Source organism: Ruegeria profundi, from assembly GCF_020171505.1.
GTDB lineage: Bacteria > Pseudomonadota > Alphaproteobacteria > Rhodobacterales > Rhodobacteraceae > Ruegeria > Ruegeria profundi.
Window position 1 is genome coordinate 687,672 of the sequence record NZ_JAIUZS010000003.1, and the last position, 114,213, is coordinate 801,884.

108 protein-coding genes, 1 tRNA gene and 1 riboswitch (1 of these 110 cut by a window edge) are annotated in these 114,213 nt (G+C 57.0%); of the genes, 61 read left to right on the forward strand and 48 right to left on the reverse strand.

All coding sequences use genetic code 11. The annotated features are described in order from the left end of the window. Nucleotides 1-118: 118 nt before the first annotated feature. Together LCM21_RS09330 and LCM21_RS09335 are read right to left on the reverse strand one after the other, a co-directional pair. A complete protein-coding gene (locus LCM21_RS09330; RefSeq protein WP_068334454.1) occupies nt 119-679 on the reverse strand; it encodes a GNAT family N-acetyltransferase in 561 nt (186 codons plus the stop codon). Between the two features lie 186 nt (nt 680-865). Beyond that, complete coding sequence (locus tag LCM21_RS09335) at nt 866-2,509, reverse strand: hypothetical protein (RefSeq protein WP_224890350.1); 1,644 nt, start codon at nt 2,507-2,509, stop codon at nt 866-868. Nucleotides 2,510-2,631: 122 nt separating this feature from the next. On the opposite strand from LCM21_RS09335, the gene LCM21_RS09340 reads away from it, so the two are divergent. Continuing rightward, a complete protein-coding gene (locus LCM21_RS09340) occupies nt 2,632-3,339 on the forward strand; it encodes a thiamine diphosphokinase (RefSeq protein WP_224890351.1) in 708 nt (235 codons plus the stop codon). Here the strand turns inward: LCM21_RS09340 and LCM21_RS09345 are convergent. From LCM21_RS09345 to LCM21_RS09355, 3 genes are all read right to left on the reverse strand, one after another. Continuing rightward, the gene (locus LCM21_RS09345; protein WP_224890352.1) at nt 3,284-4,198 is read right to left on the reverse strand and encodes a DMT family transporter; all 915 of its coding nucleotides are present in this window, start codon (nt 4,196-4,198) and stop codon (nt 3,284-3,286) included. The two genes, LCM21_RS09340 and LCM21_RS09345, sit on opposite strands and share 56 nt — an antisense overlap. Before the next feature lie 212 nt (nt 4,199-4,410). Then, nucleotides 4,411-5,784: an L-serine ammonia-lyase gene (locus LCM21_RS09350; RefSeq protein WP_224890353.1), complete on the reverse strand. Its 1,374-nt coding sequence runs from the start codon at nt 5,782-5,784 to the stop codon at nt 4,411-4,413. Nucleotide 5,785: 1 nt separating this feature from the next. Then, entirely contained in the window at nt 5,786-6,487 is a 702-nt protein-coding gene (locus LCM21_RS09355) for a glutathione S-transferase family protein (RefSeq protein WP_224890354.1), read from the reverse strand. 166 nt (nt 6,488-6,653) lie between these two features. Here LCM21_RS09355 and rpiA point away from each other — a divergent pair, with 166 nt between their 5' ends. The 6 genes from rpiA to LCM21_RS09385 all read left to right on the forward strand — a co-directional run bounded on the left by rpiA (nt 6,654) and on the right by LCM21_RS09385 (nt 12,873). Continuing rightward, a complete protein-coding gene (gene rpiA, locus LCM21_RS09360) occupies nt 6,654-7,439 on the forward strand; it encodes a ribose-5-phosphate isomerase RpiA (protein WP_068334474.1) in 786 nt (261 codons plus the stop codon). Nucleotides 7,440-7,605: 166 nt separating this feature from the next. Further along, on the forward strand, nt 7,606-8,964 hold the full coding sequence (gene gor, locus LCM21_RS09365; RefSeq protein WP_224890355.1) for a glutathione-disulfide reductase: 1,359 nt from the start codon (nt 7,606-7,608) through the stop codon (nt 8,962-8,964). Between the two features lie 72 nt (nt 8,965-9,036). Then, entirely contained in the window at nt 9,037-10,179 is a 1,143-nt protein-coding gene (hflK, locus tag LCM21_RS09370; RefSeq protein ID WP_224890356.1) for an FtsH protease activity modulator HflK, read from the forward strand. After that, on the forward strand, nt 10,179-11,057 hold the full coding sequence (hflC, locus tag LCM21_RS09375; protein ID WP_224890357.1) for a protease modulator HflC: 879 nt from the start codon (nt 10,179-10,181) through the stop codon (nt 11,055-11,057). Before hflK ends, hflC begins: the two co-directional genes overlap by 1 nt. Next, nucleotides 11,057-11,251 carry a DUF2065 domain-containing protein gene (locus tag LCM21_RS09380; protein WP_224890358.1) on the forward strand — a complete coding sequence of 65 codons (195 nt, stop codon included), beginning with the start codon at nt 11,057-11,059 and terminating at the stop codon, nt 11,249-11,251. Before hflC ends, LCM21_RS09380 begins: the two co-directional genes overlap by 1 nt. A 131-nt stretch (nt 11,252-11,382) precedes the next feature. Beyond that, nucleotides 11,383-12,873 carry a Do family serine endopeptidase gene (locus LCM21_RS09385; RefSeq protein ID WP_404818122.1) on the forward strand — a complete coding sequence of 497 codons (1,491 nt, stop codon included), beginning with the start codon at nt 11,383-11,385 and terminating at the stop codon, nt 12,871-12,873. A gap of 233 nt (nt 12,874-13,106) precedes the next feature. Here the strand turns inward: LCM21_RS09385 and LCM21_RS09390 are convergent, their stop codons facing one another. From LCM21_RS09390 to LCM21_RS09410, 5 genes are all read right to left on the reverse strand, one after another. After that, a complete protein-coding gene (locus LCM21_RS09390) occupies nt 13,107-13,775 on the reverse strand; it encodes a Crp/Fnr family transcriptional regulator (RefSeq protein WP_224890359.1) in 669 nt (222 codons plus the stop codon). A 149-nt stretch (nt 13,776-13,924) separates the two neighbouring features. Next, nucleotides 13,925-14,530, reverse strand: coding sequence for an inner membrane-spanning protein YciB (locus LCM21_RS09395; RefSeq protein ID WP_068334494.1), 606 nt, complete (start codon nt 14,528-14,530; stop codon nt 13,925-13,927). A gap of 16 nt (nt 14,531-14,546) precedes the next feature. After that, the gene (locus LCM21_RS09400) at nt 14,547-15,449 is read right to left on the reverse strand and encodes an EamA family transporter (protein WP_224890360.1); all 903 of its coding nucleotides are present in this window, start codon (nt 15,447-15,449) and stop codon (nt 14,547-14,549) included. Between the two features lie 86 nt (nt 15,450-15,535). After that, a complete protein-coding gene (ftsY, locus tag LCM21_RS09405) occupies nt 15,536-16,699 on the reverse strand; it encodes a signal recognition particle-docking protein FtsY (RefSeq protein ID WP_224890361.1) in 1,164 nt (387 codons plus the stop codon). Nucleotides 16,700-16,757: 58 nt separating this feature from the next. Further along, entirely contained in the window at nt 16,758-17,396 is a 639-nt protein-coding gene (locus tag LCM21_RS09410; RefSeq protein WP_224890362.1) for a lysoplasmalogenase, read from the reverse strand. Between the two features lie 126 nt (nt 17,397-17,522). Between LCM21_RS09410 and LCM21_RS09415 the strand changes: the two genes are divergently transcribed. Further along, the gene (locus LCM21_RS09415; RefSeq protein WP_224890363.1) at nt 17,523-17,918 is read left to right on the forward strand and encodes a hypothetical protein; all 396 of its coding nucleotides are present in this window, start codon (nt 17,523-17,525) and stop codon (nt 17,916-17,918) included. Nucleotides 17,919-17,925: 7 nt separating this feature from the next. Here LCM21_RS09415 and xseA read toward each other — a convergent pair whose 3' ends face one another. Further along, on the reverse strand, nt 17,926-19,419 hold the full coding sequence (gene xseA / locus LCM21_RS09420; RefSeq protein WP_224890364.1) for an exodeoxyribonuclease VII large subunit: 1,494 nt from the start codon (nt 19,417-19,419) through the stop codon (nt 17,926-17,928). A 75-nt stretch (nt 19,420-19,494) separates the two neighbouring features. On the opposite strand from xseA, the gene purD reads away from it, so the two are divergent. Then, nucleotides 19,495-20,757 (forward strand): phosphoribosylamine--glycine ligase, encoded by a 1,263-nt coding sequence (gene purD, locus LCM21_RS09425; RefSeq protein WP_224890365.1) that lies wholly within the window; start codon nt 19,495-19,497, stop codon nt 20,755-20,757. A gap of 92 nt (nt 20,758-20,849) precedes the next feature. Here the strand turns inward: purD and LCM21_RS09430 are convergent, their stop codons facing one another. Next, the gene (locus LCM21_RS09430; protein WP_224890366.1) at nt 20,850-21,596 is read right to left on the reverse strand and encodes an FG-GAP repeat domain-containing protein; all 747 of its coding nucleotides are present in this window, start codon (nt 21,594-21,596) and stop codon (nt 20,850-20,852) included. Beyond that, a complete protein-coding gene (locus LCM21_RS09435; RefSeq protein ID WP_068334513.1) occupies nt 21,596-21,919 on the reverse strand; it encodes a 2Fe-2S iron-sulfur cluster-binding protein in 324 nt (107 codons plus the stop codon). Before LCM21_RS09435 ends, LCM21_RS09430 begins: the two co-directional genes overlap by 1 nt. 127 nt (nt 21,920-22,046) lie before the next feature. Between LCM21_RS09435 and LCM21_RS09440 the strand changes: the two genes are divergently transcribed. After that, nucleotides 22,047-22,448, forward strand: a complete 402-nt coding sequence (locus tag LCM21_RS09440; protein ID WP_224890367.1) for an OB-fold nucleic acid binding domain-containing protein — start codon at nt 22,047-22,049, stop codon at nt 22,446-22,448. 118 nt (nt 22,449-22,566) lie between these two features. Next, nucleotides 22,567-23,652 (forward strand): Hint domain-containing protein, encoded by a 1,086-nt coding sequence (locus LCM21_RS09445; protein WP_224890368.1) that lies wholly within the window; start codon nt 22,567-22,569, stop codon nt 23,650-23,652. Between the two features lie 12 nt (nt 23,653-23,664). Here LCM21_RS09445 and LCM21_RS09450 read toward each other — a convergent pair whose 3' ends face one another. Both LCM21_RS09450 and LCM21_RS09455 read right to left on the reverse strand, forming a co-directional pair. Next, a complete protein-coding gene (locus tag LCM21_RS09450; RefSeq protein WP_224890369.1) occupies nt 23,665-24,354 on the reverse strand; it encodes a glutathione S-transferase N-terminal domain-containing protein in 690 nt (229 codons plus the stop codon). A gap of 26 nt (nt 24,355-24,380) precedes the next feature. Continuing rightward, nucleotides 24,381-25,202: an alpha/beta hydrolase gene (locus tag LCM21_RS09455; RefSeq protein WP_224890370.1), complete on the reverse strand. Its 822-nt coding sequence runs from the start codon at nt 25,200-25,202 to the stop codon at nt 24,381-24,383. Nucleotides 25,203-25,449: 247 nt separating this feature from the next. Next, nucleotides 25,450-25,527, forward strand: a riboswitch (SAM riboswitch). A gap of 65 nt (nt 25,528-25,592) precedes the next feature. On the opposite strand from LCM21_RS09455, the gene metZ reads away from it, so the two are divergent. From metZ to LCM21_RS09480, 5 genes are all read left to right on the forward strand, one after another. Then, complete coding sequence (gene metZ / locus LCM21_RS09460; RefSeq protein ID WP_224890371.1) at nt 25,593-26,783, forward strand: O-succinylhomoserine sulfhydrylase; 1,191 nt, start codon at nt 25,593-25,595, stop codon at nt 26,781-26,783. A gap of 476 nt (nt 26,784-27,259) precedes the next feature. Beyond that, complete coding sequence (folE2, locus tag LCM21_RS09465) at nt 27,260-28,363, forward strand: GTP cyclohydrolase FolE2 (protein WP_224890372.1); 1,104 nt, start codon at nt 27,260-27,262, stop codon at nt 28,361-28,363. A 265-nt stretch (nt 28,364-28,628) separates the two neighbouring features. Further along, nucleotides 28,629-29,552 (forward strand): hypothetical protein, encoded by a 924-nt coding sequence (locus tag LCM21_RS09470; protein ID WP_224890373.1) that lies wholly within the window; start codon nt 28,629-28,631, stop codon nt 29,550-29,552. Nucleotides 29,553-29,602: 50 nt separating this feature from the next. Then, nucleotides 29,603-31,051, forward strand: a complete 1,449-nt coding sequence (locus LCM21_RS09475; RefSeq protein WP_224890374.1) for a TrkH family potassium uptake protein — start codon at nt 29,603-29,605, stop codon at nt 31,049-31,051. Continuing rightward, the gene (locus LCM21_RS09480; RefSeq protein WP_224890375.1) at nt 31,051-32,625 is read left to right on the forward strand and encodes a thiamine pyrophosphate-binding protein; all 1,575 of its coding nucleotides are present in this window, start codon (nt 31,051-31,053) and stop codon (nt 32,623-32,625) included. The genes LCM21_RS09475 and LCM21_RS09480 overlap by 1 nt, the downstream gene beginning before the upstream one ends. Before the next feature lie 44 nt (nt 32,626-32,669). Here LCM21_RS09480 and LCM21_RS09485 read toward each other — a convergent pair whose 3' ends face one another. After that, nucleotides 32,670-34,409, reverse strand: a complete 1,740-nt coding sequence (locus tag LCM21_RS09485) for a serine protease (protein WP_224890376.1) — start codon at nt 34,407-34,409, stop codon at nt 32,670-32,672. 204 nt (nt 34,410-34,613) lie between these two features. Between LCM21_RS09485 and LCM21_RS09490 the strand changes: the two genes are divergently transcribed. Next, nucleotides 34,614-35,543 carry a glycine--tRNA ligase subunit alpha gene (locus LCM21_RS09490; RefSeq protein WP_224890377.1) on the forward strand — a complete coding sequence of 310 codons (930 nt, stop codon included), beginning with the start codon at nt 34,614-34,616 and terminating at the stop codon, nt 35,541-35,543. An 8-nt stretch (nt 35,544-35,551) separates the two neighbouring features. Here the strand turns inward: LCM21_RS09490 and LCM21_RS09495 are convergent, their stop codons facing one another. Next, nucleotides 35,552-36,184, reverse strand: a complete 633-nt coding sequence (locus LCM21_RS09495; RefSeq protein WP_224890378.1) for a MarC family protein — start codon at nt 36,182-36,184, stop codon at nt 35,552-35,554. 91 nt (nt 36,185-36,275) lie between these two features. Here LCM21_RS09495 and LCM21_RS09500 point away from each other — a divergent pair, with 91 nt between their 5' ends. From LCM21_RS09500 to glmM, 8 genes are all read left to right on the forward strand, one after another. Further along, the gene (locus LCM21_RS09500) at nt 36,276-36,797 is read left to right on the forward strand and encodes a DUF6446 family protein (protein WP_224890379.1); all 522 of its coding nucleotides are present in this window, start codon (nt 36,276-36,278) and stop codon (nt 36,795-36,797) included. Between the two features lie 6 nt (nt 36,798-36,803). Continuing rightward, entirely contained in the window at nt 36,804-38,018 is a 1,215-nt protein-coding gene (gltS, locus tag LCM21_RS09505) for a sodium/glutamate symporter (RefSeq protein WP_224890380.1), read from the forward strand. Between the two features lie 9 nt (nt 38,019-38,027). Then, on the forward strand, nt 38,028-40,247 hold the full coding sequence (gene glyS / locus LCM21_RS09510; RefSeq protein WP_224890381.1) for a glycine--tRNA ligase subunit beta: 2,220 nt from the start codon (nt 38,028-38,030) through the stop codon (nt 40,245-40,247). A gap of 64 nt (nt 40,248-40,311) precedes the next feature. Next, on the forward strand, nt 40,312-42,852 hold the full coding sequence (locus LCM21_RS09515) for a putative PEP-binding protein (RefSeq protein WP_224890382.1): 2,541 nt from the start codon (nt 40,312-40,314) through the stop codon (nt 42,850-42,852). 186 nt (nt 42,853-43,038) lie between these two features. Further along, nucleotides 43,039-43,680, forward strand: a complete 642-nt coding sequence (locus tag LCM21_RS09520) for a cell wall hydrolase (protein WP_224890383.1) — start codon at nt 43,039-43,041, stop codon at nt 43,678-43,680. Between the two features lie 200 nt (nt 43,681-43,880). Beyond that, the gene (locus tag LCM21_RS09525; RefSeq protein ID WP_224890384.1) at nt 43,881-44,801 is read left to right on the forward strand and encodes a dihydroneopterin aldolase; all 921 of its coding nucleotides are present in this window, start codon (nt 43,881-43,883) and stop codon (nt 44,799-44,801) included. Then, complete coding sequence (gene folP, locus LCM21_RS09530; protein ID WP_224890385.1) at nt 44,798-45,796, forward strand: dihydropteroate synthase; 999 nt, start codon at nt 44,798-44,800, stop codon at nt 45,794-45,796. The genes LCM21_RS09525 and folP overlap by 4 nt, the downstream gene beginning before the upstream one ends. Nucleotides 45,797-45,831: 35 nt before the next feature. After that, the gene (gene glmM / locus LCM21_RS09535; protein WP_224890386.1) at nt 45,832-47,175 is read left to right on the forward strand and encodes a phosphoglucosamine mutase; all 1,344 of its coding nucleotides are present in this window, start codon (nt 45,832-45,834) and stop codon (nt 47,173-47,175) included. Here glmM and LCM21_RS09540 read toward each other — a convergent pair. Together LCM21_RS09540 and ilvC are read right to left on the reverse strand one after the other, a co-directional pair. Continuing rightward, nucleotides 47,172-48,074: a DMT family transporter gene (locus LCM21_RS09540; RefSeq protein WP_224890387.1), complete on the reverse strand. Its 903-nt coding sequence runs from the start codon at nt 48,072-48,074 to the stop codon at nt 47,172-47,174. The genes glmM and LCM21_RS09540 overlap by 4 nt on opposite strands. Before the next feature lie 127 nt (nt 48,075-48,201). After that, complete coding sequence (gene ilvC / locus LCM21_RS09545; RefSeq protein ID WP_224890388.1) at nt 48,202-49,224, reverse strand: ketol-acid reductoisomerase; 1,023 nt, start codon at nt 49,222-49,224, stop codon at nt 48,202-48,204. A gap of 131 nt (nt 49,225-49,355) precedes the next feature. Here ilvC and LCM21_RS09550 point away from each other — a divergent pair, with 131 nt between their 5' ends. After that, nucleotides 49,356-49,811, forward strand: a complete 456-nt coding sequence (locus tag LCM21_RS09550) for an Lrp/AsnC family transcriptional regulator (RefSeq protein WP_224890389.1) — start codon at nt 49,356-49,358, stop codon at nt 49,809-49,811. Continuing rightward, on the forward strand, nt 49,808-50,266 hold the full coding sequence (locus tag LCM21_RS09555) for an Lrp/AsnC family transcriptional regulator (RefSeq protein ID WP_224890390.1): 459 nt from the start codon (nt 49,808-49,810) through the stop codon (nt 50,264-50,266). The genes LCM21_RS09550 and LCM21_RS09555 overlap by 4 nt, the downstream gene beginning before the upstream one ends. Nucleotides 50,267-50,272: 6 nt before the next feature. On the opposite strand, the gene LCM21_RS09560 is transcribed toward LCM21_RS09555, so the two are convergent. Next, complete coding sequence (locus LCM21_RS09560; RefSeq protein WP_224890391.1) at nt 50,273-50,974, reverse strand: GntR family transcriptional regulator; 702 nt, start codon at nt 50,972-50,974, stop codon at nt 50,273-50,275. Nucleotides 50,975-51,208: 234 nt separating this feature from the next. Here LCM21_RS09560 and LCM21_RS09565 point away from each other — a divergent pair, with 234 nt between their 5' ends. After that, nucleotides 51,209-52,336, forward strand: a complete 1,128-nt coding sequence (locus tag LCM21_RS09565; RefSeq protein ID WP_224890392.1) for an aminotransferase class V-fold PLP-dependent enzyme — start codon at nt 51,209-51,211, stop codon at nt 52,334-52,336. Nucleotides 52,337-52,345: 9 nt separating this feature from the next. On the opposite strand, the gene LCM21_RS09570 is transcribed toward LCM21_RS09565, so the two are convergent. The 3 genes from LCM21_RS09570 to LCM21_RS09580 form a co-directional block, all read right to left on the reverse strand. Continuing rightward, a complete protein-coding gene (locus LCM21_RS09570; RefSeq protein ID WP_224890393.1) occupies nt 52,346-53,542 on the reverse strand; it encodes a UbiH/UbiF family hydroxylase in 1,197 nt (398 codons plus the stop codon). 77 nt (nt 53,543-53,619) lie between these two features. Continuing rightward, nucleotides 53,620-53,868 (reverse strand): hypothetical protein, encoded by a 249-nt coding sequence (locus LCM21_RS09575; RefSeq protein ID WP_224890394.1) that lies wholly within the window; start codon nt 53,866-53,868, stop codon nt 53,620-53,622. An 86-nt stretch (nt 53,869-53,954) separates the two neighbouring features. Continuing rightward, nucleotides 53,955-54,599: a pyrimidine 5'-nucleotidase gene (locus LCM21_RS09580; RefSeq protein WP_224890395.1), complete on the reverse strand. Its 645-nt coding sequence runs from the start codon at nt 54,597-54,599 to the stop codon at nt 53,955-53,957. Nucleotides 54,600-54,699: 100 nt separating this feature from the next. On the opposite strand from LCM21_RS09580, the gene LCM21_RS09585 reads away from it, so the two are divergent. Next, nucleotides 54,700-55,347: a GntR family transcriptional regulator gene (locus LCM21_RS09585; protein ID WP_224890396.1), complete on the forward strand. Its 648-nt coding sequence runs from the start codon at nt 54,700-54,702 to the stop codon at nt 55,345-55,347. Here the strand turns inward: LCM21_RS09585 and LCM21_RS09590 are convergent, their stop codons facing one another. After that, nucleotides 55,348-57,072 (reverse strand): glycosyltransferase, encoded by a 1,725-nt coding sequence (locus LCM21_RS09590; protein WP_319003909.1) that lies wholly within the window; start codon nt 57,070-57,072, stop codon nt 55,348-55,350. 237 nt (nt 57,073-57,309) lie between these two features. Continuing rightward, nucleotides 57,310-58,476 (reverse strand): glutamine-hydrolyzing carbamoyl-phosphate synthase small subunit, encoded by a 1,167-nt coding sequence (carA, locus tag LCM21_RS09595; RefSeq protein ID WP_224890398.1) that lies wholly within the window; start codon nt 58,474-58,476, stop codon nt 57,310-57,312. Nucleotides 58,477-58,659: 183 nt separating this feature from the next. On the opposite strand from carA, the gene LCM21_RS09600 reads away from it, so the two are divergent. Then, nucleotides 58,660-59,139, forward strand: a complete 480-nt coding sequence (locus LCM21_RS09600) for a GatB/YqeY domain-containing protein (RefSeq protein WP_224890399.1) — start codon at nt 58,660-58,662, stop codon at nt 59,137-59,139. A gap of 26 nt (nt 59,140-59,165) precedes the next feature. Here the strand turns inward: LCM21_RS09600 and LCM21_RS09605 are convergent, their stop codons facing one another. The 3 genes from LCM21_RS09605 to ctaD all read right to left on the reverse strand — a co-directional run bounded on the left by LCM21_RS09605 (nt 59,166) and on the right by ctaD (nt 62,096). Beyond that, entirely contained in the window at nt 59,166-59,654 is a 489-nt protein-coding gene (locus tag LCM21_RS09605; protein WP_224890400.1) for a DUF2244 domain-containing protein, read from the reverse strand. A gap of 45 nt (nt 59,655-59,699) precedes the next feature. After that, on the reverse strand, nt 59,700-60,299 hold the full coding sequence (locus LCM21_RS09610) for a 2-hydroxychromene-2-carboxylate isomerase (protein WP_224890401.1): 600 nt from the start codon (nt 60,297-60,299) through the stop codon (nt 59,700-59,702). A gap of 138 nt (nt 60,300-60,437) precedes the next feature. Continuing rightward, nucleotides 60,438-62,096, reverse strand: coding sequence for a cytochrome c oxidase subunit I (gene ctaD, locus LCM21_RS09615; protein WP_068334613.1), 1,659 nt, complete (start codon nt 62,094-62,096; stop codon nt 60,438-60,440). Nucleotides 62,097-62,400: 304 nt separating this feature from the next. Here ctaD and LCM21_RS09620 point away from each other — a divergent pair, with 304 nt between their 5' ends. Continuing rightward, complete coding sequence (locus tag LCM21_RS09620) at nt 62,401-62,820, forward strand: HIT family protein (protein ID WP_224890402.1); 420 nt, start codon at nt 62,401-62,403, stop codon at nt 62,818-62,820. A gap of 426 nt (nt 62,821-63,246) precedes the next feature. Here LCM21_RS09620 and lipB read toward each other — a convergent pair whose 3' ends face one another. Together lipB and LCM21_RS09630 are read right to left on the reverse strand one after the other, a co-directional pair. Beyond that, on the reverse strand, nt 63,247-63,903 hold the full coding sequence (lipB, locus tag LCM21_RS09625; protein WP_224890403.1) for a lipoyl(octanoyl) transferase LipB: 657 nt from the start codon (nt 63,901-63,903) through the stop codon (nt 63,247-63,249). Nucleotides 63,904-63,942: 39 nt separating this feature from the next. Next, a complete protein-coding gene (locus LCM21_RS09630) occupies nt 63,943-64,602 on the reverse strand; it encodes a DsbA family oxidoreductase (RefSeq protein ID WP_224890404.1) in 660 nt (219 codons plus the stop codon). A 143-nt stretch (nt 64,603-64,745) separates the two neighbouring features. Here LCM21_RS09630 and LCM21_RS09635 point away from each other — a divergent pair. From LCM21_RS09635 to LCM21_RS09660, 6 genes are all read left to right on the forward strand, one after another. Then, nucleotides 64,746-64,832: transfer RNA gene (locus LCM21_RS09635), tRNA-Leu, on the forward strand. A gap of 301 nt (nt 64,833-65,133) precedes the next feature. Continuing rightward, nucleotides 65,134-66,117, forward strand: a complete 984-nt coding sequence (locus tag LCM21_RS09640; RefSeq protein ID WP_224890405.1) for a glycosyltransferase family 2 protein — start codon at nt 65,134-65,136, stop codon at nt 66,115-66,117. A gap of 5 nt (nt 66,118-66,122) precedes the next feature. Continuing rightward, on the forward strand, nt 66,123-67,064 hold the full coding sequence (locus tag LCM21_RS09645; protein ID WP_224890406.1) for a hypothetical protein: 942 nt from the start codon (nt 66,123-66,125) through the stop codon (nt 67,062-67,064). Next, nucleotides 67,061-69,052, forward strand: coding sequence for a hypothetical protein (locus tag LCM21_RS09650; RefSeq protein WP_224890407.1), 1,992 nt, complete (start codon nt 67,061-67,063; stop codon nt 69,050-69,052). The genes LCM21_RS09645 and LCM21_RS09650 overlap by 4 nt, the downstream gene beginning before the upstream one ends. 134 nt (nt 69,053-69,186) lie before the next feature. After that, nucleotides 69,187-70,185, forward strand: coding sequence for a glycosyltransferase family 2 protein (locus LCM21_RS09655; protein WP_224890408.1), 999 nt, complete (start codon nt 69,187-69,189; stop codon nt 70,183-70,185). A 31-nt stretch (nt 70,186-70,216) separates the two neighbouring features. Beyond that, nucleotides 70,217-71,200, forward strand: coding sequence for a hypothetical protein (locus LCM21_RS09660; protein ID WP_224890409.1), 984 nt, complete (start codon nt 70,217-70,219; stop codon nt 71,198-71,200). A 3-nt stretch (nt 71,201-71,203) separates the two neighbouring features. On the opposite strand, the gene LCM21_RS09665 is transcribed toward LCM21_RS09660, so the two are convergent. Beyond that, nucleotides 71,204-71,509 carry a DUF6476 family protein gene (locus tag LCM21_RS09665; protein WP_224890410.1) on the reverse strand — a complete coding sequence of 102 codons (306 nt, stop codon included), beginning with the start codon at nt 71,507-71,509 and terminating at the stop codon, nt 71,204-71,206. Here LCM21_RS09665 and LCM21_RS09670 point away from each other — a divergent pair. The 4 genes from LCM21_RS09670 to LCM21_RS09685 all read left to right on the forward strand — a co-directional run bounded on the left by LCM21_RS09670 (nt 71,508) and on the right by LCM21_RS09685 (nt 75,198). Then, the gene (locus LCM21_RS09670) at nt 71,508-72,542 is read left to right on the forward strand and encodes an RluA family pseudouridine synthase (protein WP_224890411.1); all 1,035 of its coding nucleotides are present in this window, start codon (nt 71,508-71,510) and stop codon (nt 72,540-72,542) included. The genes LCM21_RS09665 and LCM21_RS09670 overlap by 2 nt on opposite strands. A 146-nt stretch (nt 72,543-72,688) precedes the next feature. Then, on the forward strand, nt 72,689-73,585 hold the full coding sequence (rpoH, locus tag LCM21_RS09675; RefSeq protein WP_068334669.1) for an RNA polymerase sigma factor RpoH: 897 nt from the start codon (nt 72,689-72,691) through the stop codon (nt 73,583-73,585). A 311-nt stretch (nt 73,586-73,896) separates the two neighbouring features. Continuing rightward, nucleotides 73,897-74,871, forward strand: a complete 975-nt coding sequence (locus LCM21_RS09680; protein WP_224890412.1) for a Gfo/Idh/MocA family protein — start codon at nt 73,897-73,899, stop codon at nt 74,869-74,871. A 57-nt stretch (nt 74,872-74,928) separates the two neighbouring features. Beyond that, on the forward strand, nt 74,929-75,198 hold the full coding sequence (locus LCM21_RS09685) for a DksA/TraR family C4-type zinc finger protein (RefSeq protein ID WP_224890413.1): 270 nt from the start codon (nt 74,929-74,931) through the stop codon (nt 75,196-75,198). A 67-nt stretch (nt 75,199-75,265) separates the two neighbouring features. Here the strand turns inward: LCM21_RS09685 and LCM21_RS09690 are convergent, their stop codons facing one another. The 4 genes from LCM21_RS09690 to LCM21_RS09705 form a co-directional block, all read right to left on the reverse strand. Continuing rightward, nucleotides 75,266-75,505, reverse strand: a complete 240-nt coding sequence (locus LCM21_RS09690; RefSeq protein WP_068334678.1) for a hypothetical protein — start codon at nt 75,503-75,505, stop codon at nt 75,266-75,268. Beyond that, on the reverse strand, nt 75,502-77,322 hold the full coding sequence (locus LCM21_RS09695) for a M3 family oligoendopeptidase (protein WP_224890414.1): 1,821 nt from the start codon (nt 77,320-77,322) through the stop codon (nt 75,502-75,504). The genes LCM21_RS09690 and LCM21_RS09695 overlap by 4 nt, the downstream gene beginning before the upstream one ends. Nucleotides 77,323-77,404: 82 nt before the next feature. Then, nucleotides 77,405-78,385 (reverse strand): alpha/beta hydrolase, encoded by a 981-nt coding sequence (locus tag LCM21_RS09700; protein WP_224890415.1) that lies wholly within the window; start codon nt 78,383-78,385, stop codon nt 77,405-77,407. Next, nucleotides 78,382-78,672, reverse strand: coding sequence for an SCP2 sterol-binding domain-containing protein (locus LCM21_RS09705; protein ID WP_068334686.1), 291 nt, complete (start codon nt 78,670-78,672; stop codon nt 78,382-78,384). Before LCM21_RS09705 ends, LCM21_RS09700 begins: the two co-directional genes overlap by 4 nt. 30 nt (nt 78,673-78,702) lie before the next feature. On the opposite strand from LCM21_RS09705, the gene LCM21_RS09710 reads away from it, so the two are divergent. From LCM21_RS09710 to LCM21_RS09735, 6 genes are all read left to right on the forward strand, one after another. Then, the gene (locus LCM21_RS09710) at nt 78,703-79,311 is read left to right on the forward strand and encodes a tetratricopeptide repeat protein (RefSeq protein ID WP_224890416.1); all 609 of its coding nucleotides are present in this window, start codon (nt 78,703-78,705) and stop codon (nt 79,309-79,311) included. Between the two features lie 22 nt (nt 79,312-79,333). Next, nucleotides 79,334-82,150, forward strand: a complete 2,817-nt coding sequence (locus tag LCM21_RS09715) for a helicase-related protein (RefSeq protein ID WP_224890417.1) — start codon at nt 79,334-79,336, stop codon at nt 82,148-82,150. A 6-nt stretch (nt 82,151-82,156) separates the two neighbouring features. Continuing rightward, nucleotides 82,157-82,522: an RNA-binding S4 domain-containing protein gene (locus LCM21_RS09720; protein WP_224890418.1), complete on the forward strand. Its 366-nt coding sequence runs from the start codon at nt 82,157-82,159 to the stop codon at nt 82,520-82,522. Nucleotides 82,523-82,588: 66 nt separating this feature from the next. Then, entirely contained in the window at nt 82,589-82,927 is a 339-nt protein-coding gene (fdxA, locus tag LCM21_RS09725; protein ID WP_068334695.1) for a ferredoxin FdxA, read from the forward strand. 282 nt (nt 82,928-83,209) lie between these two features. Then, the gene (locus LCM21_RS09730; RefSeq protein ID WP_068334698.1) at nt 83,210-83,719 is read left to right on the forward strand and encodes a CarD family transcriptional regulator; all 510 of its coding nucleotides are present in this window, start codon (nt 83,210-83,212) and stop codon (nt 83,717-83,719) included. Nucleotides 83,720-83,831: 112 nt separating this feature from the next. Beyond that, complete coding sequence (locus LCM21_RS09735; RefSeq protein ID WP_224890419.1) at nt 83,832-84,602, forward strand: ion channel; 771 nt, start codon at nt 83,832-83,834, stop codon at nt 84,600-84,602. On the opposite strand, the gene cobS is transcribed toward LCM21_RS09735, so the two are convergent. After that, nucleotides 84,599-85,363, reverse strand: a complete 765-nt coding sequence (gene cobS / locus LCM21_RS09740) for an adenosylcobinamide-GDP ribazoletransferase (RefSeq protein WP_224890420.1) — start codon at nt 85,361-85,363, stop codon at nt 84,599-84,601. The two genes, LCM21_RS09735 and cobS, sit on opposite strands and share 4 nt — an antisense overlap. Nucleotides 85,364-85,442: 79 nt before the next feature. Between cobS and cobT the strand changes: the two genes are divergently transcribed. Further along, nucleotides 85,443-86,456, forward strand: a complete 1,014-nt coding sequence (gene cobT / locus LCM21_RS09745; protein ID WP_224890421.1) for a nicotinate-nucleotide--dimethylbenzimidazole phosphoribosyltransferase — start codon at nt 85,443-85,445, stop codon at nt 86,454-86,456. A 28-nt stretch (nt 86,457-86,484) separates the two neighbouring features. Here cobT and LCM21_RS09750 read toward each other — a convergent pair whose 3' ends face one another. Further along, nucleotides 86,485-88,365: a monovalent cation:proton antiporter-2 (CPA2) family protein gene (locus LCM21_RS09750; protein WP_224890422.1), complete on the reverse strand. Its 1,881-nt coding sequence runs from the start codon at nt 88,363-88,365 to the stop codon at nt 86,485-86,487. Between the two features lie 18 nt (nt 88,366-88,383). Then, nucleotides 88,384-88,839 (reverse strand): Lrp/AsnC family transcriptional regulator, encoded by a 456-nt coding sequence (locus tag LCM21_RS09755; RefSeq protein ID WP_224890423.1) that lies wholly within the window; start codon nt 88,837-88,839, stop codon nt 88,384-88,386. Between the two features lie 145 nt (nt 88,840-88,984). Between LCM21_RS09755 and hppD the strand changes: the two genes are divergently transcribed. Continuing rightward, nucleotides 88,985-90,082, forward strand: a complete 1,098-nt coding sequence (gene hppD, locus LCM21_RS09760; protein ID WP_224890424.1) for a 4-hydroxyphenylpyruvate dioxygenase — start codon at nt 88,985-88,987, stop codon at nt 90,080-90,082. Between the two features lie 38 nt (nt 90,083-90,120). On the opposite strand, the gene LCM21_RS09765 is transcribed toward hppD, so the two are convergent. Further along, nucleotides 90,121-92,145 (reverse strand): hypothetical protein, encoded by a 2,025-nt coding sequence (locus LCM21_RS09765; RefSeq protein ID WP_224890425.1) that lies wholly within the window; start codon nt 92,143-92,145, stop codon nt 90,121-90,123. A 164-nt stretch (nt 92,146-92,309) separates the two neighbouring features. On the opposite strand from LCM21_RS09765, the gene LCM21_RS09770 reads away from it, so the two are divergent. Continuing rightward, complete coding sequence (locus LCM21_RS09770; protein WP_224890426.1) at nt 92,310-93,005, forward strand: SIMPL domain-containing protein; 696 nt, start codon at nt 92,310-92,312, stop codon at nt 93,003-93,005. Between the two features lie 163 nt (nt 93,006-93,168). Here the strand turns inward: LCM21_RS09770 and LCM21_RS09775 are convergent, their stop codons facing one another. Together LCM21_RS09775 and LCM21_RS09780 are read right to left on the reverse strand one after the other, a co-directional pair. After that, entirely contained in the window at nt 93,169-94,461 is a 1,293-nt protein-coding gene (locus LCM21_RS09775; RefSeq protein WP_224890427.1) for an O-acetylhomoserine aminocarboxypropyltransferase/cysteine synthase family protein, read from the reverse strand. 72 nt (nt 94,462-94,533) lie between these two features. Next, nucleotides 94,534-95,529, reverse strand: a complete 996-nt coding sequence (locus tag LCM21_RS09780) for a hypothetical protein (RefSeq protein ID WP_224890428.1) — start codon at nt 95,527-95,529, stop codon at nt 94,534-94,536. Nucleotides 95,530-95,832: 303 nt separating this feature from the next. On the opposite strand from LCM21_RS09780, the gene LCM21_RS09785 reads away from it, so the two are divergent. Together LCM21_RS09785 and preA are read left to right on the forward strand one after the other, a co-directional pair. Continuing rightward, the gene (locus LCM21_RS09785) at nt 95,833-97,167 is read left to right on the forward strand and encodes an NAD(P)-dependent oxidoreductase (protein ID WP_224890429.1); all 1,335 of its coding nucleotides are present in this window, start codon (nt 95,833-95,835) and stop codon (nt 97,165-97,167) included. A gap of 45 nt (nt 97,168-97,212) precedes the next feature. Beyond that, the gene (preA, locus tag LCM21_RS09790) at nt 97,213-98,517 is read left to right on the forward strand and encodes an NAD-dependent dihydropyrimidine dehydrogenase subunit PreA (RefSeq protein WP_224890430.1); all 1,305 of its coding nucleotides are present in this window, start codon (nt 97,213-97,215) and stop codon (nt 98,515-98,517) included. A 45-nt stretch (nt 98,518-98,562) separates the two neighbouring features. On the opposite strand, the gene LCM21_RS09795 is transcribed toward preA, so the two are convergent. Then, nucleotides 98,563-99,171 (reverse strand): TetR family transcriptional regulator C-terminal domain-containing protein, encoded by a 609-nt coding sequence (locus LCM21_RS09795; protein WP_224890431.1) that lies wholly within the window; start codon nt 99,169-99,171, stop codon nt 98,563-98,565. 171 nt (nt 99,172-99,342) lie between these two features. Between LCM21_RS09795 and LCM21_RS09800 the strand changes: the two genes are divergently transcribed. The 9 genes from LCM21_RS09800 to LCM21_RS09840 all read left to right on the forward strand — a co-directional run bounded on the left by LCM21_RS09800 (nt 99,343) and on the right by LCM21_RS09840 (nt 108,226). Then, nucleotides 99,343-100,593, forward strand: a complete 1,251-nt coding sequence (locus LCM21_RS09800; RefSeq protein WP_224890432.1) for a Zn-dependent hydrolase — start codon at nt 99,343-99,345, stop codon at nt 100,591-100,593. Nucleotides 100,594-100,680: 87 nt separating this feature from the next. Further along, nucleotides 100,681-102,135, forward strand: a complete 1,455-nt coding sequence (gene hydA / locus LCM21_RS09805) for a dihydropyrimidinase (protein ID WP_224890433.1) — start codon at nt 100,681-100,683, stop codon at nt 102,133-102,135. A 54-nt stretch (nt 102,136-102,189) separates the two neighbouring features. Further along, nucleotides 102,190-102,984 carry an ABC transporter ATP-binding protein gene (locus LCM21_RS09810; protein ID WP_224890434.1) on the forward strand — a complete coding sequence of 265 codons (795 nt, stop codon included), beginning with the start codon at nt 102,190-102,192 and terminating at the stop codon, nt 102,982-102,984. Further along, nucleotides 102,977-103,909: an ABC transporter permease gene (locus LCM21_RS09815; RefSeq protein WP_263618943.1), complete on the forward strand. Its 933-nt coding sequence runs from the start codon at nt 102,977-102,979 to the stop codon at nt 103,907-103,909. The genes LCM21_RS09810 and LCM21_RS09815 overlap by 8 nt, the downstream gene beginning before the upstream one ends. Then, complete coding sequence (locus LCM21_RS09820; protein WP_224890435.1) at nt 103,906-104,751, forward strand: ABC transporter permease; 846 nt, start codon at nt 103,906-103,908, stop codon at nt 104,749-104,751. Before LCM21_RS09815 ends, LCM21_RS09820 begins: the two co-directional genes overlap by 4 nt. Nucleotides 104,752-104,807: 56 nt before the next feature. After that, the gene (locus LCM21_RS09825; protein ID WP_068335291.1) at nt 104,808-105,797 is read left to right on the forward strand and encodes an ABC transporter substrate-binding protein; all 990 of its coding nucleotides are present in this window, start codon (nt 104,808-104,810) and stop codon (nt 105,795-105,797) included. A gap of 153 nt (nt 105,798-105,950) precedes the next feature. Beyond that, the gene (locus LCM21_RS09830; protein ID WP_224890436.1) at nt 105,951-106,664 is read left to right on the forward strand and encodes an ABC transporter permease; all 714 of its coding nucleotides are present in this window, start codon (nt 105,951-105,953) and stop codon (nt 106,662-106,664) included. Beyond that, on the forward strand, nt 106,657-107,391 hold the full coding sequence (locus tag LCM21_RS09835) for an ATP-binding cassette domain-containing protein (RefSeq protein ID WP_224890437.1): 735 nt from the start codon (nt 106,657-106,659) through the stop codon (nt 107,389-107,391). The genes LCM21_RS09830 and LCM21_RS09835 overlap by 8 nt, the downstream gene beginning before the upstream one ends. Nucleotides 107,392-107,410: 19 nt before the next feature. After that, entirely contained in the window at nt 107,411-108,226 is an 816-nt protein-coding gene (locus LCM21_RS09840) for an ABC transporter substrate-binding protein (protein ID WP_224890438.1), read from the forward strand. A gap of 4 nt (nt 108,227-108,230) precedes the next feature. Here the strand turns inward: LCM21_RS09840 and LCM21_RS09845 are convergent, their stop codons facing one another. The 6 genes from LCM21_RS09845 to LCM21_RS09865 all read right to left on the reverse strand — a co-directional run. Beyond that, a complete protein-coding gene (locus tag LCM21_RS09845) occupies nt 108,231-109,103 on the reverse strand; it encodes a helix-turn-helix transcriptional regulator (protein WP_224890439.1) in 873 nt (290 codons plus the stop codon). Beyond that, nucleotides 109,104-109,229: a hypothetical protein gene (locus LCM21_RS20710; protein WP_263618944.1), complete on the reverse strand. Its 126-nt coding sequence runs from the start codon at nt 109,227-109,229 to the stop codon at nt 109,104-109,106. Continuing rightward, the gene (locus LCM21_RS09850; protein WP_224890440.1) at nt 109,226-110,503 is read right to left on the reverse strand and encodes a c-type cytochrome; all 1,278 of its coding nucleotides are present in this window, start codon (nt 110,501-110,503) and stop codon (nt 109,226-109,228) included. The genes LCM21_RS20710 and LCM21_RS09850 overlap by 4 nt, the downstream gene beginning before the upstream one ends. Beyond that, a complete protein-coding gene (locus LCM21_RS09855) occupies nt 110,504-111,712 on the reverse strand; it encodes a formate dehydrogenase subunit gamma (RefSeq protein WP_224890441.1) in 1,209 nt (402 codons plus the stop codon). 74 nt (nt 111,713-111,786) lie between these two features. After that, a complete protein-coding gene (fdh3B, locus tag LCM21_RS09860) occupies nt 111,787-112,383 on the reverse strand; it encodes a formate dehydrogenase FDH3 subunit beta (protein WP_039530246.1) in 597 nt (198 codons plus the stop codon). A 16-nt stretch (nt 112,384-112,399) separates the two neighbouring features. After that, nucleotides 112,400-114,213 carry the 3' portion of a formate dehydrogenase subunit alpha gene (locus LCM21_RS09865; protein WP_224890442.1) on the reverse strand. It continues 1,081 nt past the right edge of the window, so the window shows 1,814 of its 2,895 coding nt (coding positions 1,082-2,895); its start codon lies off the right edge, out of view; the stop codon is at nt 112,400-112,402.

Below are 114,213 nucleotides of genomic sequence, written 5' to 3' on the forward strand. Positions count from 1 at the left end.
CACAAGCGACGATTTATACCACAATTGTCTAAATCGACCTAGTAACCCAGTTGTTCGTCGGGCCTGATCCGTGTTTCCGATTTGATGTCCGGGTATTTGCAGACGGTCACAAAGCGTCTCAGCCCGTGCGTCGGGCCAATGAAGGCCAGCTAAAGATCGCACGCGCCATCGCGTGATACTCTCCGGAAATCTCTTCTGCCACGCTGAGAGGGGTTGGCCATGGTGCCGTCAGTGTCGCCGCGACCTGCCCGGTGACAAGGCTCAACTCGGCATCGTGCTTGGCCGCAAGGCGTCGCATTTTTTGGTTGGTTGCAAGGCACAGCAAGTGAACCTCTCGAATACCGCGATTGCGGGCCGCAGTGATGATCCGCGACAACAAGGCGTCGCCAATGCCTCGATCCTGCCATTCGGCTTCGACCGTAAAGGCGGCCTCGGCAATCTGGGTTTCTTTACCCGGTACCAGCCGCAGTTCTCCCACGCCGCGCAGACAGGAATCAGGAAATGCGCCGAAAACCAGCGCGGAATTCTCAAAAATCCCGGCAAGATAGTCCTGCACAAAGGCGGTACTGACCTGTGTGCCGAACCGTGCTGCCAGCGTATCGCTGCCCAGACTGTTGAAATGGCTTTCTATCTTTGGGCGATCATAAATTCTGAGACGTCGTATCGGAAGTTCATACATGGCCTAGCCTTTGCTTGAACAGCGCGTGACAAACCGATCACGGTACGCCCATTCATAACATCTTTCTGCGATGCAGCATAGCACAGGCAGTGTGATCGCTGCAGCAAAATGGGGCAGTGAGGCGTATGTGCAAAAAAAATGAGCCAGGGGTTTTCCCGGCTCATTAATTCGCAAATTGTTCAAAAATTAACCGGCTGCGCGCTCGTCATCTGGGCGGAACCCAATCTCGGTCGACGCGGCAAAGCGCCCCCCGCCGGCCTTTTCGATTTTGCCATCGCGCAGCAATTGCCCGAAGGAACGCAGGCTTTCTTCGCGATTGAAGTCATCCTGCTTCAACGAGCGGATTTTGTTCATCAGTTGTGGGCGCGAAAACTGCTCCTGTCCTTCGATAAAGGAAAGATAAGCTGCGGCAGCCTCTAACAGGTCGGGCAGGGACTGCGCGCCCTGTTCCTCGGCGAATTGCGCAAAGCCACCTTCTTCGGTTGCCTCGTCTTCGGATTCGGATTTTACGCGACGGGGGGTAACCGGCCCACTTTCACCGGATTGGTTGTCGATCCGCTGTTCCGCGACCAGTTTCAGTGGGGCAGAGGCATCGCTGCTTGGGCGTTTGCTTGTGACCTGAATTTCCGGACGGCGAGGGCTGACGACCGATGACAGGTCTCCGCGATACCCCTGTTCATCGCTTTCCTGATCCTTGGTCCCTGCTTCGCCTCGCTCGGCCTCGGTTGCTGCCACGGCCGCGCGCAGGTGTGTGTAAGCCTCACGCTGATTGGTGGTGTCGGGATCGTTCAGTTGTTCACCGGCTTTGTCCATAAGGCGTGACACATCCCGATCCAAGTCAGCGTCCTCGGTGGCAGACATGGATGAGCGTTTCGCCAGAACAGCTTCTACACTGGCAATCTCCTCCAATAGGTCAATCTCATCCTCTTCGGTTAGGACACCGTTGCTGACTGCGGCTGTGATTTCCTCCTCATGCTCGCTGTCGGTGAGGATATTTGGTTCTTCGTCAGCTTCCGGTTCGTCTTCTTCCGATTCCTCAAGGTCTGAGAACAAAGCGCCCGGAGCAACGGGTGATTCTTCGGCCTCATCTTCCGTAGCGGTGTCCGCGACCTCGTGTTCCGAGTCTTCGGGTTCGCTTTCCAAGACCGCGGCTTCGGGTTCTTCGGGTTCTTCGGTTTCCTGCGTGTCCAGCTCGGATTCGGTTGGTTCTTGCAGTTCGTCCTTCAATTCATCCTGCACATCGCCGTGTGCCGTAACCGGCTCACTGGTATCGGGTGTGCTGTCCAGATCTGCCGGCTCTAACGAACCAGCCGCAAACGCCGCAGCGACCGCATCCGAGGGACCCGCGCTTTTTACAAGGGTTGTCTCTTCATCCTCGGTGTAAATGACCGAGTTTTCCTCAGAATGCGAAACAACCGCCCGGATACGCTGCAACTTGGCGGCAATGCTGTCGGCGGCTGGTGCAGGGGCGTCATCGACTGCCTCGGCCTCGGGAGAGGTGGGTTGAGACGGCGGTGGTGTGTCGACAACGTTCAGACCCGGTGCGCTGGCGGCAGGTTGCGATGCGTCGGGTTTTTCGGAGGCGCGGATCAAAAGGCCGGAATCGTTCTGACTGGCTTCGACCCTGCGGGATATGTCGCGCTGAGCGATCCGTGTCAGCATTTCGGCGTCGGGTTGCGGGGGTTCAGAACCAAAGTAACGATCATCCGCCGCGAGGTCGCGAAAGTACTCGGCAATCGCTTTCATCGTCTCAAAGGAATCATCAAACCCTTCCAAAGTGCACGAGAAGGTTCCATAAGAAACGGTTAAGACCTTGTTATTCTGTACCATCAGACGCACGTCCTTTACAAACTACGAGAGCCACTATAGCCGGCAGCGGGCACATTGATGGCTCGGAACTCTCTGCATGAACCTATCATTTTGTGGTCTCAATGTGTCCAAATCCGGGAAAAATGATCAATCTTACGAAAAATAAGCCGATTGTGCGGTCTGACGAGCCAATCGCGCTGATTGGTGGCGGTCAACTTGGACCTGATGACTTAAATCTGGCGCTGATTCGCGTCAACACCGTCGTCGCGGCCGATGGTGGCGCGGTGCCGGTCATGGATTCGGGCCGCATGCCGGATGCGGTTATCGGTGATTTTGATTCGCTTGATGGGGCCCATCGTGACCGTATTCCGGCAGACCGCCTGTTTCCGATCCCCGAGCAGGACAGTACGGATTTTGACAAGGCATTGCGCAGTGTTGTGACTCCGCTGGTTCTGGGCGTCGGGTTCCTTGGCGGTCGTTTGGATCATCAGCTTGCGGTGCTGAACTCTCTGGTCCGCCTTCCAGACCGTCCTTGCATTTTGCTTGGTGAACGTGAGGTCGTGTTTCATGCGCCGCCGCGGATAGAGTTGAATCTGACACCGGGTGACGTCGTTTCACTGTTTCCGTTTCAGACTGTGACTGGCCGCAGTCGGGGTCTGGAATGGCCTATTGATGAGTTGGTGCTGGAGCCGACTGGCCGCGTTGGTACCTCAAACAGGGCGCTGGCAAAGGTAGAGCTGTCGGTCGATGCGCCCGGGCTTTTGATGATGGTACCGCGCGACGCTCTGGACGAGGTTATGCGGGCGTTTCTGTCGGGGCAGACCGGGCAATGGCCCGCTCGCGCAGAATGACATACAGCCCGGCGGTCACGGTGATTCCAATACCTATAGCGGCGAGCCCGTCGGGCAGGTCGTGAAAGATCAGCCAGCCGAACAGGGTGGCCACGGGGATTTCCAGATACTGCATCGGCGCCAACGTGGCAGAGGGCGCGTAGCGCAGCGACCATGTCATCAGCAGATGTGCAAACGTACCCAGAAGACCAATTGCACACAGTAGGAAATAGCTGTCGGGGTGTGGCGCAATCAGGGATATAGCCCATGTGTCGCTAAACGAGCCAACCAACAAGACCGGCAACATCAGCACAGTTGCAATCACACCTGATACGGCCTGTAAGGCAATCGGGTCGGTCTCTTTTGCAATCTTGCGCGTGACCAGCATGAACAAGGCAAACACAAGTGCAACAACCAACGGTAAAAGCGCTGCAAAACCCACCTCTGCAAAGCTGGGCTGGATGACCAGAAGCGTGCCGGAGAATCCTACGACGCAGGCGATCAAACGGCGCAGTCCGACCTCTTCGCCCAAAACGTATTTGCCAAGGATCAGCATTATGAAAGGCATTACGAAGGCGATGGCGATTGCATCGGCAAGCGGCAGGAAAAGCAATGCACTGAACATGGCTGAAATACCGATGATGTGCAGCACGGTACGAATGAAAGTGAGTCGCAATATTCGCCCGCGCATACGCCAATTGCGCCCGGTTAAAGCGACGAGGGGGATTAGTACCAGAGCCTGAACGGCAAAGCGGACGAAAACCAGCATTCCGATCGGAGTCGTCTCGCCCAACAGCTTTGCCATTGCATCCCCGAGCGGTGCGAGGATGCAGAAGCCAAGCATCAAGGAGATACCAAAAACGGGACGATCCTGTGTCATGGTCGCGACGCTAAGCCTTTTGTCTGTCGGTGGAAAGTGGTCAGACGCTCGCGAGCCCGGGCAGACTCCATAGGGCAGGGCGTCGCCTGACACCAATTAATTCACCTGTTGCGCAAGCGCCGGATTCAAAACCAGTCACCCCTGCACGCGGCTCGATGCAGGATGAGAATGACTAACATGCAAGGGAAATTCTTCACGAATGCCTTTAAGCGTCAGCAATTGGGTACATTCACCGCAAGACCGCCCAGAGACGTCTCTTTATACTTCTCATTCATATCTTGCCCGGTTTGCCGCATGGTTTCGATCGCTGCGTCCAGCGGCACAAAATGCTGACCATCGCCACGCAGCGCCAGTGAAGCGGCCGAAACAGCCTTGATTGCACCCAGCCCGTTACGCTCAATGCACGGCACCTGAACGAGTCCGGCAACCGGATCGCAGGTCATTCCCAGATGATGTTCAAGCGCGATCTCTGCGGCATTCTCAACCTGTTCCGGGGTGCCGCCCATCACGGCACAAAGTCCTGCCGCAGCCATTGCCGAAGCACTGCCAACCTCGGCCTGACATCCGGCTTCCGCACCCGAGATTGAAGCATTGAATTTGACCAGCCCACCAATAGCGGCAGCGGTCAGCAAAAAGTCTTCGATATGCGACTCCGACGCCCCCGGCACGTGGTCAAGATAATAGCGCAACACCGCCGGAAGCACGCCTGCCGCGCCATTGGTGGGGGCCGTAACCACTTGGCCGCCGGCTGCGTTTTCCTCGTTCACCGCCATGGCATATACGCTCATCCAGTCGTTGATCGTGTGCGGCGCGGTCAGGTTCATGCCACGTTCAGCCAGGAGCGCGTCATAGATTTTCTTGGCACGACGCCGGACTTTCAAACCTCCGGGCAGGATGCCATCGGTCGTCAGGCCACGCTCTATGCAATCATTCATGACCTGCCACAAACGGGCCGAGCCCTTGGCGAAACTCTGGGCGCAGCCACGCGAAATCTCGTTTTCGCGTTTCATTTCCGCGATGCTTTTTCCGCTGGATTTCGCCATTTCAAGCATTTCGGTCGCAGACTTGAATGGAAAAGGAACCGGCGCACCTTCGTCGGTTGCAGCTCCGTCGTTAAGCTCTTCTTCGGTCAAAACAAACCCGCCGCCGATCGAGTAATACACCTGACGCAGAATGACGTCATCTTGCGCATCAGTGGCCATCAGGATCATTCCGTTGGCGTGACCGGGCAGGGTGTGTTCGTAGTCGAATACCAGGTCATCTTTCGGGTTGAACTTCAGGATTGGCAAACCCTCGGGCGTCACAGAATGCGTTTCGGCAATCTCGGCCAACGCGGCCTCGGCCTTATCGTTGTCATAGGTTTCAGGAACAAAGCCGGCCAACCCAAGGATAGTTGCGCGGTCGGTTGCGTGGCCCACCCCGGTGAACGCCAGCGAGCCATGCAGTGACCCGCGCAGCCCCGCAAACTCAAACGGTGACGCGCGCATTAGGTCCAGAAAGCGTGCAGCCGCCACCATCGGTCCCATTGTATGGGACGAGGACGGGCCAATGCCCACTTTGAACATATCAAAAACTGAAAGAAACATGTCAGGTAGCCGAGCCTTCTAAAGGGTTAGCGTAACTTGGAGACGTGAAGGGAGTAACCCCCAACCCTTCGGCTGCAACAGCAGTACGGGTTGCGGGGCGGGTTTCCAACTGCATCAGTATTCTTTGCAGATAGGGTGTGTCGGCCAGTTGAAACCAACTGCGGTCAGATTTGGCAGGATAGAGTGCCATCCAGCGCATTTGACAGGCCAAATAATAGGTCAGGACCGAAGGTTGATCTGCATGCAACCAAAATGGCGTGGTTCTGGCCACGCCATCCAGAACGCGCAGATGTTCGCGCAGACGCGGGCGAATGCCGTTGCGCAAGCTTTCTGTGTGGTCGGTGTTGATGTACTTTTCTGCATAGAAAAGGATGCGAAGATCTGCGTGCAAAGTGTTGGAAGCAAAGAACAACCATTTGAGAAATGCGGCCCGGTCCGGGCTGTCTGGAGTGGGGGCCAGGCGCGCGTGCGTGTCTGCCAACCAAAGCAGTATGGCCGCTGTTTCAAAGATCGGCCCTTGCGGCGTTTCCAAAACGGGGATCAATCCGTTCGGGTTCAGCGAACGATAGGCCGCGCCGTTCTGTTCGTTCTGGCGGCGATCCACCAGTACGGTTTCATAAGGTAGTCCCAACTCTTCCAACGTCAGTCTGATCACGAGCGAAGCGTTGTCGGGGGCATAGTGCAGGCGATAAGGCGTGTTCATAGCGACTGTTTATAACGAGGCGATCAGGGCGAAAGTCTTGATTGCGACGTTTCCCATCGGAAACGCGTATTTCTTCGCATGTTTGCGGCCAACGGGGGTGAATTGGCTCTCGCAGTTGGCGGGCGCATTCCCTATAAGTCCGGCAGTAACAGAGGGAAAGGCTGCTATGACCCGGGATCTGTCGCCCATAGACAAAGCCAAATATAACGCCGCAAGACGCGCTGCCGACATGGTGCAGGACGGTATGCGGGTCGGCCTCGGCACGGGTTCAACCGCTGCCTGGATGGTACGCCGCATCGGCGAGCGGGTGCAGAATGAAGGGCTGCGTATCAAAGGTGTTCCGACATCGACCCGCACAGCCCAACTGGCCCGTGAGGTCGGGATCGAGGTGGTCTCACTGGATCAGGCTGGTTGGCTGGACCTGACAATCGACGGGGCGGATGAGTTTGACGGCGAACTGAACCTGATCAAAGGCGGCGGCGGTGCGCATCTGCAGGAAAAGATCGTCGCCACAGCAAGCGATCAGATGATTGTCATCGCTGATGCCGGTAAAGAGGTTGAAACGCTGGGTGCGTTCCCCTTGCCGGTCGAGGTTATCCCCTTTGGTTGGCAAACCACCCGCACCCTGATCGAAGAGGCGCTGGACACAATGGATGTTCTTGGTACCTCGGCCAAGCTGCGCATGAATGGCGAGGCGCCGTTCGTGACGGATGAGGGTAACCACATTCTGGACCTGCATTTGCAGCGCATTGGAAATGCGCGTCAGTTGGCGCTTGTGCTCAATCAAGTGCCCGGAGTGGTTGAGAACGGCTTGTTTATCGACATCTGTGACAAAGTTGTGATCGGCCACGGCGATGGTCGGGTCGAATTGCGCGACATTAACGCAGGTACCACGGAAATGGACAAGCTAGGCGACGGTGGGGAAAACCTTTTTTCGGATTTGGCGGACTAAGGAAAAGCCGCGGTGCCAAGCGCCGAAAATGTCAGAAGCATCGGCCAGCTATCCCGAACGTAGGGTGCTTGCAGTCCGTCGACACAGAATGAATTGCAACTCTTGAAGTCGACCATATCTAGGGTTGCTGAAATTTACCCCAATCAGAACAATGACGGGAAACACTATGAGTTTTGACTATGATCTGTTCGTCATCGGTGGCGGCTCAGGCGGAGTACGCGCTGCACGTGTGGCGGCTGGTGAAAACGGTGCCAAAGTGGCCTTGGCTGAAGAGGATCGTTACGGCGGCACATGCGTTATTCGGGGCTGCGTTCCGAAAAAGCTGATGGTTTTCGCCAGTGAATACGCAGGTATGGTCGAAGATGCGCAGGCTTATGGCTGGGATATCAAGCCCGGCGCGTTCGATTGGGATGTGTTCCGCGGTAAGCTCTATGCTGAGTTGGATCGGCTTGAGGGTATTTATCGGAACATTCTGAAAAATAACGGCGTCGAAAGCTTCGATCAACGCGCCCATGTGGTGGATGCGCACACGGTCGAACTGGCAGATGGGACGCGCAAAACGGCGAAGCATATTCTTCTTGCCACCGGCGGCCGACCTGTTGTTCCGCAGTTTCCGGGCGCAGACCTGGCGATTACTTCGAATGAGATTTTTCATCTGGATAAACTGCCTGAAAGCATCCTGATTGTGGGTGGCGGATACATCGCCAGTGAATTCGCCGGTATCATGAACGGCATGGGCGTAAAGACCACTCAGTTCTATCGCGGGGCGCAAATTCTGCGCGGCTTTGACGAAGAAGCGCGCGGTCTGATCTGCGAAGAGATGCGCCAGAACGGCATTGATGTACGTCTGGGTACCAATGTGCTTGAGATGACCAAAGAGGGCGACAAGATCCGGGTCAAAGCGACAGACGGCACTGAGGATCAGTTCGACGTGGTGATGTACGCCACCGGGCGCGCACCGAATGCGGACAACCTGGGCCTTGAGGGTGTCGGGGTTGAACGTGGCCGCAAAGGTGAAATCATCGTTGATGAATATAGCCAAACGGGCGTACCGTCGATTTACGCGATTGGTGACGTGACAGACCGCGTGAACCTTACCCCGGTTGCGATCCGCGAGGGTATGGCTTTTGTTGAGACCGTGTTCAAAGGAAACCCCACACCGGTGGATCATGACCTGATCCCGACAGCAATCTTCACTCAGCCGGAATTCGGTACAGTTGGGCTCAGCGAAGAAGAAGCAGCAGCGCAGGAACCGATCGAGGTTTATGCGACGTCTTTCAAACCGATGCAAACGGCCTTTGCCGGCGGAACGCAGCGCGTATTGATGAAGCTGATCGTCAGCCAGGCCAACCGCAAGGTTCTGGGATGCCATATTGTCGCTCCGGGTGCGGGCGAGATGATCCAATTGGCTGGAATTGCCGTAAAGATGGGCGCGACCAAGGAAGATTTTGATCGCACTGTCGCTGTCCACCCGGTGATGGCCGAAGAACTGGTGACATTGCGGCAACCTGTGCGCACTGCTTGATTTGCAAGCGCGCGCACACAAGTTAAAAGGTAATCCGTGATCACACGGTCCAACATAAGGGAATAGATACACATGGCGGGCAACAGCGGTGGCCCCTGGGGGGGCGGAGGCTCTTCGGGCGGCGGAGGAAATCGGGGAAACAACGGGGGCGGTCGTAAACCCCCTGAAGGCGATGGCCCGCAAATCCCCGAAATCGACGAGTTGATGAAAAAAGGCCAGGAACAACTGCGCGTCCTGATGGGCGGTCGCGGTGGATCAGGCCGTGGCGGTGGCCAAGGTGCAGGAGGGGGTGGCCCTGTTTTCACCAAAGGCACCGTGCTTATCGGTGTTGTCGTTGCTGCCGTTCTTTGGGGAGCAGCCAGTTTCTACACGGTCAAGCCCGAAGAGCAGTCGGTTGAATTGTTCCTGGGTGAGTTCTCGGCGGTTGGTAATCCGGGTCTGAACTTTGCTCCGTGGCCTTTCGTGACCGCCGAAGTCATCCCCGTCACGCGCGAACAAAACGAAGACATGGGCGGCGCGCGCGGCAGCGATGACGGTCTCATGCTGACCGGCGACGAAAACGTCGTTGATATCGACTACCAGGTGGTCTGGAACATCAATGACCCCGCGAAGTTCTTGTTTAACTTGCGCGACCCGCGCCAGACAATTCGTGCGGTGTCAGAATCGGCGATGCGTGAGATTATCGCTCAAAGCGAACTTGCACCCATCCTGAACCGGGATCGCGGAATCATCGCGGACCGTTTGCAGGACCTGATTCAGCTTACGATGGACAGCTACGATTCGGGCGTGAACATTGTCCGCGTGAACTTTGACAAGGCCGACCCGCCGCAAGACGTGATCGCCGCATTCCGCGACGTTCAGGCCGCTGCGCAGGAACGCGACCGGCTGCAAAACGTGGCTGACGCCTATGCAAACCGCGTTCTAGCGGAGGCGCGCGGTGAAGCTGCACAGGTTTTGGAAGAAGCTGAAGCTTATCGCGCGCAACAGATCAACAGCGCTCAGGGTGAGGCCAGTCGTTTCAGCGCTGTTCTTGAAGAATATTCGAAAGCACCGGATGTAACACGCAAGCGCTTGTATCTTGAGCGGATGGAGCAGGTTCTGGGTGATGTCGACAAGATCATTCTGGACGAAAATTCGACGGGTCAAGGGCAGGGCGTCGTGCCTTATCTGCCTCTGAACGAATTGCGCCGTAGTCAGGTTCAGGAGAGCAACTGATGCGTAAGTCACCTATTATTCTTATCGCCATCGTGATCCTCGGGCTGCTTGGCCTTTCGTCGATCTTTATCGTGGACGAACGCGAACGCGCACTCGTGCTGCAGTTTGGTCGTGTGGTTGCGGTAAAAGACGAACCCGGTCTGGCGTTCAAAATCCCCTTGATTCAGGAAGTTGTTCGCTATGACGACCGTATCTTGTCGATTGACGTGCAACCGCTTGAGGTTACGCCTTTGGATGATCGCCGTCTTGTGGTCGACGCCTTTGCGCGTTACCGAATCTCGGATCTGGAACAGTTCCGCCAAGCGGTTGGTGTCGGTGGTATTCCGCAGGCCGAGGATCGACTGGATCTTATCCTGCGTGCCGAAACCCGTGAGGTTCTGGGTTCCGTGTCGTCCCGTGACATTCTCAGCTCTGACCGTGCAGCCCTGATGCTGCGTATCCGCAACAGCGCGATTGCCGAGGCGCAGGCGTTGGGTGTGAGTGTCATCGACGTGCGTCTAAAAGCGACCGACCTGCCGCAAGCCAACCTTGAGGCCACATTCGAACGGATGAAGGCTGAACGCGAACGTGAGGCGACTGACGAACGGGCACGTGGTAACGAGGCTGCACAGCGTGTCCGCGCCCAAGCAGACCGTACCGTGGTCGAGTTGGTCTCGGACGCGAACCGCGAGTCAGAGATCATTCGCGGTGAGGCTGACGCGGAGCGCAACGCGATCTTTGCGGAAGCCTTTGGCAAAGACCCGGAGTTCTTCGAGTTTTACCGCTCACTGGCTGCATATGAGCGGGCCTTGGGCGGCGGCAACAGCTCGATGGTTCTAAGCCCGGATTCGGAGTTCTTCAATTATCTGAAGTCACCGAATGGGCAGGCAAGCCAGTAATGGGTATGATCCTTCTGGCCGTCGGGCTGGTACTGATTGTCGAGGGGCTGGCCTATGCGCTGGCCCCTTCGCTTATAGAACGTATGCTCGAGGCGTTGCGGTCCCTGCCTGAACAGGCGCGGCGACTGGCGGGATTGCTGTGTGTGGTCAGTGGTCTGGTGCTTTTGTGGGGCGCGTATCAAGTCGGGTTTTAGCCCGGTGATTTCAATTGCCGGTGAATTCCCCGCGATCCCGAGTTGCGGGCTTGGACAAACTGACTACATTGGTTGTTAAGAGAGGTCGCCGCTGGGCGATCTTACAAGAATTGTCGACAAGGAGTTCCCAAGTGCAGGCACAAGCACGCAGTATTTCCGTCCAGCGGGGCGAGGTTGTTGGTTTCATGCGGCTGATGTGGTTGGCCTTTGCAGGGCTGCTTTTTGTTCTGGCCCAATCCGCAGCCGTGCAGGCGCGAAGCGAAAGCCTTGCGCCCTTGGCTGAAAAGATCAGCCCGGCGGTTGTCAACATCACCACCACGACGTTGGTTGAGGGTCGGACCGGTCCGCAGGGGATCGTGCCCGAGGGCTCACCTTTCGAGGATTTCTTTCGCGAGTTTCAGGACCGAAACGGCGAAGATGACAACCGTCCGCGCCGCAGCAATGCACTTGGTTCGGGCTTTGTGATTTCGGAAGATGGCTACATTGTCACGAACAATCATGTAATCGCAGAAGCTGATGAAATTTTGATTGAGTTCTTCCCCGGCGACGGTCAGCCCAAGAAAGAACTGCCTGCAAAGGTGATCGGTACTGATGACAAAACCGATATCGCTTTGCTGAAAGTTGAAGCATCCGGCCCCCTGCAGTATGTGCAGTTCGGTGACAGCGACGTTGCGCGGGTTGGTGATTGGGTGATCGCCATGGGCAACCCGCTAGGACAGGGCTTCTCGGTCTCGGCGGGTATTGTGTCGGCACGTAATCGAGCGCTCAGCGGGTCTTACGATGACTATATTCAAACGGATGCGGCTATTAACCGGGGTAACTCGGGTGGACCGCTATTCAATATGAATGGTGAGGTTATTGGCGTAAACACCGCGATCCTTTCGCCAAATGGCGGCTCGATCGGGATCGGATTTTCGATGGCGTCCAACGTTGTCGTCAAGGTTGTCGATCAACTGCGCGAGTTCGGTGAAACCCGTCGCGGATGGCTGGGTGTACGAATTCAGGATGTGACCGAAGACATGGCCGAGGCGATGGGGCTGGACAAGCCCGGCGGCGCGCTGATCAGCGATGTACCTAATGGCCCGGCAAAAGACGCTGGTCTGCTGGCGGGTGACGTGATCCTCAGCTTTGATGGGGTAGAGGTTGAAGATACACGCGGGTTGGTGCGCCAGGTGGGTGAAACCACGGTTGGCAAATCCGTCCGCGTCGTGGTCCACCGTGATGGCGGCACTCAGACCGTTTTGGTCACCTTGGGACGTCGCGAAGACGCAGAGCGCGCGGATAGTTCCGAGGATGAAGTTCCAGACGCACCGGTCGAGGAAAATGCAGACATTCTGGGCCTAACGATCTCACCGCTGACGGATGCGCTGCGCACAGATCTTGGTTTGGATGCGGATGCCGAAGGTCTGGTTGTGACCGAAGTCGACGAAGCGTCCGAAGCTTTCTCCAAAGGGCTGCGCGCGGGTGATTTGATCACCGAGGCTGGCCAGCAGGCAGTCACATCGATTCAGGATCTTGAGGCCCGCATGGAAGAGGCGCGCGAAGCAGGGCGCAAGTCGCTGTTGCTTTTGGTGCGTCGCGGTGGAGAACCCCGCTTTGTTGCGTTGAGCCTCGGCGAATAAGCTAAGGTTCAAGCTAGTTAAAAGGCCAGAGTGGATGCTCTGGCCTTTTTAACGTCGGGTTCCATAGAACTGTATACTTTGAAAGAAGTGAGCCACACGCCGAAAAGACGTGTGGCTCTGATACAGGGAGAGGTCAGTGGACAGATATCGGGGATGATTCTCTGACCTCCTACGGTAACAGGTACGAATTTAGACTCAGTGCCGCCTGCGGTCTGTGAAGCAGATCACTGGAATCAGATAAGATCGGAATCAGCGAGTTCGCGCAGGGCTTCGAAATCCTTGATCATCAAGCCACCGCGTGAGGCTTGAACGACATTGTCGCGCTTCCAGGTGGATATTGTCTTGGACACGGCCTCTCTAGTGGCGCCAACGAATTCGGCCAATTCACTTTGCGACAAGGTAATCCGGGTAAAAGGATCATCCTGAAGCTCGGACAAGTGTAACAGCTTGCGAGCGAGTCGGATTGGCATGGGCAGAAACACCTGCTCGTTAAGTTGCGATCCCATCCAGCGCATGCGCTGACCAGCCAGGCGGATCATATCAACCGCCAGGTCTGGGTGCTGCCGTATCTGGTTCATCACGTCACCCTGCCTGACCCGCAAAACACGGGACGGTTCGGCTGCTACGACGGTCGCCGTGCGAGGGCCGCTGTCAAACAAGGCTATCTCCCCAAAAACCTCGCCGGGGCGCATCAAGGTCAGCGACAGTTTGCGGCCGCTCATGGCCAGAAAAGAGACCTCAAGCGTGCCTTCGAGGATCGCGTACAGCGCGTCGCCTTCGTCGCCTTGCTCAAACAGCACATCGCCACGGTCCAGTGCGATTTCCGTTGCCTGCGCAGAAAGCATGGCCTTGAGCCTGTCTGACGCGTCGGACAGAAAGCCGCTGTCTGGGAAAGCCGTCATACGTACAGAGTTCTCCGGCTATGAGTGGTGGGTGGTGCCACAACTTTTCACAGCTTCTGCGTTTCGCCAAGGATTTTTATCCACTTTACCGTGCAATCTGATTAGAGCAAGCGGGTAACCTTCGAGCGAGCCTTGGGAAACTGGTTCGCCTACTGGTGGTCGGGATCATCCATATAGCTTTGCAGCAGGCTGAATTGCAGCATCAGGAAAACCATCAGCGCAATGGGAAAGCCAAAAGTTTCAATCTTGACCCAAAGGTCGGTCGACATGGTGCGCCAAACGAATTCGTTGGCGACGGCCAGAAATGCGAAACACCCACACAGGCGTCTGGTCAGAATCATCCAACCCTCGTGTCGCATCGGCAGCATCTCGTCCAGAATATAGGCAAGGTAGGACTTGCGCTGAAGAAGGCCGATGCCCAACATGATCGCAAAGAAGCCGTAGACCAGCGTGGTTTTCATTTTGAAAAACCGTTCGTCATTGAACCAGGCGGTCAGGCCGCCGAAGAAAATGACCATGATTGCGGTGAAAACCTGTATCCGGCTCAGCTTGCCCGTGAGATACCAAAGAACGCCCATAGCGGCCAGCATCAGTGGCACAAATAGAAGGGTAGCGACGATGAAACCGGAATACTCGGTGCCGCCAATCAGGAAGCTGTCATCGCGTAGTCGCAGGTAGATGAAGAAGAACGCGATCGGAGGGCCAAGCTCCAGCACCTGTTTCATAAACGGGTTGATCTCTTTTTTGGCTGTCATTGGTTTTTCCTGCTGCTTACCCGCCTATCTCAACTATTACGGCGCCTGATGCAATCAATGCCATCAGCGCAATGCGCCTTGGCCCAACGGTTTCTTTCAGCACCAGCCATCCAATCAGAGCGGCAAACACGGTCGAGGTTTCCCGCAGAACCGCGGCCTCGCCAACTTTGTCGAGCCTAGTGGCCATCATGATAGCCCCGAAAGACATGGGGGCGATAATGCCGCCGACAAGTCCGCGCAGCATCAAAGGACCGATAGCCGGACGATAGATCATCGCGCGCCATCTGAGGAACGCGTAGAACGGCATCGCCGCGCCGTCGATCATGAAGAACCACGCCAGGAAGGTGAACGGGTCAGCCGTGGCGCGGATGCCGTAGGCGTCGTAGGTTGTATAAAGTGCCACGAAAAGTCCGGTAGTAACGGCCAGCACCAGCGCGATACCAAGCGTTTCCCGGTTGGTTTCCAGAAAGCGGAAGTTGTAGGCGGCGAGGCCAAAGATCCCGGCCAACAGAACGGCCACGCCGAACCATTGCGTGCCGGTGAAGGTTTCCCCGAAAAGCAGATAGGCACCGATCACAGTGAACAGAGGGCCAGTGCCGCGGACAACGGGATAGACGACGGTATAAGAGCCTTTGGTATAGGCCATCGCTTGCAGGGTTTTATAGGCGATGTGGATCAGCCAGACGACGGCGAAGATGGGCCACATGTAAGGTTCTGGCCATGGCACCACAAAAAAGGCGAAGGGCGCAGCCATCAGGCAATAGCACGCGTCGATTGCCCCGCGGGACAGCCATGGATCATGGCGGCCCTTTTGCAGAGCGCCGAAGACCGCGTGCAGGAACGCAGCCGACAGGGCGAGCCCAAGGGCGAGTTGATGGCCTGCTTCCGTGCCTTCGAGAGAGATCAGCCAGTCGCTCAAGTGTCGGGTCTTTTCGCTAGGTAGAGAGGCTGGGGGCTGTCTGCCCCCAGACCCCCGAGGATATTTTCAGCCAGATGAAGGGGGGATCAGTTTTGGTCCAAACCAGTAAGCGCGGCGGCGAATTCTTCGGGGTCGAAAGGGGCGAGGTCGTCAATCTGCTCTCCGACTCCGATGGCGTGGATGGGCAGACCGAATTTGTCAGCTAATGCGACCAGAACACCGCCTTTGGCCGTGCCGTCCAGTTTAGTCATCACGAGGCCCGAAACGTCGGCCAGCTTGCGGAAGGTTTCCACCTGGCTCAGAGCGTTTTGGCCTGTGGTGGCGTCGAGCACCAGCAGGGTGTTGTGTGGCGCGGATTCGTCTTTCTTGCGGATGACGCGGACGATCTTGGCCAGCTCTTCCATCAGGTCAGCACGGTTTTGCAGGCGGCCCGCAGTATCTATCATCAGCAGGTCGGCGCCGTCTTCTTGTGCTTTAGTAAGTGCATCAAAGGCAAGGCTGGCCGGGTCTGATCCTTCGGGCGCAGTCAATACGGGAACACCCGCGCGCTCACCCCAAACTTGTAGTTGTTCAACCGCCGCAGCGCGAAAGGTATCTCCGGCGGCGATCACAACCTTTTTGCCCGCCGCCTTGAACTGGCTGGCCAGCTTGCCGATCGTGGTGGTTTTGCCCGATCCGTTCACCCCAACGACCAGCACCACCTGTGGGCGCTTTGCATAGATGGGAAGGGGCTTTGCCACCGGCTCCATGACGCGGGCGACTTCCTGTGCCAAAAGCTGCTTGATTTCCTGCGTTGAGAGCTTGCGACCATAGCGCCCCTCAGCCATGTTGGCGGTGACGCGAAGGGCAGTATCTACGCCCATATCCGATGCGATAAGCAACTCTTCGAGCTGTTCCAGCATGTCATCGTCAAGGGTGCGACGCACAGCAGTTTTGGCTTCGCTGCGGCCAAACAATCGGCCCAGCACCCCCTTGGAGGGTGCCGCTTCGGGTGGCGGAGGCGCAGGCGTTGGATCAACCGGTGCAGGGTCGGGGACCTCAACCGGCTCTGGAATTGGCGCGGGCTCCGGACCTTCGGGTACTGGTTGCGGAACCTCCGGCACAGGGTCCGGCTGCGGCTCAGGCTCGGGGATGATCGGATCTGGCGCGGTTGTTTCCTCGCCACCATCCTCGACTATGGCTTCAAGCCCCTGTTCGAGGCGGGACGAGGATTTGAAGAGCTTATCCTTGAGCTTTGAGAAAAACGCCATTTTTGGTCTCCGCAGGTGTTCCCCTCACCTAATGCGGATTTGCGGCAGTTGCAAAGGGTCAGAGGAACGCGATCAGCAAACCGGCCTGCGCCCCCCGATACAGCAGCCAGATCATATAGGGCGTGATCCTGCGGGCGCGGTGGTCGGGTGGGAGAAGGAACTTCTCAGCCGCCAGGATAAGGTCGGACGCGATGAATGCAGATGCAGCGGGTAGGGCCCAACGCAAAGCCCCGCTTTCGGGCAAGGCCAGAACGGTTATGCCCATCCCCAGAATGATCGGGATGTAGATTAGAACGGGCGCTTTGAGGTCTCCGGCGCGCGGGGTAAGCAGGGTGGCAGTAACGATACCAAGGATGATCAGCGACCAGAAATATGCGGGCTTGCTGAAAATCAAAGACGGATCGCTAGCCGGGTGGCTCAGAAACAGGGCGATATATGCCAAGTGACCCCCGGCAAAAGCACCTATTCCTGCCATGAAACTGTTGTCTGTTTCCCGAGACAACAACGCGTCACCAGTGGCGCATAGAAGCAATGCAAGCGCCAACAGGAACGGAGCGGAATCCACCAGCGCAATCACGGCCAGCAAAGCAACTGAGGCGGTCTTTAACACGGATCTCAATACGCTGGCGGGGCGAGGCGACAATGGCAGGTAGGCCAAGGCGCAGGCGGCTGCGAGCCAGAAAAGGACAGTTGTCATGTATACCTCCAGCTTTTCAACAGCTTGCGACGCGCAGTTGATTCCCCTCAACCTGTGACGTCGAGGCAAGTGGCTTTGCGGAATTGGTTATTGGCACTGGGCAAATGCTTCTGACACAATGCGTCCATGCTCAGAGCTTTTGCGATTCTTTTCCTTTTGCCGGCGTACTCTGCGTCAGCCCAATCCGCGCTGTCGGGTGCGGAATTCGATGACTATACGCAAGGCAAGACTTTATTTTACGGCTTCGATGGGCAGGTCTACGGGGTCGAGCGCTATTTGCCCAATCGTCGCGTGATCTGGTCGTTTCTGGACGGCGATTGCAAAGAAGGTGTCTGGTACGAGCAGGGCGACCAAATCTGTTTCATCTATGAAGACCGGCTTGACCCCCAATGCTGGGTTTTCCGGCAGTCAGGAACTGGCCTGGTCGCGCAGTTTGAGGGCGACCCGGAGGACACGGAACTCTACGAGGCTGAAGATATCGACCAGGAGATGATCTGCTACGGGCCTGATGTCGGGGTTTGAGGCGTCGTCAGAACAGCGAACCCTGATCCGGTGCATCCTTTTTGGACGGTTTCTTTTGAGATGGTCGGGGCGCTGCAGATTGGTCAGTGTTCAACACGCCGTCGGCAAACTCAATCTGAAGCGCGCTGTGTTTTACGGCCTCAGCTTTCGTCGTGACGACGTGATCGTCAGCCCGTACCACCGCATATCCCCGCTGCAACGTCGCCTTGTAACTAAGCGTTTCGCGCAGACGGTCGGTTGCATCCAACTGTTGCCGCATCCGATCCAGCCGTGTCGCCTGTGCTGTGTCCAAACGCTCACCCAGACGCGAGAGGGTTTGACGCTGCAGTTTGATTTCACGCTGAATAGGACGCAAAGACAGGCGTGAGGACAGGTTGCGCACGGCCTCCTGACGGCTTGTCACAAGATTGCGCAGGGTTGACGGGCGCAGATGGGCGGAAAGTTTCACAACTTGAAGGTGATGGTTCTGGATCCCGCGCTCTAACGCAGGCGTCAAGCGATCTGCAATTAAATCAAGCCGTTGCCGGGGGGTGTTCAACAGGCTGTCTGGGCGTGGCAATGCACGGGACAGATCGCGCAGGCGCTGAGACCGCCGTTGAACCGCATCCGTTGCGGCTCGGGATAGGCGCGCGCCTTGTTCGCCTGTCCAGGCCAGCAATTCCATCCGCACAGGTACGGCCAGTTCGGCAGCGGCTGTGGGGGTAGGCGCGCGGCGGTCCGAGACATAGTCGATCAAGGTCGTGTCGGTCTCATGCCCCACGGCCGAGATCAGTGGGATGTCCGAAGCCGCTGCAGCGCGTGCAACGATTTCTTCGTTGAACCCCCACAAATCCTCGATCGATCCACCGCCGCGGGCGACGATGATAAGATCAGGGCGCGGTAGCGCTCCGCCGGGTGTCAGTTGGTTGAAACCACTGATTGCATTGGCGACCTCGGGCGCGCAGTTCGATCCCTGTACAGCCACTGGCCAGATCAGCACCTTGCGCGGAAATCGGTCGCGCAGCCGGTGCAGAATATCCCGGATCACTGCCCCTGACGGAGAGGTCACGACGCCAATAATCTGCGGCAGATAGGGTAAGGGCTTTTTGCGCTCGGGCGCGAACAGCCCCTCAGATTCAAGCTGTTTCTTGCGCTTTTCCAGCAGTGCCATCAGCGCGCCTTGCCCGGCAACGGCGACCTCATCGACGTTCAGGTTGTATTTGGACTGTGCTCCAAAGGCGGTCAGCCGTCCGGTGACCACAACTTCAAGCCCTTCTTCCGGTACGACGGACAAGCCCGAAATCTGACCTTTCCACGTTGTACAGGCCAGCACGTTCCGATCATCCTTGATGTCATAATAAAGATGACCCGACCGCGCCTTGAACACGCGACCAACTTCACCTCGGACGCGGATTCGCCCGAATGCACCTTCGAGCGTCCGTTTCACCTCGCCCGAGATATCGGAAACTGTGTATTCAGGGGTATTTTGGCCGGGAATGGGGTCGTCTAGCAGGTCGGACATTTCAGCGCCTTGTGTCAAATGTCCGGCCAGCTTAGAACGCCCGAAAGGCGAGGCCAAGCAGATCGGAGTGCGTTCATGAATATCCTTATTCTCGGCAGTGGTGGGCGAGAACACAGTCTGGCCTGGGCGGTGATGCAAAACCCCAAATGTGACCGCTTGATCGTTGCGCCGGGCAATGCCGGGATCGCGCAGATCGCGGATTGTGCGGCGTTGGATATCGAGAATGGCGGCGCGGTTGTCAGCTTTGCCGAAGAAAACGCCATTGATTTCGTGATTGTCGGCCCCGAGGCACCTTTGGCCGCGGGCGTGGCCGATCGCCTGCGTGAAGCGGGTGTGCTGGTGTTTGGCCCGTCAGCCGCGGCGGCGCAGTTGGAGGCCTCAAAAAGCTTTACCAAGGAAATCTGTGACGCGTCGGGTGCGCCAACCGCAGCTTATGCGCGCTTCACCGAAACCGAACCTGCGAAAGCTTATATCCGTAAGCAGGGTGCGCCGATCGTGGTAAAGGCCGATGGTCTGGCCGCTGGCAAGGGTGTAATCGTGGCGATGGACGAAGCAACCGCTCTGGAAGCCATCGACGATATGTTTGGCGGCGCTTTTGGCGGCGCAGGGGCTGAGGTCGTCATTGAGGAATTCATGGAGGGTGAAGAGGCGTCGCTTTTTGTGTTGTGCGACGGCGAGGACATCCTGTCCGTTGGCACCGCACAGGATCATAAACGCGTGGGCGAGGGCGATACGGGTTTGAACACCGGTGGTATGGGCGCTTACTCTCCAGCTCCCGTGCTGAGTGCTGAGATCGAAGAACGCGCGATGGAGGAGATTATTAAGCCCACCGTTGCAGAAATGAAGCGTCGCGGCACGCCGTTTCAGGGTGTTCTATATGCCGGTTTGATGATCAAGGACGGCCAGCCGCGCCTTGTCGAATACAACGTGCGCTTTGGCGATCCTGAGTGCCAGGTTTTGATGATGCGTCTTGGCGCGCAGGTGATGGACTTGATGCACGCTGCGGCTGAGGGTCGGTTGAGCGAAGCGCGCGTAAATTGGGCGGACGATCACGCGCTTACCGTGGTCATGGCGGCGAATGGGTATCCCGGATCGTATCAGAAGGGCAGTGTGATCAAGGGGTTGGACGGTCTGGTTGAAGATAGCGGAAACATGGTGTTTCACGCCGGAACCAAAACCTCTGACGGACAAATCGTGGCGTCGGGTGGTCGTGTATTGAACGTCACCGCGCGCGGGAACACTTTGCAGGAGGCGCGGGATCGGGCCTATGCAGCCGTGGACGGGATTGATTGGCCCGATGGATTCTTTCGGCGCGATATTGGTTGGCGGGCTTTGTGAGCTGAAAGGCTCCCGCGCCCTGACGCTGCATCAAAGATGCATCGCCAAAGGCCTTGGGCCGGGCAGCCCGCTGATGCGGGCTGCGAGCGCTATCAACCTGAGCATTTTAGGGCTTGTTTCATTGATTGAGGGTTAAACGAGGTCAGAACCTCGGTTGTCCAACCCTGAAGATAGCTGACGCTGACGATCTGCTGCCAATCGGCGCTGACGACAATCAGTTCGGGGCCACGACCGCAATCCCGGATGCCACCGGTGATGAAGTCCTGGCCGATACGGTGATTGGTAAGGCCGGGCAGGGTGGCAATTTCCGTTAATCTTCCGTTCTGAAAGCGCCAGATGCGCAGGGTTTTTGCCAGATGAGGACGGTCGATGTAAGCAATCTCGACATGTCCGTCGCCGTCCAGGTCGGCGGCTCCGATTGGGGCGAGCCAGCGAAACCGGGTGCCGATATGGGGCGTCGCAGCGATTTTGTCGCCAGTGCTGTCATAGATTGCGAGCTGCGCGCCTGTACTGTCCTGAGACTCGACGACGATGACCTCTGAGGATCCATCTAAGTCCATATCCACCAGTCGCGGCTGAAGGTCTTCAAAGACCCTGTCGGGTGGCAATTGAATACGCAGCGTTTTGCCCTGAACCGTCAGCTCCAGCGCGCCATACTCGATGGTGTCGCCCAACACGCCATGAGCATAACGTGTGGTGGGGTCTGTAAAACGGGCATGAGTCATGCCATCAGCAACGGCAGGTGTTATCCCCGCCAACCAAGTGCACATTGCCAGCACGGCGCCGCGGACCTGCACCCGCCGCAAGCGGGTCGGCAGACGCGGCGCTTTGGAGAGCATCAGATTTGTTTTTCAGGCATCTGCACGACCAGACCATCCAGCTCGTCCGTGACCTTGATCTGACAGGTCAGGCGCGAGCGGGCCGGGTCGGGTTCATAGGCAAAGTCCAGCATATCTTCTTCCATATCATCCTTGGCTGGGATTTTCTCGACCCAGTCGGGATGGATATAGACATGGCAGGTCGAGCAGGCGCAGGCGCCGCCGCAATCGGCCTCGATGCCTGGGATGTTATTGTCGCGGGCTCCTTCCATGACGGTCAGTCCGTTGGCGACTTCGACTGTGTGTTCGGTACCGCCATGCTCGACATAGGTGATCTTTGCCATTGCGTGCGTCTTCCTTTTTCGTTTGTCGATTTCTTCCTTAGTCAAGGCAAATAGGTCTTTCCAGCCTCATTTGCGACTCATCGCGCCGTGTCTGGACTTTCCTGCTGTTTGTTCTATTTTTGTTCTCATGCTTGTTGTCACTCATCGTCCTGCGGCATCGCACCGGGACTGGCCGCGCCCACCCGCCTGTTTGCCCTCGGATCGGCTGGACGACCCGCCCGAGGGCGCGCGCGTTGCCGTGGCCGGGCTGGTGATCCTGAGGCAGAGGCCGGGGACGGCTAAAGGGGTGATCTTCCTTACGCTTGAGGATGAGACTGGCATCGTGAATGTGGTGGTTTGGCGCAAGATCTATGAACGCTTCCGTCGTGCAGTGATCTCGGGGCGGTTGTTGCGGGTTACGGGGCAGATGCAGCGGGCGCATTCGGTGACCCATGTGATCGCGGAAGAGATCGAGGATATCTCGGGGATGCTGGATGTGCTGGTACAGGAAGAGGGCACGCGGGCCTCTACGGACAATAACAAAACATAATCAAATAGAAGCATAATAATATAAAACAAAACAGTTACTTAAGCTGAAAAAAGAGTGCTGTATAGTGTTAACAGCTCACTTGGTGAGAGCTTCTGTTGTAACTGCGTCTGAGGTCGAAATGGCTACTTATTCCTACATCGGATACGCACCTGATATTGTTCTGGGGGTGGGGTCGTTCCAAGAAATACTCATGCTGGACGCGAGCTTTGACCCAGGCGAGGACCGCCGCGTCTTCAATGTCGAAGATGAAGCGGGACCGGGGCCGCTTGCGAATGGAGATCCGGACAATGGCACGGATTTCAACGGTGACAGTATCCTTTTCAACATGGGGAATGACGAAACCCAACAAGGGACAGTAACCGACATTGATGGAAACAATATTCCGGGGCTGACCCCGGGCGGCAATATATACCTTGGCGCAACGTATGAGCTCACGACACCGGAAGGGGGCACAATCAATTTCTACAGTGTAGAAGTCGACGGTGTGATTGCCGGTTACGTGACGTCTGAACCTTTGGTTCCGGGGGTCGCTTATCCGTATGTTACCTCAGACGTTGGTCCCAATAACGCGCCGGACACCACGGACCCAACTGCGCTTGTTGATGTGCCGTGCTTTGTTCAGGGCACATTGATCCAAACACCCAAAGGTGAAACCGCTGTCGAAGATCTAAAGGTTGGCGATCTGGTCGTAACGGCAGATGGGCAGGCAAAAGAAATCCGTTGGATTGGATCCCGCATCGTTGACGTTTCACGCGCGGACGCACTTCATCTGAGACCGATACGGATTGCAAAAGGAGCATTGGCTGAAGGTGTGCCTAGCAGCGATCTTTTCGTGTCGCCAAATCACCGCATTCTGATGCCCGCAGCAGATATGCAGTTGCTGTTCGAAGAGGCTGAGGTGCTGGTGCCGGCAAAATTCCTGTTGGGCCTTCACGGCGTCGACGTAGTGGCCGACGCACAGCGGGTATCTTACTATCACTTCATCTTTGATGAGCACGAAATCGTGATGTCCAACGGAGCTCAAACCGAAAGCCTGTTTCCGGGTGATATCGCCCTAAGCGGAATGGAGCATCAAAGCCGCTTAGAGCTGTTGGAACTCTTTCCTGATCTTTCTGATGTGTCACGTCCGGAATACGGCCCAACAGCGGCCAAGGTTTTGTGCAAACACGAGGCCAAGCTGTTGGTATCACGCTACGTCCAGTAGGTATTGGGCGCGTCAGCGTTTGAACAAATTGTCCTGAGCTTGCTTGCTGCTATGGTCGCCGCGCAACTCTGCGTGCAGCGCGCGCCCGGCTTGTACCCCGGGACGGGCGCTGACCGTTTCTAACCACCGGGCAAAGTTGGGTTTATCCTCAAGAGTTTGCTGCTGGCCTTCCCACAAGCTCGCCCATCCCCAGATCGACATATCGGCGATGGAATAGAAATCGCCCGCGACATATTCATTCTCGGTCAGCCGCCGGTCGAGTACGCCATAAAGGCGCCCGACCTCGGTGCGGTAGCGGTCCTTGGCGTATGGCAGATCTTGCGGAGGATCCATGTTGGGGGCGTATTTCAGGAAATGATGCGCCTGGCCAGCCATCGGCCCGAGGCCGCCCATCTGCCACATCAACCATTCTTCGACGGCGATACGCTCTCGCTGGGTCTGGCCATAAAAGCGGCCAGTTTTGCGGGCGAGGTACATCAGGATCGCACCGCTTTCAAAGACCGAGATCGGAGCACCGTCCGGGCCATCAGGGTCTACGATGGCGGGCATCCGATTGTTGGGGGCGATCTTCAGGAATTCAGGGTCGAACTGGTCGCCTTTTCCGATATTGATCAGGTGGGTGGTATAGGGCAGCTCCATCTCTTCCAAAGCGATGGATGCTTTCCAGCCATTCGGCGTGGGCCAGAAGTACAGTTCGATCATGATATCTCCTTGGGGTTGGAGGGCGATCATGAAGCTTTCTGTGCAAACGGCAAGATGCCTTCTGGGCGGGGCAGGGCAAAAAGCCGTGACCACCGACGGGTTGGGCTTGTGGGCAAGCTGCTCTGTAACTGAGACAGGCTCAGTCGGTCACGATGGCGTAGCAAAGCGTTGTAAACACGCAGCACTCCGGGGCGCGTGTAGCTGGACCAATGGCAAACGCGGCGCTGTGCGGCTGCTATAGGGAAAATCAGGCGCGACAAGTGGTCAAGCGTTCGGCCACAGTCGATTTGCAAGGTTACTGCGTTTGGTGCGTGAAGCCCGGTGCCTATGCTTCGGTCACCGCGTTGCGGCGGTTGTATCAACCACTCAAACAAGAAATCGAACAGGTCGTTTTCCCGGCTGGTCACGTTGATAAAATCGGCCTGCTGGCCCGCGGGTGTTTGCAATGCGCGCAACGTCCGGCTCTGATAGGCCGCACCGGTCATCGAGATAATGCGATTCAGCGATCCGGGCGCGATATGGTGCAATGCCTCGACCGCGAGTTCGATACCCATCGAATGCCCGATGAAATGAATTGGACGTTTTGGATTCAGGTCGCGCAGGTCTCTGATCAGGGCGGCCAGTGCGCGGCCCGCCTGTGCCGCGCGGCGATGCGCAACCCACAACGGCCCCTGTGCATTCCAACCAAATGCGATGCCAAGGCCTTCGTCGTCAAAGCCTGACCCGAACCCCAATGGTTGCGGCCAGCTTGAGCAAGGCCTGTGCATGGTCATCGGGTGCAGCGACAGAATGCGAGCGTGCGGGCAAGCCCTGACATGATCAGGGCAATACTTGTACCCACGAGTCATGATGATAACCGGTCCAGGCGTGTCACGCGTCTGCCGAAGGACGCTGCGCGGAGATCGTGGGCTGCGGTGCAGGGTGCACGTTTCGCCGGTGGCGTTGATCCTGATCACTGGCATCTGCTCTGCCTTATACAAGATGTTGTGGTGCACGTGTGTCATAACGCTATGACGCTTTGGTGAAAGGACAGTTACAGAACCGTGACGTTGCCCCTGTCAGGCTTGACGCGTTCGCGCATGCGGCGTAATGGCAACATCACTACGTGGCGATTTGTTACCGGATTGCGGGCCACGCTAAACGAAACCGCTAAAAGGTCAGGATGAAAGGCCCCTTTCGCTTGACCGCGTCTGGGGTTTTTTTGATGCCCGTGCCAGACACGGGCCGAGAGGAAAGATATGAGCGATAGCTGGAACAAACGCACCCAAGCCGTCCATGGTGGCATCCGCCGCAGCCAGTACAACGAGGTCAGTGAGGCGATTTTCCTAACCCAAGGGTTCGTCTATGAAAATGCAGAGCAGGCTGAGGCTCGGTTTCTGGAATGTGGCCCGGATGAGTTCATTTATGCCCGCTACGGTAACCCAACAGTATCGATGTTCGAACAGCGCATTGCCACGTTGGAGGGGGCCGAGGATGCCTTTGCAACCGCGTCTGGCATGGCGGCGGTCAACGGCGCGCTGACTTCGATGCTGAAGGCCGGAGACCATATTGTTTCCGCCAAAGCACTGTTTGGGTCGTGCCTTTACATCGTTGAAAATATTCTGACCCGTTTCGGCGTGGATGTGAGTTTTGTTGATGGCACCGACCTTGCGCAGTGGAAGGCAGCGATCCGTCCGGATACCAAGGCGGTTTTCTTTGAGTCCATGTCGAACCCGACGCTTGAAGTGATTGACATCGCTGCGGTTGCGAAACTGGCCCATGAGGTCGGGGCAGTGGTGATTGTGGATAATGTTTTCTCTACTCCGGTGTTTTCCCGCGCGATTGAACAGGGGGCAGATGTGGTTGTGTACTCAGCGACCAAACATATTGACGGGCAGGGGCGGGCTCTGGGTGGTGTCATCCTCGGCACCAAGGACTTTATTCGTGGCACAGTCGAGCCATACCTTAAGCACACTGGCGGGGCGCTGAGCCCGTTCAACGCCTGGATCATGTTGAAAGGGCTTGAGACAATGGCCCTGCGGGTCAATGCACAGGTCGATACCGCCCAGGTCGTTGCTGAGGCACTTGAAGGCCACCCCGCGCTAGAGCGGACGCTGTATCCGGGGCTGAAAACCCATTCCCAGAATGCGCTGGTGCAGACTCAGCTGGGTGGTAAGGGCGGCACGGTTCTGTCCCTGGATATCAAGGGCGGGAAAAAGGCGGCGTTTGCCTTTCTGAACGCGCTGAGAATTCCGATTATTTCCAACAACCTCGGTGACTCCAAGTCGATAGCGACCCATCCCGCCACAACCACCCATCAGCGCTTAAGTGACGATCAGAAAGCTGAGTTGGGTATCACGCCCGGCCTGATCCGCCTGTCTGTCGGTTTGGAGGACGCAGGCGATCTGCTGTCTGATATCAAGCAGGCACTGGACGCGTCGCAAAAGTGATATGTGCGGCCCTGAAGCGGTTGAACCGCTTTGGGGCGCCCTGATCTGGTTCGGCCATAAAACCCCGTCCAATCTTGATCCTAAATGATTACGCCGGGGTTCTCGTAGCAAGAGAACACTGCAATCAAGCGCGCGGTATCTCTGAGCACCGTTGTCACCCGGTGTGTGTTGTTTTCGACCTTGAAAACGTTCAGTAATCCGGGATTGAGTGCTTGCAAGCCGACGGCCTGTGGCAAACCCGTTTGTGATGCGCCCGCAAACCGTGACTCCGGCGTCGATGGTCGGGATGCACGGGCGATCTATCGGGTGTCGCAGCTTGAAAAAATGCGGAACGTCAGGTCGCAGGTGTTTGGAGTGTGACGGTTTTATGCTGGGTTTTTTCAATCCGGACTGATATCCCGCACGTATCGGGCTAAACTAGTAATTGAACCCTCGACATCTATTTTAGTGATCGACCAACCAGGGAACCCCGGCTTATGAACGTCCATCCCCGCAACATTGATGACGCACCTGACACTCATGAGGCCACTGCGGCGCTGAAAACGCTCCGTAAGTGGGCTCAGACCGCGACCGAGGCCGAGATCAGCCAGCTTGATCCAGCCATCGCGCGCCTTGTGCCGGGGTTGGTTCCCGTGAACTATCCGACCCTTTCGCGCGACTATCCCGAGGGTTTTCAGGTCGACAAGGCGTATCGCGCGACTCTGCCGGACCTGCAAAATGGGCCGTCCAGCCTGATCCGCGGGGCCAAGCAGCAGATTCAGCATGTGGGGATTTCCAACTTCCGCCTGCCGATCCGGTTTCACCGCAAACATGGTGAGGATCTGACGCTTGAGACATCCGTTACCGGTACGGTCAGCCTCGATGCCGATAAGAAGGGCATCAACATGTCCCGGATCATGCGCTCGTTCTACAAGCACGCCGAGCGGACGTTCAGTTTTGAGGTCATGGAAGCTGCGCTGGATGACTATCTAACCGACCTGGACAGCTTTGATGCGCGTTTGCAGATGCGGTTCTCTTACCCTGATAGGGTGAAAAGCCTGCGGTCTGGGTTGGAAGGATACCAGTATTACGACATTGCCTTGGAACTGGTTGAACAGAATGGTGTACGCCAAAAGATCATGCATCTGGACTACGTCTATTCATCGACCTGTCCGTGTTCTCTGGAATTGAGCGAGCATGCGCGCGCGACGCGGGGACAGCTCGCGACACCGCATTCACAACGCTCGGTCGCGCGGATTTCGGTCGTTCTGGATTGCGATGCAGACTGCCTTTGGTTTGAAGACCTGATTGCGCTCTGCCGCCGTGCGGTTCCGACTGAAACTCAGGTCATGGTCAAGCGCGAAGACGAGCAAGCCTTTGCTGAGTTGAACGCCGCCAACCCGATCTTTGTCGAAGACGCAGCCCGCCTTTTCTGTGCTGAGCTTCTGGCAGATCATCATGTTGGTGACTTCCGCGTTGTAGCCAGCCATCAGGAAAGCCTTCACAGTCATGACGCGGTATCGGTTCTGACCGAAGGTCCTACCTTTGTCTCAGCCAGTCTCGATCCGCGCCTGTTCTCGACCTTGTTTCACGTCGGGTGATCATTATTGAGGCTCAAAAGCCTCAATACATCTGAATTGGCGAATTTTTGCCGCAGCGCAGCAAAATTTCTGCACGCGCAGTGCATTTCGCGATAAACTGGTACGGAATGCTGCCGTGGCGTGCGTGATCACGCCCCACTGAAAGGAAGCCGAGACGTGCGACGCCCCGGAACCTCAGGCCTCTGCACTCCGTCCGAGGGATCGGGACGGATAACGGTTCTTCTTTCCTTTGATGGCTGCATTTCTTTCACAGGAGAAATGACTAATGAACCCGATCACCCAACCGCTTGAGTTTCAGGCGGCGGCCATTCGCATGGCAGGTTATGCGATAAGCAACCAACTGAAGATCATTCAGATTTTCACGACCTCGGCGATGGAGTTGCCATTCGTGCCGATGCAAGTTCTGAACGCGTCTTCGTCGACACCTGCGCAGGTGGTACCCAAGACGAAAGCAAAGCCAAAGGTGGCCGCAGCCAAGCCTGCCGTTAAGTCCAGAAAGGCGGCAACAGCGAAGACCAAGCCAAGTGTTCGTACTGCTTCGCCAAAGGCCGAATCATCAGCGCCTGCAAAAAATGCCGAGCCGAAGCCGGCGACCCGCACGCGGCGCACTGCAACGACCAAAGCCGCAGCCGGCCCTAAAACACAGCAAAGCAAACCGGTCGCCAAAGCCACAACTCCCAAGGTAGCGACGCGGCAAGCCCAGCCCAAGGCTGCAACGAAGCCTCAAGCTGCTAAACCCGCTGTTGCGAAGCCTGCTGCCAAGCCCGCAACACCGAAGGCAGCAACGCAGTCCGCTAAGCCCAAATCTGCCCCGAAAGCGCAAGCAGCCAAGCCTGCCGCGCCTAAGCCTGCCGCCAAGGCGGTGGCGCCAAAGGCCGCACCGAAGCCTGTTGAGGCGAAACCCGCCCAGAAAGCGGAAACGAAACCAGTCGAGTCGACAATCGCAACGAAGGCTGAAACGCCCAAAGTCAGCGAAAAACCTGTGGTCACCAAGCCTGCGGAGACCAATGTCGCGGTGTCCAAGCCCGCTGCGTCACAATCCGAGAGTGTAGCTGCAGTAAATGCCACAACCTCGAAGACGGCAGCTCTCAAGATGGCAGATGCCAAACCTTCGGAACCTGTGCGCAAGACTCGTGCACCTTCGATGCCGCCCGCTATGCCCACACCTGTCAGTAAAACTGACGGCTAAACGGGACATCCGCTTGACTCGGTCGTGCAGGCGCGCCAACGCTGCGCCTCATGACGGATATGCGCCCGGTTGGATATGTGATTGGCCTGTTGGTCGCCATACTTGGGGCGACCATGACGCTGCCCATGCTTGCAGACCTGATTGAGGGACGCGGCGAATGGCATGTGTTTTTTGAAAGTGGGGTCATCACTATCCTGGCCGGGGTGGTGCTGTCGATTAGTTGTTCAAACGGGGTAGGTGAAGGTCTGACGATCCGTCAGACCTTTTTGCTGACAACGGGTGTCTGGGTTGCCCTTCCGTTTTTTGGCGCAATTCCGTTTCTGTTTGGTGAAACCGAGCTGCGCTTTGTCGACGCGTATTTCGAGGCGATGTCAGGGCTGACCACCACCGGCTCAACCGTCATTTCCAGCCTGGATGATCTGCCGCAGGGTCTGTTGTTGTGGCGCGGCATTCTGCAATGGCTGGGCGGTATCGGCATTATCGTGGTTGCCATGGTATTCTTGCCCGAGCTTCGGGTCGGAGGGATGCAAATCTTCCGTTCGGAAGGGTTTGAAACCATGGGAAAGATCCTGCCGCGCGCGCAGGAGATCGCGGGCCAGATTTCCCTGATCTACGTTTTCCTGACCGTTGTATGTGCTCTGGTTTACGCCGGTCTTGGAATGGGGTTTTTCGACTCTGTCGTGCATGCAATGACAACCATCGCGACTGGAGGATTCTCGAATTATGACTCGTCCTTCGCACAGTTCTCCGGACCGACCGAATATGCGGCATCGGTCTTTATGATACTGGCGGCGTTGCCTTTCGTGCGCTACGTGCAGTTTGCAAACGGCAATACGAATTCCTTGTGGCAGGACAGTCAAATACGGACCTTTCTTGTCACGATCCTGGTGTTGGCTCTGATAATGGCCGTGTTCCTGATATCGGTCTTTCCACGCGGTTGGGAACAAGCATTTCGGGAATCCCTGTTCAATATCACCTCGATCATCTCAGGCACCGGCTATGCCAGTGTCGATTACATGGGATGGGGCAACTTTCCGGTGATGCTGTTCTTTCTGATCGGTTTGATCGGAGGCTGCGCGGGCTCTACTGCCTGCTCAATCAAGATATTCCGGTATCAATTGCTGTTTGCTTCGATCAAAACTCAGATCCGCCGCATCCGCTCGCCACACGGCGTCTTTGCTCCGCGGTATGGCGGACGCACGATCGGGCCGGATGTTCTGACCTCGGTCATGAGTTTTTTCATGTTCTTCGTGCTGTCGTTGGGCGTACTGGCCTGGGCGCTGGCGCTGACCGGGCTGGATTTCATCACATCGGTTTCGGGCGCTGCAACTGCGCTTGCGAATGTAGGGCCGGGGCTGGGCGATCAAATCGGTCCGGCGGGCAACTTTGCCGGGCTGAACGATACCGCAAAGTGGCTGCTGTCTATCGGCATGCTGGTTGGGCGGCTTGAACTACTGGCTGTCTACGCACTGTTCACCGTCCAATTCTGGAGAGACTAATGAAAAGACCCTTGGGCGCCCAGATTTCGCACATGCTAAAAGATCGGGGCGTTGATGTGATTTTCGGCATCCCTGGCGTGCACAATCAGGAACTGTATCGGGGTATCGAAGAGGCGGGACTTACTCATGTTCTGACCAGGCATGAGCAAGGTGCCGGGTTCATGGCAGATGGTTATGCCCGCGCGACCGGCAAGCCGGGGGTGGCCTATGTCATCACGGGGCCTGGCCTGTGCAATATCATGACGCCGATGGGGCAAGCCTATTCGGACTCGGTGCCGATGCTGGTGGTGTCGTCCTGTTTGGATGAAACGCAAGCCGTACATGGGCAGCTTCATCAGATGAAGGATCAACGCGGGGCTGCCGATACGGTGGCGGACTGGTCATGTCAGGCAAACACCGCACAGGCGGCATATGGCCTGATCGAACGTGCATTTGAAGAGTTCGAACTGTCCCGCCCGCGTCCAAAGCATATCCAGGTGCCGATCTCTCAGCTTGAGGCCGACGCTGATCCGGCGCCGTTTCCCAACCAGCCCGCATTGCGAACTAAGGTATTGCCGCCCGATGTCGCCCCAGTGGTCTCTTTGCTGAATATAGCGCGCAGACCTTTGTTCATATTGGGTGGTGGCGCGCGATCCAACCTCTGGCGGCAGATTCTGACAGAATTGGGCGCGGCGTGTTTTACAACCTATGCTGGGCGGGGCTTGGCAGGGTTGGGCTATGAGCTGGATTTTGGCGCCACGCTGCCGCGTCCCGCAAGTGCCGAGGTGATCGGATCAGCCGATCTTGTCGTCGCGGTGGGGGCGGAACTGGGTGAGGTTGACCTGTGGCGCGATACGCTCGGTCACGGCACCCAACTGGTTCGGGTCGATCTTGATCCAAAGGTTCTGGGTGACCACCACCGCGCGGGCATCAAGCTGCAAGCGGATGGTGAAAGCTTTGCCAAGGCGTTATGGGCCGCGGTTGACAGCGTGAAACCCGCCACAGGCTGGACACCCGCAGAAGTGAGCCAGGCACGCGCCCGTTGGAAGGCCGAAGTGGATGCCGAGCGTCCGGGGATTGTACCGGTACTTGACACTTTGCGCGATGCCATGCCGGCGGACACGATGATTTATTCGGACATGACCCAAATCGCCTATGTCGCGAAAGAGGTCTGGGACATGGCCTATCCCTATCACTGGCATCACCCGACCGGATTTGGCACGCTGGGATATGCGTTGCCCGCCGCAATTGGCGGCGCAGTGGCGCGCAGGGGAAGGCCGACGGCCGCCATAGCAGGCGACTACGGGTTTCATTACACGATGATGGAGCTGGGTGTCGCAGTCGAGCTTGGCCTGTCGCTGCCCATTATTCTTTGGGACAACGGCAAACTGAAAGAAATTGAAGACAGCATGGTTCGCGGTCAGATTGCGCCGAACGCGGTGGTTGCGCGAAACCCCGATTTCTGCAAGTTGGCTGAGGCTTTTGGCGCCTTGTCTGCCGCGCCGTCAAACTTGGCGGAGATGCAGGCCGCTGTGGGCGCGGCCTTTGATGCGCCAGTGCCAACACTGATCCGAGTGACACCGGATATCGTCTAATCTGGAAAGCCGCCCCTTAGGGCGGCGTTTCTGAGCCAATCGCGTTAGTCCCAGCAATGAACGAGAACAGTCATTCCATTGGCCCTGCGGCTCAGTTCATTAGGTGAGATTCCCGCGCTGACCTGACCAGGTTGACCTGACACTCCAGCCTGTTCAAGGACCTTGTTCAACCGCTCAGCAGTGGCCGCCAGGCTAACCGAGGCGGGCAGTGTGCGACCGTCGGAAGGCGTTGGTAGAAGCATGCCAACAACTTGTCCCGCGTCATCAAAGACAGGTCCGCCCGCGTCGCCCGGTTGGGCAGCCAAAGCCAGACGCTTCACACCGTCCTCTCCGTTTAAACCGCGCACGTCCGTGATCTGGCCATAGGTCAGTGTCGGCGCACCCAGCGCGCCTTCGTACGAAAAGCCTGACACCGCGACCTCGGATTGAATGCGCGGTCGATCCGCGCTGAACTCTGCGATGTTTATGGGTGCCAAGGTGCGGCGCGGGCGCAGTACGGCAACACCCAGATCAGCATCGGCCCAGGCAACCTGAACCTCTTGATCGTCGTTAAGGGTGATCCGGGTGCAACTGTCCGTGGCCTCGGATACAGTGAGGACCGTGCCATTTGCATCCGTAAAGAAACCCGACCGTGACAGACGGGGAGTGCGGATTTGCAGGCCCGAAACAAGGTCTATGCGTTGATCCGCATCCGCGCCGGCACCGGAATCAAGGACCGCTCCGTTTGTCGAAAAGCTGGCTTTGATCGCAGCCAGAACTCTTGCGCGACGAGCGTCGTCACCTTCGGGCCAGACCAGTGTAAAGCCCTTGATTTGGCCGTCCTTCTGGGTTGCTTCGGTGTATGACACGATGCCGTTGCCACGACCTTCCAGGGTAAACCGGTCGCCGCGCAGCTCTCGTGGGCCATTCAAAGGAACAATCTTGAGCGATTGCATGACCTCGTACAGCGCCCTTAAGGTCGCCCTATCACCTTCCTGGCTGATCAGCAGGGCCGTAGCACCCAGATCGGACGTGCTTTCGAAATGCGCAAAAGGTGCCTCATAGCGGTCGAAGGTCAGAATGCCCAACGGCAAGTCGAGGTCTATGCCCGCCTGCGAATCCGAATATCGCTGCATTCCAACGCTGATTAATGGCGCGTTATAGTCGTCCATCAGAGCTTTGCGCTGGGCACTGGTCAATACGCCAGTCGCCTCATATCCGTTAAAGCGTTGCCATTCACCCATCGAACGACGTGTTCCCTGGCCGAACGCCCCGTCAATGGTCGCGTTGTAAAACCCAGCCGCTTGCAGGGCAGTCTGCAAGTCCCTTCGCTCTTGCGCCGTCAGCAGACGCTCAGACTGCAAGGCTTGCGAACGGGTTTCATCTGTCGGTTTTGGGCTAAGGCCCGAAACGTTTAGGTCAGGCTGCGGGATTGGGTCAACGGGCGGCGTGACCACGCCACGGTTCAGAATATTCGCCCCGATTGGCCAAAACTGCTGACCCATCGCGCTTGTAAAGGTGATGTAGCTATCTGCAGGGATCTGACCTTCGGCCCGGTAGACCCGGAGAACCTGATCGGCGTCGCTTCGCAAATACGGTCCGATAACAATGGCATACCAGCCAGAGTTCAGGCGGAATCCGTTCACGTCTGGCAGAACATTTGCGTATGCCTGCGCGCGTTCCTGTGCCTCGCGCAGCGAGGGGTGGGCTTCGACCTGAACCCAGACCCCTGCGTCCTGCTGCGCAGAAACTGCGCGGATGCCGAAGAGAAGTAAAAACAGAAGTGCCGAGATTATGCGTGTCATTGTCTGCCTGTGTCCGCAGTGTTTTATCTTTTCCCCAGACTACGCGATTTGAAGGGGTGAACGCTATGCCCGGAATACGGGGAATTTCCAGTGTGGCGGCGCAGTGACAGCGGACCGCATTGGCCCGTTGACGCTCCTTGGCCCCTTGCATAGGAAGGACAAAACCCACCGGAACCAGGCGCAGATGCGTCCAAAGGGAATGTCATGACCGAAAAGTCCAGCGCACCACGTTCATTTCAGGAGATAATCCTTCGACTGCAGACCTACTGGGCCGCAAAGGGATGCGCCATTCTGCAGCCGTATGACATGGAGGTCGGCGCAGGCACGTTTCATCCGGCGACCACGCTGCGCGCGTTGGGGTCAAAGCCTTGGGCCGCCGCTTATGTGCAGCCCTCTCGTCGACCAACTGACGGGCGGTACGGCGAAAACCCGAACCGGTTGCAGCACTATTACCAGTATCAGGTGCTGATCAAGCCCAGCCCTCCGGATTTGCAAGAGCTGTATCTGGGTAGTCTGGAAGCCATCGGCATTGATATGGATCTGCATGACATCCGATTTGTCGAAGATGACTGGGAAAGCCCAACCCTTGGCGCCTGGGGGCTAGGCTGGGAGGTCTGGTGCGATGGTATGGAAGTCAGCCAATTCACCTATTTCCAGCAGGTCGGCGGCCACGACTGTACGCCCGTTTCCGGTGAATTGACTTATGGTCTTGAGCGTTTGGCGATGTACGTGCTGGGCATTGATCACGTGATGGAGATGCCCTTCAACGATCCTCAGTCGCCAAGCCCGCTGACTTATGGTGACATTTTTAAGCAGACCGAAGAAGAATACGCGCGGTGGAACTTCGATGTCGCGAACACCGAGGTTCTGCTGCGCAATTTCGAAGAGGCCGAAGCGGAATGCGCCGCCATTCTGGGGCAAGAGCATGACGACCCCAAAACCGGCAAGCGTATCGTCATGGCGCACCCTGCTTATGACCAGTGCATCAAGGCGTCGCACATCTTCAATCTTCTGGACGCGCGGGGCGTGATCTCGGTTACCGAACGGCAGGCCTATATCGGGCGGGTCAGGGCGCTTGCCAAGCAATGTGCCGATGCCTTTGTAAAGACCGGAGCGGCCGGGTTCGAGGTGTAATGGCGCGCCTAGGCCAATCCCGGCAACAGCACCTTGAGGCCATCGGCAATCATGCCGATCGCGATCGCCGACAGGATCATGCCCATGAAGCGGCTCATGATGACGCGGGCGTTCTGGGACAGGCGCTTGGACAGGGCGGAGGCATTCCAAAAGGTTATGAAAAGCAGGAACAGCACGATCAGGAAAACACCGGCATAGATCACTGCATCCATGGGTTTCGAGATATGGTGCGCATAAAGGATCAGCGTCGTGATCGTTCCGGGGCCAACCAGAATGGGAAAAGCCAACGGATAGAAGGCGACCGTGGCCGGTTCGGGGTAGGCTTGCTTTTCGCCTTCAGTTCCGTGATGCGAGGTGCTTTGGTTCCCGCTCAGCATGTTCAGACCGATCATCAAGACAACCAATCCGCCTGCGACCCGCAGATCGTCTACGCTGATCCCGAACAGACCCAGCGTCTGGCTACCGATACCTGCGAATGCTCCGCCGAGGATCAGGCAATAGGTGGCCGTCTTTGCCGCAACCCTGCGTTGGTCGGCGGGGTTCAGGCCGTCGGTGACACTCAGGAAAACGGGCAGGTTGGTGATCGGGTTCATGATTGCAAACAGCGCGCCAAAGAACCCAACGGCAAGGGTCGTGTCCATCGCAAAGACCTCGGTTTAGCCTGTATCGATTTGGAAACTGGCCTATTTGTCCAAAAGTTGAAAGAGGCTGCGTGATCAGGATGTTCAGAAGATGACCGGAAAACTGCTTGCCATCATTCTGCTTGTATCCGCCGTCGCGGCTGGTGCGGGCATGTACTATCTGCAGGTCTATGGGTTTTATTATGACGTCGCCGCCAAACCCGGTGAGGATGTCATGTTGCTTGCAGAAGGGGCAGAGGACCCTCAGCCGATCTCGTATTCTGCGTTTCAGGCTATTGATGCTGACAGCTCTCCGATCCGATACCGGGCGTGTTTTGAGACCGACCTGAAGGCCGAGGACTTTTCCACGTTTCAGCGGGAAAAAGACCCCGAGCCGTTGACCGCGCCGGGGTGGTTTGACTGCTATGACGCGGTGGCCATCGCGGATGCATTGAAATCCGGACAGGCACAAGCCTTTATGGGCACCAAGAATATTCACTACGGCGTTGACCGGATCGTTGTCGTAACCAATGATGGCAAGGGCTATGTCTGGCACGCGCTGAACAATTGCGGTGAAAAAGCCTATGACGGAACAGTCGTGGGTGAGGAATGCCCACCCCGACCTGAAAACTGAGGCAATATGACAGACGCAGCGCTCCACGTTCCCAGTTTTCTAACCGCCACGCTTGGTATCGCGGTCTATCTGATCGGGGCTGAGATCAACGCTCGGGTCGCGGTGCTACGTCAGTTCAATATTCCTGAACCTGTGACGGGCGGATTGCTGGCGTCGTTTACCTTGCTGTTTATTTATCTTGTGGCGGGAATGGAGCTGACTTTTGACCTTGCCTCAAGGGATTTTCTGCTGATCGTGTTTTTTGCAGGGATCGGCCTGAACGCCCGGCTGTCTGATTTGATAGCGGGCGGCAAACCGCTGTTTCTGCTGCTTATCCTTACGCTGGTCACAATCGTTTCCCAGAACGCCATCGGAGCGGTTGGTGCAGTTACCTTCGGATTTCCAGCGCAGGCCGGTGTTCTGTTCGGATCGGCCGCATTGATTGGCGGCCACGGGACAGCCATTGCCTGGGCACCCGAGGTTGGGGCAGTGACCGGGCTTGAAGGCGCAACCGAATTGGGCGTGGCCGTGGCGACCTTGGGCCTTGTGCTGGCCGCGCTGGTCGGCGGGCCGATTGCACGCCTTTTGGTCGAAGGTAAAAACCTAACCCCTGATCGACCGGACGAAGAGCATACTGTCGGTTTGCCGGATGATGGGGACGGGGCCGACACCAAGATAGATCACCTGACGATCATGCGCGTCCTGCTGCATGTGAACCTTGCGATCATTTTTGGGTATCTGCTGAACGAAGTTATCGAAGCAACCGGGCTAAAGCTGCCTTTGTTCGTTCCTTGTCTGATCATGGGGATCATCATCGCGAACATCCGGACTGCACTTGCGCCAAACGCTCCGCCAGTTTCGCGAACGCCTTCGCTGGCGCTGATTTCAGAGTTCGCGCTGGGCGCGTTTCTGGCCATGTCGCTGATGAGCTTGCAGCTCTGGACCATTGCCGAGCTTGGTCTTGCCATCGTGGTTATCATGGGCGCGCAAACCCTGTTTGCCGTCGCTTTTGTGATCTGGGTCCTGTTCCCCGTGATGGGCAGTAATTACCGTGCCGCGGTGTTGTCTGCGGGGTTTGGTGGTTTTGCCTTGGGCGCGACTCCGACCGCGATTGCCAATATGACCGCAGTCACCAAGCGATATGGCCCGTCCCCTATTGCCTTTATCGTGCTGCCCCTTGTATCCGCGTTCTTTGTGGACATCGCCAATGCAATCGTTATTCAAACGATCGTTAATTTCTAAGGACTGAAAATGCCCGACCTGTTGATCGAACTGTTTTCCGAGGAAATCCCCGCCCGCATGCAGACCCGTGCCGGCGAGGATCTGAAAAAGCGGATCACCGATGGTTTGGTCGAGGCTGGATTGACCTATGCCGGGGCTGCCGCGATGACGACGCCGCGCCGCCTGACTTTGGCGGTTGAGGGGCTGCTGGCAGAAAGCCCCACCACCCGCGAAGAACGCAAAGGCCCCAAGGTTGGCGCACCCGACAAGGCCATCGAAGGGTTCTTGCGCGGCGCAGGTGTGACACGCGATCAACTGGAAGAGCGTGATACACCCAAAGGTCCCGTCTATTTCGCGACCATCGAAAAACCCGGTCGTCCGGCGGCTGAGATCGTGGCCGAAGTGCTTGACGCGACCATTCGCAACTTCCCTTGGCCCAAGTCGATGCGCTGGGGCAGTGGCCCGCTGCGCTGGGTACGACCGCTGCAGGCAATTCTCTGTATCCTGTCTGATGAGGCGGGCGCGCAGGTCGTGCCGCTTGAGGTCGAAGGGATCAAAGCGGGTGATATCACCGCAGGTCACCGTTTCATGGCGCCTGACCGTTTTGTTGTGACCTCGTTTGACGACTACGCCGCCAAGCTGAAGCGCGCCTTTGTGGTGCTGAACCCCGCCGACCGGGCCGAGCACATTTGGAACGACGCGCAGAACATGGCTTTTGCTGCCGGTCTGGAAGTGGTGGAGGATAAAGGTCTGCTGGCCGAGGTCGCGGGTCTGGTCGAATGGCCCGTTGTACTGATGGGGCAGATCGACGACGAATTTCTTGAGCTACCGCCCGAGGTGTTGCAGACCTCGATGAAAGAGCACCAGAAATTCTTTTCGGTCCGCAATCCGAAGACCGGCCGGATTGAGCAGTTCATCACCGTCGCCAACCGCGAAACCGCTGACAATGGGGCGACCATTCTTGCGGGGAACCAAAAGGTTTTGTCGGCGCGTCTGGCCGATGCAAAATTCTTCTGGGAAAACGACCTGCGCGTCGCCAAATCGGATATCACCCAATGGACCCGCGCGCTGGAGAATGTGACCTTCCACAACAAGCTGGGCACACAGGCCGAACGGATCGACCGGCTCGCTGCTCTGGCCCGCGAACTGGCCCCGGTGACAGGCGCGGACGCGGATCAGGCCGAGAAAGCCGCGCGACTGGCCAAGGCTGATCTGAGTTCCGAGATGGTCTATGAATTCCCCGAACTTCAGGGGCTTATGGGCCGTTATTACATCGAGGCTGCGGGTAAAGATGCTGTCGTGGCCGCCGTGGCGCAGGAGCATTACTCGCCGCTGGGGCCGTCCGACGACGTGCCGACCGCACCGCTGTCAGTCACCGTGGCACTTGCCGACAAGCTGGACACGCTGACCGGCTTCTGGGCGATTGATGAAAAGCCAACTGGTTCCAAAGATCCGTTTGCCCTGCGTCGTGCGGCGCTGGGTGTTATTCGCCTGATCCTTGATAATGACCTCCGTCTACGACTGGATCGTTTCTTTGATAGCCAGTTGGTCCGCGCAGAAAGCGCTATCAACGATGCACTGCCGGAAGCAAATGTTGAGCACCTGTTGGAGGAAATTGCAGATCACGGCGTTTTTGGCGCTGCCTTCCATACCGTCAAAGAAAAGCTTGATGATTCCCCAGCGGCTGCCTTTCTTGAGCTTGAGAAAAAGGTCCCGGATGCATCTGATGACTTGCTCTCTTTCTTCCACGACCGTCTCAAAACGTTCCTCCGCGACGAGGGCATTCGCCACGACATTATCGATGCCTGCATCGCGATGGAGGGGAACGACGACCTAAACCTGCTGGTCAAACGCGCCCGCGCGCTGAACGCGGTGATTGCGACCGAGGATGGGGAAAACCTCGTGCAGGGGTTCAAGCGCGCCAACAATATCCTGACGCAGGCCGAGGAAAAGGACGGGGTCGAATACTCCTATGGCGCGGATGTGAAATTTGCTGAGACTGACAGTGAAAAAGCGCTGTTTGCCGCCTTGGAACAGGCGCAAGGCGAAATCGAGTCCGCCCTGAAGGCCGAAGATTTCCCCAAGGCGATGGCGACGATGGCTGCGCTGCGCGGTCCGGTCGATGCGTTCTTTAACGAGGTTCAGGTAAACACCGACAACGATATCCTCCGCCGCAACCGCCTGAACCTGCTCAGCCAAATCCGTCAGGTATGTTCCAGCGTGGCGGACCTCAGCAAGATCGAGGGTTGATCCAGAACGCCCTTGCGCCAATGGAGCAAGGGCTTATGCTGCAGTTTAACTAAAAGGTGCTGCAGTGCAGAATAATCCGCATACCACTCTTATCACGACCGAAGCGCCCGTATCCGCTAGCACACATGGCGGACGGGCGAAATGTCTGCAACGTTTGGTTAGGCTGGATTTACCGGTGCCGCGGACTGTCGCGCTGTCCTTTGACGCCGTACGTCGAATTGCAGAAGGTCATGTACCCGACGTCACGGCAATTCTCGATCAGTTCGATGAAACGACACTGCTGTGTGTCCGACCAAGTTCCGAAGATCCCGATTGGGGCGGGCCGGGCGCGATCCTGAATATCGGCATGAATGACGCGCGCTATTCAGAGCTGTCCAAGACGATAGGGTCCGAAGCTGCCGCTGCACTATATCTGCGCTTTGTACAAAGCTATGCAGTTCATGTTGCCCGACTGGATGCTGACGTTTTTGATGACATTGACGCAGATGGCCGCGAGGGGCTGCGCATGTCCCTGCGTGCCTATGAGGATGAAACCGACGAAACCTTTCCTTTGGATCGCGGAGAGCAGCTGATCGCTGTTCTGCGGTCTATGGCACGCGCATGGGGCGGCACATCTGCCCGATTGCTGCGTCAGGCCAAAGGGGCACCAGCGGATGCAGGTTTGGGGCTTGTCATTCAAGAGATGATTCCCGGCGTCGGAAACGGAGAATGCGGTTCGGGTGTATTGCAACTTGTTGATCCAACGACCGGAATGCTGCAGGTAAACGGCCGGTACCTGAGCCAGAGTCAGGGCCGTGATGCGTTGGGGGCTGATGTCGCAGCGTTTTACTTGGCCAAGGACCCGCGCGGGAAGTCATTGGAAGAGGTTGCGCCCGAGGCGTTTGCGGAACTCAAGGCCTACGCAGCCTTAATGCGCGCCAAGCTGCGCGAGGAAATGCAGGTAGAATTTGTAATCCAGAACGGAGAGGTACATATCCTCGATGGTGTGCGCGTACAACGCAGCGCGCGGGCCGCGATGCGAATTGCCGTTCGATTGGCTGAAGATGGGATCATTCCACCGCAAGAGGCGGTTATGCGGATCGATCCGCACTCACTGAACGAAATGCTGCACCGGCAGGTCCACCCCGAGGCGCGCAGGGACGTTTTGACAACGGGTATTGCCGCCAGTCCGGGTGCTGCGACGGGCAAGCTTGTCTTCACTGCTGCCGAAGCCCAGGCCAGTGCCGCGCGGGGCGAACCTTGTGTTCTTGTGCGTCGGGAGACGTCGCCCGAGGATGTGCGTGGAATGCATGCCGCAGTGGCGGTTCTGACTGAAAAAGGTGGCATGACCAGCCATGCAGCCGTGATCGGACGCGGTTTGGGGCTGCCTTGCATCGTTGGCGCGTCCGAGATGCGGTTCCAAACCAGAAAGAACTTGCTGACTGCACCGGATGGGCGTGTCTTTACAACAGGTGATACGCTGACGATTGACGGAACTTCGGGGCAGGTCCTTGCTGGGCAACCAGCCATGTTAGAGGCTGCGCTTGATGATTGTTTTCAGACACTTATGGGGTGGGCCGACAAAGAGCGCGACATCGATATCCGGGCCAATGCCGATACTCCGGCTGATGCGCAGACAGCGCGGAACTTTATGGCGCAGGGGATCGGTCTTTGCAGAACCGAGCATATGTTTTTTGATCCCGGTCGTCTGATCGTAATGCGGGAAATGATCTTCGCGCAGACCTCGTCCGGGCGGGCTGCGGTGCTGGAGCGGCTCTTGCCGATGCAGCGAGAGGATTTCGTGCAACTGTTCCGGATTATGGAAGGCCAGCCGGTCTGTATCCGACTGTTTGACCCTCCGCTTCACGAGTTCCTGCCGACCACACGCAGCGGTCAACGTGAATTGGCCGAGGCATTGGACCTGCCCGTGTCCGACGTCGAGCGGCGCGTTGCAGAGATGAGTGAATATAACCCTATGTTGGGTCTGCGCGGTGTGCGCCTTGGCGTGACAGTGCCCGAAATCTACGACATGCAGGCCCGCGCGATCTTTGAAGCCACGCTTGAGGCCAGCAAGGACGGCGCGCCCGTCGTGCCTGAGGTGATGATTCCGCTAGTGTCGGCCAAGCGCGAAGTCGAATTGGTCAAATCCCGCATCGACTCGGTCGCGGCAGCGGTCGAGAGCGAGCAAGGTCAGGAGTTCGAGTATCGCCTTGGCGTCATGGTCGAAACGCCGCGCGCCTGTTTGCGGGCGAATGAAATTGCACCGCAGGTTGCATTTCTAAGTTTCGGCACCAACGACTTGACCCAAATGACTTATGGTCTGTCACGCGACGACGCGGGGCGGTTCATGTCGGCATATGTCCGCCAGGGCGTTTTTGTCGAAGACCCGTTCCATGTGCTTGACTCGGACGGGGTAGGGGAATTGCTGAAACTCGGCGCTGAGCGTGGACGGCAGGCCCAGCCGAATGTTACGCTGTCTGTATGTGGTGAACACGGCGGAAACCCCGAATCAATCGCTGTTTGCCGCGAACTGGGGTTTGACTATGTGTCATGTTCGCCGTTCAGGGTGCCTGTCGCTCGGCTGGCTTCCGCTCAACTGGCGATTTCGTCCAGACTTGGGGGTTGACAGGGTGGTGAAGCCCTAGAAATAGTGGTGTTCACGTAACCTCGTGATGGAATTATTTTTCCTCACGGGCGATTTTTCACTTGCTTTTTGCTCGGAACTGGACGTCTGCGCCAGACTGCGCTAAATGGCACGTCGCGCCCGCCGGGGGAGGGTACGGCGCGATATGTGCCTGTGCGAGGTTATCTGATGCTACGCTACATACTGGCTGCTGCCACGATGGCAGCAACCATGCTGCCGAGTGTGTCTTTCGCTGAACGCGAAGCCACCGATACTGCCAAGCGCGAGCTTGTTTCCCGGACCGAAGTGCCCGGACAAAACACGCGCGACTACTTTAAACTGTTCAAGCCGCGCAAGCAGCTTGAGACCACGAAAATATCCTATTCCAAGGCGTGGCTGGACCAACAGCCCAAGGCCACTGGGGACAAACATTTCAAATGCCTGGCGGAAGCGCTGTACTTTGAAGCGCGCGGCGAAAGCGTGCGCGGACAGTTCGCCGTGGCCGAGGTGATCCTAAACCGCGTGGAAAGTGGCCGTTTTCCCGATTCTGTCTGCGGAGTGATCAAGCAGGGAACAGGCAAGAAATACCAATGCCAGTTCACATATACCTGTGATGGCCGCAAGGAAGTGATCCGCGAAAAGAAAGCGTATGAGCGCGTGGCCAAGGTTGCGCGTGCGGCAATCGACGGCATCGCCAAAGAGCTCACCGAAGGGGCCACCCACTACCATACGACCGCAGTACGCCCGTCATGGGCGCGTGTATACAAGGAAACAGCGCGGATCGGTGTGCATATTTTCTACCGGCACAACTATCGAACTGCCAGCAACTGATTGATGCGCGCCGAGTGCTGACGATTTATTGCCAACTGGACCAGTCCAGCAAGCAGCTTGCGGCTGCGTAGGTGTCTTGACGTTCAACCGCCTGACGACGCCGCATTCGAAGACTGGAATGGCGCTTGCTGCGATGCTATACGCCCGCGCATCTCGTAGTGTGGGTCTGTAAGCCCACCAAGTCCGAAAAGGTCCGTCGCATGAGTTCTGAAATCCGTCTTGCCTTTGCGCACCCGTCTGAGCGGTCCGAAGCGACTGCGGCGCGTGGTCCGCTGGACCGCATTTCGCTTCGCGATCATATCGTCGAGGTTGAGATCGGCGCCTTTCAGGCGGAACGCGGCACGACACAGCGGATCTGCTTTAATATCGTGGTCGAGGTGCGCCCGCTGACGGACCCGATTGATGATGATGTGGACCGCATACTGTCTTATGACCGTGTGACCGAAGCGATTGCGCATGAATTGGCTGCTGAACGGCTCAACTTGCTGGAGACACTGGCTGAGCGTGTGGCCGAACGCATTTTACTTGAGCCGCAGGCTGTACGGTCCTTTGTTCGCATCGAAAAGTTGGACCGCGGTCCGGGGGCATTAGGTGTCGAGATCGTCCGCGGCAAAGACACTTTGCACCATGACGTGATCGAGGAAGAGCGCCCTCATCCGCGCCTTGTGTTCTTATCGAACGAAGCGATCGCGTCTGCCAACCTGACCGGATGGATTGACCAGTTGGAAAACCGCCAACGTCCGTTGATCCTGTGCGTCGGTGCATCTGACCTTGAGGTGCCGCAAACCGGACATGCGATGACGCAGCGCCGGATTGATCTGTTGGCGATCGAACAAAACGCGTGGGTTCTGGCCGCGCGGGACCACCGTTGCGTGGTGGTATCCACTCGGACTGAGCTGGATTGGGCGATGAAAAACGGCCAGATCTGCGTTTGGGCGCCGTCCAAGATTGTCCTCGACGCCGTTGATGGTCCGTCCGCCGCTCCGTCAGACGCTGTTGCGTTGGCGGCATGGTTCGCTGCTACATTCGAGGCGAGCGAGATGATGGTTATCGGCAGTGCATTGCCGAACGCACCCAAAACACCACTGCGCGCCATACCGCTGGATCAGGCGGAATTGTGACTGCTTACTACAGACCCCTTGTGCAACACGGGTCGACCCGCCCGACCGGCGCGGTTTCCCTAGCGGGGCAGCCGCTTTGGTTCACGCATGCCGAAAAACTATCCCGAACCGAAACCCCGGTGATTGTCACTGCGGAGGATGTTCCTCACGAAGCGTTGGATCTGTTGACCCGACCACGTGCCGACATTGCAGGGCTGGCAATGAATCAGCCGCAGATCATGGGTATCCTCAATTCGACGCCCGACAGTTTTTCGGACGGTGGGCTGCATAACTCTGTCGAAGCAGCTTTGTCGGCCGCGGAACAAATGGAGGCACATGGCGCGACCATTCTGGATATCGGTGGCGAATCGACACGACCCGGCGCTTCGTTCGTACCCGAGGGTGAGGAAATCGCGCGCACCCAACCTGTGATCGAAGCCATTCGTGCAAACACAACCGCACTTATCTCCATCGATACGCGCAAGGCTAATGTTGCGCGGGCAGCATGGGATACGGGCGCAGGGCTGATCAACGACGTGTCCGGATTTACCTTTGACCCACAGCTTGCGCCGTTTTGCGCCGAGGTCGACGCGCCCGTTTGTGTGATGCACATGCAGGGTGATCCATCCTCGATGCAGGACGACCCTCAGTATGATGACGTGTTGTTGGATGTTTATGATTTTCTTGCAGGACAAGTCGCCAAGCTAGAGCAGTTGGGGTTAACCCGCGACAGGATCGTGGTTGATCCGGGTATCGGGTTTGGCAAGACATTGGATCACAATTTAACTCTTCTGCGAAATCTTAGCCTGTTTCATGGGTTGGGCTGCCCAGTCCTGCTGGGTGTGTCGCGCAAGGGCTTCATTGGGCAAATCGGGCAAGAGCCCCGAAAAGACGCCCGTGGCCCGGGATCAATCGCCGTGGCATTGTCCGGTATATCGCAAGGCGCGCAAATCGTGCGGGTTCATGACGTGGTTGAGACCGCTCAGGCCTTGCGTCTATGGGCTGCCGTCCGGTAATCCCTGTGCAGGCAAGAAATGAACGGAGTAACACGATGCGCAAGCTGTTCGGAACCGATGGGGTGCGGGGCACCGCGAATACCCATCCGATTACGGCCGAGATGGCTTTGCGTATTGGGGCAGCCGTAGGACGTTATTTCCGCCGGGATCAATCCAGCGAGCACCGTGTTGTGATAGGGAAGGATACGCGTTTATCGGGCTATATGCTGGAAAATGCGTTGACGGCGGGGTTGACCTCGACCGGTATGAACGTGCTGCTGCTGGGTCCAGTGCCTACGCCGGCTGTGGGGCTGATGACCCGGTCGATGCGGGCTGATCTTGGTGTCATGATCTCGGCCAGCCACAACCCGGCTGAGGATAACGGCATCAAGTTTTTTGGCCCAGATGGGTACAAGCTTTCTGACCAGGCAGAGTTGGAGATTGAGCGCCTGATCGAAACCGGTGTGAAACCAGCCCAAGCGCAAAACATTGGCCGTGCACGACGGGTGGACGACGCGCGGTTCCGGTATGGCGAGCGGGTGAAATCCTCTTTGTCCCGCGATGTCCGTCTGGACGGGTTGAAGGTGGTGATCGATTGCGCCAATGGTGCCGCGCACCGTACCGCGCCCGAGGTTTTGTGGGAGCTGGGGGCCGAGGTCATTCCGGTCGGCGTGGTGCCGAATGGTAAGAACATCAATTTGAATTGTGGTTCTACGAACCCGCAACTCGCGGCAGAGACGGTTGTGGCACACGGCGCGGATGTGGGCATTTGCCTGGACGGCGATGCCGACCGCGTTGTGATGATCGATGAAAACGGGCAGGTGGCTGACGGGGATCAACTTATGGCGCTGCTCGCCACCAGTTGGGCAGCGGCAGATCGTTTGGAAGGCGGGGCGTTGGTTGCGACGGTCATGTCGAATCTTGGGCTGGAGCGTCACCTTGCGGCGCACGGGTTGCGGCTGGAACGAACGATTGTTGGCGACAGATATGTCGTTGAAAGGATGCGCGAAGGCGGGTTCAACCTGGGTGGTGAACAATCAGGTCACATCGTCATGAGCGATTATGCCACGACTGGTGATGGCCTTATGGCTGGCCTGCACTTCTTGGCCGAGATGGTGCATACGGGTCGCAAAGCCTCGGAACTGGCAATTCAATTCGAAACCGTTCCGCAACTGCTGAAAAACGTGCGTTATCAAGACGGACAAACCCCGCTGGAGGCAACCAGTGTCAAAGCCGCAATCGCCGATGCCGAGGCGCGCCTGAACGGGCAGGGTCGTTTGCTGATACGTAAGTCGGGGACGGAACCACTGATCCGTGTGATGGCAGAATGCGAGGACGACTCGCTGCTGACGCAGGTCGTTGATGGAATCGTCGCCGAGGTTGAAGCCGTCGCTGGTTAGCGCCCAATCAACATCTTGCGCAGACTGAACCACTGGCTGATGGCCAGCCCGGTCAGGATCATGGCCAGTGCGATGAAGAACCGCAGCGGCAAAGCCTCGGACAGGATCCACGCGCCGAAGACCATGGACCAAATGGGCACTTGGTAGTTGACCAAGGTCAGAAACACGGACCCCGCGCTTCGTATGATGGACACGCGCAAGAGGGTCGCAAAAGCTGTCGGTACAAGACCCAGCGCAATGATCGCAAGGCCAGGGCGCGTGCCTTCCCAACGCGGGAGACCTTCGGTCACCAGCATGATCGGAAGCAAGAGCGTCGCGCCCACAACCAGTGACAGCGCCGCCAGAACCACGGGATCAATCGGCGGGCAGCGCCGCGTGAATATCGACGCGAAGGAGTAACACAGCGCCGCGCCGATACAGGCCAATTGCGCCAACGGCTCTGTGCCTTGACCAATTTGCGCCAGACCCGGGCCGATCAACACCAGCGCACCGCAGAAGCCAAGCGAGACGCCGACGAACCGCCGGAGGTTCAGGGGTTCGTCGGAAAAGAAATGCGCCAATGGCAGAACCATCAAAGGGATCGCTGCCATCGACAGGCCAGCAAAAGCCGAGGCCACGTATTGCTGACCCCAGCTCAGCAGTAAAAAGGGCAGTGCGGTCGACAGCACGCCGATGATTGCAATGTACCTCCAAAGCTGTGCTTGGCCGGTTGGTATTGTACGCCCGGTCAGCACCATCATCGCAAGCAGAGTCAATGCGCCCAAGGTCGTACGCGCGGTGGCAACGGTAACCGGCCCGTACCCTTCAAGCGCCATGGTAACGACCATGAAAGTGCCGCCCCAGATAAGGCCAAGGGCGATGACACCACCCCAGTCGCGCGATGTGGGTTGATCAACCATATGTGTGCTGACTTCGTTATTCTTCGCCTTGGTGAACACGTAAACCGAACATTCACAAGACGTTGCTGAGTATTATTGACAAAAAAGGCGGCCGGTAGGGCCGCCCTGATGCAAGGCTTTATGTGCCTTAGTTCTTTTCCTGATCCACCAGTTTACCAGCGGAAATCCACGGCATCATAGCGCGCAGTTTCCGGCCAACTTCTTCGATCTGGTGCTCGTCGTTCAGACGACGGGTGCCTTTGAAGAAAGGTTGACCAACTTGGTTTTCCTGCATGAAGTCACGCACGAATTTGCCGGTTTGGATGTCGGTCAAGATGGCCTTCATCTCTTTCTTGGTCTGCTCATAGGGCAGAACGCGCGGACCCGAAACATACTCGCCGTATTCAGCGGTGTTCGAGATCGAGTAGTTCATGTTCGCGATGCCGCCTTCGTAGATCAGATCGACGATCAGCTTTACCTCGTGCAGACACTCGAAATAGGCCATCTCAGGCGCATAGCCGGCCTCGACCAGAGTTTCAAAGCCGCAGCGAATCAACTCGACCAAGCCACCGCACAGAACGGCCTGTTCGCCGAAAAGATCGGTTTCACACTCTTCGCGGAAGTTGGTCTCGATGATGCCCGAACGGCCGCCGCCGATGGCGGAGCAGTACGACAGACCGATTTCCAGTGCTTTGCCGGTCGCGTCAGTATTGACGGCTACGAGGCAGGGGACGCCGCCGCCTTTGACATATTCACCGCGTACGGTGTGGCCTGGGCCTTTGGGGGCCATCATGATGACGTCGACGCCTTCTTTCGGCTCAATCAGGCCAAAGTGGACGTTCAGGCCGTGCGCGAACGCGATGGCTGCACCGGATTTGATGTTGTCATGCACGTATTTCTTGTAGGTCTCTGCCTGCAGTTCGTCGGGCATGGTGAACATGATGACATCGCACCAGGCTGCGGCTTCGGCGATGCCCATGACCTGCAGGCCTTCTGCTTCGGCTTTCTTGGCAGAGGCAGAGCCTTCGCGCAGCGCGACGACCAGGTTCTTTGCACCCGAGTCACGCAGGTTCAGCGCGTGGGCGTGACCTTGCGAGCCATAGCCCAGGATAGCCACCTTCTTGTCTTTGATCAGGTTAATGTCGCAATCGCGATCATAGTAGACGCGCATGTTTCCGGTCCTTTCTGTTACGGTTGCTGTGCTTGTAGTAGGGCGTGGGTCCGTTGACGAGTGCTTTACAATCGACTTTTTGCGAATTAGGGGAAAAGTTATTCGCAAAAAGGTGGGTTAACGTAATTATCATGCTAGATGACATGGATCGACGTATCCTGCGCCACATTCAAGCCGAGCCGACGCTGTCTATGGCTGAGTTGGCCGAGCGGTGCGGCGTGAGCCAGGGTATCTGCTGGCGACGGGTTGAAAAGATGCAGGCCGCAGGCGTCATCCAGGGTCAACACGTAGTGATAGATTGGACCGCGTTGGGCTATGCGGTTGAGGTTTCGCTGCGCATAACGTTGGACAAAACGCAGCCTCGGGCTTTTGACGAATTTACAGCTGCCGCCCGTATGGTTTCAGAAGTGATTGAAATACAAACATTTCTGGGGCGCGTCGATGTACGCCTGTCGGTTCTTGCGCGCGATATGACCCACTATCAGCAACTCTACCGCGACCGTATCCTGACCCTGCCGCATATCGCTGATATCGAGGCGTTGATGCACATCGCGCGGGTCAAGCGCAACGAGGTTTTGCCGGTATGATCGAGCTTGATGAAACCGACCGCCAAATCCTGCGCGTGCTGGTTCAGGACGCCACGCAAAGCGCTGGGGCGCTGGGGCGCAAACTTGGCCTGTCTCAACCCGCAACTTGGCGGCGCATCCGCAGGTTAGAGACGGCAGGGGTCATCAAAGGGCGTCGCTTGCGCTTGAATGCCGAAGCCTTGGGGTTCGGCGTGACCGTATTTCTGGGGGTAAAGCTGGCCCGCAAAGGGCAAGTCAGTCTTGAGGATTTTGAGCGAGCTGTCAGTGCCATCCCCGAGGTGCAAACGGTTGAGCACGTTTTGGGTCTTTATGACTATCGCCTAAGGGTCGTCGCGCGAGACCTTTCCGATTTCGAACGGGTATTGCGGCGGCGCATCATGACTTTGCCGGGGGCGGGGGATGTTGAGGCCAACGTTTTGCTCAGCGAAGAGCGGCTGCCCGGCCCAATTGGCTAAAACGCGTTAGTATTTGGTGCGGATGCAAAAACCGGGGTGATGAGTTTCGCGCGCGAATGTCATTGGAACACCATCTTTCCAGATTGTCCGCTCCATCTGTATCATCGAAGTGCCCGTTGTGGTGCCCATGAACTCAGCCAGCCGGCCATCCGCGGATATCGCGCAAAATGAAATCTCGGCTTCGGTGAAAGGCGCAACATTCAGCAACCATTCGTGCGGACCTTGAGAGGTCAGATCGGCATGCTCAACATCGGGGACCGTTTCGATATTGATCCAGCGTTCTTCCAGTTGAAAAGGACGGTTGTCCGCATAGTGCATGCAGATCACGTGTAACACACGCGCGTCGGGCGAAACGCAAAGCTGAGAGGCCAACCAGCCGGGGCTGGGCACAACGCTGCGCTCGACAAGCGCATATCGATAAATAGAGTTCTGCTTTTCTACAGCCTGACGAGCCAATGAGAATTCGACTTTCGCATGCTTGCTGGGTTCCTTTTTGACACGCGTGCCGCTTTTGCGTTTACGCTCAACAATTCCCTGATCGGCAAGCTCTCGAAGGGCTCGGTTCACGGTCGCACGTGCGCAATTGAATTCTTCGGCCAATTGCGTTTCCGTGGGCAGCAAAGATCCCTGTGGCCAAATCCGGCTTTCAATACGCCGTTTAACTTCGTCTCTTACAAACTGAAAACTGGTCCGCTTATGAGCAGTCACGGGCAACAATACCTTTCTTCTACAAAGTGTATGTATCTGTTCAGAAACACCTCTGGGTGTAAAGGGGTGGTGACACTATTTGGCGTCAAGTCACCGTGTGATTTGTGCTTTCGAAGGTTAATTTTCTATTGCGACGGGCGGTTCCGTTACGTCAATTGCCGCCGGGGTGTCGGGGCTTTACCATCGGTAAAAAAGGCTCCAGAAATCCTGTTACGCAGTTTGAAAGGACACAGCATGCCCGCACTATTGGAAGAAATTGATCCGAACGGTCTTGAAGAATTCTCGGTTGTTTTCACAGACCGGTCGTTGAACCATATGTCGGCCCGGTTCCAGACCGTCATGCGAGACATTTCAGAGATGCTGCGTGATGTATACAAGGCGGATGGCGTGGCTGTGGTTCCGGGCGGCGGGACATTTGGGATGGAGGCTGTGGCCCGGCAGTTTGCGCGCAACGCGAATGTTCTTGTCGTTCGCAACGGGTGGTTTTCCTATCGTTGGAGTCAGATCATCGAGTCCGCGACGCTGACTGCATCTGCGACGGTTCTTAAGGCTCGGCAGACCGGGAACTCTAGCCCGTCACCTTTTGCACCTGCCCCGATTGACGAAGTGGTTTCAACAATTCGTGAAAAGCGGCCGGATGTGGTTTTCGCACCGCATGTCGAGACATCTGCGGGCCTTATTCTACCGGATGAATATGTAACGGCCATGGCCGCAGCGGCGCATGAGGTCGGTGCCCTCATGGTTCTGGATTGCATCGCCTCAGGCTGCGCGTGGGTCGATATGAAATCCACCGGAGTCGATGTGCTGATCTCGGCCCCCCAGAAGGGGTGGAGCGCATCGCCCTGTGCCGGGCTGGTCATGTTGTCTGAACGGGCCGAGGCAAGACTGGATGAAACGACCTCGGACAGCTTTGCCGTTGATCTAAAGAAATGGCGGCAGATCATGCAGGCCTATGAAAGCGGAGGGCACGCTTATCACGCCACAATGCCAACCGATGCGTTACAGGCGTTCCGTGATACGATGGTCGAAACCCGTGACTACGGCTTTGAAAAGTTGCGCGATGCGCAGTGGGCGCTTGGGAATGGCGTTCGGGCTTTGCTGAAAGAGAAGGGCGTTGTTTCGGTTGCGGCTGACGGTTTCGGGGCGCCGGGCGTCGTGGTCAGCTACACCTCGGACCCCGAGGTTCAGAACGGCAAGAAATTTGCCGCCCTTGGCATGCAGATCGCGGCAGGCGTACCGTTGCAATGTGATGAGCCTGATGATTTCAGCACATTCCGCCTTGGCTTGTTCGGCTTGGACAAACTCTACGACGTCGACGGTACGATAGCGCGGCTCAAGCGTGTTCTGGATCAGGTTCTGTGATCTAGGACCTCAGCGTATGCCAAGGCCCATCTGCATCAGTGTTTTGCGCACAGGCGGTAGCGAATAAAGCGCATTCAGCCCCATAGCCCGTGCATCACGCAGCGGACGCGCCTCCATCATTGAGGCGCGGTTCAGTAAATCGATACCCTTGACGCGCACTTCAATCTCGGTGTGGCGGGCCTTGTGATAGGCGTCCAACATTTGCACTTCTCCCAGGCCTTCAGGCCGGGCCTGGGCAAGGTCCAGAAGGCTGCGTAAGTCGCCCAATGACATGTTCAGACCCTGAGCGCCGATTGGCGGCACGACATGGGCGGCTTCGGCCATCAGGGCGATCCGTTCGCCGGACAGCCGTTCTGCCGATTGGCTGATGATCGGCCAGATCGTCCGGCGCGACGCCAGTTTTAGCGGCCCCAACACCCCACATGAGCGTTCGGTCATCAACGCCTCGAATTCTTCAGGGTCGGTGTTCAGCAGTTCCACGGCCCGTGGACCACGTTCCATCCAGACAATCGCAGACGACGGCTGACCCTGCCAATCGGGCAAGGGAACCAAAGTAAACGGCCCGCCCGAGCGATGAATCTCGGTCGAGATATTCTGGTGGGGGTTGGGATGTGTCACCGCGAAGGCCAATGCCTTTTGACCGTAGCGCGTAGTATGGACGTTGATCCCTGCCGCCTCACGCATGGGTGAGGCACGCCCGTCTGCAGCTACGACCAGCTTGCAGCGAATGCGACTGCCATCGCTGAGGCTTACCCGCGCCTCAGCAGTGCGGGTAAATAGGCCGTTGGTGCCGGTGCCGGGCCGAAAATCGACGTTGGGCAAGTCGGCCAATCGCGCCACCATCTCGCGCCGCAGCAGCCAGTTGGGCAGGTTCCAGCCAAACGGCTGGTCCGAGATATCAGAGGCGTTGAAGTCCCTTATGATGCGGGGTTCTGGCACGTCACCGCCTGCATCGACTATCCGCATGATTTGCAAGGGCGCTGCGTGGTCAGCCAGACGTGGCCACAGCCCGCATTGTTCCAGCAATCCCCGTGCCGGTTGCAGAAAAGCCGTGGTGCGCAGGTCTGACCCGTCCACATCTCGCTCGGTCACTGGCGGGGCAGGGTCGACGCACACAACGTCGAAACCAGCAGTCCCAAACGCCGCCGCAGCGGTCAGTCCGGCGATTCCTCCGCCGGAAATCAGGATGTCACAGCTGTCTTTCATGGCCTTGGTCTCCGAGTGGTTGAGAAGAACCTAGTTCGGTTCCAAGGCCGGTGCCAAGTGACATCCTGTCCCGTCTGTCAGCCGCGTGACACCAGGATGAGAAGAAGGAAAATCAGCGGCACCATCATCACAGCCGGGATGTAAAGGCCAGGCAGACCAAAGATCAGGGTCGAACACCCCCACATGCTGACAAGCGCAGCGGCGGTATAGCCCCAATCCTCGGGCTTGCCATACGCAGCATCACGGGCAATCCAACCAAACAGTGGGATTGAAAATAGAATTAGCTGCCAAATGGGCAGGCGCCGAGGCATCTCGATCGCGCTCATGGTTTCTCCGATTCTGTTCGTCGCTGATGGGCATATATGGATGATATTGCACCTGCAGAACGTGCAGATCGTCGCAGTGTGACAGCCTATCGCAGACGGGCCAAAAACGCAGTTAAATCATCGGTGTGATGGTGGATGTGGTCGGCCTCATGAGGCTCGGGCGCGACGTGTACAGTGCGCATTCCCATCGCGTACGGAGCAGCCAGATTCCGGGGGTCATCCTCGAACATGGCCGCTTGTTCTGTATCGATTCCATCCTGGGTAAATATCGCCTCGAACGCGGCTTTTTCGGGCTTCGGGCGATAGCCTGCATGCTCGACGCCGTAGATTGCATCGAACAGCCCGGCAAGACCACGCGCCTCAAGCACCCGTTCGGCGTAGGGCGCGCTGCCATTGGTGTAAACAATGCGGCGGCCGGGCAGGGACCGGATATGGTCGGCCAGTTCGGCGTCGGGGTCAAGGTGGCTCATATCCACCTGATGAACCGCGTGCAGATAGGGGTCAGGGTCCAGATCATGCTCGGCCATCAGACCAGCCAGCGTTGTGCCGTATTGCCGCCAATAGTACGAGCGCAGACGGTCCGCCTCGGCCCTCTCAACGCCGATGGCTTGCGCGACGTAATCCGTCATCAGTACCTCGATCTGGTCGAACAGGCGCATATGCGGCGGATACAGTGTATTGTCGAGGTCGAACACCCATTGGGTGACGTGAGAAAAAGCAGGCTTGACCATGGTTTGGGTTTAGGGCGCTGCGACACGGTTTTCAATGCCACACTTGATCCGAAGGGCAAGTGACGGATAGACATGTCCGAACGAGGAGACGAACCACCCCATGCCCCAAGCCAGACAACCGTCCAAAGACGCCTACCGTCTTATTCTCGAAGCGATAGACGTTGGCGTTTACAAACCCGGCGACCGTCTGGTCGAAAGCGAGCTTGCGGAACGGTTCGGAGTCTCACGCACCCCCATTCGCGAAGCGTTGCAGCGGCTTGAGACGCAATCGCTGCTGGAACGGGACGGCCGGTCGCTGATTGTGGCCTCGCTTGACCACAACCAGATGGCTGAGCTGTATGTCGTAAGGCGCGAGTTAGAGGGGCTGGCCGCAAAGCTGGCGGCCAAGCATGCCACCGAAGAAGAGATCAGGGTGTTGCAGGATATGGTGGCCGCCGATGACGAGCTTGTCGGCGACCCGTCGGCTTTGTCGCGCGCCAACAGGCGCTTTCACGAGCAGATACACCTCGCCTCGCACAACCGTTATCTGGTTCAGCAGCTTGACCTCGTGCATCGCACAATGGCGCTTATGGCCACGACATCCCTGGCCGTGCAGGGGCGCGGTGAAATCGCGCAGAGCGAACACAAAGGCATTGTCGAAGCCATCGCTGCACGCAATGAACAAGCCGCCGAACGTGCGCTGAAAGACCATATATCGGTCGCTTTCATGACCCGCTTGAAACAGGATGCAGTTCTGCGCGAGACCTAATCACTGAGGCAGCATGTCTTCCTCAATGGCTTGGCCATGTTGCGTTTTGTCCCAGAAAAATGGGTTCAGTACCAACTCCCAAAGGGCTTTGTATGCGGCCAAAACTCCCAATGGGAAGTAAAGCGGCATTGTTGGCACCCATGGCAGCAAGAACCGTCTTTCCCGGGCCGATACAGCAATGAAACCAACGGCCGCGTTGGTGATCTCGGCGATCAGGAACAGGGCCACCAATGCAGCCAGCATGGATCGTGAGAGGATCGGGTCCAAGGGGCTGGGCAAGCCAAAACTCGTCAGCCAAAAAAGCCAGAGAACCGGGGCCAGCAGGAACTGTCCAACGGTCCCAAGAAAAAAAGCCTGTACACCCAGAAACCTTAGGATACCGAGATCCCTGAGCAATTTCAGGGGAGAGCGCATATGAACAAGGTACGTCACCATGAAGCCTTTAAGCCAACGCGAGCGTTGCTTTACCCACGGCCAGGCGCGAAAGTTTGCCTCTTCATAAGTTGCGGTATCGACAATCTCGGTACGATAGCCTGCGCGTGACAGGCGCACACCCAGATCGGCATCCTCGGTGACATTGTGGGCATCCCAACCACCGAGCTCCAACAGCTTGTCGCGCCTAAAAAAGAATGTTGTTCCACCCAGTGGCACCACAAGCCCTAACCGGGCGATGCCCTGCAGCACGACCCGAAACCAGCCGTTGTATTCAATGGTAAAGCAGCGCGACCGCCAGTTGGTACGTGGATTGTAGTAGTCAAGAACACCCTGCAGGCAGACGACATTTTCGTCCGCTTGTGCGAAGTGTCGGGCGACGCGTTCGATCTGGTCTGGCTGCGGTGCATCTTCGGCATCCCAGACCCCCAAGATGTCGCCGCGACAGAAGTCCAGGGCAAAGTTCATGGCACGAGGTTTGGTGGTCAGCCCGTTCAGTTCAGGCACTTCGACGCTCCTGATCCAACTGGGCAGATCGACACCGGCAAGAGTGGCGCGTGTCACATCGTCAGATTCTTCCAGCACCAGAATTACATCCAGCAGTGCCTTGGGGTACGTGAGTCTTTGCAAACGTCGAATGAGCGCGCCGGCGATCTCGCGCTCTTTGTAGAGCGGGACCATGATGGACACACGCGGCAACACCCGTGGCGGCCCTGACGAGACCGGGTTGGCACGGCGGATTGCTGCCTGCCACAAGAACCCCAACAGACCAAGAAGGCGAAAACACGCAAACAAGATCAAACTGAACACCGCAGCCGCAACCAATATGGCCAGTCCGACCATCGGAAACGCCGCAAAGGACAGCAAAATCCCTGACAATACCGCAGCAGACCCAACGCGTGATTTGGGGGTCCATGAGCGGCAACTCTGGTCCGGATCAACGCGGGTTTCGGCTGCCTTGGCCAATGTCTCAGAGAATAATTGAGCAATAGCTTTGTCGATCTGATCGGGGGCGACAAGCACGGGCATGACGGTAAACCCCGCATCCTGCAAGCCGCCGCGTACGTCAGGAAACAAGTCAGCCCGCGCCGTGGCAACCAGCAAGATGGGACCGATACGTTGCCAGGGAATGACGTTATGGGTCAGCCAGAACTCAACTGGTTTTATCTTGCACAGCTCGGGCGAAGGCGGAGAGCTGTCGAAATCGGCAATTTGAAGACCGGTTTGATCTGATAAGGCATTGAGCACATCCTGACGGTCGACCCAGCCTTCCGACACAAGTATTTCGCCCAACTGGGATCTTTGCCAAGATTGCATGAACAACGCTTCGTCAAGCTGGGATTGAGTGATCAAGCCGCGGTCGACAAGACAAGCCCCTAACGGCTTACGGATCCGCGCGGGTATCGGCGCAGCCTGCGCGAAATGATGTAGATTTAGTTCGACCATAAAGAAACAACCCTGACGCGAAGCTTGCGCGGCAGGGTTGTTCAACTTGGGTTAACAGCAGGTTAACCATAACCAATCTGGCTGTTAAGCCCGCGATTTTCTTTCCGACATCGCCTCGGCAAAGCGTTCGAACAGGTAAAAACTGTCCTGCGGTCCCGGCGAGGCTTCGGGGTGATGCTGCACGGAATAGACGGGGCGACCGGTCATGCGAATGCCGCAGTTCGACCCGTCGAACAACGAGCGATGCGTTTCCACAACACCGTCCGGCAGCGATTGTGCGTCCACCGCAAAACCGTGGTTCATCGAGGTGATTTCAACCTTTCCGGTTTCCATGTCTTTCACAGGATGGTTGGCACCGTGGTGACCGTGGTTCATCTTGACCGTTTGACCGCCAAGCGCCAGCGCCAGCATCTGATGGCCAAGGCAGATGCCGAAAACCGGCAGGTCAGTGGTATCCAAAACCTCTTTGATCATCGGGACAGCATATTCACCGGTGGCCGCCGGATCACCGGGGCCGTTGGACAGGAAAACACCGTCAGGATTGTGCGCCAGTACTTCGGAGGCCGTCGCTGTGGCTGGCAGCACGGTCACGTCACACCCTGCCGAGGCCAGACACCGCAGGATGTTTCGCTTTGCGCCGTAGTCGATGGCAACGACCTTGTGCGCGGGTGCTTCCTGCCGGGTATAGCCGTCGGGCCACGCCCACCGCATTTCATCCCAGCGATAGCTTTGTGCGCAAGTGACCTCTTTGGCCAGATCCATGCCTTCGAGCCCGGAAAATGCGCGCGCCGCTGCGACCAATGCTTCAATGTCGAAATTACCCTCGGGGTCATGGGCCAGGGCGACATGCGGCGCGCCTTGCTGGCGGATAGCGCGGGTCAGACGCCGGGTGTCGATCCCACCTATGGCGATGCGACCGCGACGGGCAAGCCACGCCTTCAATTCTTCGGCAGACCGCCAATTCGACGGCTCAGTCGGGTCCCATTTCACGACCATCCCGGCGGCAACGGGATCACCGGTTTCGTCGTCTTCGGGATTTACACCGACATTGCCGATATGAGGAAAAGTAAACGTCACGACTTGCCCCGCATAAGACGGATCGGTCATGATCTCCTGATACCCGGTCATTGCGGTGTTGAAGCACAACTCAGCCACGGTCTGACCGGTTGCGCCGAAGCCCATCCCGTAGAACACTGTTCCGTCGGCCAAGGCCAGACATGCGGTGGGCTTGGTCGGTGCATTCTGGGCCATCGGGCGACTCTCCTTTTAGGTAAACCGGCGCATACCTAAGGGCGTTATGGCGCTGGGTCAAGCCTGTTCAAATTTTCGGCTATTGAGTGAAATCAATGGGTTAGATTTATTCGTCCCCTGTTGTGTCGCGCTTTTTGTTTCGATAAGGTCGGGGTTCCTTTTCCATGGGGATGGACAGATCATATGGATATGCGAGCACGGGTGAACACTGCCCTGAAGCAAGCGATGAAAGACAAAGAGACCGAGCGTTTGTCGACGCTACGGCTTATCAATGCTGCGATCAAAGACCGGGACATCGCGTCACGAGCGTCTGAAAATGAAGAGGCCAAGGGCTGTGGCGACGTTGAGGTCCTTGAAATCCTTGGTAAAATGACCAAGCAGCGCAAGGAAAGCGCGCGCACCTACGAAGAAGGTGGACGCCTTGACCTGGCCGAGCGCGAACTGCGCGAGGTTGAAGTTATTGAGGAGTTTCTACCCAAACAGTTGGATGATGAAGAGGTCTCAAAAGCTATTCAGACCGCAATCACGGCCACGGGCGCCGGATCCATTCGGGATATGGGCAAGGTGATGGGCGAGTTAAAAACGCGTTACACTGGACGTATGGATTTTGGCAAAGTAGGCCCAATGGTTAAAGATCATCTTTGCGCTGCTTCGGGTGGCTGACAGATCATCCTTAGAACTTGGGGCTGTTACGCGGCTGGTTCGCGAAGTTTCCGTTTCAGATCGTCATAAAGTGCGATTCGTTCGTCTTCGGACAGAAAAGCCCCGATTTCTACTTCGCGCCCGTCTCCTATCAGGGTAACGTAGTGCGGCACTGGCCCACCTTTTTCGTGCATTTCGGGCCGTGCCCAGTATCGGTTGCAAGACCATTCCTGCTGCTGTTTTCCCGGTGTGTGGTGGATCAACCGAGCTTGCGTACCAGTCAGAGTCAGAACTTCGAACATGCTGCGCGCGCGATAGTTTGTCTGGATTGCAAGCCACAGCCCTAAAACGGTCAGAATGAGAAATGGCAGCAACCCCCACAGAATGACTGACCCCAGCATTGCAAGCAGCGGGATCAATCCAAACAGAAACACGGACAGGATCACAATCATCGCCCCGCGCGGTGGCAACGAGTTGTGGGGCCAAAGGCGCAATTCCTGCTCTGTCTCAGAGGTTTGATTCCATTGGTATGGCATAGCCAAAACCTAGCGCAAAGCTTGGTTGTGTCGAAGGGGAAATGATCAGGCTACGTGACCCACACGCGCCCAGGACAGCGCATCATCCAGCCGGTCATCTCCCCAGAAAACCTCGCCGTTGACGACAAGGCTAGGGGCGCCAAAAACACCCAGTTTTTTGGCTTTTTCAGTTTCTGCCTCTAGCGCTGAAACCGTATCGGCACTGCGGGCACGTGCCAGCACCATACGTGGGTCTTGCTGACACCTGTGCAATGCTTCGGTGATTGCGGTTTCGCTGCCAGCTTCGATATTGTCGTCGAACCAGATGCGATACAGAACCTGGGTAAAGGTCTTGCCCCAGCCGTCACCCATGCCCAGCAAGGCGACCTGATTGGCCAGCGCCAGGTCAGAGATCGGGTAGGGGGCAGGTAAACGCGCGTGTATATGGTACTTTGCTGCCCGACGTTCGATATCCCGCCACATATAGGCAGATTTTACCGGCTTGCCCGCGAAGGGTATGTTGCTCTGCTCTGACATGATCGTTCGCACGTTGAAAGGCCGCCATTTCACTGCAACGTCATTCTCAGCGCACCAGTCGTCCAGACGCATAACTGTCAGGAACGTATACGTGCTGCCAATGCTATACCAAAAATCAATGTCAGGCATGAGGATACCCCGGGTTGCCGGTTGAACCGCCAGTCGCATCATAGCCGATTTTCGCGACTCGTGCGACGGTTCAGCAGTCGATGCCCCTGCAAAGAAAAAACCCCGCCGTTAAGGCGGGGTTTCTTTACGTTTGCGGGATTAGTGCGCGTGGCCTTTGTCCCAGTCTTCCTGCTTTGGCAGCTGCTCGAACGTGTGCTCGGGCGGCGGTGAGGGCAGGGTCCATTCCAAAGTGTCCGCGTATTCGTTCCACGGGTTCGGACGTGTCTCTTTGGCGCCGCGGAACAGGGCGTAGAAGACGATGCCGAAGAACAGCAGGAAAGAGGCGAACGAAATGAACGCACCAATCGACGACACGAAGTTCCACTGAGCGAACGCCTCGGGATAGTCGATGTAGCGGCGCGGCATGCCCTGACGACCGAGGAAGTGCTGCGGGAAGAAGGTTAGGTTCGCACCGATAAAGAACATCCAAAAGTGCACCTTGCCCCAGAACTCCGAGTACTGACGGCCCGTCATCTTCGAGAAGTAGAAGTACACTCCTGCAAAGATGGCGAAGACTGCCCCCAAGCTCATCACGTAGTGGAAGTGCGCGACGACATAGTAGGTGTCGTGATAGGCGCGGTCGATACCGGCCTGCGACAGAACCACACCGGTCACACCGCCGACGGTGAACAGGAACAAGAAGCCGAAGGCAAACAGCATCGGTGTCTTGAACTCGATCGAGCCGCCCCACATAGTCGCGATCCACGAAAAGACCTTAACCCCCGTTGGAACCGCAATAACCATCGTGGCTAGCATAAAGTAAGCCTGCTGCCGCAGCGACATGCCAACTGTGTACATATGGTGCGCCCATACGACAAAGCCCAGCACCCCGATCGCGATGATCGCCCAGACCATCGGCAGGTACCCAAAGATCGGCTTGCGAGAGAATGTGGCGATCACGTGACTGATAATGCCAAACCCAGGCAGGATCACGATGTACACTTCGGGGTGGCCGAAGAACCACAGGATGTGCTGGTACAGGATCGGGTCACCGCCACCTGCCGGATCGAAGAAGGTGAAACCAAAGTTACGGTCCATGAGCAGCATGGTGATCGCGCCGGCCAAAACTGGCAGCGACAACAGAATCAGCCACGCGGTGACAAAGATCGACCAGCTGAACAGCGGTACCTTGAACAAGGTCATGCCGGGGGCACGCATGTTCAGGAACGTCGTGATCATGTTGATCGCGCCAAGGATCGAAGAGGCGCCCGATACGTGCACGGCAAAGATCGCAAGATCCATGGACATGCCGCCCTCGGTCGTCGATAGCGGCGGATACAGGACCCACCCAACACCTGAGCCAAGTTGATCATTTCCGCCTGGGCTTAGCAACGAAGCGACGCCCAGCGACGTACCCGCGACATAAAGCCAGAAAGACAGGTTGTTCATCCGCGGGAACGCCATATCCGGCGCGCCGATCTGCAACGGCATGAAATAGTTACCAAATCCGCCGAACAGTGCCGGGATGACCACAAAGAACATCATAAGAACACCGTGATAGGTGATCATTACGTTCCAAAGATGTCCGTTAGGGGTGCAAGGATCGGCCATGAAGCCTTCGAGGCACATGTACTGCACACCGGGGTGCATCAGCTCGAGCCGCATGTAGACGGTCATCGCGACCGAGATCAAACCAGCCAGAGCTGAAAAGATCAGGTAGAGAATCCCGATGTCTTTGTGGTTGGTCGACATGAACCAGCGGGTAAAGAACCCACGCTGATCTTCATGATCGTGACCATGAATGGCTGCGTCTGCCATTATAGGTGCCTCCTGTTGCGTTTGCACCGCGCAGCCGGACCTCTCCAACGCGCGGGATTCCTGCTGGTTTTAAATTGCGATGAACACACCTTCAATGGCCGAGTTTGATCTGGATCAAGAATAATTGTCGCGGGTAGGAGGGGAACCCGCGAAATCGTTGCCATTGATGCGCTGTATCTGGCGGCTGAGTTAGCGATTTCAAGGGGTCTTTAAGGCCCTGGTCTAAGACAGAGCAGAGTTCCACCTTGACCCCCGGTGAACAGGGCCGCAGAACTACGCCAACACTCGAAATCGGAGAAAAAGTATGGCCGCCTACGATCCCGAAAACATCTTTGCCAAGATCCTGCGCGGGGAAATCCCCTCAACCCGCGTGTATGAGGATGACGAAACGCTGGCTTTCATGGATATTATGCCGCGATCCGACGGGCACCTGCTGGTGATCCCGAAAACGCCCTGCCGCAACCTTCTTGATGCAACACCGGAACAACTTGCTGCAGTCACTGCGACCGTTCAGAAATTGGCAAAGGCCGTGGTCAAAGCGTTTAACGCTGACGGGGTGACCGTCCAGCAATTCAACGAGGCGGCCGGAGGGCAAGAGGTGTTCCACCTGCATTTCCACATCCTGCCGCGTCAGGAAGGTGTCGCGATGCGACCACCGGGGAAGATGGGTGATTTCGACCTGATTGCCAAACACGCAGACAAGATTAAGGCTGCTCTGGCCTGATCCTTTGCCATGTATCTCGGGCGGTGGGCCGTGGAGGCAGGACTGGTGCGACGAGGCCGAGGTGGTAATCCCATCGCGTCAGCTGCCGCAGTTGGTCACTAGGCTGCTAATTGTATGGGGACGGTTTGCTACGTTTCCTGAAGAAAATTGCCGTTCCGATTGGGGATCGGAACGGCAGACTCGTAACCAAACACTTTTCCGGTAGCTTAAACATTCAGGCTATCCGGTTAACACACCACTCACTCCAGAACGGTTAAATAACATTAGCCGCAACGCGACGTTTTGTATTGGTAAGAGTTTGTATTCCCCGAAATAACCCCAGATTCAGCGATCATAATGCTAAAATTCGGACCCGCATGGAAACAAAGCGAATTTTGCTCACCCATTGTCAATTGACCTAGGGGAAAACAAGCGATTCGATAGCGCTCAGGCTTCGATCGGTTCGAAAAATTCCGCAAAGGTTTTTTGAAGTGCGGTGTCAACATCGGCCATCGTCACTGGCAAGCCCAGATCGACCAAAGAGGTCACGCCATGTTCTGTGATGCCGCACGGAACGATGCCGGAAAAATGCTCAAGGTCCGGTTCGACATTGATTGAGATGCCATGAAAACTGACCCATTTGCGCAGACGCAGGCCGATGGCTGCGATCTTGTCCTCGGCGGGCTGCCCGGTTGCGGTTAACGGTTTGTCGTCCCGCCGCACCCAGACGCCAACGCGGCCATTGCGGATCTCACCCTTAACGCTGAATTCCGCCAAGGCCGCGATCACCCAGTTTTCAAGCTTTTTGACAAACTCACGTACGTCTTTGCCACGCGTGTTGAGATCCAGCATGACATAGGCCACACGCTGACCGGGGCCGTGATAGGTGTATTCCCCGCCGCGTTTGGCCTCATAAACTGGAAACCGATGAGGGTCTGTCAAATCCTCGATTCGGGCCGATGTTCCTGCCGTGTAGAGCGGTGGATGTTCCAGCAGCCAGATGCATTCATCCGCTTCACCCGCCGCGATTGCAGCCACGCGCGCCTCCATAAAGGCAACGGCTTCGGTGTAATCGGTCAAACCATCGGTGATCTTCCATTCCATGACGGTTCTTTATCGCGCGGATGCAGCAAGGGAAAGGGGTCAGGCGGCCTCGGCCATACAGCGGTGCAATATCTGGCGGTACGCGTCCACGCCTTGCGCCCCTGTCACCAGGTATTTACCGCCAAACACCATCGACGGTACGCCGGAAATACCGCGGCTGGTCCAGAACTCCTGCTTTTCGCGCACGGAACTGGCCTGTTGGCCGGATTCGAGTACGGATTGCGCAGCCTCGGCGTCCAGTCCGGCCTCAGAGACCGCACTCAAGAGGGTATCAACTTCAGAAATGTCTTTCTGGTCGGTGAAATACGCCTTGAACAAAGCCATCTTCAGCGGGTGTTGACGACCCTGCGTCTCTGCCCAGTCCAGCAATTGATGCGCTGAAAAGGTGTTCATGATCCGGCTGTCATCGTCGAAGTTGAACGCAAAACCCAGTTCGGCCCCAAGCTTCGTCAACTGTTGCCGTGCCTGCTGGCTTTGATCCGGCGTCGATCCGTATTTCTCCATTATATGCTCGCGCAGGTTTTGGCCTTCCGATGGCATGGCCGGGTTCAGTTCAAAAGGATGCCACCTGATACGCGCCTGAGTATTTGTTTGCAGCAGGGCCTGATCAAGTTGCAGAAATCCAACAATGCACCACGGGCAGACGACATCAGATACGATGTCAACTTGAACAGTAGGGCGAGGATCGGGGGCGGACATGTTCATGCTCCTGGCGGTGTGTTGCGTTATACAATGTCGGTACAGAATACGGTGCCGGAAAGGAATTCAAACCGGCGTGTTTTTTGCCTCTTCACATCCTGATCGTCAGGGACTATACGCCCCTCTACCAAGTCACTGGCAGTGCGGTCGTGGCGGAATTGGTAGACGCGCAGCGTTGAGGTCGCTGTGGGGTAACACCCGTGGAAGTTCGAGTCTTCTCGACCGCACCAAGTGATGGACTGTCTCAATCCCTTTCAACAAACTTGAAGGCCACCAAACTGTTTTGGGATGGATGACCAGATGTCTTGGGGCTTTGCCTACAGCAGCTTAGGTCGAACTGTTAACGTTCCCGCCCAGGCAGAACATCAAGCAATCATCGGTCGAATGCAGGCCGTGTCGACGGATGGTCGTCTCCGGCACCCACGTCACAATCACGGATCCGTGCGGCTTTAATTGACTGGTTCAATTACAGTCTCGCCGCGGTACGTTCGGATGTGTATGACAAGGGGTAACGAAATCCGGGAAGAATTGATGTCGCAGGCCATTACCGTATTCACCACGATGAAGAACGAAGGCCCATACATGTTGGAATGGGTCGCATTCCATAAAACGATCGGGGTGGATCACTTTGTGATCTTTACCAACGACTGTGAGGATGGCACCGACGATATCGCCCGCAGATTGCAGGACCTTGGGCTGGCGACACATGTCGTGAACGAAGTGAAAGAGGGCGGCAACCCGCAGCATCAGATGCTGCGACAGGCACGACGACAGCCGAAGGTCAAAGAGGCGGATTGGTTGTTGTGCCTTGATGTGGATGAGTTCTGGAATATCCGGCATGGAGACAACAGCTTTGGCGCACTTATCGCTGAGGTTGAGAGCCGCGCGGGTCAACCAGTTGATGCAATCTCATTCGCGTGGAAGCTGTTTGGAAGTTCCGGAAACATCAGTTTTGAAGATAAACCAGTGACCGAGGCTTTTGCGATGGGGGATACAGAATTTCCGTATCACTCGGGCCGGGCCTATGGACTTAAGACTCTGTTTCGCAACAACGGTAAGTTTACCCGCTTCGGGCCGCACCGCCCGAAAGGAATCGCGCAAGGCAAGGAGGCTGAGGTCGCGTGGTCTGATGCGGGCGGCAAGTTGTTTCCGGCTGACAAAGTGGGGTGGCGGGCCTGGCGTGGGTTCGACCATTCGCTAGGGCGGCTGCATCATTACTCGGTCCGGTCTTTGGATGGCTTTTTGATTAAGCGTGACCGCGGGCGCACCAATCACATCAAAGTGGATCAAGGCCAGTCCTATTGGCAGGACATGAACGCCAACAAACAGCCCGACCCCTCGATCCAACCCATCGCTCGGCGTGCCGCACCGCTTTTGGAGAAGCTGAAGGCGGACGAAACCCTTGGCGCGCTGCATAAACAGGCCTGTGATTGGCATCGGGCCAAGATCGCCGAAATCAAGATGCGCCCGGATTGGGTGGATTTTCGGCTGTGGCTGGCTGATAATCTTATCTGAGGATCATGGCAGACGACCTATCGAAACAGCAGTTGAAACCTGATCACCCCGACCGAAAAACCGGGTTCGAACGCATTTTGACTGATCCCGCACCACCGTGGTTTGTTGAGCTTTACCCAGGTGGCGATGGCGCAGGTTTCCTGCAAAAGCTTGAACGGCATTCCGTGTTGTTTCATCAACGCTCGGCGTCTCAGTTGGTGGTCAGCTTTGACAATATCGCCAACGCCAACGATCTGTCATTCGCCCGCGAGCCCTGGGGGTGGAAGTTCTTTCGTGACGCGGGCTGGTCCCATATGGGGGTCTTTGCACGCACCAAGGCATGGTACCGTGACCCCGAGATCATCACCTATTTCCAGAACCGCGCGGCAGAAGGCTTTTTCAAACAATTCGATCAGGTCGTTTTTGCCGGGGCTTCGATGGGCGGGTTCGGGGCGCTGGTCTTTTCCGGTTTGGTGCCGGGCGCGAATGTGGTCGCGTTTAACCCGCAAACATCGCTGGACGAACGGCTGGTGCCTTGGGAAACCAGATACCGTTTCGGGCAGGTACAGGATTGGGATCTGCCCTTGGGGGATGCCGCGCAAACGGTGAAACGCGCCGGTAAGGCCTATGTTTTTTATGATCCGTTCTTCGATCTGGATCGACGGCAGGTTACGCGGTTGCAAGGCGATAATGTCGTGCTCCTCAAAACTTGGTTTTCGAACCATTTTGCGGCCCCGATGCTGCGAAAGCTGGATATCCTGAAGCCCGTGATGTTGAAGGCAATGGATGGTTCGCTTGAACCCGGCGAATATTATCGAATGATGCGCGCGCGTCGAAACCTTCCGATGGTCATGCGCGCGATCGAAGCACAGGCGGGTGTGCGCCATCCCAAATTGGTTCGGCAAGCGCGCCAGAGGTTCCGGTTACTGCGCCGCGCCACTAAGGCCGAGGGCGAGAGGTCCCAATGACGTCAGCAAAAGGGGTGTTCATTGGACAGCGCAAAGACCGGATGGGTGCGCGCTTGCTGATGATGCTGACCTGCATCCGTCTGGCCGAGGATTTTGACACCGCTTACAAGGTCAATTGGTTCCCGCAAGGGTCTGACGCGCCGGAATTGGATCAGCCGCAGGAGCTGTTTGCGCAGGATTGGATGGATGCGCATTTCCTTGATGCTGAGGAGTTTGACCGGCTCAACTCCCAAGCCTTGCCGATCTGGGCCTTTCAGGGCGACAACTCTGCCGAGCGCCTGATCGCGCACCTGAATGATGGTCGCTCGGTTCTGGTTGAGGAAGGGTTCGAGGTTTTGGCCTTTCCGTGGGAGGATATCGAAACCATTCGCCCAAGGTATCAGGATTTCATCCATCGGATCGGTTTCACCAACGAAATTCGAAAGGTCATGGCGCGCGCCGATGAAAAACTGTCGGGGCAGGGCGTGTCCGCCTACCACATAAGACGAGGCGACATCCTGAATGGCGTGCCATGGAAGCACACGACATGGCCCGCGAAAATCGAACCCGAAGAGCTCTACGAAGCGCATCTTGACGCAAACCCCGGGAAAACAGCCATCATGTTTTCCGATCAGCCTGAACTGATCACCCGGTTTCAAGACAGGTATCCGCAAGTGCTGCGGATGTCAGATATTGCGGATGTGTCGGGCATGACCCGAGCGCAGGGCGACTTTCTTGAACTCTACACCATGTCCCGGGCCGAGCAGGTGATTGCGCCATATATCTCGGCGTTTTCAATGGCGGCGGCCAGAATTTCCGGGCGGCAACGCTTGGTGTTCAAAAATGTTCTGACCGAGCAACAAATGTCAGAGGCGAACCTTCGGGTGATTGATCGTGTTGCCAAGGGGCCAGGGGCTTTCTTGAATGTCTCTGAGGCGTCGCATGTTTACGCCAAGGCGGCGCAATATCTGGCGGCGAAGGACCAGTTTGAACAAGCATACGCGCTTGCGAAACCCATTCTCGAAGAAAACCCAGACAACGCGTTTATGCCGGTCTTGCAGGCGCTAAACTGTTTTTGCCTTTCCAATTGGAAAGAATGCGAACGTCTGGCCGAGGAAGGATTGAAGAACGCCAATCTTTGGCCCGAGGACTACGCCGTTCTTCTGGCTATTCGGGCGGCCGCGCTGGGGGCGCAAAAGAAACGTTGGTCGGCAAGTCGAAACCTGGCACGTGCTTTTTGGGTCAAACCTCTCCGCCCGGACGTGGTGGTGTTGGGCTCGCGAATGCTATACCGAGATCAGGTGTCTTTCCGGCTGTTTCCGCCCGCAGACTGGCGCCTTCAAAGAGAAGTCCGGCGTCAGCGCTTCCCTCCCTTTAACAACCTCTATCTGGTGCAACACAAGGCACTGGCCAGACAGCCGTGTAACTTTGATCTTGTTTTACTGGATTGGTCTGATCTGACGTTGGACCAAAAGGCGCGCAGGCTTCTTGACGACCGTTTCCGATTAGAGCGTCTGCAAGAGAGCTTTGGTAATCTGACAAGCATCGAACACGATGATCCATCCGTATCCGCCGCCCAAGCGATGCTGAGTTGGTACTTGGGCGTGTCCAGTCTTGCACAAACGATAGACGTGATGCGAAAAACCTCAGCGGATTGGCCGGAAAACCCGCTTTATCACAAGAGATTGGCAACACTGTACGAGGCCGACGCGGACCAGGCGCGTGCTCAACTGAAGATGGCCGACGCTTTGGCCTGTGATCCGGGCAACCCTTTTCTGATTTTCGCAATGGGAAAGTTCCTGGAAAGAAAAGGCGCTCAAGACCAAGGGCAAAACCAGATCATTCAGGCCGCTGACATCGACGACAATACCCCAGTCATTCAGGGCGAAGCCGGGCAAATCTACCTGCGGCGGGGGGAAAAGGAAAAGGCGAGGCCCTACTTGCAAAAAGCTCATGACCTGTTCCCGCCATTCAAACGGTTTGCCAACCAGTTGGCGCGCGCGCGATGAGAATGGTAGCGCCTTTCAAAACGACTCCGGGTCGCTCTTGGCTGCTGCGGCTAGTCGGTTTAGGCTGCACCCCGAGCGGATACCGCAGAACATCAAGCGCAGGTTCAAAAAGCGGTACAACACGAGGCGAATAAGTGTCTGATCAAGACCCCCGATACATCAGCATCACCCCGATGAAGAATGAAGGCCCGTTTGTGCTGGAATGGGTGGCCCATAACCGTGCGATTGGCGTCGACCAGATGGTCGTGATGACCAATGATTGCACAGACGGCACAGACGCCTTGCTAAAGCGGCTGGAGGCGATGGGTATTCTAACCCATGTCGACAACAATTCGCGACGCCAGAACAGCCCGCAAAAACGTGCGTATAGAAAGTTTCTGAAAATGGACGTCGCACAGCCCCACGATTGGGTGATCGTGATAGATGCCGATGAGCATATAAATGTGAAAACCGGAGACAATACGCTGCGCGCGCTGACCGGCGCCATCCCGGACGCCAAAATGATCTCGATGACATGGCGGCTTTTCGGAAACGCGGGTGTCGAACGGTATGAGGATCGGTTCCTTTCGGATCAGTTTCGATTGGCTGCGCAAGAGCAAAAGCACCGCCCGCCGCAGGCGTGGGGGTTCAAGACTATGTTCCAAAGACAACTTTGGACTGCGCTGGGCGTCCACCGGCCCAAGCGCCCCGCAGTCGAGACCATGCAGGAGTGCCACTGGTATAACGGATCAGGGCAGTTGATGCCGGATCGCTATTTCACCGGCAGCTGGCGGTCCGCGCGGGATTCCATCGGATACGATCTGGTGCAGATCAACCATTACGCGCTGAAGTCCTGCGAAAGCTACCTGGTCAAGAAAATGCGCGGGCGGGCCCATCACCTGGGCGATAGCCTTGGTATGGATTACTGGAATATGATGAACCACAACGCGGTGGAAGACGGCTCGATCGATGTCATTCGGGATCGCAAGCGCGACCACCATCATGAGATGTTGTCGGACCCCGAAATCGCACGCCTACACCATATGTCATGTGATCTGCACCGAGAGAAGATCGCCGAACTTCGCGCACAACCGCAAATGCGGGATCTGATGCGGCAAATGACGGCGGATTTTGCGGCAAGCTCCAAGGGATGAGCGGGCTTAAACCTCAAACAGGAGTCCTCTGATGCTGTGGCTGCATATCGGTATGCCCAAGACCGGCACGACGGCGCTTCAGTCTTACGTGCGCCGGAACAAGGCGCAGTTGGCTGATGTCGGTCTGCATTACATGGAGGCTGGCCGCCGCCGCGCGGAGGGGAGCGATCGCCTCGCGATCAGCCACAATCCAATCGCGTTTTATATCAATCAGAGCAACAAGCCGATGGACCCGTTCCGTGAGCTTATGGCGACCGAGTATCAGATGCACGGCGATCAGACCTGTCTGGTGTCGTCCGAGATGTTTTACTCGTGTGACCTGACTAGGCTGGCACAGGCGTTTGCCGAAATCCCCGCGCGCGAGATGCGGATCACGTTCTACTGCCGCCGATACTCGGATTTCTTTGAGGCAGATTACAAGCAGCGCGCCAAGAATGGCCGATTGGCTACCTTCGGGTCCGCGTTCGTCAGGGACCGGCTGGCAACAATAAAAGCAAACCCGGACAGCTTCAGCTTCTCGGCGAAAACGCAGCAAATTCGGCAGGCTTTTCCCGGTGTTGAAATTGTACCAATGCTGTATAACCGTGCGCAAATGGTACAGGGTCATGTTGTGGATGATTTCCTGTCGCGCATTGGCGTCGCGTTGCCGGATGGCGGGGCGGTTGACCGACCTTCGAACCTGTCTCAATCGCGTGCAGCAAGCGAGGCTTTTGGCATCGTGTCACGGGCAATGGGGCGCAAGCAGAGCCGCCAACTCCGTCGGCAAGTGGCAAGCGACCCGGTCATGATCCGGCGATATGACGTGTTGGAGCCGGATGAACGCGCTTGGTTGGATCAGTACCTGACCACGAAAGACGTCGCGTTTCAGCAAGAGTTCTTCCCCGACCGGCCCGGTTTGTTCGACCCGGTCGAGTTAAGCGAGGAAGACCAGAAGTTTCGTCGCGATACCCCAGAAGAGTATGAGGCGCTGCGTCGCGCATCCGAAATCGTTTTCCGAATGGCGTTGAAAGCCTGAGCATTACGGCTCGACGACAATTTCCTGACGCTGGCGACCCGTCGTCTTGTCAAATATCAGAATGCGGTTGTCATCGGTCACAACCGCGTACCAATTGCTGCCGATAGTCACAGCCTGTGCCTTTGCACCGTCGGGCAGGTCGACCTGATCGGGCAGGGTGGGGGTTCGGTCTGATAACCGGATGACAATCAGGGCGAATGTCACTAGAACCCCGCCAATCATCACCGCGGTCAGCAGCATGACCATTCTCCGCAGCAGTCGAAGCTGCGGCGTTTCCTGCGGTTCTTGGGGTTCGGAAGGGATAGTCATGGGCACCCGTCAGATTGAATTTCAGATCGCTGCCGATCCGCCGTCACGCCTTGATAAGGCGCTTTCGCGCGATGTTCCAGCCGATGAAAACCTGTCGCGAACCCGACTGGCCAAGCTGATCGACGAAGGTGCCGTGCTGATCGACGGTGTTCCGGCTAGCGACCCGAAGGCCAAGGTGGTTGGCGGCGCGAGTGTCGCGATCACCGTGCCCGAGGCCGAAGTCAGCCACATTGGCCCCGAAGACATCCCGCTGGACATAGTATTTGAAGACGATGATTTGATTGTCATTAACAAACCCGCAGGCATGGTTGTTCACCCCGCACCGGGGTCGCCAAGCGGGACGCTGGTGAACGCGTTATTGCATCATTGTGGTGATCATCTGTCTGGCGTCGGTGGGGTGAAACGGCCCGGTATTGTGCACCGAATCGACAAGGAAACCAGCGGTCTTCTGGTGGTTGCGAAATCAGATGCGGCCCATCACGGTCTGGCCTCTCAGTTCGAGGCGCATACGGTCGAGCGGTACTACCGCGCTATTTGCTATGGCGTGCCCGATGCAAATGATCCGCGTCTGCGTGGTGTTAAAGGTGTCAGCTTTGAGCCCGGAAACATCATGCGCCTGACGACTCAGTTGGCGCGACACAAGACTGACCGACAACGACAGGCCGTCCTGTTTCACGGCGGGCGTCACGCGGTTACGCGGGCGCGCGTGGTTGAAACTTTTGGATCGCCGGCAGGGCTGGCACTGATCGAATGCTGGCTGGAAACCGGTCGCACGCATCAGATTCGCGTTCACATGGCACATGCCGGGCATGGTCTGGTGGGCGATCCGGTTTACGGTGGCAAACGAAAACTGGGCGCAAAGGCGTTCAGCGTCACTTCGTCCGAGGCTGTTCGGAATTTTCCAAGACAAGCGCTTCATGCGGCTGTTTTGGGGTTTGAGCATCCCGTCACGGGTAAAAACATGCGGTTCGAGGCCGGTTTACCCCACGACATGCAAAAACTAATTGATCAACTTCGCGCACCGCTGACATAAAATGCAAAGTTGCGTGAATAAGATTTTCTTAGGTTTCCTTTATCTAACGTTAATTCCAAACTGGTAATGTGACCTCTTGAACGAGTTGATATGGATGACCATATCCAATGTTAAAGACTTAAACATTTGTCGGAGGGACATGAAACATGGCAAATTACGCAAATCTCCCCGCGCCGACGCCGGAAGGTGGCCTGAACCGCTATATGCAGGAAATTCGCAAGTTTCCGCTGCTGGAACCGGAAGAAGAGTACATGCTCGCCAAGCGTTGGGTGGAAGAACAAGACACTGAAGCGGCGCATAAAATGGTGACGTCGCACCTGCGTCTGGCGGCCAAGATAGCCATGGGATATCGCGGCTATGGATTGCCGCAGGCCGAGGTGATTTCCGAGGCCAACGTAGGCCTGATGCAGGCGGTGAAACGCTTTGATCCCGAAAAAGGGTTCCGGTTGGCGACTTACGCCATGTGGTGGATTCGCGCCTCGATTCAGGAATATATCCTGCGGTCTTGGTCACTGGTAAAGCTGGGTACAACCTCGGCGCAGAAAAAGCTGTTTTTCAACCTGCGCAAGGCCAAAGCGCGCATCGGTGCGTTGGAAGAGGGCGACCTGCGTCCTGAAAACGTCGCGCAGATCGCCAATGATCTGGGTGTGACCGAAGAAGAAGTCATCAGCATGAACCGCCGGATGTCCGGTGGGGATGCCTCGCTGAACGCGACCGTTGGGTCCGAAGGTGAAGGCACGATGCAGTGGCAGGATTGGCTTGAGGACGAAGATGCCGACCAAGCTGGCGATTATGAAGCCCGCGACGAATTGGACGCGCGCCGCGAACTTTTGGCAGCCGCATTGGACGTACTAAACGACCGGGAAAAAGACATTCTGACGCAACGCCGGTTGATGGACCAACCCGTGACGCTGGAAGAGTTGAGCGTGCAGTACAATGTCAGCCGCGAACGTATTCGTCAGATCGAGGTTCGTGCCTTTGAAAAACTGCAGAAAAAGATGCGAGAGCTGGCACGCGAAAAAGGAATGCTAAACGCGGTCTAAGTCGCACCATTTGAGGGAAGCCCGCTTATCATGGCGGGCTTTTTTGTTTCCCTCAGCCAACTTGTTTTCGCGTCACGGATCATTCCAAGAACCGCAAAGTACGGGACCGAGGAAACCAGCAAAAGTTGCCTTGCGCAAACATCTGAAAAAACAGCGTTTTGTACGTAAACAATCTGTTTCCAGAAATCATACAGGCTTGTGAAATAGAAAAGCCTGACTTTAAGCCTTTTGATTGATAGAAATTCATAAAACCGAACTGTTAGCGTTAACCATCAGATTCGGCCATTGAATAACGAATCTTGGAGGAGAATATGCAAAAACCGGTTCAGTGGGGCGTTCTGGGCGCCGCTAAGTTCGCACGGCAATTCATGGCCCCCGCGATTCATGCCGCCAACGGCGCGCGTTTGGCGGGGTTGGCGACGTCCAGTGCGGCAAAGGCTGAACCGTTTCAAGCCTTTTGCCCCGATCTGACGGTCTATGACAGTTACGAAGCTTTGCTGGCAGACCCCCAGATTGAGGCGGTCTACATCCCGCTACCCAACCACTTGCATGTGGAATGGAGCCTCAAGGCGTTGGAGGCCGGAAAGCACGTGTTGTGCGAAAAGCCGATGACCATGACAGCGAACGAGTTTTCACCCTTGATCCAGAAACGGGATGAGACGGGTCTGCTGGCTGCCGAAGCATACATGATCGTTCATCATCCGCAGTGGCAGTTTGTGCGAAAGTTGATTGCCGACGGGGCGATAGGCAAACTTGTTCATGTGACTGGGGCGTTCAGCTTTGACAACCGCGCGGACACCGGAAACATACGAAACCGCGCGGAAACAGGCGGGGGCGGGCTGCGGGATATTGGTGTCTATGTGATCGGCAGCGCCCGGTTCGCGACGGGTCAGGAACCCACGAAGGTGCAATCAGCGATCCGCTGGGAGGATGGAATAGACACGTTCACCGAAATTCGGGCGCAGTTCCCGGATTTCACCTATTCCAGCTATGTCTCGATCCGCATGCATCCGCATCAGGAGATGGTGTTCCACGGTGAAGATGGGGTAATCCGTCTGACCGCTCCGTTCAACGCCCGTGTGTTCGGAGAGGCGCGTGTTGAGCTGCATCGACCGGGGCTTGAGGTTCAGGTCACACGTTTCCCCGGCGACGATCACTATAAACTTCAGGTCGAGGCGTTTTGCCGTTCGGTCCGCGACGGGGTAGAATACCCTTGTCCGCTGGAATTTTCACGCGGGACGCAACAGATGATTGACCTTGTGTTGGACCGGGCTGTTTCCCTCTGACTTGCCGCGCTGCGTTCCGCGGGTTTACTGTGTAAAACAGCAATTCAGGAGGAGAACATGGCTGGCGGCTGGGCGCGGGACGGCGCGGTGAGTGAACAGATAGAAGCGTCGATTTCGGACGAACTGGCGCGGATGCAGGCACGTAAGCGGCCTTCTGGCGATAGCCTCATCTATTGTGCTGAATGCGAAGAGCCGATCCCTGAAAAACGACGGATTGCCTTGCCTGGTGTCAAATTGTGCCTGGAATGCCAGCAAGAACGTGATTCAGCTTTTAGCTCACGTGGCGGAATAAATCGGCGCGGGTCAAAGGACAGTCAGCAAAAATAGTTTGATACACCGGGGTGTGCAGGAATGTCGAAACGTGCACATGCTCAGCAATCCCTGCGCAGACAACTTATTTGGACATTCGCCACCAGCGAATGAGTAACCGAACATCCATTGCGGCCACCATTACGCCCAACGGGATCATCCAAAAACCCAACACGGGAAGGAACCCGAAAAAACCACCAATAATCATGAGTATGCCTACGACGAACCGCAAACCACGCGGCACGGTTCGTCGGATGCGCGCAAGGACAGGGCGCAGCTTGGCCTTGAGCGTGGCCCAGCGCCCATCCTTCGATGAGGGTGTCACCCCTCCATCGCCTCAAGTTCGTCAATGAAGCCAGATATCATCGAAAGGCCCTTGTCCCAGAATTTGGGATCGCTTGCGTCCAGCCCAAACGGGGCGAGCAGCTCTTTGTGGTGCTTGGACCCACCAGCGCGCAGCATTTCGAAATACTTGTCCTCGAACCCTTCGGAACCGCTTTCGTAAACCGAATAGAGCGCGTTCACCAAGCCGTCGCCGAAGGCATAGGCATAGACGTAGAAAGGCGAGTGGACGAAGTGTGGGATATAGGCCCAGAAAGTCTCATACCCGTCCATGAATTCGAATGCCGGGCCAAGGCTTTCGGCCTGAACGCTCATCCATAGGGCGTTGATGTCGTCTGGGGTCAGTTCGCCCTCGCGCCGTGCCGCGTGCAGCTTGCACTCAAAGTCATAGAACGCGATTTGGCGGACCACGGTATTGATCATGTCCTCGACCTTCCCGGCCAGCAAAACCTTGCGCTGTTCGGGGGTTTCGGCCTGATCCAGCATCTTGCGGAACGTTAGCATTTCACCAAAGACAGATGCAGTTTCGGCCAGCGTCAGTGGGGTCGATGACAGCATTTCTCCTTGGTCGGCGGCCAGAACCTGATGGACACCGTGGCCAAGCTCATGCGCCAGTGTCATCACGTCGCGCGGTTTGCCCAGATAGTTGAGCATCACATAAGGATGCACCTCGGTCACCGTTGGATGAGCAAACGCGCCCGGCGCTTTGCCCGGTTTTACCGCCGCGTCGATCCAGCCTTTGCTGAAGAAGGGCGATGCAATCTCACCCATACGGGGATCGAAGGCGTTATAGGCCTCCATCACGGTTTTTTCGGCCTCATCCCAGCCAACAACGCGGGTGTCTTCCATTGGCAGCGGCGCGTTGCGGTCCCAGACCTGCATGACGTCCAGGCCAAGCCATTTGCGTTTCAACTCGTAATAGCGGTGGCTCAGCTTGGGATAGGCTGCAACGACGGCCTCGCGCAGCGCCTCGACCACCTCTGGTTCCACGTCATTCGACAGGTGACGACCGGTCTGAGCCGTTGGCATCTTGCGCCAGCGGTCAACGATTTCTTTTTCCTTGGCCTGCGTGTTGTGCACACGTGCAAAGGTTTTGATGTTATCCTGAAACACACGGGCCAACTCGCGAGACGCGGCCTCGCGTTTGCTGCGATCTTGCTCGGTCAACAGGTTCAGGGTGCCCTCGATATTCAGTTCTTCGCCGTCAACGTCGAATGTCAGCCCGGCGATGGTTTCGTCGAAAAGGCGCTCCCACGCGTCGCCCACCACGCCCAGATCGTGCAGGAATTTTTCAAGCTCATCCGACAATTGGTAAGGCTTCATAGCGCGGATGCGACGGAAGACAGGCTCATAGCGGGCCAGATCAGCATTTGCGTCGAAGCGCGCTTTCAAATCGTCATCGTCGATCCGGTTGATTTCCAACGTGAAAAAAACCAGCGGAGTGGTGAAGATGGTGACTTTTTCCTGCATGTCCGACAGGAATTTGGCGCGTTCAGCATCAGTGGTCAGCTGATAGTAGCGCAGACCCGCAAAGGACATGATACGCCCGGCAATCGTGTTGATCTTTTCGTTTCGTTGGACACAGGTCAAAAGCCCATCGGCATCCAGATCGGCAAGCTTGCCTTCGTAATCGGTTGCGAAGGCGGCGCATTCGCCCTCAAGCCATTTTAGATCGCGGTCCAGTTCCGGTGCTTCATCCGAGCTATAAAGGTCGGTCAAATCCCATTCCGGCAGGTTGCCAAGATCGCCGGTGCCTCCAGCTGCGTTTGCGTCACGGACGGGAAAGGGAAGGTCGCGCATGGATCACCTCGGATTATCTGCTTTGGCAAACATCTAGGCGTGGGCGGCCCGGATCACAAGCCGCCTTCGCGCAAGGGGGCGGTTAGCTGGACAATGTGGTCGCGGACTTGGCACCTGACCGCGTCGCCATGAAATGCGCCGCCATTTTATCAAACACCGGGCCGCGCACATCGGGCGGCTCCATCAGTACTTCGTGTTCACCATCAGGAATTTCGACCAACGTCCCATTGGGCCAGTTTTCCATCCGCGCGCGGATTGCCTTGCGGTCAACGATTTGCTCGTGACTGCCCAGGAAGGTCAGGCCAGGCGTCGTGGGTGCGGTTTGCGCCATCAGCCAAGCGCATTCATCTAATGCCTCGCGCAGCCAGATCGTCGAGGGCGCTGCCAGCGACAGTTCAGGATGGGCCGCAAGCTGGTCTTTCATCATTTGGTACATCGCGGGATCGCGTGTCAGGATATTTCCCTCGAAAGGCTGTGAGACGACATAGCTTTCCATCGTTGTCGTCGGGGGTGTCTTTTGCCCAAGCCCGATCCGCGGGCCCCAATACGCCGTAAGCCGGCTGAGCGGTTTCATGATTGGCGTGAAAAAGATACCCCACATCGGGCCGGTAAAGGCGCAGGCGGCGAAGCTGTCACGTTCAAGCACTGCACGCAGGCCAATCGCACCACCCATCGAATGACCAACCACATACCAAGGCTTTGGTAGGCCAAGTTTTTCGGCGAGGTCCAAAGTTGCAAGCACGTCCTGCTGATAGTCTGTGAACTTTTCAACATGCCCGACGCGCGGATCGGGCAGCGGGCGATCTGCCAGCCCCTGACCACGCCAGTCAACCGCGAGAAATGCAAAACCTCTGTCTACAAATTCAGTCGCCGTACCACCGTATTTCTCAATGTATTCTGTCCGGCCGGGGAACATCATCACCGTGCCGTTCGTTTCGTTGTCCGCGCGCCAGTGACCCACACGGATACGGGTGTTGTCTGCGGTCGTGATCCAATGTGCCGCCCCACCGGCGGGTCCGCCGGCCACGTCCGCAAAGAAAGGGGCCGGCGACAACTCGGTCATGCCAGTACCGAGGCGAGCTTCATGGCGACACTCATGTCTCCGTCCACGCTCAGCTTGCCTGACATGAATGCGCCGGTCGGATTCAAATCACCGCTCAGGATTTGCTCGAACGTATCCGCATCTGCGCTCAGCGTAACTTCTGCGTCGTCGTCGCTGACGCGCGCTCCGTTTTCATCCAGAACGATTGCGCCCATGCCGGTGATATCAAACTTGGCGGTCGAGTCGAAATCACCGCCCGAGAGTTTGTCGTTCAGCGCGGCCGCTGCTTTTTCAAGAGTGTCACTCATGGTGTTCCTCATTTTGTTGATGCGCCGTGGATGGACATCCCCGGTCGCAACGCTACACTGCGCATTGTTATGGGTATTGCAATCGACAATCTCAAACGTACCGTAGCGGCACTTTTTGTCACGGTCATGTTTTCCACTAGTCTGCTTGCGCAACAAGCGGACTCGAGGGATGAAGCCGCATTGCTGAAGCAATTGGCACAATCGACGCCAGAACAGGCGATTGGCATAGATCGTCAGCTCAAGGCGCTTTGGTCTCAATCGGGATCAGCATCCGCAGATCTGCTGCTTGAGCGTGGACGCGAGGCTTTGGACGACGGGGATACGGTGGCCGCAATCGAACACCTGACCGCGCTGACCGACCATGCGCCAGGGTTTGCCGAAGGCTGGCACCTGCGCGCGTCGGCGTTTTTTGGCATGGATCGCTTTGGCATGGCCGCGGCTGACCTGGAACACGCGCTGACGCTGAATCCCTACAATTACGAGGCCATTTTCGGGCTGGGCCTAATTTTCGAGATAGTTGAGCAACCCGACAAAGCCCTGAAGGCTTATCAGCGGGCGCTGGCTATACATCCGCATCACGAAGAAGTAACCAATGCGGTGAATCGACTGAAGCCTCAGGTCGAGGGCTCGGCCCTCTGACGAATCGGGGCAGGGGGCAGAATTGAGCGGGTCATCCCGAATAGTGGCCGTACTGGGCCCGACCAATACAGGCAAAACCCATTACGCGGTTGAAAGGATGCTGGGCTACCGAACTGGCGTGATCGGTCTGCCGCTGCGTTTGTTGGCGCGCGAGGTGTACGACAAGATCGTTGCGATCCGTGGTCCGTCCGTTGTGGCCTTGGTTACCGGCGAAGAGCGGATCGTGCCACCGCGCACGCAGTACTGGGTCTGCACGGTTGAGGCGATGCCCGAGGGACTGGGCGCGGATTTTGTTGCCATTGATGAGATTCAACTCTGCGCCGATCCCGAACGCGGCCATGTTTTCACAGACCGGTTATTGCGCGCGCGGGGTACGCATGAAACTCTGTTTCTGGGTGCTGACACCATGCGCGGCCCCATCGCCGCCCTTGTGCCCGAGGCTCAGTTCGTGCGCCGAGAACGGATGTCGCAGCTTGTCTACTCCGGGTCCAAGAAGATCAGTCGTATGCCGCCGCGCAGCGCCATCGTCGGGTTTTCGGTTGAAAACGTCTATGCCATTGCCGAATTGCTGCGGCGCCAAAAGGGCGGCGCGGCCGTTGTGATGGGGGCGCTTAGCCCGCGCACCCGCAACGCTCAGGTCGAATTGTATCAAAATGGTGAGGTGGACTATCTGGTTGCGACAGATGCCATCGGGATGGGGTTGAACCTTGATGTGAACCACGTGGCGTTCTCTTCGCTGACCAAGTTCGACGGTCGTCGGATGCGCCCCTTGGCACCGAATGAGCTGGCCCAGATTGCGGGTCGCGCAGGGCGTGGCATGTCCGACGGCACTTTTGGTGTTACCGGAGAGGCCCCGCCGTTGGATGAAGGTGTGGCACAAGCCATAATGGACAGCCGTTTTACGCCGGTGAAAAAACTCAACTGGCGTAATGCAGCCTTGCGGTTTGGGTCAATCGACGCGCTGATCGACTCGCTTGAGGTCAGCCCGAATGACGAACACCTCACAAAGGCAAGGTCCGCGGATGATTTGAATGTGCTCAAGTCGCTTGCGCAGGTCGCCGAAGTTGCCGCCCGCGCCAGTGATCCGCAATCTGTCCGTCTGCTATGGGATGTATGCCGGATTCCGGATTTCCGGGGCATCAGCCATGCCGAACATGCCAACCTTCTTGAGGTGATCTATGGCCACCTGCACCAAAGCGGATCGATACCCGATGACTTCATGATGAGGCAGATTCGTCGGATTGATCGGACGGATGGGGATATTGATGCGTTGTCCAAAAGGTTGGCATATATTCGCACTTGGACATATGTTGCGCAGCGAAACGGCTGGGTGCGCGACGAATCACATTGGCGTGCGGTAACCCGCGCTGTAGAAGACAGGGTGTCGGACGCGTTGCATAACCGTTTGACGCAAAGATTTGTGGACCGGCGCACGTCCGTGTTGCTGCGCCGGCTCAAACAGAAGGAGGCCCTTTTGGCCGAAGTAAATGACAAGGGTGAAGTGACCGTCGAAGGTGAATTTGTCGGTCGTCTTGAAGGGTTCCGGTTCATCCCGGACAAAAGCGCGCAAGGAACCGAAGCAAAAGCTTTGAAATCGGCCTCTCTGCAAGCACTCGCGCCGCAATTCCATCTGCGCGCCGACCGCTTCTACAACGCACCCGATACCGAAATTGATTTCACTGATCAGGGTGGCCTGATGTGGGGCGAGTATGCGATCGGCAAACTTGTTGCCGGGTCCGAACCTCTCAAACCCATGGTCGAGGTGTTTGTAGATGAATCAGCCGGGCCGGATGTTGAACAAAAAGTTCAACGTCGCCTGCAGCATTTCATCGACCGCAAGATCGCCGCGCTGTTTGAGCCGCTGTTGAACCTGTCACGCGATGAAGAGTTATCAGGACTAGCCAAGGGTTTTGCGTTCCGAATGGTTGAGGCTTTGGGCGTTTTGCCGCGCGCGCAGGTCGCTCAGGACGTCAAGGATCTGGATCAGGACGCTCGCGGTGCCTTGCGCAAGCACGGCATCCGTTTTGGTCAGTTCACCATATTTATGCCGCTGCTGCTGAAGCCCGCGCCAACGCGTCTGCGTCTGGTTCTGTGGGCACTGTCCAGCGGTTTGCAGGAATTTCCCGAAGCACCGCCCCCTGGGCTTGTCACTGTACCCGTCGCCAAAGATGCGCCCAAGGGTTACGATACCATGTGCGGTTACCGCGATGCCGGAGATCGCTCGATCAGGATCGATATGCTCGAGCGTCTGGCCGACATGCTGCGCGCCGAAGACAGCCGTGGTGGGTTTGAGGCCAAGCCGGATATGTTATCGATTACCGGCATGACTTTGGATCAATTCGCTGATCTGATGCGGGGGCTGGGCTATAACGCTGAGCGGGGCGAGCGGGAAAAGGTAAAACCCGTAGCGGCTGAGCAACTGGAAGAACAGTCGTCAGTCGAAGAAACTCCGGCATCTGAGGCGGAAACCGAATTGCTCGAAGCGGCACCCGAAGAAACAGCCGCACCCGCCGAGGCGATAGCCGAGGCCACCGAAAGCACCGAGGCGACAGCCGAGGCTCCTGCCGCAGATGAGCCAGAGGTTGAGGTGTTTTATACCTTCACCTGGGGTCGCCAGCGTCAGGCAAACCGTGGTCCGCGTCGGGAACACCGACAGGGGCAGGGCAAAGGAAAACCGCGCGGCAAGCCTCAGGATGGGCGCGGCAAACCGCAAGGCAAGAAAGGTGGCAAGCCGCAAGGGGCCAAAACATTCTCGTCGCGGCCGCTCAAGAAAGAAAAAGCGATCGACCCAGACAACCCATTTGCGGCTGCGCTTATGGGTTTGAAGGACGGTAACTAATTAGGGATGGTCAATCCCAGGCTGCGGATCGACAAATGGTTGTGGCAGGCGCGGTTCTTCAAGACCCGTAGCCTGGCCACCAAACAGGTAAGCGGCGGCCATGTTCGGCTAAACGGAAACCGGGTTCTGAAATCGGCGCAGCCCGTGGGACCCGGGGATGTCTTAACCTTCCCGCAAGGACGTATTGTGCGGGTTGTACGGGTTGAAGAACTGGGTGAACGCCGCGGCCCGGCATCGGAAGCCCAAACACTTTACACGGATTTGACGGAAAAAAGGGACGAAACGCCCAAGAATCCCGGTTTCGAAGGAAAGGGTCGTCCGACAAAGAAGGATCGGCGCGCGCTTGATCTTTCTCGCACCAAAGAGGGGTGATCTGCCCTTGAAGACACTAAAAGACTGGATTAGCTAAACGCCCAAACCGCAAACGGGATTCAAACAATGACCTATGTTGTCACCGAAAACTGCATTGGCTGCAAATATACCGACTGTGTGGAAGTATGTCCGGTCGACTGTTTCTATGAAGGTGAGAACACGTTGGTTATTCACCCCGATGAATGCATTGACTGCGGAGTGTGTGAGCCAGAGTGCCCCGCAGATGCAATCCGCCCTGATACTGAACCAGGTATGGACCAATGGGTCGAATTTAACCGGAAGTATTCGGAAATGTGGCCGGTTATCGTCACCAAGAAAGATCCACTGCCCGAGGCGGCGGACCGTGATGGTGAAGAGGGCAAGATGGAGAAATACTTCTCTGAAGCGCCCGGCGAAGGGGGCTGAGCGATTCGCTCTCTGAACTTGTTCGTTTAGGTGTAAAATTAGGCTGTAATGCGCTGGTATAAAAGGGGTTTCACGTCCACGAAAGGGCGTGACCTTTCAGGCGTCGTATTTTTGTGATACACTCCTCACCTGAATGATGAATGAGATGGGGATGTGCTCCGTAAGTATGACTGCTTTGGAGTTCTGATTTTGTGACAAAACGACCGCATGACGGGGCCGAGCGTGGCTCCGGCTGGTTTTTTTGTCGTCCACACCTCGCTCTGTAACCAAGGATGATCCTGTATGTCTAAGTCGAAAAAGCTTGAGTTCCGCCCCAACGACTATGTTGTCTATCCTGCGCATGGCGTAGGCCAGATCATATCGATCGAAGAGCAAGAAGTCGCGGGTCATTCGCTCGAGCTGTTCGTCATCTCGTTTGAAAAGGACAAGATGACTTTGCGGGTGCCTACAAACAAGATCACTGAATCTGGTTTGCGCTCACTAAGCTCCCCCGATGTTATCAGCCAGGCGATGAAGACACTTAAGGGCAAAGCGAAGGTCAAACGCGCCATGTGGTCCCGTCGGGCGCAGGAGTATGAACAAAAGATCAACTCGGGCGACCTGATCTCAATCGCTGAGGTTGTCCGCGACCTGCATCGCACCGACGACCAGCGCGAGCAGAGCTATTCCGAGCGTCAGCTTTATGAGGCCGCGCTCGAGCGTCTGACTCGCGAAGTGGCCGCCGTATCCGGAGCCGGAGAAGTTTCAGCCGCCAAGCAGGTGGATGAGGTTCTGACTTCACGCGCTGCCTGATTTCAGCCGTTTCTGACGTATAGGCCGCTCCGTCACTGGGGCGGCCTTTTTGTGTCCGGCCTTGGTGAATTGTGCCTTTGCGGCTAATTTTCCAGCAACAAGAGGCGGATACATGGTCAGACTAAAACAAACCATCAAGTTTCTGTATGTCGCGCATGAACCGGTTTCAGTCTGGTTTCGCTACGGGCTGATCCTCTTTGATGCGGCTTCCATCGTTTTCTTCGTGGCCACGGCAAATGTTCCACATGGTCCCGGGATAAAGATTGCCAGCCTGTGTGTCGGGCTTGTCATCCTGCTGGATTTTCTCGCCCGGATGTGGATAGCGAAAGACCGCGGGAAACTGCTGCGCAAAATCTACACGCTGGCAGATATCGTCGTGATCGCCTCGCTGCTGCTTGAGCCGTTTTTGCCCGGAAACCTGGCCTTCGTGCGGATTTTGCGCGCTTTGCGCCTGATCCACTCTTATCACTTGCTGCGGGACCTACGACGCGACAGCCAGTTTTTTCGGACCCACGAAGATGCGGTTATCGCAGCGATAAACCTGATGGTGTTCGTGTTCGCCACCTCAACGGCAGTTCTGGTGTTCTTTATCCCAGAGGATAGTCAGACGCCCTATATTGATGCGCTTTATTTCACCATGGCGACACTAACAACAACCGGGTTCGGAGATATCACCTTGGCGACCCCCGCTGGAAAGTTGTTTTCAGTATTCATCATGGTTGTTGGCGTGGCTTTGTTCGTGCGACTGGCGCAAGCCATATTCATGCCGCAGAAAGTCCGGCACAAATGCCCTCATTGTGGGCTTTACCGCCATGATCCCGACGCGGTGCATTGCAAACATTGTGGCGAAACTCTGAAGATTGAAACAGGCGGCACGAGTTAAAGCGCAGCAACCGCAACGGTAAGGAACGCCAACTCTGCCAGTTGTTGACTGGCCCCCAGAATGTCGCCGGTTTGACCCCCAATCTTTGACTTTGCGATCTGTGCAAAAAAGCCAATCGCCAATCCGACAGCAAGCATGGGAAGGGCTGCTGCAGCACCCATCAAAAGCGCCACACATAGTACGGCCAACCCAAGGCCTAATGCGACCGTTCCAGCCCGTGGTGGACCGACCGAATGGCTCAGGCCGCTGGTTCGGGCGTTTGGAAGGGTGGCCATCAGAAATGGCAGGACTGCGCGGGACGTGATGCAGGCCGCAAGGATCGTGGAAAATCCGCTAGAGGCCAAAAGCGTTGTCACCAGCATGATGCGCAGGGTTTGTGAAAAGATCAGGGCCAACACACCATAGGTGCCGATATGGCTGTCTTTCATGATTTCCAATCGGCGCTCGGCCGTGAAACCGCCCCATAGGCCATCCGCCGTGTCAGCCAGCCCGTCTTCGTGCATGGCGCCAGTTGTTAAGACCAGCACCGCGATCAGGAAAATCGCACTCACCGGTGCGGGCAGGTTCAGCGCGAGTGCGACCCAAGCGGCTGCGTTGGCCAGCAGGCCCACGGCCAGTCCGACCAAGGGAAAAGCCCATGTTGCCTCGGCTTGCCGAGTGAAGAACTTTTCTGGCAGGCGCGGCACTGGCAGACGGGTCAGCAAGACCAGCGAAAGTGGAATATCCCACACAGAGATCAGGCTGGTATCGTTTTTATGCACTCCCGCGCCTTTCGGGGTCTTGTTGGGTCGGACACTTCGGTTAAACACTCAGGACCACACCGATGCAACGAGGCTTTGGATGCTGCCTGAACTAATTGATCTGAAAACGTTCCGCAAAGCCTTGTGCCAGGCACCGGGGCCGGATGCCAGCGCGCTAAAAGGCGCGGCTGACCGCAATGGGCAACTGACCAAACCGCCCGGCGCGCTGGGGCGGCTTGAGGATCTGGCGATCTGGTATGCTGGCTGGCGCGCAGATGCACGACCGCAGATTTCGAAGCCACAGGTCATTGTATTCGCAGGAAACCATGGTGTTACAGCGCAGGGCGTGTCTGCCTTTCCACCCGAAGTGACCACGCAGATGGTGATGAATTTCGAACATGGCGGCGCGGCAATCAATCAACTTGCAATGGCCGCAGGGGCCAGGATGGATGTGCATGCCTTGGATTTGGATCAGCCCACGGCAGATTTCACCAAAGAACCCGCCCTGTCCGAAGATGGGCTGCTGAAGGCCCTGCGCGCGGGGTGGAATGCAGTTGACCCCAGCGCCGATCTTTTGGTTGTCGGTGAGATGGGGATCGGCAATACCACACCAGCGGCTGCAATTGCCTGTGCGCTGTTCGGCGGAGATGCGGCCGACTGGACCGGGCGCGGAACGGGTGTTGATGACGTTGGCCTAGCCAACAAAACTCGTGTGGTGTCCGAAGGTGTGGCCCAGCATGCGGATGCAAAAGACGGGCTGGATATTCTACGCTGCCTCGGTGGGCGCGAGATCGCGGCCATGGCCGGTGCCATCGCGGCTGCGCGTATCTTGCGCATACCGGTTATTCTCGACGGCTTCATCTGCTCGGCAGCGGCGGCCTGTTTGGCAGATATCGCCGAAGGCGCGCTAGACCATGCCATAGCAGGGCACCAGAGCGCCGAAGGCGCGCATGGCACCCTGTTGCAGAAGCTGGGTAAAAAGCCGTTGTTGGACCTTGGCCTGCGTCTGGGTGAGGGTTCAGGTGGCGCGTTGGCCATCAACATCCTTAAAAGCGCGGTGGCCTGCCACTCGGGTATGGCAACTTTTGCTGAGGCGGGTGTTTCAGACGCCTGACCCTTGTGGCCTGATCTGTACTTGAAGATCAGGCAGATTTTTGGGCGTGTTTCTCAGCCAATTCCAGTAGTTCGGTCTCAAGCTCTTTTTCGAATTGCTGGGCGCGCTCGATGTATTTTTTGTTCTCTGCGGTCGGCATGCCGGGGATCCACAGTTCAGCGAGCTCACGGATCGACTCGCGGTCGTGGTGATAAAAAGTCTGCTCAGCTTGCGCGGCCTCGTACTCGCTAAGGCCTATATTTTCCAGCACGTATCGCCCTGCGCGAAGCGAGCTATCGAACATTTCCCGCACGATATCGTCCGCGCCAGCCTGATATAGTTCGTACACATGGGTGCGGTCATGCGCGCGCGCGATGATGTGCAAATCAGGGCGCTGACGGCGCGCAAAACTGACCAGGCGGGTCACGTGTTTTGGATCGTCCATTGCCGCGACAAGAACGGCGGCTTTCTCAAGCCCAGCCGCGCGCAGCAGTTCTGGCCGGGTCGGATCACCCAGAAACCCTTTGACACCAAAGCGGCGCATGAGTTGGATTGTCTCGATATTATGGTCTAGCACGATGGTCTTGAACCCGCTGGCGCGGACCAACCGGTTCACAATCTGACCAAAGCGCCCGATACCCGCGATAATGACCGGACCTTTTTCGTCAATCTCATCGGGCTCCGGCTGGGGCGCACTGTCACCGATCCGGCGCGACAAAAGATCGTAGACGATAAACAGCAATGGCGTGATGAGCATGGTCAAAGCGATGATCATCAGTAGCTTCTGCGACAGGTCTGGCGGGATGACGTTCTGCTGTGTGGAAAAGGCCAACAGGACAAAACCGAATTCGCCCGCTTGTGCCAAACCGAGCGTAAACAGCCAGTGATCCCTGCCTTTCAGCCGAAACGCCCGCCCGACCAGGAACAGAATGATACCCTTGGTCAGGATGACAAGAAGGGCTAATCCGATCAGTTCCAAAGGATCGTTGAAGAAATAGGCAACATCAATCCCGGCACCGACGGTGATGAAGAACAGGCCCAAAAACAGACCTTTGAAGGGTTCAAGGTCACTTTCCATCTCGTGCCGGAACTCTGAGCTAGCCAGCACAACGCCCGCAAGAAACGCGCCCAGAGCTGGGGACAGGCCCACGAGTGTCATGAGGAAGGAAATACCGACGACGATCATCAGGGCCAGTGCGGTATACATTTCGCGCAGGCGCGTGGCGTGAATAAAGCGAAACAGGGGACGGGTAAGGTAGACACCTGCAAGAATGACAAAGGCAATGGCGCCAAGCGTAACCAATGTAACCGCCCATCCCGGAAGACCTTCGACCAGTGAAAGGCTATGGTGCCCGGCGTCATGCAGGTCTTTCACGCCGCGGTCGATGGACCCGTCGCTTTCAAGATGTGGCATCGCAGGCAGTGCCAGCAGCGGTAGCAGCGCCAGAATCGGGATCACAGCGATATCCTGGGTCAGCAGCACCGAGAATGTTGCCCGGCCACCATTGGTCTGCATCAGCCCTTTTTCGGAAAGGGTTTGCAGCACGATCGCCGTTGAAGACAGCGAAAGTGTCAGTCCAACGGCCAGAGCGACCGACCAGGGATGGTTTGCATAGATAGCCACCGCAGCAATCGCAGCGGTCGACAGGCCGACTTGTAAACCACCCAGACCCAAAAGGCGGTCACGCATATCCCACAGCGCGCGGGGTTCAAGCTCTAATCCGATCAGGAACAGCATCATGACCACACCGAATTCGGCCACGTGCTGTAGGCTCTCGGTCTCGGCCCCCACCAAACCCAGCCACGGGCCGATCACGATCCCTGCGGCCAAGTAGCCCAGAACGGACCCTAAACCCAGACGCGCCGATAGGGGCACGGCGATCACGGCAGCCGCCAGATAGATCGAAGCCTGGTAGAGGAAATCGTCCATAGTCGTCCTTTCGGCGGGTCAGGTGGGCAAAGGGGCGTCGCGTTTAAGCTGGTCCATCACGATTTGGCTCTGGACTCGCGCCACTGCAGGATGCGGCAGTATCACCTGGTGAAGCAAGCGATTGAGCGCGGCTAGATCGTCGCAATAGACATGCAGCAGGTAATCTGCCTCTCCGGTCATCGTCCAGGCGCTGGTGATTTCGGGGCGCGTGTCCACCATGCGGGCAAAGCTGGCGGATTGTTCGGGGCCATGCGTGCCCAGATGTACCTGAACGAATCCCTGAACGTGCAATCCAAGCTTTAACGGGTCCAACCGCGCGGCATAGCCGGTAATGTATCCTTCGGCCTCAAGCCGCTGTCGGCGCCGACCGGCCTGACTGGCCGACAGGTTCAGCAACTCACCCAGCTGATTTGCCGTCAGATGGGCATCGACCTGCAATGCGGATAAAAGGCGCAAATCGGTGGAGTCCAGCATATGCGAAGTTTTCCCTAATCTGTGCGTTATGATGCGTGTTTTGCGCGCCTATCGCCACTTTACATTAAAACAATGCGCAGAAACAGCGCTACAAAAGGTTTATTTTTGACTCAGCTAGGAAACTTCTATTTCAAGGAGATCCATCATGGGTCCGTTCCCTCATAATGCTCCAAAATCCACCATTAGCCCCGAAAACCCTGTCGGTACGGATGGGTTCGAGTTTGTTGAGTTTGCCCATCCCGATCCGCAAGAACTGCGCGACTTGTTCGCAAAGATGGGTTTCGAAAAAGTTGCGCACCACAAGGAAAAGCCTGCGGTCGAGCTTTGGCAGCAAGGTGACGTAACCTACATCCTGAACGCTGATCCCGATAGCTTTGCAGCCCGCTTTGTCGATGAACATGGTCCTTGCGCTCCGGCGATGGGTTGGCGTGTCGCAGACGCGCAGAAAGCGTACGAATATGCGATCGCAAAAGGCGCTGAACCCTATGACGGGGCGGATAAGACAATGGACGTTCCGGCGATTAAGGGGATTGGCGGGTCACTGATCTATTTCATCGACCAATACTACGACACGCACCCCTATAATGACGAGTTCAATTGGATCGCACAGTCAAAACCGCGCGGAGACGGCTTTTATTACCTCGATCACCTGACACATAACGTCTATCGCGGAAATATGGACAAGTGGTTTGAGTTCTACGAGCGCCTGTTCAACTTCCGTGAAATACGGTTTTTCGATATTCAGGGGAAGTATACGGGCTTGTACAGCCGTGCGCTGACGTCGCCTTGCGGACGTATCCGTATCCCGATTAACGAAGACCGGGGCGAAACGGGTCAGATCGTATCGTACCTCAACAAATACAAGGGTGAGGGTATTCAGCACATCGCAGTGGGAAGCGAGGATATCTATGCCTCGACCGATGCGATTGCGGAAAAGGGGCTGAAGTTCATGCCCGGCCCAAACCGAACATACTATGAGCTTTCCAAGGAAAGGGTTGCCGGTCACGAAGAACCGCTGGATCAGATGATGAAACACGGCATCCTGATCGATGGCGAAGGCGTGCTGGATGGTGGTGAGACGAAAATCCTGCTCCAGATATTCTCAAAAACTGTAATTGGCCCCATCTTCTTCGAGTTCATTCAGCGCAAGGGTGATGACGGGTTTGGCGAAGGGAACTTTCAGGCGCTCTTCGAATCCATTGAGCGTGAGCAGATCGAAAGCGGCGAAATATCAGTGGCTTGAGCTTCAACGTTAAACACGTGCGGGCGGTAACGCCCGCATCACCCCCGCGGCATTTTCAGCGTGACGTTCCGGCCTTTTTTCTGATAGCGCAACTCGCTGTCGCCTATTGCGATGACCTGGCCGCCGTCAATCCTGTCCCCGACCTTTAGCTTTTTGTAGCGTCCGCTTGGCAACCGCACCAGGGCCCGGCGGTTTGCGGGGGTGCCGTAAACACCTATCAGGTTCAATTTTCGAAGATTCATCGCGTTGTCGATTGTCGCTTGTCTCGCGACCGACGCCGAGGACGGAATTTTTGGTGCAACGGCCTTGGGTTGGAACGTGTCGGCTTCGGGTTGACTAACAGCCGCCGTCGACCCCAAGGTGCTAGGCTGCGCAGTGGCGGTAGCCGGGGCCAGCCCCGCCGGGCGTAGTTTAGGTCGGGGTACGCGCACAACAGCCAGCGCGGTTGGCGTTTCGTCCACCTCTGGTTGCTGTTGCAGTGACGCAGGGCGCAGTTTGGGACGCAGGACAGCCAACTCTTCTCGGGTGCGGCCACCCAATTGCTGTCGTTCAAACCGGCTGGTCAGGTCCTCGGGGCGAAGTTTTGGCCGCAACCCGGCAAGCCTGCTGTCTGGGGCTTCCTCAAGCGTTGGTTCCTCTTCAAACCGGACAGGTGGCTCGGGCGGCACTTTCGACGGGCGACCAAGATAGACGACAATACCTTCGGGGTTCAGTGTTCCCTCAACGGTGGGCGTAACGAGGCCACTATCATCCAGCTCAAAACGGGTACCGGCGACGCTGGGCAAAGCAACCCGTTCAAAGGGGGCATCGGTGTCATAGCTCTGGACCGAGGGCAGGGCGATCGCGTCATTTGACAGGTTAGTGCCATCAACAGAAGCCAGATACGGTTCGTCTTGTGACAGAGGGACCGGTGGCTCCAGAGGTTCGGGGGCCGTGATCGTTACACCGGGCAGGGCCTGACCTTCAGGCGGCTCGGGGTCACGGGCGATATCTTCCACAACCTTCGGCGCGATATTGAGGGCATTTCGTATCGCCTCATCCGCCTGGGTAAGCTCGGGCTGCGCGTCGTCAGCGGGGGGCGACGATGACGAGGTTGGTGGTGACGCAACCTCGGCCTCTTCGCTCGGAGGCGTCTTAGTTGGTTCGACAGTCAGCGCTTCAAGTATCGCCGCATCCGTGGGCGAGATTTCAGGCGCGTCCTCAGCCACGTCAGGTTGTTCCTCTTCCCGGTCGGTTATCTGCGGCTCGACTTGTGCGGTACTGATCGCAGGCGTTTCGGGTGTGGCTTCTGATACGACATCGGCCTGAGGGTCGGGTTCGGGCACGGCCTCTTCGGATTGCACCGACCCGGTCTGGACGCTTTCGTCCGTGTCTGAACCAATCAACGCCCATGCGCCGAACAACACTGCCAGACCCAGTGCCACCGCTCCTGGAATGACATAGTGTTTTGCTAAAACGTTGGTGGTCGATTGTCCGGGCGAGATCGGCGTTGGTACGGACCGGAAAGACTCCGGAGGCGTTTCATCAGCAATCACATGTACGTTTGCGGGCAGTTTGTCCTTTTCAACCCCCTCGGCCGTTTCTTCGGGAGCAGAGGGAATGTCCGGCACCGGGAACATTGGTTTTGCAGGAAAGTCTTCTGGGGCCGATTCTGTTGTGATCTGAACCGGAACAAATCCATGTTCGGTGGCAAAATCCTGCGCTTCGATCAGCGTTTGTCGGGTTACGGCCGCGATATGGGTTGTTGGGCCGATTGTGGCGCTGTCAAAAACCAGTTCATCGACCGAATAGGGCGTCGCGTCCGCCAGCGTTTGTTCTGCATTTTCGCTCTGGGATTGAGCGTCAGCTTCCACGGACAGGAACCGAACTTGATCAGCTGGAATGATGATCTGACAGGTCAGGTTGTTTTCCAACGCGAAGGCCCGGTCCCTCAGCGCAAACAACTGCGCGTTCAAATCCGGCGCGTCCAACGCAACTTCGCCTACACAATACCAATCGCTATCCGATTGGTGATGCACAGATATTCCGGTTGCAGAAAAAGACAGCGCAAAGGCGGGTTTCATATTCCCGAGGAACCATATTTGTCAGCATCAATGCAAACGACTTTTCGTTCGCAAGCAGACATTAAAGCAGGATATTGCCGAGGGGAAGGCAAACCCAAATTCTCCCCTTGTTTGGTCTGACCCTGCAGCCCCATGTATAGCATGAAGAAATTGGAGGGAAGATCTTGAAGAAAAGCGCTTTTCTGGCCGCACTGCTGGCCGTTACGGTCGCTGGCATGACCCATGCGCAAGAACGTCGCATCACGGTGGATGCATCCGGCATTGTGCAAGCTGCACCGGATATGGCGACCATTACTGTGGGCGTAACAAACGAAGACCCGCAGGCCTCAAATGCGATGCAGGCGACATCTGATGCGGTGTCGTTGATCCTGAAACGGCTAGAGGACATGGGGCTTGAGGCGCGCGACGTACAAACCCGCGACCTGTCGCTGTCTCCGGTCTGGTCCGGGCGGAATACCTCGACCGGTAATCGACCTGAGATTTCAGGTTTTGTCGCCTCCAACACTGTTCAGGTCCGGGTCCGTGATCTGGCTCAGCTGGGCACAATCATGGACGGAGTTATTGAGGACGGTGCAAACGATTTTCGCGGCCTGACTTTCGGTGTTCAGGACCCGACGCCTTTACAGGCTGAAGCGCGGGCTAAAGCAGTTGCCGAAGCCATGGCAAAGGCTGAACAACTGGCACAAGCGGCGAACGTGTCGCTGGGTCCGGTGCAACAGATTAGTGAGCAGGTCGGCGGTGTCCGCCCCGCACCAATGATGCGCGCAATGGATGTTTCAGAGGCCGGAGGAGTTCCGGTTGCGAGTGGTGAGATTTCAGTCTCGGTCAACGTGTCGATGGAATTCGGGATTTCCGAGTGAACCCTTGCCCAAAGTTCAAGCCATCAGCAGACTTGCAGTTGGCTTGACGGGTTACACTTGTTCACAGCCAGCAAGGCCTCGAACGCAGTTTTTCGGCCATTCACTGTCGAACGGCGTCGGTGGCAAACGCCCGGAATGGCCCGGACGTTTGCTTGCCTAAGGTTCAGGCTGTCGCTTTAGCCAACGCCTGATCAAGATCGGCGATCAGATCATCCGCGTCCTCGATACCGATGGAGACTCGCACCACACCGGGACCCGCGCCTGCGGCCTCTTGCTGTTCGGGGCTGAGCTGGCGGTGCGTGGTCGAGGCTGAATGGATAATCAGCGACCGTGTATCACCCAGGTTGGCCACGTGGCTGAAAATTTCCAGTGCGTTCACCAGTTTGACACAGGCGTCGTAGCCGCCTTTTACAGCAAAGGTAAACAGCGCACCGGCGCCTTTTTTGTACTGCGACTTAACGCGGTCATGATAGGGCGAGGACGGCAGACCGGCATAGGTCACGTACTCAACGCGGTCATCGGCCTCAAGCCAAGCGGCGATCTTCTGCGCATTCTCAATATGTCGCTCCATCCGCAACGACAAGGTTTCGATCCCCATCAGCGTGTAGTGCGCCGCCTGCGGGTTCATGGTCATGCCCAGATCGCGCAGGCCGATGGCGATCCCGTGGAAGGTGAAGGCCAGCGGGCCAAAGGTCTCGTGGAATTTCAACCCGTGGTAAGCTTGTTCCGGTTCGCTGAGCGACGGGAACTTGTCATTTGCAGACCAGTCGAACTTGCCAGAATCCACGATGCAACCACCGGTGACGGTGCCGTTTCCAGTCAGGTATTTAGTGGTCGAATGTACGACTAGCGTCGCGCCATGCTCAATCGGGCGGCACAGGTAGGGCGTGGCCGAGGTGTTGTCGACGATCAGCGGAATGCCCGCCGCATCGGCCACATCCGCAAGGGCGCGGATATCGGTGACATAGCCGCCGGGGTTGGCGATGGATTCACAGAAAATTGCGCGTGTGTTTTCGTCTACAGCGGCCTTTACCGCGTCAAGATCGTCGGTATCCACGAACGTGGCCGACCAGCCAAAGCGTTTGATCGTCTGGCTGAATTGCGTGACGGTGCCACCATACAGACGAGTTGACGCCACCACGTTGCAGCCCGGTCCCATCAGCGGGAACAGCGCCATGATTTGCGCCGCGTGGCCCGAGGAGCAGCAGACCGCGCCCACGCCACCTTCCAACGTGGCGACACGTTCCTGCAGCACTGCCACGGTTGGATTGGTCAGTCGCGAATAGATGAACCCGACCTCTTGCAGATTAAAAAGGGCCGCTGCGTGGTCGGCGTCACGGAATACATAGGCGGTGGTTTGGTAAATCGGTGTCTGCCGCGCACCCGTTGCCGGATCGGGGCGAGCGCCCGCATGAATCTGTAGCGTGTCAAAACCGTAGGTAGGGCCGTCTGACATCGTCAAAATCTCCTGTTGGGATGTAGGTTGCAGACTCTCTAGGCGATTGAGCGCGCACGTACAACATTCCTGTCAGCGCATCCAAAGGCCGTTATTCTTGATCGTGTTGCGTATGGCCTGCTCGCGCTTGGGCAGGTTGTCTCGGTCGAACAGGTCGCGGATCTTGTGGCCCTTGCGCTGCAGGACCAGCTTCTTGATTGGGTCATAGCTTTTGAGCACCTTCTTGACCTTGTTGGGCGCCACCACGGTTTCCAATACCTCAACCACATGGTCGCTCTCGCGCGCGTAGAGCAGGGGAAACAGGCGATAGTGGCAGCTTACCGATCCATCCAGCAGACCCGGGGGGAGGGTGTCTCGTCCCCCTCCGAATGAGTGGATGACCAATGGCAGGGCGACCTGATCCAGCCATGGGTCTAGGGTCTGACCTATCAGTTCGGGGATATCTTCGTCCCGGATCGTGCGGGCATAGCTCAAAAAGCGTTCGCCAAACTGGCGAGGGCAGGAGTAATAGAAAAAGCCCGCGTTAAAGTACAAATACCTCCGCCAGTGGTCGATTGGTTGACTGGTATCCAGCGAGCTTTGAAAATCCAGTTCAAAACGACGGTAAAGCGCGTGCCAAATACCATCGAAACCAGGGCCGTATAGGGTCGGTTTAGGCCATGTCCCCTCCACCTTTTGCGAGGCGCTGGGGCGGTCAAAATCAAACTGAACAGCGGTCAGGTCCCCGGTGATCAGGGTATCACTGTCGAAGAACACGAATGGCTCACCTTCGGGCAGGGCCAGCAGCGCCTCGATCTTGTTGCCATAGGGGTAGCTTTCGCCGAACACGGAGCTGTCGAACGGCAGGATTTCGACGTCCAGCTGGCGCAAAGCCTTCAGCACATCCTCATACTGGATACTCGGATCCTGTCGCCAACGCGGGCCGGGTTTCGGAACCGCCACGAACAGACGGCCAGAAAAATTAGGTGAGCAGTGGCGCAACGAGGCTGCAAATAGCAGCGCTTCGTATTGAAGGCGATTGTTTTGCCCAATGATGACGATGTTGAAATTCGGTGTACTGGCCTGCATCGGATGACTTTCGGAATTCTTGCCGATGACCGGCGCTGCGATTTTTGACCTACAATACGCAGCAAGGCCCGTCAAAACCTGATGCAGGGAAAACCTGATACGAAGGCCGCGTTGGCAATCTGCCCCTCAACTTTTGCCCGAACTGGTTCGTCGGGTGGTCAAAAACTACGCGGTTCATTGGGAATTCGAGGAATTTCGCTGGTTTTCGCTTTTTTTGGTCATTTTGTAAATTTTACCAATTGATAAAAAATTAGAATGTGGCAAGCTGATACCACAACAAACATATCTACAGGGAGTAGAGCGATGGCACAGGGCCAGATGGCCCCCGGCATTGTATCCGGGCGGCTTTCCAGCGATGAGCTGACCTCGAATTTTACGGATCTGCATCCGCCATTGGCCGCGCATGAGGCCGCTGTGGCCGCGGATCGATGCTATTTCTGCTACGATGCGCCGTGCGTGACCGCTTGTCCGACAGACATCGATATTCCGCTGTTCATGCGGCAGATTCAGGCCGGTCAACCCGAAGCAGCGGGAGAGACCATTCTGGCGCAGAACATTCTGGGCGGTATGTGCGCCCGCGTGTGTCCGACCGAGACACTGTGCGAAGAAGCCTGTGTGCGCGAAGCTGCCGAGGGCGCTCCGGTCGAGATCGGCCGCTTGCAGCGTTACGCGACCGACAGTGTCATGGCGTCGGGCAGTCATCCGTTTAGTCGGGCCGCGCCAACTGGCAAGACGATCGCCGTTATCGGGGCGGGTCCTGCTGGTCTTGCCTGCGCGCACCGGCTTGCAATGCTGGGGCATGACGTGGTGATCCATGAAGGCAAGCCCAAGCCGGGTGGTCTGAACGAATATGGCATTGCCGCATACAAATCGACCAATGACTTTGCGCAGGCCGAGGTCGACTGGCTGTTGAAAATCGGCGGCATTACCATTGAGACGGGTTCGGTGCTGGGCGAGAGCGTTTCACTGAACGGCCTGATCGAAAACTACGATGCGGTTTTCCTCTCCATTGGTCTGGCAGGTGTGAACGCCTTGCGTGCAGACGGGGCCGAAAAAGATGGTGTTCGGTTTGCGGTCGACTTCATCTCGGATGTTCGTCAGGCTTCTGATTTGGCGGATCTGCCGGTGGGGCGCAATGTTGTGGTGATCGGTGGTGGGATGACCGCAGTCGACGCCTCGGTAAAGTCCAAGTTGTTGGGGGCCGAGAATGTCACCATAGCTTATCGCCGTGGTCGCGATGCCATGGGGGCCAGCCGCTATGAACAAGACCTCGCGGCCTCACACGGTGTGAAGATCATGACCAACGTCCAGCCCGTCGCCATACATGGAAACGGTGCGGCTGTTGAAATCGAATTGGAGTATACTTCCAGTCACGACGGTCAACTCAAAGGTACTGGTGAAACAGTGCGACTGGCCGCAGATCAGGTTCTGAAGGCTATCGGCCAGACGCTGGAGGGCGCACCGGAAGGGCTCCAACTAGACGGTAGCAAAATTGCCGTGACAGGGGCCGGGCGCACCTCGATAGCCGGTGTCTGGGCCGGAGGGGACTGTGCCGCCGGCGGAGAAGACCTGACGGTGACTGCCGTTGCCGAGGGCCGCGATGCTGCGATGGATATCCATGCGAGCCTGACAGCGTGAAACTGATAGACAAAGATGCAAACCTGCATCAGGGAGGCCAAATAAATGGCTGATTTAAAAACAAACTTTCTGGGAATCGAAAGCCCTAACCCGTATTGGCTGGCTTCGGCGCCACCAACTGACAAGGAATACAACGTCCGCCGCGCATTCGAGGCCGGATGGGGTGGTGTTGTTTGGAAAACTCTGGGGTCCGAAGGGCCGCCGGTGGTGAATGTCAACGGGCCGCGTTATGGTGCGATCTATGGGGCTGATCGGCGTTTGCTGGGGCTTAACAACATCGAACTGATCACCGACCGTCCGCTTGAGGTGAACCTTGAAGAAATGGCGCGGGTCAAGGCCGATTACCCGGATCGTGCGCTCATCGCCTCGATCATGGTGCCGTGCGAGGAAGAGGCGTGGAAAGCCATCCTGCCGCGCGTGGCCGAAACCGGCGCAGACGGGATCGAGCTGAATTTTGGTTGCCCACATGGGATGAGTGAGCGCGGCATGGGTTCAGCCGTTGGGCAAGTCCCGGAATATATCGAGATGGTCACGCGTTGGTGCAAAAAATACTACGACCGCCCGGTGATCGTAAAGCTGACGCCCAACATTACCGATATCCGTAAGCCTGCTGCGGCCGCAAGAAATGGCGGCGCGGATGCGGTGTCACTGATCAACACGATCAATTCGATCACCAGTGTCAATCTGGATACATTTAGCCCGGAACCATCGATTGACGGCAAGGGCAGCCATGGCGGCTATTGCGGACCTGCGGTGAAGCCGATTGCCTTGTCGATGGTGTCGGAAATTTCGCGCGCTGAGGCGACGCATGGCTTGCCGATCTCTGGTATCGGCGGCGTGACCACCTGGCGCGATGCGGCCGAGTTCATGGCACTGGGCTGTGGCACGGTTCAGGTTTGCACCGCGGCCATGACCTACGGCTTCAAGATCATCGATGAACTGACGGCTGGCCTGTCCAAGTGGATGGACGAAAAGGGATACACGGACGTCTCACAGGTCGTGGGCCTTGCGGTGCCAAATGTAACCGACTGGCAGTATCTGAACCTGAACTACGTAGCCAAGGCCAAAATCGATCAGGATCAATGCATCAAGTGTGGCCGCTGTTATGCCGCATGCGAAGACACCAGCCACCAGGCGATTTCGATGTCTGCGGACCGCGTGTTCGAGGTCAAGGACGAAGAATGCGTCGCCTGTAACCTGTGTGTGGATGTGTGTCCGGTGGATGGGTGCATCTCGATGGTGCCGATGCAGGCCGGAGAGGTCGATCCGCGCACCGGATTGGAGGTTCAGCCAGACTACGCCAACTGGACAACGCATCCAAACAACCCGATGGCAAAAGCTGCCGAATAACACCAATGACAGACGAAGAAAGGGGCCGGTCAACGGCCCCCTTCTTTATGGCGACAGCAATTTGCGATAGAGCGTGTCTATAAACGGCTCAGCCCCTTTGAACGGGTCCTCTTCGCCCAGAATAGCGCGGACCTGAACATCAAAATCAGCGTAATGCTGGGTCAGCGCCCAGATCGAAAAGATCAGGTGATAGGGATGCAGCCGCGCGATTTTACCCTGATCCATCCATCCCGTCAGAACCGAGGTTTTTTCGTCGACCAACGACTTAAGGTCGTTTGACAAGGCGTCATGAATGCGGGGCGCACCCTGAACAAGCTCGTTGGCGAACAGACGGCTTTCGCGGGGCAGTTCGCGGCTCATTTGCAGTTTCCGATGGATATAAGACAGAATTTCTTCCATCGGTTCGCCGTCCGCGTCCAGATCGTGCAGCGGTGCCAGCCATGTCTCAAGCAAGCCCGACAGCAGCGCAGTGTGAATCGCTTCTTTTGACGGGAAGTAATACAGAAGGTTCGGTTTGCTCAGTCCGGCCTCCGTCGCGATCTGATCGACCGTCGCCCCGCGAAACCCATGGGCTGAAAACACGTTCAGGGCGGCATTGAGAATCGTTGCGCGATTCTTTTTCTGTATCCGGGTCGGGGCACGATCCTTGGGCATGTTTTCAGCGTGTCTCTTTTTTTGCCATGCGCGGGTAAATAGCGCCGAAACTTCTGGCGGCACCATGCAATTTCTTGACTGACGTCGAACCCGTGATAGCGTGAGTTTGACCATATGGTCAAATCAAGACACCACAAGCGAGCCAAATCGCAAGCAACAGGGAAGACACCAATGGCAGCTCCGGCGCAGAACCTCAGAATCAATGGCGACAGGTTGTGGGATAGCCTGATGGAGATGGCAAAGATTGGCCCGGGTGTTGCAGGCGGTAATAATCGTCAAACGCTGACGGATGAAGATGCCGAGGGACGCGCGCTTTTCCAGAAATGGTGTGAGGATGCGGGCTGCACCATGGGACTGGACCAGATGGGTAACATGTTTGCGCACCGTGCTGGAACTGATCCAGATGCGCTGCCGGTTTATGTCGGGTCGCATCTGGACACACAGCCAACGGGTGGAAAGTATGATGGCGTGCTGGGCGTGCTGGGCGGATTAGAGATCATACGGACCCTCAACGATCTTGGTATCAAGACCAAGCATCCGATCGTGGCAACCAACTGGACCAATGAAGAGGGCACGCGTTATGCGCCGGCGATGTTGTCATCGGGCGTGTTTGCCGGGATGCACACGCAGGACTGGGCCTATGACCGCGAAGATGCCGAGGGGAAGAAATTCGGTGATGAGCTTCAGCGCATTGGCTGGCGAGGTGATGAAGAGGTTGGTTCACGCAAGATGCACGCCTTCTTTGAGCTTCATATCGAGCAGGGGCCAATCCTTGAGGCAGAGGGCAAAGACATCGGTGTGGTCACGCATGGCCAAGGTCTTAGCTGGACCCAGATCACTGTGACAGGCAAGGATGCCCATACCGGGTCGACCCCAATGCCGATGCGCAAGAACGCTGGCCTTGCGATGGCGCGAATTCTTGAGAAGGTGGACGAAATCGCGTGGTCCCATGCCCCGCATGCAGTTGGCGCTGCGGGCCATATCGACGTATATCCGAACTCGCGCAATGTTATTCCGGGCAAGGTGGTCTTCACGGTCGACTTCCGCTCACCCGAGTTGGACGTGATCACCGATATGGAAAATCGCCTGCGCGTTGCCGCTGAGGATATCGTCGACGAGATGGGTCTGCAGATCGAATTCGAGAAGGTCGGCGGTTTTGATCCTGTGAAATTCGATGAGGGCTGCGTGGCCGCCGTACGTAACGCGGCAGAACGGCTGGGCTATTCGCATACCGACATCATCTCGGGTGCGGGTCATGACGCGTGCTGGATCAACCGCGTGGCACCGACAGCCATGGTCATGTGCCCCTGTGTTGACGGGTTGAGCCACAACGAGGCCGAAGAAATCAGCAAAGACTGGGCTGCAGCCGGGGCGGATGTTCTGTTTCATGCCGTCGTCGAAACTGCGGAAATCGTGGAATAATCTGGACCAGCCGTCCTCGGACTGGCGTTCCCCACGAGACGTTAGGCTAACAAAACAAGCGGCGAAGACCGCGTTAGGGAGTTTAAAATGAGCACTGTTATCAAAAACGGCACCGTCGTCACTGCGGACTTGTCTTACAAGGCGGATGTGATGGTCGAAGATGGTGTGATCACCGAAATCGGGATGGGCCTTAAGGGCGACAAGGAACTGGACGCGACGGGTTGCTACGTGATGCCGGGTGGCATTGACCCGCATACGCACCTTGAGATGCCGTTTATGGGAACGTATTCCAGCGATGATTTCGAAAGCGGAACGCGGGCGGCCTTAGCTGGCGGTACGACGATGGTGGTGGATTTTGCTTTGCCCAACCCCGGGGAAAGCCTGCTGGACGCCTTGAAGCGCTGGGATAACAAATCGACCCGCGCAAACTGTGACTATTCCTTCCACATGGCTGTAACTTGGTGGGGTGAGCAGGTGTTCGATGACATCAAGACAGTCGTGGAAGAGCGTGGAATCAATACGTTTAAACACTTCATGGCCTATAAAGGCGCGCTTATGGTGAATGACGATGAGCTGTTCGCGTCATTCAAGCGGCTGGCTGAACTGGGCGGTATCGCAATGGTGCATGCCGAGAACGGTGATGTCGTGGCCGAGTTGCAAGCCAAGCTGTTGGCCGAAGGTAATTCTGGCCCCGAGGCGCATGCCTACTCACGCCCGCCACAGGTTGAAGGCGAAGCCACGAACCGTGCCATCATGATCGCTGATATGGCGGGCGTGCCGCTCTACGTGGTGCATACCTCCTGTGAAGAAGCGCACGAGGCCATCCGCCGGGCGAAGATGCTAGGCAAACGCGTATGGGGAGAGCCGCTGATCCAGCACCTGACACTGGACGACAGCGAATATGCGCACCCCGACTGGGACCATGCCGCGCGGCGTGTCATGAGCCCTCCGTTCCGCAACAAACAGCACCAGGATAGTCTGTGGGCGGGGCTACAGTCAGGCTCGCTGAGCGTCGTGGCCACGGATCATTGTGCGTTTACGACTGAACAGAAGCGCTATGGCGTCGGCGATTTTACCAAGATCCCGAATGGCACTGGCGGTCTGGAGGACCGGATGCCGATGCTTTGGACCCACGGTGTGAATACCGGCCGGTTAACGCCAAATGAATTCGTTGCAGTTACCTCAACAAACATCGCTAAGATATTGAACTGCTATCCGAAAAAAGGTGCAATCCTTGTGGGCGCTGATGCCGACATCGTCGTTTGGGACCCTGAAAAGAGCAAAACGATCACCGCCGAGACGCAGCAATCTTCGATCGACTATAACGTGTTTGAGGGAAAAGAAGTCAAAGGCTTGCCACGCTTTACCCTGACCCGGGGACAGGTGGCCGTGCATGACGGCGAGATCAAAACACAGGAAGGCCACGGCAAGTTTGTTGCGCGTGAAGCCAACACCACCGTCAACAAGGCACTGAGCACTTGGAAAGAGCTTACTGCCCCAAGGCCAGTCGAACGGTCGGGCATCCCGGCGACGGGGGTTTAGTGCAGGCCAGAAAGTACAGGCGCCGCATAAAGATAATATTTTCAAGGCAGTGCAATGAATACTGAAAGTACGACCGAGCCCGTAATTGAGGCAAATCAACTGGATCTGACGTTCCAGACAAATGACGGACCGGTCCACGCGCTTAAAGACGTGAACCTGTCGATCAACAAGGGTGATTTCGTCAGCTTCATCGGCCCTTCGGGCTGTGGCAAGACGACCTTTTTGCGGTGTATCGCAGCGCTTGAAACACCAACCGGGGGCGCGCTGACTGTCAATGGCATGACACCGGATGAGGCGCGGCGAAACCGGGCCTATGGGTATGTGTTTCAGGCAGCGGGGTTGTACCCGTGGCGGACTATCGCGAAAAACATCAAACTGCCGCTTGAGATCATGGGATACTCATCAGCCGAACAAGATGAAAGGGTGAATAAAGTTCTGGAACTTGTTGATCTAAATGGATTTGGCGGCAAGTTCCCGTGGCAGTTGTCAGGTGGCATGCAACAGCGTGCGAGCATCGCGCGGGCGCTGGCGTTTGATGCGGATCTTCTGCTGATGGATGAACCTTTCGGGGCGCTGGATGAGATTGTGCGCGACCACCTCAACGAACAGCTTCTGGCGTTGTGGGCGCGGACAGAAAAGACCATCGGGTTTGTTACTCACTCGATCCCTGAGGCTGTGTATCTCAGCACCAAGATCGTTGTGATGAGCCCGCGGCCGGGGCGGATTACGGATGTAATCGACAGCCCTTTGCCGAAGGAGCGACCTTTGGATATTCGGGACAGCCCTGAATTCATCGAAGTTGCGCATCGCGTTCGTGAAGGTCTGAGGGCAGGGCATTCGGATGACTAGTACGGGGATAAGGTCATTCTGGGCGGTCTTGACCGTTGTCGGCGTCATCATTCTGTTCTGGTATGCGGCCAGCGTGCCGATGAACATCAAGGGTGTGCTGACCGAACTCGAACGGGCCGGAGAATCCGTCGATCCGCCTAACGCGGCCGATCGGCGGGATATGAATGAGTTTGGGCTGATCTTCGACAACAGCTTTGCGATTGACGAAACGTGGGAGCAGGACCGCCCGCGTCTACCGGCGCCGCATCAGGTGGCAGAAGAGTTGTGGGACAGCACGGTCGAGAAAAAGATCACCTCAAAAAGATCATTGATCTACCACTCTTGGGTAACACTCAGCGCGACAATGCTTGGATTTGCGATCGGTACGGGGCTCGGCATTCTGCTGGCCGTTGGTATCGTGCATAGCCGCGTGATGGACTTGTCGGTCATGCCTTGGGCCATCGTTAGCCAGACTATACCGATTATCGCTCTTGCGCCGATGATCATCGTGGTCCTGTATTCTGTGGGCATTCAGGGGATCATTCCCAAAGCGATCATTTCAGCTTACCTCAGCTTTTTCCCGGTCGTGGTTGGAATGGTGAAGGGGCTGCGCAGCCCCGATGCGATGCAGTTGGACCTTTTGCGCACCTATAACGCCAGCCAGTCGCAAGGGTTCTGGAAGCTGCGTTTGCCGGCGTCCATGCCTTACCTGTTTACCTCGCTAAAGATTGGTATCGCGGCCTCACTCGTCGGAGCCATTGTTGGCGAGTTGCCGACCGGGGCGGTTGCCGGTCTGGGCGCGCGTCTGCTGGCAGGGAGCTATTACGGTCAGACAGTGCAGATCTGGTCGGCGCTGTTTGCGGCAGCGATATTGGCAGCATGTCTTGTTGGTCTGCTGGGCCTGATCGAGCGTTCGGTTCTGAAACGGATGGGGATGGCGCAATGATACTTGTTTTCTGCGCTATCCTTCTGTGGTTGTTCGGCTGGTGGGTAAATAGCCGACTGGCTAGCGGACCCTATGCCGATACGCCGACCGTGCGGTTTCTAGCGCCCCTTATCTTTGGTCTTACGATCATAGGGATATGGGAACTGACAGTGCGGGGGCTTGATGTACCCTTGGTCATCCTGCCTGCGCCATCCTTGATCGCAGTGCGTTTTGCAGACAGCCTGCCAATTCTTTGGGCTGACTTTGTTCAGACGATCATCAAAGGGGCGCTCAGCGGTTACATCATCGGGTGCGGATCGGCCTTTTTGGTGGCGATTGCCGTGGACAGGTGGGATTTCTTGCGGCTTGGGTTGCTACCGGTCGGTAACTTCGTCGCAGCCCTGCCCATCGTGGGAACCGCCCCCATTTTGGTGATGTGGTTCGGTTTCGACTGGCATTCCAAAGCGGCGGTGGTCGTGGTGATGGTGTTCTTTCCGATGCTGGTAAACACTGTAGCTGGCCTCCGAGAAGCCACGGCCATGCAGCGCGACTTGATGGAGACTTACGCGGCGACCTATTGGCAGAGCTTTCTTAAACTGCGCCTTCCTGCAGCGATGCCGTTTATTTTCAATGGGCTAAAGATTTCTACCACTCTTGCGCTGATTGGCGCTATCGTGGCCGAGTTCTTTGGTTCGCCGACCTTGGGTATGGGGTTTCGGATTTCAACCAGCGTTGGGCAGCTTTCGCTGGATATGGTCTGGGCCGAGATCGTCGTGGCCGCCTTGGCCGGGACGGCGTTTTACGGCTTGGTGGCCATGATCGAAAAGGCGGTAACCTTCTGGCACCCGTCGCAACGCGGATAACGAAGATTAAACAGACCTCGAAAACGGGGCACCAACAACAACTAGGAGAGATGAAGATGAATAAGCTACTCAGCGGGGCGATTGCTGCCTTCAGCCTGGCAGCCAGTACGGCCTTGGCAGCGGATGAAGTAACGCTGCAATTAAAGTGGGTCACGCAGGCACAGTTCGCGGGCTATTACGTCGCCAAGGACAAAGGGTTTTACGAAGAAGAGGGGCTGGATGTTACGATCCTGCCGGGCGGTCCGGATATCGCGCCGACGCAGGTGATTGCAGGCGGTGGCGCCGATGTCACCGTTGAATGGATGCCCGCCGCGCTTGCCGCACGCGAAAAGGGCTTGCCGCTGGTCAATATCGCGCAACCGTTCAAAAGCTCTGGCATGATGCTGACATGCTGGAAAGATGCTGGAATCTCGTCACCAGAAGATCTTAAGAACCGCACCTTGGGTGTTTGGTTCTTCGGCAATGAATTTCCGTTCATGAGCTGGATGAGCCAGTTGGGCATCGACACCAGCGGCAAGAGCGAGAACGGTGTTGAGGTTCTGAAACAGGGCTTTAACGTCGATCCACTGTTGCAGCGTCAGGCCGATTGCATCAGCACCATGACCTATAATGAATACTGGCAGGTGATCGACGCCGGTGTTAGCCCGGATGAGCTTGTCACCTTTAAATACGAGGAACAGGGCGTCGCCACGCTTGAGGACGGCTTGTACGTTCTGGAAGAAAACCTGAGCGATGAAGCATTTGTGGACCGCATGGAACGTTTTGTTCGCGCCTCGATGAAAGGCTGGAAATACGCCGAGGAAAACCCGGATGAAGCAGCTGAAATCGTGCTGGAGAATGATGCGACCGGTGCTCAGACGGAAGAACATCAAAAGCGCATGATGAGCGAGATTGCCAAGCTGACTGCCGGTTCAAACGGCGCGCTCGAAGAGGCGGACTTTCAGCGTACGGTGGATACTCTGTTGGCCGGTGGTTCCGATCCTGTGATCACCAAGCAGCCCGAGGGCGCGTGGACACACACGATTACCGATGCTGCCCTCAACTGATCTTTAGCAAATTCCGAGACTGGCGCGGTCCCAACTGGGACCGCGTTTCCTTTTGGTGCATAGGAATTGGCACTGTACTTGAGTTGAGAAACGAGTAGTATTCTTTTGTAATTTGACGCGTTTTATACGGCTAATCCTAGAATACAGAAGAAAATGCAAAGTTTTGCAGCAGAACTCACCGCAGCCATGGCTTTGATCCTGAACGGGGATGCAGAGCTTTGGGCGATTGTGTTGTTGTCCCTGAAGGTTTCGCTTTTCGCTGTTCTGATTTCTGCGCTGATCGGCATGCCCTTGGGGGCCGCCTTGGCGGTTGCGCGGTTTCCCGGTCGGCGTGTGTTGATCGTTCTGATGAACGCCCTGATGGGTCTTCCTCCGGTCGTTGTGGGGCTTCTGGTGTATCTGATGTTGTCGCGTTCGGGTCCGCTTGGAGTTTTTGAGCTGCTGTACACGCCAACCGCCATGATCATCGCACAGGTGGTTCTGGTCACCCCCATTATCGCGGCGCTGACCCGTCAAGTCATCGAGATGCTGGCTGAGGAGTATTCGGAACAGCTCCGCTCGTTGGGCGTGTCGCGGCCCGCCTCGGTCCCGGTTTTGTTGTGGGATGCGCGGTTGGCGCTGGTAACGGCGCTTTTGGCTGGTTTCGGGCGCGCCATTGCTGAGGTCGGGGCGGTGATCATCGTGGGCGGGAATATCAACCATGTGACGCGGGTGATGACGACGACAATCGCGCTTGAGACGTCCAAGGGTAACTTGGCGCTGGCGCTGGCTCTTGGCGCGATCCTGATCGGCATCGCGGTTGCCGTGACTGCCATGGTCAGCACACTCAGCTTGCGGGCCGAACAGGAAGGGCTGCGCCATGCGTGACCTGGTTTCAGATATGGCAAGTTGCCTGTCGGTGGGGGGTGTACGGATTACGCGCAAAGGTAAGGCTTTGCTGGATGTACCCAGTTTGAACCTCGACGGGCCGGGACCAACCTTGATCCTTGGACCGAACGGAGCAGGCAAGAGCCTGTTGCTGCGGTGTCTACATGGGTTGATTGTACCAGATCGTGGCCAGGTGATGCAGGATGGCGTGCCCCTGGACGCTTACCACAAAACACGACAGGGGATGGTGTTTCAACAGCCTGTCTTGCTGCGCCGGTCTGTTGCGGCAAACCTGGATTTTGTCTTGAAACGCCGAGGTTTGCCCCGCAGTGAACGGAAAACCCGTATCCAGGATTTGCTGACCGAGGGTGGGCTGGATGGCAAGGCTCGGCAGTCTGCCCGGTCGTTGTCTGGGGGGGAGGCGCAACGTCTGGCTATTCTGCGCGCCCTCGCGCTTAACCCCGAGACGCTGTTTCTGGATGAACCCACCAGCGCGCTTGACCCGAGCGCCACGCAGATGATCGAACGGATGGTTCAGCGGGCCTCATCGCGCGGCGTGCGTATCGTGATGGTGACGCATGATATTGGTCAGGCCCGACGATTGGCTGCCGACATCGTAATGATGCAGGGCGGTCGGGTGGTTGAACATGGCGCAGCGCAACAGGTGTTGGATACCCCCAAAAGCGACGCCGCACGCCGATATCTGGCAGGCGGGTTGGTTACTTAATTTGAAATTGGAGTTCTAAATGATCCGGAACATTGTTCAGGCAAGCTTGATCGCTGTCGGTTTGACGGCGACAGCGGCGAGCGCCGAAGCGCCGTTCATCGTAGTTCAATCGACAACCTCGACCCAGAATTCGGGCCTATTGGACTATATCCTTCCGGGGTTTGAGGCTGAAACGGGCATAGATGTCCGGGTGGTTGCTGTTGGCACTGGTCAGGCGATCCGTAACGCGATTAACGGGGATGGGGATGTGCTGTTGGTGCATTCCAAACCAGCCGAGGAGAAATTTGTGGCCGACGGCTGGGGCGTTCAGCGTTTTGACGTGATGTATAACGACTTTGTTCTGGTCGGGCCGAAGTCTGATCCGGCACAGGTGAAGGGCGGCACAGATATCGTGGCTGCACTGACTGCGGTCGCCGAGGCAGAAGCGCCCTTTGCTTCGCGCGGGGATGACAGCGGCACGCACAAGGCAGAGATGCGCCTGTGGGATGCCGCAGCTGCCGACCCCATAGCGGCATCAGGGACGTGGTACCGAGAGACCGGCTCGGGTATGGGGGCGACGCTGAATGTGGCAAACGGAATGGGGGCTTACGTGCTGACGGATCGCGCCACATGGCAATCCTTCGGGAACAAGGACAATCTTGAGGTTCTGGTCGAAGGCGATCCGCGTTTGTTCAATCAGTACGGTGTCATCCTTGTGAACGCGGAAAAGCACCCTCATGTTCGCGCCGCTGCAGGTCAGAGGTTCATCGACTGGCTCATCGGGCCGCATGGTCAGGAAGCGATCGCGTCGTACACGCTGGACGGTCAGCAGTTGTTTTTTCCGAACTCAGAATAACGCGTCAGCCGCTGGCCCCGTTGTGGTGGATTGTTCCCAATCCAGACAGATCATAGCCACCAAATTCGGCGGCGCGGATGCTGAAACGTTCTGATTGCAGAAAGCCCAGCAGCTTCAGCATCGGGTCATCGAAATAGGCGCGTCGCCAGATGGCGAGATCCAGACGTTCGGAATGGGTCGGGACGAATTTCAGGTCGTAGAGCCCAGCCAAGGCAACCAGCCCGAACCCAACCTCGGCCTTGCTGTCGTGCAGGGCAATGGCCAGTTCTTCTTCGGTGCGGGCAGCGGTGGGTAGAGTGTCCAGATCGTCGCGCATCAGCCCGTGGGCTTCAAGCTGCGTGTCGAATAGCCGCTGACTGGCGGCGCTGTCCTGACGTAGGATCACGCGCTGTCCTTTCAAATCGGAAAATCCGGAGATGCCCGTGGCTTCTGGGGACAGAAGCAGCCCGCGCTGCCGCAGCGCGATTTCGTAAAGAACAACCGGAGCCTCACCGAGATTGGCGCGCAGGGACTGCGTGTTAAAGCCGTTGTCTTCGTGAATATGCAGCGCCGCGGCTTGTGCGCTGCGATCCTTCAGGCGTTCCAACCCATCGAACGAGCCGTCATAATACGTCGCCAGACCCGATCCACTTTCACGCAGCGCCCAATCCAGCAACGGATCATGGCTGCCTGCGACAATCGGGGGCAGCGGAGGTTCTGCCACCTGCGGGCCTGAGCGTGAGGCATTAAGCCATGCGATAACCTCGGCCCTTGGAAACAGCAGCTTACCCATGGCTCGCACACAGGGAACCTCACCAGATGAGGCAAGGTCATAGGCCTTCCGCTCGCCAATGCGCAGCAGGTCGGCCAGCTCTTTCGTCGTCAGGTATTCAGACATTTAGTCGAGGCGCACAGCGGATCCGGATCCCACATCCGCCGCGCTGAATCCCATCTGTTGCAGCGCAAAGGGTGCAGCAGCGGTAATCACGACCATTGCGGCCACAGCGGCAATAAAGGCTTTCATCGGTCTCCTCCGGTTGCGTTCTCCGGTGCCGTTGCGCGGCGCAGAAAGGCGACCAAATCGTCGCGGTCTTGCGCTTGTGTGATCCGTTGCATCGGCATCTTTGACCCCGGAATGTAGTGGTCTGGCCCTTCGTCGAAAAGGGCATTTATCGTATCGTCATTCCAAATGATATCAGAGTCTTGCAGCGTATCCGAGTAGAAATATCCCGGCAATGTTCCAGCCTTTCGACCAAAGACGCCATGCAATGTCGGACCCGCCCGTCTTTCCCCATCCGGTGTCAGGCTATGACAGATCGAGCATTTGCGGGCAAACTGGCGTTCACCATTGCTCATCTCTTCCGGGTTTTTGAGGAAACTTGGTTCAATCGAAGCCATTTGCGCCTGATCACCAAGTGCCGAGACAGGCCAACTATACATCGTCTCATCAATACCGCCCGCGTGAATGTTCCGTCCGTCGGTAGAAAACGCCAAAGCCCAAACCGGCCCACGCAGGGTGGCGCGGAAATCCTGTGCGATACGCCAGTCCTTCGTGTCGATGATCATGATGTAACCTTCACCGTCGCCCACTGCCAGCATTGTGCGATCCGGGCTAAGCGCCAAGGCGAGGATGGGACGGCGGCCTAGGGTAAAATCGCGCTCTTCACCGGTATTCAGATCCAATATGCGCGTCACACCGTCCACCGCTCCATAGGCAATCCAGTTGTCTTGGGTGTTCAGAACAAGCTCATTTATCCCAAAGCCATGTTCGACCAGACGCCGGGTTTCTTCGCCGCTGGCCACATCCCAAATTCGCAATGTTCCATCCATACCGGCGGAATACAATGTGGCGCCATCGGAAGAGAAGGCGACAGCGTTAACCCCGCTACCGATGGTTAGGGTATGTGCACTTGAACCGTCCTCGGGCCAAAGTCCGATGGTACCGTCCCAACTTGCCGTTGCCACGTGAGTTTTCGAGGCCGCAAGACCCACGATCTTTCCCTTGTGACGGCCAACAACCTCGCCGCCCGGCCAGCGGCGCAAGGTAAAGTCATCCCCGGCTGAGAAGATCGCACGCCCGTTGAAAGAGACACAGTTGACGGCGGCCTCGTGCCCCTCAAGCCATTCCGGCTTGCCGTCCGACCACAGCCCAACGGAATTATCGAAGCTTGCCGTTGCGATCCGCCCGTCAGGCGCGGTCGCGATCCCCATGATCGGGCCGCCGTGACCTTTGAGCGTAAAGAACTCGGCCAAGGCGGGCAGGGGGATCAGAGCAAGTGCAACGGCCAGCCAGCGCATCTATTCCGCAGGCGAGGCCGCAGCTTTGCCGGCTTCTTTTTCCTGCACCTCTTCCAACCACAGCGAGTGATGTTCGCGTGCCCATTGTTCTTCAACTTCACCCGTGCCCATGGCATCGAACGCGCCTTCCATCCCGACAGAGCCAAGGTAGATATGCGCAATGATAATGGCGATGAAGATATAGGCGACGATCACGTGCCAGAGCTGCGCGTACTGCATCTCTTCCTGCGGGGACATTTGCGTCGGCAGGTTCAGGCCAAGCATCTGAGGAATTCCCGTGGCATTTGCGACCGAGAAGGTTTTGGCGAACATCGGCAGTTCGAACGGGAACAACAGCGACAAGCCTGACAGGCTGATCGATACACCCAACAATACACAGGCCCAGAAGATCACCTTTTGGCCAGCGTTGAATTTCTTGGCGGGCGGATGGCTGCCTTTGGTGAATAGCCCACCTCCGGCGGCCAGCCATTTCAAGTCGGTGCGGTTGGGGATGTTGTGCGCGATCCAATTCACGGTGATGATGACCAACCCCAGCATAAAGGCCCAGGCCAGATTGTTGTGCAGCCACTTGCAGCCCTGCGCGATAGTCGCGAACCCTTCTTTTCCAAAGATCGGGATAAGGAAGTCGCGGCCATAAAGGGTCAGCAGGCCCGTTATTCCCAGTACCAGGAATGAGCCCGCAAATAACCAGTGGCCGAAACGTTCAAACCCGTTAAAGCGAAGCACGGTCCGGCCTGTTTTTTCCCCGTCTATGCGAATTCTTCCGCGCAGCAGGAAAAACAGCACGAGGATAGCGAGCATGCCAACAATGATATACGTTCCGTATTCGCGTAGCGGACCGGTGCGAAATGCCATCCACCACATACCACCGTCCTGAATCAGAACGCTGTCGGCGGGTCCGCGCGACGACACTGTTACGTCGGCCGAACCGTAGCGCAACGCGCGGTAGACGTCGCTGTCCGAGGCAACCCCGCGTGTCCCGAACTGCCCCAGTAGGCCCTCAACATTGCCTTGGCCGGTGTTTTGCGATCGGTAGCTGTCATCCACTTTTTCACCGCGCTGACGTGCCAGGATATCCTCTAACGTGGTTGCGCCACCGGTCGAGGTACGCTCGTTTGTAGTGGCTGGCGCCTCTGTCTCGTTGGTTTGCGCGATGGTGGCTTGTGCCAGTCCAATGGTAAACAGCAATGCGATGAATAAGCGGAACATCTGAACCTCGGTCAAAATCCCTGATCAGGCGACCCACGCATGCAGGTCGCCTGTTTGGTTTACGGAAAGCGGCCTTAGCCGTCTTTCTGGTCGTAAGCCGTGCCCCAGCCCCAAGCGCCCGAGCCAAAGCCGCGCGCGACGACACGCTCACGGTAGATGGCGGACACCACGTCGCCGTCACCGGCGAGCAGGGCTTTCGTGGAACACATCTCGGCGCAGATGGGCAGTTTGCCTTCTGCGATCCGGTTGCGACCGTATTTGGCGAACTCTGCGGTCGAGTGCGTTTCCTCGGGCCCACCGGCGCAGAAGGTACATTTGTCCATCTTGCCGCGTGATCCGAAGTTGCCCGCCTGCGGATACTGCGGCGCGCCGAAGGGGCACGCATAGAAGCAATAGCCGCAGCCAATGCACAGGTCCTTGGAATGCAGGACGACCCCTTCTTCGTTCTGATAGAAGCAGTCGACCGGGCACACCGCCATGCAAGGCGCGTCCGAACAATGCATACAGGCCACCGAGATCGAGCGTTCGCCCGGGTCACCGTCATTGATCGTCACCACCCTGCGGCGGTTCACGCCCCACGGCACCTCGTGTTCGTTCTTACACGCGGTGACGCAGGCATTGCACTCGATGCAGCGTTCGGCGTCGCAGAGAAATTTTGCTCTTGCTGCCATGTTCTCTTTTCCTCCCTTACGCTGCCCAGATTTTGCACAGAGTCGCTTTGGTCTCTTGCATCTGGGTCACTGAATCGTAGCCATAGGTCTGTGCTGTGTTGGTGCTTTCACCCAGCACATAGGGATCGGCGCCTTTCGGGTATTTCGCCCGCAGGTCCTCGCCCTGGAAATGGCCACCGAAGTGGAATGGCATGAAGGCCACGCCGGCACCGACCCTGTTGGTCAGCATCGCCATCACCTTGACCTTGCCTCCTTCCGGACCTTCAACCCAGACCTGTGATCCGTCGCGAATTCCAAGGTTGTTGGCATCGCGCGGATTGATCTCGACGAACATGTCCTGCTGAAGCTCAGCCAGCCATGGATTTGACCGAGTCTCATCCCCGCCGCCTTCATATTCGACCAGACGACCTGACGTGAGGATTATCGGGTAATCCTTTGAAAAGTCGTTCTTCTGGATCGAAGCATAAAGGGTCGGTAGGCGATAAGCCTGACGGTCTTCGTAGGTTGGATAGTCCTCCACCAGATCGCGCCGGTTGGTATAAAGCGGCTCGCGATGCAGTGGGATCGGATCCGGGAAGGTCCAGACGACCGCGCGGGCCTTGGCGTTCCCGAAGGGCGCGCAGCCATGCTTGATCGCAACCCTCTGGATACCGCCGGAAAGGTCGGTTTTCCAGTTGGTCTCTGGTCCCGCAACGGCGTCGATGGCCGCGCGTTCCTCATCCGTCAGGTCTCCATCCCAGCCAAGGTCCATCAGCATTTGCATCGTGAATTCGGGATATCCATCCTGAATTTCCGACCCAACACTATAAACCCCTTCGGCCAACAGGTTGTCACCATCGCGTTCCACGCCAAAGCGCGCGCGGAAGGTCAGGCCACCTTCGGCCACCGGTTTGGACATATCATAAAGGTTCGGTGTCCCTGTATGACCCATTTCCGGTGTTCCCCAGCAGGGCCAGGGCAGGCCGTAGTATTCGCCGTCATTCGGACCGCCAACAGCCTGCAGCGTGGTTCTGTCGAACGTGTGCTGATTGGCCATGTGACTTTTCAGACGTTCCGGCGATTGGCCTGTATAGCCGATGGTCCAGAGGCCGCTGTTGAACTCACGCGTGATGCTTTCAACATTCGGGGTCTCGGGGTCCTCCATCTCGATATTGCGGAACAAACGATCCGCCCAGCCGAACTTGTTTGCGAATTTGGCCATGATGACCTCGTCCGGCAGGCTTTCGAACAGCGGTTCGACCACTTTATCGCGCCATTGTAGCGACCGGTTCGAGGCCGTGACCGAGCCACGGGTTTCGAACTGCGTACAGGCGGGCAAGAGGTAGACGCCATCGGTGCGGTCATGCAGAACGGCCGAGACGGTGGGATACGGGTCGATTACGACCAGCATGTCCAGCTTCTCCATCGCCGTCTTCATCTCCGGTCCTCGCGTTTGCGAGTTCGGAGCGTGACCCCACAGAACCATGGCACGAACGTTGTTGTCCTGGTCCATGTTTGCCGGGTCTTCCAGAACACCGTCGATCCAACGAGACACGGGAATGCCGCGTTCGTTCTGAAGCGGCTTGTCCTTGCCGTCTTTGTCTTTAATCGAAGCGAACTGACCAGCCAACCATTCTGGGTCTTCACCCCAGACGCGTGCCCAATGGGCCCAAGCCCCTTTTGACAGGCCATAGTAGCCGGGCAGGGTGTGGGACAGAACACCAAGGTCCGTCGCGCCCTGCACGTTGTCGTGGCCGCGGAAGATGTTGGTGCCACCGCCAGACGTGCCCATGTTACCAAGTGCAAGTTGCAGAACGCAGTAGGCGCGGGTGTTGTTGTTCCCGTTTGTGT

Excerpts from the sequence above, each read along its gene's own strand:
- LCM21_RS09330 (WP_068334454.1), bottom strand. The coding sequence starts at position 679 with ATGTATGAACTTCCGATACGACGTCTCAGAATTTATGATCGCCCAAAG.
- LCM21_RS09335 (WP_224890350.1), bottom strand. The coding sequence starts at position 2,509 with ATGGTACAGAATAACAAGGTCTTAACCGTTTCTTATGGAACCTTCTCG.
- LCM21_RS09340 (WP_224890351.1), top strand. The coding sequence starts at position 2,632 with ATGATCAATCTTACGAAAAATAAGCCGATTGTGCGGTCTGACGAGCCA.
- LCM21_RS09345 (WP_224890352.1), bottom strand. The coding sequence starts at position 4,198 with ATGACACAGGATCGTCCCGTTTTTGGTATCTCCTTGATGCTTGGCTTC.
- LCM21_RS09350 (WP_224890353.1), bottom strand. The coding sequence starts at position 5,784 with ATGTTTCTTTCAGTTTTTGATATGTTCAAAGTGGGCATTGGCCCGTCC.
- LCM21_RS09355 (WP_224890354.1), bottom strand. The coding sequence starts at position 6,487 with ATGAACACGCCTTATCGCCTGCACTATGCCCCCGACAACGCTTCGCTC.
- rpiA (WP_068334474.1), top strand. The coding sequence starts at position 6,654 with ATGACCCGGGATCTGTCGCCCATAGACAAAGCCAAATATAACGCCGCA.
- gor (WP_224890355.1), top strand. The coding sequence starts at position 7,606 with ATGAGTTTTGACTATGATCTGTTCGTCATCGGTGGCGGCTCAGGCGGA.
- hflK (WP_224890356.1), top strand. The coding sequence starts at position 9,037 with ATGGCGGGCAACAGCGGTGGCCCCTGGGGGGGCGGAGGCTCTTCGGGC.
- hflC (WP_224890357.1), top strand. The coding sequence starts at position 10,179 with ATGCGTAAGTCACCTATTATTCTTATCGCCATCGTGATCCTCGGGCTG.
- LCM21_RS09380 (WP_224890358.1), top strand. The coding sequence starts at position 11,057 with ATGGGTATGATCCTTCTGGCCGTCGGGCTGGTACTGATTGTCGAGGGG.
- LCM21_RS09390 (WP_224890359.1), bottom strand. The coding sequence starts at position 13,775 with ATGACGGCTTTCCCAGACAGCGGCTTTCTGTCCGACGCGTCAGACAGG.
- LCM21_RS09395 (WP_068334494.1), bottom strand. The coding sequence starts at position 14,530 with ATGACAGCCAAAAAAGAGATCAACCCGTTTATGAAACAGGTGCTGGAG.
- ftsY (WP_224890361.1), bottom strand. The coding sequence starts at position 16,699 with ATGGCGTTTTTCTCAAAGCTCAAGGATAAGCTCTTCAAATCCTCGTCC.
- LCM21_RS09410 (WP_224890362.1), bottom strand. The coding sequence starts at position 17,396 with ATGACAACTGTCCTTTTCTGGCTCGCAGCCGCCTGCGCCTTGGCCTAC.
- LCM21_RS09415 (WP_224890363.1), top strand. The coding sequence starts at position 17,523 with ATGCTCAGAGCTTTTGCGATTCTTTTCCTTTTGCCGGCGTACTCTGCG.
- xseA (WP_224890364.1), bottom strand. The coding sequence starts at position 19,419 with ATGTCCGACCTGCTAGACGACCCCATTCCCGGCCAAAATACCCCTGAA.
- purD (WP_224890365.1), top strand. The coding sequence starts at position 19,495 with ATGAATATCCTTATTCTCGGCAGTGGTGGGCGAGAACACAGTCTGGCC.
- LCM21_RS09430 (WP_224890366.1), bottom strand. The coding sequence starts at position 21,596 with ATGCTCTCCAAAGCGCCGCGTCTGCCGACCCGCTTGCGGCGGGTGCAG.
- LCM21_RS09435 (WP_068334513.1), bottom strand. The coding sequence starts at position 21,919 with ATGGCAAAGATCACCTATGTCGAGCATGGCGGTACCGAACACACAGTC.
- LCM21_RS09440 (WP_224890367.1), top strand. The coding sequence starts at position 22,047 with ATGCTTGTTGTCACTCATCGTCCTGCGGCATCGCACCGGGACTGGCCG.
- LCM21_RS09445 (WP_224890368.1), top strand. The coding sequence starts at position 22,567 with ATGGCTACTTATTCCTACATCGGATACGCACCTGATATTGTTCTGGGG.
- LCM21_RS09450 (WP_224890369.1), bottom strand. The coding sequence starts at position 24,354 with ATGATCGAACTGTACTTCTGGCCCACGCCGAATGGCTGGAAAGCATCC.
- LCM21_RS09455 (WP_224890370.1), bottom strand. The coding sequence starts at position 25,202 with ATGACTCGTGGGTACAAGTATTGCCCTGATCATGTCAGGGCTTGCCCG.
- metZ (WP_224890371.1), top strand. The coding sequence starts at position 25,593 with ATGAGCGATAGCTGGAACAAACGCACCCAAGCCGTCCATGGTGGCATC.
- folE2 (WP_224890372.1), top strand. The coding sequence starts at position 27,260 with ATGAACGTCCATCCCCGCAACATTGATGACGCACCTGACACTCATGAG.
- LCM21_RS09470 (WP_224890373.1), top strand. The coding sequence starts at position 28,629 with ATGAACCCGATCACCCAACCGCTTGAGTTTCAGGCGGCGGCCATTCGC.
- LCM21_RS09475 (WP_224890374.1), top strand. The coding sequence starts at position 29,603 with ATGACGGATATGCGCCCGGTTGGATATGTGATTGGCCTGTTGGTCGCC.
- LCM21_RS09480 (WP_224890375.1), top strand. The coding sequence starts at position 31,051 with ATGAAAAGACCCTTGGGCGCCCAGATTTCGCACATGCTAAAAGATCGG.
- LCM21_RS09485 (WP_224890376.1), bottom strand. The coding sequence starts at position 34,409 with ATGACACGCATAATCTCGGCACTTCTGTTTTTACTTCTCTTCGGCATC.
- LCM21_RS09490 (WP_224890377.1), top strand. The coding sequence starts at position 34,614 with ATGACCGAAAAGTCCAGCGCACCACGTTCATTTCAGGAGATAATCCTT.
- LCM21_RS09495 (WP_224890378.1), bottom strand. The coding sequence starts at position 36,184 with ATGGACACGACCCTTGCCGTTGGGTTCTTTGGCGCGCTGTTTGCAATC.
- LCM21_RS09500 (WP_224890379.1), top strand. The coding sequence starts at position 36,276 with ATGACCGGAAAACTGCTTGCCATCATTCTGCTTGTATCCGCCGTCGCG.
- gltS (WP_224890380.1), top strand. The coding sequence starts at position 36,804 with ATGACAGACGCAGCGCTCCACGTTCCCAGTTTTCTAACCGCCACGCTT.
- glyS (WP_224890381.1), top strand. The coding sequence starts at position 38,028 with ATGCCCGACCTGTTGATCGAACTGTTTTCCGAGGAAATCCCCGCCCGC.
- LCM21_RS09520 (WP_224890383.1), top strand. The coding sequence starts at position 43,039 with ATGCTACGCTACATACTGGCTGCTGCCACGATGGCAGCAACCATGCTG.
- LCM21_RS09525 (WP_224890384.1), top strand. The coding sequence starts at position 43,881 with ATGAGTTCTGAAATCCGTCTTGCCTTTGCGCACCCGTCTGAGCGGTCC.
- glmM (WP_224890386.1), top strand. The coding sequence starts at position 45,832 with ATGCGCAAGCTGTTCGGAACCGATGGGGTGCGGGGCACCGCGAATACC.
- LCM21_RS09540 (WP_224890387.1), bottom strand. The coding sequence starts at position 48,074 with ATGGTTGATCAACCCACATCGCGCGACTGGGGTGGTGTCATCGCCCTT.
- ilvC (WP_224890388.1), bottom strand. The coding sequence starts at position 49,224 with ATGCGCGTCTACTATGATCGCGATTGCGACATTAACCTGATCAAAGAC.
- LCM21_RS09550 (WP_224890389.1), top strand. The coding sequence starts at position 49,356 with ATGCTAGATGACATGGATCGACGTATCCTGCGCCACATTCAAGCCGAG.
- LCM21_RS09555 (WP_224890390.1), top strand. The coding sequence starts at position 49,808 with ATGATCGAGCTTGATGAAACCGACCGCCAAATCCTGCGCGTGCTGGTT.
- LCM21_RS09565 (WP_224890392.1), top strand. The coding sequence starts at position 51,209 with ATGCCCGCACTATTGGAAGAAATTGATCCGAACGGTCTTGAAGAATTC.
- LCM21_RS09570 (WP_224890393.1), bottom strand. The coding sequence starts at position 53,542 with ATGAAAGACAGCTGTGACATCCTGATTTCCGGCGGAGGAATCGCCGGA.
- LCM21_RS09575 (WP_224890394.1), bottom strand. The coding sequence starts at position 53,868 with ATGAGCGCGATCGAGATGCCTCGGCGCCTGCCCATTTGGCAGCTAATT.
- LCM21_RS09580 (WP_224890395.1), bottom strand. The coding sequence starts at position 54,599 with ATGGTCAAGCCTGCTTTTTCTCACGTCACCCAATGGGTGTTCGACCTC.
- LCM21_RS09585 (WP_224890396.1), top strand. The coding sequence starts at position 54,700 with ATGCCCCAAGCCAGACAACCGTCCAAAGACGCCTACCGTCTTATTCTC.
- carA (WP_224890398.1), bottom strand. The coding sequence starts at position 58,476 with ATGGCCCAGAATGCACCGACCAAGCCCACCGCATGTCTGGCCTTGGCC.
- LCM21_RS09600 (WP_224890399.1), top strand. The coding sequence starts at position 58,660 with ATGGATATGCGAGCACGGGTGAACACTGCCCTGAAGCAAGCGATGAAA.
- LCM21_RS09605 (WP_224890400.1), bottom strand. The coding sequence starts at position 59,654 with ATGCCATACCAATGGAATCAAACCTCTGAGACAGAGCAGGAATTGCGC.
- LCM21_RS09610 (WP_224890401.1), bottom strand. The coding sequence starts at position 60,299 with ATGCCTGACATTGATTTTTGGTATAGCATTGGCAGCACGTATACGTTC.
- ctaD (WP_068334613.1), bottom strand. The coding sequence starts at position 62,096 with ATGGCAGACGCAGCCATTCATGGTCACGATCATGAAGATCAGCGTGGG.
- LCM21_RS09620 (WP_224890402.1), top strand. The coding sequence starts at position 62,401 with ATGGCCGCCTACGATCCCGAAAACATCTTTGCCAAGATCCTGCGCGGG.
- lipB (WP_224890403.1), bottom strand. The coding sequence starts at position 63,903 with ATGGAATGGAAGATCACCGATGGTTTGACCGATTACACCGAAGCCGTT.
- LCM21_RS09630 (WP_224890404.1), bottom strand. The coding sequence starts at position 64,602 with ATGTCCGCCCCCGATCCTCGCCCTACTGTTCAAGTTGACATCGTATCT.
- LCM21_RS09640 (WP_224890405.1), top strand. The coding sequence starts at position 65,134 with ATGTCGCAGGCCATTACCGTATTCACCACGATGAAGAACGAAGGCCCA.
- LCM21_RS09645 (WP_224890406.1), top strand. The coding sequence starts at position 66,123 with ATGGCAGACGACCTATCGAAACAGCAGTTGAAACCTGATCACCCCGAC.
- LCM21_RS09650 (WP_224890407.1), top strand. The coding sequence starts at position 67,061 with ATGACGTCAGCAAAAGGGGTGTTCATTGGACAGCGCAAAGACCGGATG.
- LCM21_RS09660 (WP_224890409.1), top strand. The coding sequence starts at position 70,217 with ATGCTGTGGCTGCATATCGGTATGCCCAAGACCGGCACGACGGCGCTT.
- LCM21_RS09670 (WP_224890411.1), top strand. The coding sequence starts at position 71,508 with ATGGGCACCCGTCAGATTGAATTTCAGATCGCTGCCGATCCGCCGTCA.
- LCM21_RS09665 (WP_224890410.1), bottom strand. The coding sequence starts at position 71,509 with ATGACTATCCCTTCCGAACCCCAAGAACCGCAGGAAACGCCGCAGCTT.
- rpoH (WP_068334669.1), top strand. The coding sequence starts at position 72,689 with ATGGCAAATTACGCAAATCTCCCCGCGCCGACGCCGGAAGGTGGCCTG.
- LCM21_RS09680 (WP_224890412.1), top strand. The coding sequence starts at position 73,897 with ATGCAAAAACCGGTTCAGTGGGGCGTTCTGGGCGCCGCTAAGTTCGCA.
- LCM21_RS09685 (WP_224890413.1), top strand. The coding sequence starts at position 74,929 with ATGGCTGGCGGCTGGGCGCGGGACGGCGCGGTGAGTGAACAGATAGAA.
- LCM21_RS09695 (WP_224890414.1), bottom strand. The coding sequence starts at position 77,322 with ATGCGCGACCTTCCCTTTCCCGTCCGTGACGCAAACGCAGCTGGAGGC.
- LCM21_RS09700 (WP_224890415.1), bottom strand. The coding sequence starts at position 78,385 with ATGACCGAGTTGTCGCCGGCCCCTTTCTTTGCGGACGTGGCCGGCGGA.
- LCM21_RS09705 (WP_068334686.1), bottom strand. The coding sequence starts at position 78,672 with ATGAGTGACACTCTTGAAAAAGCAGCGGCCGCGCTGAACGACAAACTC.
- LCM21_RS09710 (WP_224890416.1), top strand. The coding sequence starts at position 78,703 with ATGGACATCCCCGGTCGCAACGCTACACTGCGCATTGTTATGGGTATT.
- LCM21_RS09720 (WP_224890418.1), top strand. The coding sequence starts at position 82,157 with ATGGTCAATCCCAGGCTGCGGATCGACAAATGGTTGTGGCAGGCGCGG.
- fdxA (WP_068334695.1), top strand. The coding sequence starts at position 82,589 with ATGACCTATGTTGTCACCGAAAACTGCATTGGCTGCAAATATACCGAC.
- LCM21_RS09730 (WP_068334698.1), top strand. The coding sequence starts at position 83,210 with ATGTCTAAGTCGAAAAAGCTTGAGTTCCGCCCCAACGACTATGTTGTC.
- LCM21_RS09735 (WP_224890419.1), top strand. The coding sequence starts at position 83,832 with ATGGTCAGACTAAAACAAACCATCAAGTTTCTGTATGTCGCGCATGAA.
- cobT (WP_224890421.1), top strand. The coding sequence starts at position 85,443 with ATGCTGCCTGAACTAATTGATCTGAAAACGTTCCGCAAAGCCTTGTGC.
- LCM21_RS09750 (WP_224890422.1), bottom strand. The coding sequence starts at position 88,365 with ATGGACGATTTCCTCTACCAGGCTTCGATCTATCTGGCGGCTGCCGTG.
- LCM21_RS09755 (WP_224890423.1), bottom strand. The coding sequence starts at position 88,839 with ATGCTGGACTCCACCGATTTGCGCCTTTTATCCGCATTGCAGGTCGAT.
- hppD (WP_224890424.1), top strand. The coding sequence starts at position 88,985 with ATGGGTCCGTTCCCTCATAATGCTCCAAAATCCACCATTAGCCCCGAA.
- LCM21_RS09765 (WP_224890425.1), bottom strand. The coding sequence starts at position 92,145 with ATGAAACCCGCCTTTGCGCTGTCTTTTTCTGCAACCGGAATATCTGTG.
- LCM21_RS09775 (WP_224890427.1), bottom strand. The coding sequence starts at position 94,461 with ATGTCAGACGGCCCTACCTACGGTTTTGACACGCTACAGATTCATGCG.
- LCM21_RS09780 (WP_224890428.1), bottom strand. The coding sequence starts at position 95,529 with ATGCAGGCCAGTACACCGAATTTCAACATCGTCATCATTGGGCAAAAC.
- LCM21_RS09785 (WP_224890429.1), top strand. The coding sequence starts at position 95,833 with ATGGCACAGGGCCAGATGGCCCCCGGCATTGTATCCGGGCGGCTTTCC.
- preA (WP_224890430.1), top strand. The coding sequence starts at position 97,213 with ATGGCTGATTTAAAAACAAACTTTCTGGGAATCGAAAGCCCTAACCCG.
- LCM21_RS09795 (WP_224890431.1), bottom strand. The coding sequence starts at position 99,171 with ATGCCCAAGGATCGTGCCCCGACCCGGATACAGAAAAAGAATCGCGCA.
- LCM21_RS09800 (WP_224890432.1), top strand. The coding sequence starts at position 99,343 with ATGGCAGCTCCGGCGCAGAACCTCAGAATCAATGGCGACAGGTTGTGG.
- hydA (WP_224890433.1), top strand. The coding sequence starts at position 100,681 with ATGAGCACTGTTATCAAAAACGGCACCGTCGTCACTGCGGACTTGTCT.
- LCM21_RS09810 (WP_224890434.1), top strand. The coding sequence starts at position 102,190 with ATGAATACTGAAAGTACGACCGAGCCCGTAATTGAGGCAAATCAACTG.
- LCM21_RS09815 (WP_263618943.1), top strand. The coding sequence starts at position 102,977 with ATGACTAGTACGGGGATAAGGTCATTCTGGGCGGTCTTGACCGTTGTC.
- LCM21_RS09820 (WP_224890435.1), top strand. The coding sequence starts at position 103,906 with ATGATACTTGTTTTCTGCGCTATCCTTCTGTGGTTGTTCGGCTGGTGG.
- LCM21_RS09825 (WP_068335291.1), top strand. The coding sequence starts at position 104,808 with ATGAATAAGCTACTCAGCGGGGCGATTGCTGCCTTCAGCCTGGCAGCC.
- LCM21_RS09830 (WP_224890436.1), top strand. The coding sequence starts at position 105,951 with ATGCAAAGTTTTGCAGCAGAACTCACCGCAGCCATGGCTTTGATCCTG.
- LCM21_RS09835 (WP_224890437.1), top strand. The coding sequence starts at position 106,657 with ATGCGTGACCTGGTTTCAGATATGGCAAGTTGCCTGTCGGTGGGGGGT.
- LCM21_RS09840 (WP_224890438.1), top strand. The coding sequence starts at position 107,411 with ATGATCCGGAACATTGTTCAGGCAAGCTTGATCGCTGTCGGTTTGACG.
- LCM21_RS09845 (WP_224890439.1), bottom strand. The coding sequence starts at position 109,103 with ATGTCTGAATACCTGACGACGAAAGAGCTGGCCGACCTGCTGCGCATT.
- LCM21_RS20710 (WP_263618944.1), bottom strand. The coding sequence starts at position 109,229 with ATGAAAGCCTTTATTGCCGCTGTGGCCGCAATGGTCGTGATTACCGCT.
- LCM21_RS09850 (WP_224890440.1), bottom strand. The coding sequence starts at position 110,503 with ATGCGCTGGCTGGCCGTTGCACTTGCTCTGATCCCCCTGCCCGCCTTG.
- LCM21_RS09855 (WP_224890441.1), bottom strand. The coding sequence starts at position 111,712 with ATGTTCCGCTTATTCATCGCATTGCTGTTTACCATTGGACTGGCACAA.
- fdh3B (WP_039530246.1), bottom strand. The coding sequence starts at position 112,383 with ATGGCAGCAAGAGCAAAATTTCTCTGCGACGCCGAACGCTGCATCGAG.